The sequence below is a fragment of the Microbacterium longlingense genome, assembly GCF_058349825.2.
Genome location: NZ_JBYRJA020000009.1, coordinates 624 through 103,017 on the forward strand (window position 1 = coordinate 624; position 102,394 = coordinate 103,017).

A 102,394-nucleotide genomic window follows, 5' to 3' on the forward strand; every position below is an offset into this window, starting at 1 on the left:
TACGGTGACCGTCCGCGCCGTGACGGGGATCGTCCCTCGTACGGTGACCGTCCGCGCCGTGACGGGGATCGTCCCTCGTACGGTGACCGTCCGCGCCGTGACGGGGATCGTCCCTCCTACGGTGACCGTCCGCGCCGTGACGGGGATCGTCCCTCCTACGGTGACCGTCCCCGCCGGGATGGCGACGCTCCGCGGTACGGTGCGGATCGGGAGCGTTTCGGTAGTCGTGAGGGGCGTCCGCCCTACCGCGGCGGCGACCGCGATTCCGCGTCGCGTCGGGACAGCGGCTACCAGCGCGGCGACGGCCGTCCGCCGCGTCGCGATGGTGACGCACGCGGCTACGGGCGTGACGGCGGCCCCCGCGGCGGAGGGCCGCGCTCAGGCGATCGGCCGTATGCCGACGGCCGCCCGCCGCGGGGTGACCGTCCCTTCAACGATCGCGATCGCGAGGATCGCGGACCCAAGCCTCCCTCCATTCCGGAGGATGTCACGCCGAAGGATCTGCATCCCGCGGCGCGAAATCAGCTGAAGACCCTGAGCAAGGAGAACGCCGAATGGGTCGCACGTCATCTTGCGATGGCTGCGCAGCTCATCGATGAGGACCCGGCTCTGGCGCATGAGCATGCCCTGGCGGCGTCCCGGCGCGCCGGGCGCATCGCGGTCGTGCGCGAGAGCCTGGCGATCACGGCATACGCGACCGGCGACTTCGCGCTGGCGCTGCGTGAGCTGCGGACCTACCGGCGGATCTCCGGCCAGGACGACCAGATCGCGCTGATGGTCGACAGTGAGCGGGGCGTGGGCCGCCCGGATCGCGCTCTCGAGCTCGGCCGGAGTGTGGATCGCGCCTCCCTCGCCCCTGAGGTGCGCGCGGCGCTGGCCATCGCGATGTCCGGGGCGCGGCTGGATCGCGGTGAGGTCGAGCTGGCGCTGGGCGAGCTCGATGTTCCGGAGTCCAACCCTGACCGTGCCTATCCGTGGAGCCCCGCGCTGTTCACGGCCCGCGCCGAGGTGCTGGAAGACCTCGGACGCGACACGGAGGCAGCGTTCTGGCGTGAGCGGGCGGCAACGGCGTCTTCGGCGCTGGGCCTCGATGAGATCGAGGACGACGTGATCATCGCCGACCTCGCGGACGACATCCTCGACGATCCGGCGGACGCCTCTGCGCCCGCCGATGTGACGCCGGCGGAGGCCGAGGGCCAGGAGCGTTCCGACGGTCACCCCGTAGATGACGAGTCGCCGCGTGCTGCAGACCCCGATGGCTCGGGCGACGCGGACGACATGCTGGCCGACGAAGAGCCTGCGATCGCCGAGGACGTCTCCGCGGCAGCGGAGCCTGAGCAACGATGAGCCCGCTGCCCTGGTCACGCCGCGCGCGCCGCTCGGCTGCGCCTCTGGAGGGCGTCGACGTGGTGCTGGCCGATCTCGACGGTGTCGTCTACGCGGGGTCCGGGCCGATCCCGCACGCCGTGGAGAGCCTCCGTGCCGCGGAGCCCGCTGCACGCCTCGGTTTCATCACCAACAACGCCTCGCGCACGGACGCATCCGTCGCCGCGCACCTGCGTGAGCTCGGCCTGGAGACCGCCCCGAACGACGTGATCACGAGCCCGCAGGCGGCGACGCGCTTGCTGCGGGAGAAGATCGAGCCCGGCCACACGATTCTCGTCGTGGGCGGGGAAGGCCTGGTCGTCGAGATCGAGAAGGCCGGCTATCGCGTCACCCGCAGCGCGGACGATGCCCCCGCGGCCGTCGTGCAGGGATTTGCGCCGGAGGTCGGCTGGACCGACCTCGCCGAAGCCGCGTACGCGCTCAAGGTGCCAGAGGACGAGGGCGGGATCCCCTGGATCGCGACGAACACCGACTGGACGATCCCGCAGGGCCGGGGACTCGCGCCGGGCAACGGCACGCTCGTCTCGGCCGTGCACACCGCGGTCGGACGTCTGGCGACGGTCGCCGGTAAGCCGGAGATCCCGATCTTCCAGGAGGCCGTGGCGCGCTTCGAGGCGAACAGCCCGCTGTTCATCGGCGACCGCATGGACACCGACATTCTCGGCGCGAACCGTGCGGGGATCCCCTCGGCCCTCGTGCTGACCGGCGTCGATCGTCCGAAGCACGTGCTCGCGGCGTCCGGCGACGCCCAGCCGCGCTTCCTTCTCGGCGACCTGCGCGAACTGCATGAGCCCTACCCGGATGTGCGCACGTCCGGCGCCGTGACAACGGTGGGCGACGCCTCGGTCGAGATCGACGGCGTCGACGTGCGCATCCTCGCGGAGGGCAGCCGTCAGATCGACCTGCTGCGGGCGGGCGCCGCGGCGATCTGGGCCACGGGCCGCGGGATCTTCGGGTTCCGTGTGCCGGAGCGTCTTTACGACGATCCGTTCCACCGCCCCTGAACGACACCGCCGCGCGGCTCTCTGCTCCGTCTGAGGGTGCGTCGGTAGGCTGGTGACATGCACGAGCACGCGGAACGCCGAGCCGACGACAGCGAGCCGACGGACGTGCTGTGGAGCCGGCTGCGGCTGATCGAGTCGCAGCCGCTGGATGCCCGGGCGCCGGCCTACGCCGGGCTGCACGACGAGCTCTCACGGCGTCTCGAGTCGTCGCCGCGCCCGGACGCCGGATGACTGAGCGGCTCGACAGCGCGCTGGCCTCCCGTGGTCTCGCCCGCTCACGCACCCACGCGGCAGCGCTCATCGGCGAGGGCCGGGTGAGTGTCGACGGCGAACCGGTCGTGAAGGCATCGCTGCGGGTCGCCGAAGACGCCGAGATCCTGGTCGCCGGGGGCGACCACTATGTGAGCCGCGCCGCGCACAAGCTCATCGCGGGGCTCGACGGCTTCGGTGTCTCCGTCGAGGGCCGCGTCGCCCTGGACCTCGGCGCGTCGACGGGCGGCTTCACGCAGGTGCTGCGGGAGCGCGGTGCACGCACCGTGCTCGCGGTGGATGTCGGCCATGACCAGATCGCGCAGACGATCGCGGCGGATCCCGCTGTCCGCGTGGTCGAGGGCTACAACGTGCGCCATATGACACGCGACAATCTCGCTGCGGCGACGGGGGAGAGCGCGCTGCCGGATCTGGTGGTCGGCGATCTGTCGTTCATCTCTCTGACCCTCATCCTGACGCCGGTGACCGAGGTCGCCGCTCCCGGTGCCGATGCGGTGCTGCTGGTCAAGCCGCAGTTCGAGGTGGGCCGTACCGCCGTCCGCGGCGGTCTCGTGACCGATCCCGTGGCGCGCATCGACGCTGTCGAACGGGTGCTGTGGAGCGCGTGGGACGCCGGGTTCGGTGTTCGCGGGATCCTTCCGTCGCCGATCCTCGGCACACACGGCAACGCCGAGTACCTGGTGCACTTCGTGGTCGGCGGCGACGGGGATCCCGCACAATGGAGAGACACGATCGAGCAGCTGGCGGGGAGACGATGACCGGACGCAGCATCCTCATCGTCGCGCACGCGCGGCGAGACGACAACGTCAACGCGGCCCGCCGCGTGGTCGAGGCACTCCGCGATGCCGGCGCGCAGCCGGTGCTGACCGATGACGACCGGGCCGCGCTGACCGAGGCCGACGCCGCATTCTCGCGTGTCGCCGTGCTCGATGAGGGCGCCGGAGGCGTGGCCGTCTCAGAGATCGAGCTCGCCATCGTCCTCGGCGGCGACGGCACGATCCTCCGCGCGGCCGAAGTGGTCCGGGAGGGGGCGGTGCCGGTTCTCGGGGTCAACATGGGGCACGTGGGCTTCCTCGCCGAAGCGGAGCGCGACGACCTGGACGACGCCGTCCGCCGTATCATCGCGCGCGACTATGCCTTCGAGGAGCGGCTTGCGCTCGACGTCACGGTGACCGATGCCGACGGCCGGATCGTCTATCAGACGTGGGCCCTCAACGAGGCAACGGTCGAGAAGGCCGCACGAGAGCGCATGATCGAGGTGTCGCTCGAGATCGACGATCACGCGCTGACGAGCTTCGGCTGTGACGGCATGGTCGTCGCGACACCGACGGGCTCGACCGCCTACAACTTCTCTGCCGGCGGGCCGGTGATCTGGCCCACCGTCGAAGCGATCGCCGTCGTGCCGCTGTCTGCCCACGCCCTTTTCGCGCGTCCGCTGGTGGTCGGGCCGGAGACCGTCGTGGCCATCCGCATGCTCGCCGGGACGGGCGACGCCGGTGTGCTCTGGTGCGATGGCCGCCGCTCCTACGACCTCCCGCCGGAGGGCTCGATCACGGTGCGCCGGTCGGCTCGGTCGGTGCGCTTCGCGCGTCTGCACCCCGCGGCGTTCACGGATCGTCTGGTGCGCAAGTTCCACCTCCCCGTGGCCGGCTGGCGCGATGGAGCCGTGCAGTCCACGGCCGGCACCGGATCGTCCATCAGCACCAGCCCGGCGATCTCGAACGGCGGACCGGCGTGATCGAGGAGATGCGCCTGCGCGATCTCGGCGTCATCGCCGAGGCGACGCTGCCGATCGGCCCGGGGTTCACGGCCATCACCGGGGAGACAGGCGCGGGCAAGACGATGGTCGTCACCGGGCTCGGTCTGCTGCTGGGCGCACGAGCAGACTCGGGGGCCGTGCGCGCCGGGGCAGACCAGGCCTCGGTCGCGGGCGTCTGGGTGGTGCCGGCGGCCGGCCCCATCTCTGACATCGTCGCGGGCGCCGGGGGCGAGCTCGAACCGGTCGACGGTGAGCGCGCCGAACTGTACCTCTCTCGCACGCTGTCGGCAGAAGGGCGGAGTCGGGCGAGCGTCGGCGGCCGTGCGGCGCCCGCTGCGGTGCTCGGCGAGCTCGCCGATGAGCTCGTGGTCGTGCACGGGCAGTCGGAACAGATCCGGCTCCGCTCATCGGCTGCGCAACGGGAGGCACTGGACCGCTTCGGCGGCGAGGCGGTGCACGCAGCGCGACGGCGTTACGCCGAGCTGTTCTCGCGCTGGCGGGAGCAGGAGGCGCTGCTGCACGAGCTCGAGCAGAACAGTGCTCAGCGTCGTGCCGAGGCCGAGACGCTGCGTGAGCAGCTGGCCGCGATCGACGACGTCGCGCCCGAAGAGGGGGAGGACACCGAGCTCGCCGAGCGTGCGCAGCGCCTCGCCAACGCCGAGGAACTGCGCCAGGCCGCTGCCCTCGCGCGCGCCGCGCTGTCGGGGGAAGCAGACGGCGGCGACGAGGGGATCGACGTGCAGGGGCTGGCGGCGGCTGCGCGTCGCGCGCTCGACCGCGCGGAGGATCCGCGTCTCGTCGGCATCGCCGAGGGGATCGCTGACCTCGGCTATCGAGCCGCCGACCTCGCCGGTCAGCTGTCGACGTACCTCGCCGATCTCGACGAGACCGGTCCGCAGGAGCTTGCGGGGGTGGAGGAGCGCCGTGCACGTGTGAACGCGCTCGTGCGCGCCCACGGCTCTCTCGACGCGGCCATCGCGTTGTGGCGTACCGGGTCGGCGCGCCTGCTGGAGCTCGACGACGACCCGGACCGGATCGAGCGCCTCGTCGAGGAACGTGATGCGGTGCGCGCCGAGCTCGATACGGCTGCCGCTGCGTTGACCGATGCGCGCACCGAGGCCGCGGTGCGGCTCGGCGCTGCGGTGACGCAGGAGCTGCATGCGCTCGCGATGCCCGATGCGCACCTCACCGTGTCTGTGGCGCCCGGCACGGCGGCGGCGCACGGTCGTGATGAGATCGCGCTCCTGCTCTCGCCTCATCCGGGCGCCGCGCCGCGCCCGGTGGGCAAGGGAGCATCGGGCGGCGAGCTCTCCCGCGTCATGCTCGCGATCGAGGTCGTCATCGCCGCCGTCGACCCGGTGCCGACGTTCGTGTTCGACGAGGTCGATGCCGGGATCGGCGGCGCGGCGGCGATCGAGGTCGGACGACGACTTGCGCGCCTGGCCCGCTCGTCGCAGGTGATCGCGGTGACCCATCTGGCGCAGGTCGCGGCATTCGCGGGCAATCACCTCTCGGTCGTGAAGGCCAGCGACGGATCGGTCACCGCATCGAGCGTGCGTCGTCTCGAGGGTGCCGAGCGGGAGGCGGAGATGGCCCGCCTGCTGTCGGGGCTGTCCGACTCGGAGGCCGCGATCACGCACGCCCGGGAACTGCTCGCCCTCGGTTCCTGAGCGAAGCGCGCGGGGCCGGCACAGCCTGACCGTTCCCCCTGCCGTGCCACGGCAAGCGCTGATAGAGTGGAAGCCCGTGACGGACACTTTTCCTGCGGGCCCCTCAGCTTCCTCGGACGGCATCACCAAACACATCTTCGTGACCGGTGGCGTCGTCTCGTCACTGGGTAAGGGGCTGACCGCGGCCAGCCTCGGAAATCTCCTCACCGCACGCGGGCTCCGCGTCGTGATGCAGAAGCTCGACCCCTACCTCAACGTCGATCCCGGGACGATGAACCCGTTCCAGCACGGCGAGGTCTTCGTCACCGACGACGGTGCCGAGACCGACCTCGACATCGGCCACTACGAGCGCTTCCTCGATGTTCCGCTCAGCCAGGCCGCGAACGTCACGACCGGTCAGGTGTACTCGCAGGTCATCGCCAAGGAGCGGCGCGGTGAGTACCTCGGCGACACGGTGCAGGTCATCCCGCACATCACCGACGAGATCAAGCGGCGCATGCGCCTGCAGGCCTCCGAGGAGCCCCGACCCGACGTCATCATCACCGAGATCGGCGGGACCGTCGGCGATATCGAATCGCAGCCGTTCATCGAGTCCGCCCGGCAGATCCGTCACGAGCTCGGCCGCAAGAACGTCTTCTTCGTCCACGTCTCCCTGGTGCCCTTCATGGGGGCGTCGGGGGAGCAGAAGACCAAGCCCACCCAGCACTCCGTCGCGACGCTGCGCTCGATCGGCATCCAGCCCGACGCTCTCGTACTGCGCAGCGACCGGCCGGTGACCGAGTCGAACAAGCGCAAGATCGCTCTGATGTGCGACGTCGACGAAGACGCCGTCGTCAACGCCGTCGACGTGCCGAGCATCTACGACATCCCCACCATGCTCAACAAGCAGGGGCTGGACAGCTACATCGTCGACGCCCTCGGGATCGACGCCGGCGAGGTCGACTGGGCGCGCTGGAGCCGCGTGCTCCAGGCGGTCCACAACCCGAAGCACGATGTCACGATCGGTCTGGTCGGCAAGTACATCGACCTCCCCGACGCCTACCTGTCGGTGACCGAGGCGCTGAAAGCCGGCGGCTTCGCCCACGAGGTCGCGGTGAAGATCCGCTGGATCCCCTCCGACGACTGCGAGACCCCGGAGGGTGCGGAACGAGCGCTCGGCGATCTCGACGGCATCTGCGTGCCGGGCGGCTTCGGCATCCGCGGCATCGAGGGCAAGCTCGGCGCGCTCCGTTTCGCCCGCGAGCAGGGCATCCCGACTCTGGGTCTGTGCCTGGGGCTGCAGTGCATGGTCATCGAGTACGCGCGCAATGTCGCGGGCATCGCCGGAGCTTCGTCGAGCGAGTTCGACGAGGCCACTACCGAGCCGGTCATCGCGACCATGGCCGAGCAGGTCGAGATCCTCGACGGCGGCGATCTGGGCGGCACGATGCGGCTGGGCCTGTACACCGCCGCCCTGGAAGAGGGATCGCTCGCCCGCGAGCTGTACGGTGCGCCGGAGGCCGCGGAGCGGCATCGGCACCGTTATGAGGTCAACAATGCGTACCGTCCGCGCCTGGCCGAGGCCGGTCTGCGCTTCTCGGGGCTGAACGCCGAGCTTGATCTGGTCGAGTACGTCGAGCTGCCCCGTGACGTGCACCCGTTCTACATCGCCACGCAGGCGCACCCCGAGCTGCGTTCGCGACCGACCGATCCGCACCCGCTGTTCCGTGGCCTCGTGGGAGCGGCCATCGAGCGGCACCGGTCGAGTGAGCTGTTCGACGTCGAGAACGACTGAGGCGCGGATGACGAGCGAACCCGGAACGGACCTGCGCGACGAACCGTTCTTCGCAGAGGTGGTCGAGAGCGACCGCGTCTTCGCCGGACGCGTCTGGGACGTGCGCTCGGACCGAGTCCGCTACGGCGACGGCGAGATCGTCCGCCAGTACGTCGATCACCCGGGTGCTGCGGCGGTGGTCGCGCTCGACGACGCCGGGCGTGTGCTGCTCATCCAGCAGTACCGCCATCCGATCCGGCACCGCGACTGGGAGCTGCCCGCCGGCCTCCTCGATGTCGAGGGCGAGGAGCCTCTGGCGGCTGCGCGCCGGGAGCTCGCAGAAGAGGCCGACCTCGAAGCCTCCGAATGGACCCCGCTGGTGTCCATTTTTGCGACGCCGGGCGGCAACAGCGAGATGATCCATGTGTTCCTCGCGCGGGGGCTTGCCCGGGCGGAGACTGATTTCGAGCGCGAGGCGGAGGAGGCGGACATCCGTCTCGCCTGGGTGCCGTTGGCAGAGGCCGCCGAGGCTGTGATGCAGGGGAGGATGCACAACGGCATCCTGGTCTCCGGCATCCTGGCGGCCGAGCGGATGCTGCTGCGAGACCGGTAGCGGTCATGGAGCTCGCGCGCGCCGTCGACGAGTATCTGCGGCACATCACGGTGGAGCGCGGCCTGTCCGCGCACACGGTCGCCGCGTATCGCCGCGACCTCGACGGCTACCGGGAGTGGCTGGCGACCCAGGGCGTCTCCGACACGGCCGAGATCACGCCGTCTGCTGTTGCCGCTTTCGCAGCGGACCGCGCGGCCGCGGATCCGCCGCCGGCGGCGACGAGCATCGCCCGGCTGCAGTCGTCGGTGCGCGGCTGGCATCGTTTTCTCGTGCGCGAGGGCGTGGAGGAGGACGACCCGAGCGGCCGTCTGCGCCCCCCGAAGACTCCGCAGCGCCTGCCCAAGGCGCTCACGATCGATCAGGTCGAGCGCCTGCTCGCTGCGCCGCCCGCCGATGAGCCGCTCGGTATCCGCGACCGGGCGCTGCTGGAGCTGCTCTATGCGACGGGCGCTCGGGTCTCGGAGGCGATCGGGCTGGACGTCGACGATGTCGCCCATGGCGACGTGCTGCGGGTGCGGGGGAAAGGATCGAAGGAGCGCATCGTGCCGATCGGCTCCTACGCCCGCGCAGCCGTCGACGCGTACCTCACCCGGGTGCGCCCGGCGCTTGCCGCGAAGGGGCGTGCTTCCGCGCGGCTGTTCCTCGGAGCCCGGGGCGCCCCGCTCAGCCGTCAGGGGGCCTGGCTGGTCATCCGCGCCGCAGCCGAGCGGGCGGGCATCGCCGTCGACGTGTCGCCGCACACGCTGCGGCACTCCTTTGCCACGCACCTGCTGCAGGGCGGCGCCGATGTCCGTGTCGTGCAGGAGCTGCTCGGCCATGCCTCGGTGGCGACCACGCAGATCTACACGCACGTGTCGGCGGATGCGCTGCGCGACGTGTACGTCACGGCGCATCCGCGCGCCCGCTGAGCGCGATCCGGCCGGCTCGCCCCCGCCTCGGCGGCGGCACGCGCTCGAACATGCGCCGGGGGAGACCCGCGTTCCGCGCGAGGGGCATCCGACGTCCACGATCCACCTTTTTCGGATCAGACGACGGCCTTCCTCCTGTCGCTGCCGATAAGGATTCCCATGCATCGGACTCGCTGTTGCGAGGCGAGTCCGACGCAATCAACGCCCTGATGCCGCACATTATTCGTGCACTACGTATGTGAATGCATCTTTGCAAGGAAGAGGCGGCCTCATGGCAGACATCGATTCTCGGCAGCGATAACTGCAACGATGCGTTCAGTAAAACCACAGGTCGCTGGTTAGGCTTGGCTCAACGCATCACTGTCGTGCGCGCGCCCTGCTCGCACGGAGTCACCTCAGGGGGTATTCATGCGCGGGACGCGCCTCGGCTTCATGGTTCTGATCGCGGCGACGGCCACGGCCCTGGCAGGCTGCTCGGGCGGTCCGCTCGGCGGCGGAGAGCTGTCTTACGAGGACTCCCCCCTCAATTCCTACCTCGCCGCCGCCTGGGGCGGCGACATGTCGCCCGAGGAGCAGCAGCAGCGCATCGACGAGCAGCAGAAGCAGGTGGAGGAGCTCGTCGCCGCGTGCATGAGCAAGGAGGGCTTCGAGTACGTCCCGAGCCTCAACAACGGCACGGTCGTCTTCTCCGGCGACGATGACTACGACCCGGAATCCCGTGAATGGGTGACCCAGTACGGTTACGGCTTCATCAACAGCCCCTGGCAGGAGCAGCAGAAGAACAGCCCGCCGGACGAGGGTTCCGCCGACCCGAACAACGCGTACGTCGAGGCGCTGTCGCCATCCGAGCAGGAGGCGTACTACGCCGTCCTCTACGGTCGTGGTTTCACGGAGGAGGAGGCGAACGATGCCGATTTCGTGCCGTCGCCCGATCAGCTCGGCTGCTACGGCGCCGCCCAGGAGGAGGTGTTCGGCTCGCAGCAGCAGGCATGGAACGATGAGCAGTTCCAGCCGCTGATGGAGGCCATGAGCACGCTCTACCAGGACGTCGAGAACACCTCGGAGATGCTCGCCCTCAACAAGGAGTGGGCGGACTGCATGTCGGAGAACGGCGAGCCGGGCTTCACCAAGCAGCGTGACGCCCAGGAGTCGATCATGAACGAGCAGAACAAGTTCTGGGAGACCATCGACTGGGAGCAGTACGGCGATGAGGGCCCGGATCAGTCTGTCATCGACGAGGCCATGAAGCCGCTCGGCGAGCGGGAGGTCGAGCTCGCGCTGGTCGATCTCGACTGCCGGGAGAAGACCGACTACCGCCAGCAGGCGATGAAGGCCCAGTTCGCTCTCGAAGAGCAGTTCATCGAAGACCACAAGGCGGAGCTGGAGGCCTTCAAGGCCGCAGCCGAGCAGGGCAGCTGAGGTGGCGCGCACGCGCAGAGGAGGGGAAACGCCCGAGGACGCAGCGGACGACACGGCGACCGAGCCGCTGGACACCGATGCGGATGACGCGGCCACCCAGCTCCTGAGCACCGATGACGCGGACGAGTCCGTCGAGACCGACGAGGAGACCGCCTCCACCGCTCGGGTGAAGGGCTGGCGACGGATCTTCCGCGGAAATCGCGGGCTGTGGATCACCGCCGCCGCTGCCCTGGTCTTCCTGGTCGCAGGGCTCGTGGTCGGACGCTTCGTGATCGCGCCGGCGACCGCGGGGGAGAACGTGCCGGACCCGGGGCTGGTGACGGTGCCGGTGGAGTTCGGTGAACTCACCAACGAGGTCGTCGTCCGTTCCGATGTCGGCTATGCCGACGCGGTCCAGGTGACCCTGGACACGTCTTCCCTGTCGACCGCGGCGGTCGTCACGGGGCAGGTTCCGGCGGTGGGTGCTGAGCTGAAAGCGCTCTCGGTCGCCCTGGAGATCGCCGGTCGGCCGGTGATCGTCCTTCCCGGCGAGCTCCCGTCATACCGCACTCTGCGTCTGGGGGTCTCCGGTCCCGACGTGATCCAGCTCAAGGCCGCGCTCTCCGGGCTGGGCATCGATGTGGGCGACGCGGCGAGCGATGTGTTCGATCAGGCGACGGCGGACGCCGTGGCAGAGATGTACACCAGGGCCGGCTATCCCGCCCCGCCCGCTCCGGACGGGGCGGAGGACTCGTTCCGTGCCGCACAGGACGGCGTGCGGTCGGCGGAGGATTCCCTGGCATCGGCGCGCGTGCAGCTCGACAAGGCGGGCGCCGGCCCGTCACAGGTCGAGGTGCAGCGCGCCGACAACGCGGTCGCCGACGTGCAGCGTCAGCTCGCGGCGGCCAAGGGCGCGGATCCCGTCGACGCGGATGCGATCGCCCGGCTCGAGGGCGACCTCGTGGTGGCCAAGCTCGAGCGCGACGCTCTGTACGAGGGGGCAGGCACCGAGGCCGAGCAGGCCGCGGTCGACTCCGCGCAGCGCAGCGTGGACGCCGCGTACGAATCTCTGGAAGAGGCGCGTCAGGCGGTGCAGCCGTATCTGCCGTCCAGCGAGGTGCTCTACCTCACCGAGCTGCCGCGTCGCGTCGACGCGGTGAACGTCAAGCGCGGCGACATCGTGCAGAGCGCGGCGATGACGGTCTCGGGTGCCACGCTGCAGCTTTCGGCGAAGGCGGCGGAGGCCGATGCTCGCCTGCTGGAAGTGGGCGACGAGGCATTCTTCGATCTGCCGGAGGGCGGCGAGCATCGCGCGGTGATCACCGAGCTCAAGGCCGAGAAGGACACCGGACGCTGGGAGGTGTTCCTCGAGCCGGATCCGCTCACGACCGAACAGATCACCCAGATGCAGGGCACCAACATCCGGCTGCGGATCGCGGTCGGCGCGACCGATGGCGCGGTGCTCTCCGTGCCCCTCGCCGCGCTCACCGCAGGACCCGGCGGGGAATCGCGTGTCGAGGTCGTCGTGGATGATCCGCGCAAGGGCGAGAAGGCCGAGACGCGCCTCGTCGTGGTGGAGACCGGGCTCGCTGCCCGCGGTCAGGTCGAGGTCACGCCGACGTCCGGGGAGCTCGCGGAGGGCGACCTCGTGGTGGTGGGGCGGTGACCACCCCGGTCGCGGACCCCTCGGCGGAGACGGCGGGGGAGCCGGAGGAGCACCCGCCGCTGCTGGAGCTGCGCGACGTCACACGATCCTTCCCCGGACCCCCCGAGGTGCAGGCGCTGAAGGGCGCCAACCTGCGCATCGAGCACGGCGACTATGCGACGGTGGTGGGTCCCAGCGGCTCCGGCAAATCGACGATGCTCAACATCCTCGGTCTGCTCGACCGTCCCAGTGTCGGCGAGTACCGCCTGGAGGGGCAGCTCATCAGCGACCTCAGCGACGACGACCGCGCTGCCGTGCGTGCGCGCATGATCGGCTTCGTCTTCCAGGCATTCCACCTGATGCCGCGGCGGAGCGTGCTCGACAACGTGCTCATGCCGATGCTCTACAGCGGGGTGCCGCGGGAAGAGCGGGAGGGGCGCGCCCGCGCCGCCCTGGAACGCGTGGGTCTCGGGCACCGGGTCGACTTCCTGCCCGGATCGCTGTCCGGCGGTGAACGCCAGCGCGTCGCCGTGGCGCGTGCCGTCGTGAGCGGTCCGCGTCTGCTGCTCGCCGACGAGCCGACCGGAAACCTCGATCAGCGCACGTCGGGTGAGGTGATGGCGCTCTTCGAAGAGCTCAACGCCGAGGGGCTGACCCTCGTGATCATCACGCACGACGATGCGCTCGCGGCACGGGCCCCGCGGCGCCTGCATATCACCGATGGCCGCCTGAGCGAGCTGACATGATCTTCCGGCGTAAGAAGAAGGACGCCGCAGAGGAGCCGGACACCGACGCGGTGGACGGCGCGCATCCGACGACGGTCGCTGAGACCGTCGGGGAGGTGCTGACGGATCCGGTCACCGAGGCAGAAGCCGCCGGCGGCGTGGCAGACGGGGCCGCGGACGCCGACGGGTCGCTCGAAGCGGTCGTCGCGCCGCGGCGCCGACGGGGGCTGTTCGGCCTCTTCCGGCGCAGACGACCGGAGGAAGCTCCGGCGGAGGAGCCGGGTGCGACCCCGCTCGTGCCGCCCGTCCCGCACGCTGACCGGTTCACCTTCCAGGATCTCGTCGCCGAGGCCACCGCGGACATCGGGTCGCGCCCGGCGCGGCTGGTGATGACGACGCTCGGCACGGTCCTGGGCATCGGGTCGCTCGTCGCCACGATCGGATTCGCCCAGACGTCTGCGCTGCAGATCTCGCGGCAGTTCGACGCCGTGGCCGCGACCCAGGTGGTGGTGACCCCGAAGAGCACCGAGACCCGCGGGGGAGCCTCAGCGGCCACCGGGCGGTTGCCCTGGGACTCTCCGGAGCGCGTCGAACGCCTGGCGGGCACCAAGGATGCCGCGCTGATCTCGGCTGTGCCGATGGGTACAGAGACCATCACAGCCGTGCCCGTGAACGACCCGTCGATGCCGGTCCAGGCATCACCGTCCCTCATCGCCAGCACAGCAGATCTGCTGGGCACCGTCGGTGGCGAGGTCGTCACCGGGCGCTTCTTCGATGCCGGGCACGATGCGCGCGGCGACCGGGTGGTGGTGCTCGGTCCGCGTGCGGCCGAGCGCCTCGGCGTCAATCGCGTGGACAACCAGCCCTCGGTCTTCATCGCGGGCATCGCCTACGCCGTGATCGGCATCGCCGACGGCATGGAACGTCGTGCCGATCTGCTTGACGCCGCGATCATCCCGATGGGGGCGGCGCGCGCCGACTTCGGCGTCACCGCCCCCGAGGAACTGCGCGTGCGCATCGTGGTGGGCGCCGGGCCGCAGCTGGCCGAACAGGTGCCGCTCGTGCTCTCCCCGGACTCACCCGACACCCTCGACGTGAAGGCCCCGGCTCGCGGCTCCGACCTCAGCCAGAACGTGCAGGCGGACGTCAACATCGTCTTCCTCGTGCTGGGCGCGATCTCGTTGCTGGCCGGTGGGCTGGGCATCGCCAACGTCACCCTCCTGGGAGTGATGGAACGCGTCGGGGAGATCGGCTTGCGCCGCGCGCTCGGTGCGACCCGACGGCAGATCGGCGCCCAGTTCGTCGTCGAGTCGATCGTGATCGGCCTGCTGGGCGGTCTCATCGGCGCCGCCGTCGGGGTGGTCGCCGTGGTGGCTGTGGCCGTGGTGCAGGGCTGGACGCCCGTGACGGACCCGTTCGTCGCGCTCGGCGGAGCGCTCCTCGGCGCGGTCGTCGGTCTCGCCTCCGGCTGGTATCCGGCGCGTCGCGCTGCGCGCATCGAACCTGTTGCGGCGCTTCGCGGGTCGTGATCGGCTGGTTCGTTCTCGGATGCCCCCGTCAGCCGGATCGGCGGGGGCATCCGAAAATGCATGAACTCCGCGCGAGGCGCCGGAGCCGGGCACAGGCGCGCCGGTAGGATCGTTCCGGAACGAGGAGGCAGGAGACTCGGTGGCTGAATCAGCGGCGAAGGCGAACAAGGGCGGCGACACGCCCCTGGGCCCCACCGGGCGACCCTACAACGGCTTCCCGATCCCGGCCCCGCTGAGCTCGCACGGGCCGGCACGCATCATCGCCCTGTGCAACCAGAAGGGCGGCGTGGGCAAGACCACGACGACGATCAACCTCGCCGCGGCACTCGCCGAGTACGGTCGCCGCGTGCTGGCGGTCGACTTCGACCCGCAGGGCGCGCTCTCGGCCGGTCTGGGCATGAAGACCTACGATGTGCCGACGATCTACGACCTGCTCCTGGACCCCAAGCGGGATGCGCACGAGGTCATCGTCCCGACCAAGGTCGACGGTCTCGACATCATCCCGGCCAACATCGACCTCTCGGCCGCCGAGGTGCACCTGGTCAACGAGGTGGCGCGCGAGATGACGCTCTCCCGGGTGCTGCGCCAGGTCTCCGGCGAGTACGACGTCATCCTCATCGACTGCCAGCCCTCGCTGGGTCTGCTCACCGTCAACGCCCTCACCGCGGCGCACGGCGTGGTGATCCCGCTCGAGTGCGAGTTCTTCGCCCTGCGCGGCGTGGCCCTCCTCATCGAGACGATCGACAAGGTGCGCGACCGGCTCAACCCGGCGATCGAGCTCGATGGCGTGCTGGCGACGATGTACGACGCCCGCACGCTGCACTCGCGCGAGGTGCTTGAGCGCGTTGTCGAGGCCTTCGGAGATGACGTGCTGGAGACGGTGATCGGTCGTACGGTGAAGTTCCCCGATGCGTCGGTATCCGGGGTGCCCATCATCGAGTTCGCCCCCGAGCACGCCGCCGCCCAGGCCTATCTCCGGCTGGCGCGGGAGCTGATCGCCCGTGGCGCCGTCGCCTGAGAGCGACCAGGGCGAGGCGACGGCACCGGACGCCGCAGCCGATGCCGCCGACGGCTTCCGGGTCTCGCTGACGAACTTCGACGGCCCCTTCGATCTGCTCCTGACGCTCATCTCTCGGCATGAGATGGACATCACCGAGGTGAGCCTGAGCCGGGTGACCGACGAGTTCATCTCCTACCTGCGCGAGCTCGATCCCGAGGAGGAGCTCGAACAGGCGTCGGAGTTCCTGGTGGTCGCGGCGACCCTGCTGGACATGAAGGTCGTGAGCCTGCTGCCGCAGGGCGAACTGGTCGACGCCGAGGCGGTCGCGACGCTCGAAGCGCGCGATCTGCTGTTCGCGCGTCTGCTGCAGTACCGCGCGTTCAAAGAGGTCTCGGCGTGGTTCGGCCGGTGCCTGCACCGTGAGGACCGCCGGCATCCGCGGGCTGTGCGGCTCGACGAACGGTTCCGCCAGCGCGCTCCTGAGCTCGTCTGGACGCTGTCTGCGCAGGACTTCGCCGGCATCGCGCTCTTGGCATTCGCGCCCAAGGAGATCCTCACCGTCGGGCTCGACCACCTGCACGCACCGCTGGTGAGCATCCGTGAGCAGGCCGCGATCGTGGTGACGCTGCTGCGTTCCGCCGAGTCGCTGACGTTCCGTGAGCTCGTCGCCGGCGTCGCCGAGACGGGCGTGGTGGTGGCACGGTTCCTCTCGGTGCTGGAACTGTACCGGCACGCCGCGCTGTCGTTCGAGCAGCAGGAACCACTGGGGGATCTGACCCTTCGCTGGGCCGCCGATGCGTGGTCCGATGAGATGCTCGCGAGCCTGGGAGCCGACTATGACCGATGAACAGACCCCCGAGACCGACGCCCCGGTGACCGTGCCGATCACCGAGCGGCTGGAGGCGATCCTGCTGGTCATCGAGGAGCCGCACAGCCTCGTCTCCCTCGCGACAGCGGTCGGTGCCCCGGTCGCCGCGGTACGCCAGGCCATCGAGACCCTCGTCGACGACTATGACGGCCGCGGCCCCGGGCCCCGCCGTGGCTTCGAGCTCCGCGAGGTAGGCGGCGGCTGGCGGCTCTATGTCCGCGAAGACCATGACGACCTCGTGGCCGATTTCGTGGGCAGCCAGGCCCCCGCTCGTCTGTCGCAGGCAGCGTTGGAGACCCTGGCCGTCATCGCCTACAAGCAGCCGGTGACCCGCAGTCAGGTCGCGGCGATCCGTGCGGTCAACGTGGACTCCGTGGTGCGCACGCTGCTCGCCCGCGGGCTCATCACCGAGCTGTTCCAGGACTCCGAGACCGGGGCGATCAACTACGGCACGACCGACCTGCTGCTGCAGAACCTCGGCATCAACACGCTCGAGGAACTGCCGCCCATCTCGCCGCTCCTCGATGACGGCGCAGACGGTTTCGACGAGAAGGTCTTCGGAGAGGGGAGTGCACGATGAGCCACGACGACCGCGATGGTGCCGCGCCGGAGGGCGTACGGCTGCAGAAGGTGCTCGCGAATGCCGGGGTCGCGTCGCGCCGGGTGATCGAGCAGTACATCGTCGAGGGGCGCATCCGCGTGAACGGTGAGGTCGTCACCGAGCTCGGCCGTCGCATCGACCAGGAGAACGACCAGGTCGATGTCGACGGAACCGCCGTCCAGCTCGACGCCACCAAACGCTACGTGATGCTGCACAAGCCGACCGGCGTCGTCTCATCGATGAAGGACGACCGCGGACGCCGCGACCTGCGGGAGTTCACCCGCGCCTGGGACGAGCGCCTCTACAACGTCGGCCGGCTCGACAACGACACATCCGGCCTGCTGATCCTCACCAACGACGGCGACCTCGCGCACGTCCTCGCCCACCCCTCGTTCGGGGTGACCAAGGTCTACGTGGCACGGGTCGACGGACGCATGAGCGGGCAGACCGTCGCCCTGCTGCGCCGCGGCATCGATCTCGACGACGGGCCGATCGCCGCCGACCGGGCGCGGGTGCTCGACACCTCGCAGGATTCCAGCCTGGTCGAGCTGACCCTGCACTCCGGCCGCAACCGCATCGTCCGGCGCATGCTCGACGCCGTCGGACACCCGGTGACCGCGCTCGTGCGGCGTCAGTTCGGGCCGCTGCACCTGGGCACGCTCCCAGTCGGACGCACACGGGAACTGACTACAATCGAACGCGGCGCGCTGCTGACCCTCGCGCGCCGGGGATCCGCCGGGGCGGATGAACCGGACGAGTCTCAGGAGTGACGGCGTGACCACGAGCGCAGCAGGCGGGGAACAGCGCATCGCCCCGCGCGTGACGGGCACCGTCCGCATCGTCGGATCCGGTCTGCTGGGCGCGAGCATCGGTCACGCGCTCGCCGCGAAGGGCGTGGACGTGGCGCTCTCTGACGCCTCTCCCGCGCAGTTGCGCCTCGCGGTCGATTACGGCGCCGGACGGGCAGCACGCGACGACGACGCCCCGCGGCTGATCGTCGTGGCGGTTCCGCCGGACGTCACCGCAGACGTCATCCAGGCCGAGCTGGAGCGGTTCCCCGACGCCGTTGTCACCGACGTCGCGAGCGTCAAGCTCGCTCCGCTCCGCATCCTGCGCGAGCGCGGTGTGGACATCTCCCGCTATATCGGCTCGCACCCGCTGGCCGGGCGCGAGCGCGGCGGGGCGATCTCGGCACGCGCCGACCTGTTCGTGGGGCGCCCCTGGGTGATCTGCCGTGACGCCGAGACCTCGGCGGCCGACCTCGCCGTCGTCGAGGCGCTGGCCCTGGACGTCGAGGCGATGCCCCTGGAGATGGCCCCGGAAGAGCATGATCGCGCCGTCGCCATCACATCGCACGTGCCCCAGGTGATCGCGAGCGTGCTCGCCGGTCGCGTCGCCGACGCCGACGACGGCTCGCTGCGCCTGACCGGCCAGGGGCTGCGCGATACGACCCGCATCGCGGCATCCGCCCCCGAGCTGTGGGTGCAGATCCTCGGGGCCAACGCCGTTCCGGTCGTCGAGGTGCTGGATGCGCTTGCGGCGGATCTGGCCAGGGTGTCCGATGCCCTGCGCGATCCCGAGCAGGCGGGCGCGCGCCGTGCGATCGCCGAAGCCATCCGCGCCGGCAACGAGGGCGTGGAGCGGCTGCCCGGCAAACACGGGCAGAACCGCCGCTTCGAGCAGCTGATCGTGATGATCGACGACACCCCCGGCCAGCTGGGGCGCCTGTTCGGCGAGCTCGGCGAACTCGAGATCAACGTCGAGGACTTCCGCATGGAGCACTCTCCGGGAGCACAGTTCGGCCTCGCTGAGATCAGCGTCGCCCCCGCGGTGCTGCGTCACGCGATCGACGGCCTCGAGGCGCGCGGATGGCGGATTGCGAGCACCACCAATGACTGAGCAGCTCTCGTTCATCGTCGCGATCGACGGACCGGCCGGGTCCGGCAAGTCCAGCGTGTCGCGGGAGGCCGCGCGCCGTCGCGGTTTCGGTTACCTCGACACCGGCGCCGTCTACCGCGCGATCACGTGGGACGTGCTTCACCGCGGTGCCGACACGGACGACACCGACGCGGTGCGATCCGCGCTGGACGGCTTCGAGACGCGGGTCGAGATCGGCCTCGACCCCGATGACCGTACGATCCGCGCGGCGGGCGTCGACATCACCGCCGAGATCCGCGAGCCGCGGATCTCGGCTGCGGTGAGCGGGGTGGCGCGGGTGCCAGAGGTGCGCGTGCGGGTGAACCATCACTTCCGTGCGATCGTCTCGGCGTCCGGCCGCCCGGTCATCGTCGAGGGGCGTGACATCACGACCGTCGTCGCGCCCGATGCGCCGGTGCGTATCCTGTTGACCGCCGACCCTGCCGTGCGCGCCCAGCGCCGGGCGCAGGAGCTCGGCGGCGACACCGCGCAGGTCGCGGCCGCCATCCAGCGGCGCGACACCGCGGACAGCACTGTGGTGGACTTCCTCACCGCAGCGCCCGGAGTCACGGTGGTCGACTCGACCGCCCTCGACTTCGCCCAGACCGTCGACGCCGTTCTCGCGGTGATCGACCGAGACCGAGGAGCTGCTGATGACCGCTGACCACTCCGACGAATACGCTGACATCGACAGCGGCACCGACGACCTCGCCGAGAAGCTGGACGGCATCGACGAGGAGCTGTGGGAACAGCGCGCTGCGACCCTGCGCGCGACCCTCGACGACTACGAGCTCGACGAGGAGGACGCCTCGCTCCTGGCGGGCCTCGCCGGCGGCCAGGACGGCATCGAGTATCTCCCCGCCCTCCCGGTCGTGGCGATCGTGGGCCGCCCGAACGTGGGCAAGTCCGCGCTCGTGAACCGGATCCTGGGGCGCCGGGAGGCGGTGGTCGAGGACACACCCGGCGTGACCCGTGACCGGGTCACCTACAAGGCCGAATGGATGGACCGCCGCTTCACGCTCGTCGACACCGGCGGATGGGAACCGGACGCGAAGGGCATCGACCGCTCGGTCGCCGCCCAGGCGGAGGTCGCGATCGACCTGTCCGACGTCGTGCTCTTCGTCGTCGACGCGAAGGTGGGTGCGACGTCGACCGATGAGCACGTCGTGCGTCTGCTCCGCAAGAGCGGCAAGCCGGTGTTCCTGGTCGCCAACAAGATCGACGACGTCCGCCAGGAGCCCGAGGCGGCAGCGCTGTGGAACCTCGGCCTGGGCGAGCCGCACCCGGTCTCCGCGATCCACGGGCGCGGCGTCGCCGACCTGCTCGACGAGATCATGAAGGTGCTTCCGGAGGTCTCGGCGGTCGCCTCGCACGAGATCGGCGGCCCGCGCCGCGTGGCGATCCTCGGCCGCCCCAACGTGGGCAAGTCGTCGCTGCTGAACAAGGCAGCGGGGGAGGAGCGGGTGGTCGTCAACGAGCTCGCCGGAACCACGCGCGACCCCGTCGACGAGATCGTCGAACTCGGCGGCAAGATGTGGCGTCTGATCGACACCGCCGGCATCCGTCGCCGGGTGCACCTGCAGCAGGGCGCCGACTTCTACGCATCGCTGCGGACCTCGGCCGCGCTGGAGAAGGCGGAGGTCGCCGTGGTGGTGCTCGATGTGTCGCAGCCGCTGAGCGAGCAGGACGTGCGCATCATCGACCTCGTGCTGGAGTCCGGCCGCGCTCTGGTGCTCGCCTTCAACAAGTGGGACCGTCTCTTCGACGACGACATGGAGAACCAGGATCGTCGCCGCTACCTGGAACGTGAGATCGAGCAGGATCTCGCGCATGTCGCGTGGGCGCCGCGCGTGAACATCTCGGCCAAGACCGGGCGTCACCTCGACAAGCTGGTGCCCGCGCTGGAGACCGCGCTGGAGAACTGGGACCGTCGGATTCCCACGGGCAAGTTCAACGCCTTCCTCACCGAGCTCGTCGCCGCCCACCCGCACCCGGTGCGCGGCGGAAAGCAGCCGCGCATCCTGTTCGGCACGCAGGCGGCGACGCGACCGCCCACATTCGTCCTGTTCACCACCGGCTTCCTCGACCCCGGCTACCGGCGCTTCATCCAGCGCCGTCTGCGCGAGCTGTACGACTTCGAGGGCACCCCGATCGTGATCAACATGCGCGTGCGGGAACGCCGCAGCCGCTGACGCTGCGACCGCAGACACCGCGTGATGCCGTCGGGCCGGGCACTCGTGCCCAGCCCGACGGCATCACGCGGTGTGACGTGCGCACTGCCGGTGGGGCCGATGGGTGTGACAGGCTGATGGGGTGACGATCGTTCCTCCCGCACCCGATGAACCGCGACGCCCCGAAGGGCCCCGTAACCCCGGCGACGCCTGGGTGGTCGCAGACTCCGGCGAACGCTACTGGGGCCGGTTCGGCGCCGCCGGGCTCCTGGCGCTCGATCCGGAGCGCGGCGTGCTCCTGCAGCACCGGGTGGGATGGAGCCACCACGGCGGCACCTGGGGCATCCCGGGGGGCGCGCTGCACGAGCACGAGACGGCGGTCGACGGCGCGCTGCGGGAGGCGCACGAGGAGGCTGCCGTTCCCCTCGATGCGGTCGCGCCGCGGGTGACGAGCGTGATCGACCTGGACATCTGGCAGTACAGCACCGTCATCGCCGATGTCACGGTGCCTTTCGAGCCCGCGATCACCGATGCCGAGAGCGTCGCCCTGGAATGGGTGCCGGTCGACCTGGTGGATCAGCGCCCGCTCCATCCCGGCTTCGCCGAGGCCTGGCCGATGCTCCGCGGCCTGCTTCCGGAGCACCCGGCCCTGGTGGTCGACGCGGCGAACGTGGTGGGTGCGGTGCCGGACGGCTGGTGGAAGGACCGTGCCGGCGCGAACGCACGCTTGGGCGCGAAGATCGAGGCGCTGAGCGAACGCGGCCTCCCCGCTGCGGCGCTCGGCCTCGGCGGCACGACGTGGTATCCACCGATCTCACTGGTGGTGGAGGGGGCCGCGCGCGCGATCGCTGACATCGCCGGGATCACCCTGGTGCGCGCGCCGGCGGCGGGCGACGATGCGATCGTCGTCGAGGCCGAGCGCCTTCTGGCCACCGGCGCGGATGTCGTCGCGGTGACGAGCGATCGCGGACTACGCGCGCGGCTCGAAGCCGCCGGGGCCGTGGTGAAGCCGGGGCGCTGGCTGCTCGACCTGCTGTGACACACGCGGTCTCCGCGCGACCCGCGGGAGGCACCCGCCGGGCGTGACAGCCCAGCCCGATCAGGCTCCGGGTGCGAGGTCAGTGGTCTTCGCGGCCGCGGAGCCGCTCGATCTCGCGGCGCTCGCGTTTGGTGGGGCGTCCGGCTCCGCGGTCGCGGACCGCGACCAGGGCGACCGGCTCGCGGGGCGGCGTCCGATCCTCCAGCGCGGCAGCGGCGAGCGGAGCGCCCACGCGCTTGAGCAGGAGCTGGCGCACCACGAGGATGCGGTCGAAACCGTCGATCCGCACGCGCAGCTCGTCTCCGGCGCGCACCGTCTGGGCGGCCTTCGCCCGCTCCCCGTTCACGCGCACATGGCCGGCGCGGCAGGCCGCCGTCGCCGCCGAGCGGGTCTTGTAGATGCGCACAGCCCACAACCACACGTCGACGCGCGCCGACACCGGGCCCGGACGGGGTGGAGCGGGGGGAACGGCCTGGCTCGGCATCCGTCCATCGTAGGCTCACAGGAGAGCTGTTGCACCGACGATGCTGCCCAGGAGGCCCGTATGAGCGTTCTCGACCTGTTCCGTCTCGACGAGAGGGTCGCCATCGTGACCGGAGCCGGCTCCGGTCTCGGTGCCGGCTTCGCGGTCGCCCTCGCCGAGGCGGGGGCGGACGTGGTGATCGGAGGGCGGCGCGTCGATCGTCTGGAGGAGACCGCGGGGGCCGTGCGCGCCACCGGCCGACGCTGCCACACCGTGCGCACCGACGTGGCGCTGCCGGAGGACTGCGATCGTCTTGTCGCTGCCGCGATGGACATCTTCGGACGGGTCGACGTGCTCGTCAACAACGCCGGCATCGGCACCGCCGTCCCGGCGACCAAGGAGACGCCCGATGAGTTCCGCAGTGTGATCGATGTCAACCTGATGGGGACCTATTGGATGGCGCAGGCCGCGGCCAGAGTGATGGCACCCGGTGCGTCGATCGTGAACCTCGCCAGTGTGCTCGCCTATATCGCCTCGGCCGCCCCGCAGGCCGCGTACGCCGCGAGCAAGGCAGCGGTGGTGGGGCTGACCCGCGATCTGTCGGCGCAGTGGGCGGGACGCAAGGGCATCCGCGTGAATGCGCTGGCACCCGGATACGTCGCCACCGAGATGACGGACGAGATCCCCGCTGCGATGATCGATCGGTATCTGGGGGAGCGCAGCCCTCTCGCACGGATGGGCACGATCGACGAGCTCAACGGTGCCATGCTCTTCCTCGCCAGTCCGGCGTCCGGGTATGTGACCGGCAGCGTCATCCACGTCGACGGCGGGATGTCGGGCCGCTGACGGCTGCAGCGCGCCGCTCCCGCGCTCCCGTCACGGCTCGGCGACGAAGCCGTGACGGTGGGCGAGGATCACCGCCTGTACACGGTCGCGCGCGCCGAGCTTGGCGAGCACCCGCCCGACGTGGGTCTTCACGGTGGATTCGCTGACGAACAGCTCCGCCGCGATCTCGGTGTTGGTGAGCCCGCGGCCGATCGCTACGAAGACCTCCCGCTCTCTTTCGGTGAGCTCGGCGCCGATCGCCGGGTCTTCCGTGGCCGGGACGGGGAGGTCACGGTCGAGCATCTCGATCATGCGTCGCGTCACGCGTGGCGACAGCATCGCGTCGCCCTGATGCACGGCGTGAATTGCGGCGACCAGCTCATGGGGTTCCGCGTCCTTCAGCAGGAATCCGCTGGCACCGGCCGCGAGGGCGCCGAACGCGTACTCGTCGAGATCGAAGGTCGTCAGCACCAGGACGCGCGTGCGGGGGTGCCGGGCGACGATGCGGCGGGTCGCTTCGATGCCGTCGACCTCCGGCATCCGCACGTCCATCAGGACGACGTCCGGACGCACCGCGGCGACCTCGCGCTCTGCTGCGGCGCCGTCGGCGGCCTCACCGACCACCGCGAGGGTGGGCTCCGCCTCGAGCACCATGCGGAACCCGACGCGGATGAGCTGCTGGTCGTCGACGATCAGGACACGGATGGGAGTGGTCTCGTTCATGGGCTCTCCGAGGGTGCGTGCAGCGGAAGCTCGGCGCGGACCGCCCAGGTGCCAGGATGGCCGGGGCCCACCGCGAGGGAGCCGCCGACATGCGCGGCGCGTTCACGCAGTCCGGTGAGGCCATAGCCCCCCGCTCTGCGGGCCGCGACGACGCCGTCGTTGTCGACCCGGACCAGCACCCGGTCGTCTTCATATGCCACGCTGGCGCGGATGAAGCTCGGCTGCGCGTGCCGCATCGCGTTGGTCACGCTCTCCTGCACGATGCGCGCCACGGCCAGGTGGATGCCCGCGGACGCCTCGGCGGCCCCGGAGACGGTGAGGGAGGCGGGGAATCCCGCCGCTTGCGCCGCGGCGATCGACGCGTGCAGCGCGGTGTGCGACAGCGGCTCGAGAGGCGCCTCCGTCGCTGCGCCGTCCGCGCGGAGGACGCCCAGCATCCCGCGCATCTGCGTGAGGGCCTCCCGGGCCGTGTCGGCGATGGTCGTGGTGACCTCCCTGGCACGATCGTGGGAGGGTGTGCGGGTGGCGCCGTCTGCCAGCGCGACGATCACCGTGAGCGAGTGCGAGACGATGTCGTGCATCTCCCGCGCGATGCGCGCACGCTCTTCGGCGGCAGCGAGCTTGGCCCGCTGATCGCGTTCCACGAGCAGCTGCCGCGAGCGGTCGATGAGGGCGGCCACATAGCGTTTGCGCTCACCGACGTTCGTGCCGATGAGGGCGCCGATGAGCATCGCCAGGATGAGCGAGCCAGCGACAGCGACCTCGATGGCGAGCGTGGACCCGGCGAGCAGCCGGATCGCGCCGCCGGCGAGGGCGGCCGCAGAGGCGAGGGAAGCGGCCGTGGCCGCGGCGCGCGCCGAACGGTAGACGGCGAGCGAATAGGTCGCCACGATGAGGCCGAGCGTGCTGATGCCGATCACCGACCGAGCCAGGAGGATCGCGGGTATCACCCAGGCGAGGAAGACGGTGAGCGGAGCGCGGCGCCGCCAGAGCAGCGCGACCGAGCAGGCCATGCCGCAGAGCGACGCGAGGACGGCGGGCCACATGATCTGCCCGGGATGGCCGACGTATACCCCCGGGTCGGTGCGGGCGACGGGAACGTACCCGGGGATCGAGATCAGCAGCACGACCCCTGCCACGGTGATGTCAGTGAACCGGGGGTGGCGCGCGAGGAAGCGCCGGAACCAGCCGGGCGGGGCGGGCAGGCGCAGTTCGTCGTCGGTCTCCGCGGAGACCGACGACGAACGGTGCGATGCCATGTCGGCGACTTTACGCGTCCCGCAGCTTCAGCACGGCGCCGCCGACGACCAGCGAGGCGACCGCCCAGCCGATCAGCGCCAGCACCGCCGGGATGGTCTCGATGCCCATACCCGGGAACATCAGCGACTGCCCGGCCGTGGTGGGCAGGTACTGCGCGGCGTCGTGCACCCACTTCCAGCCGTCGGTGGCGGGGAAGAAGCTCGGCACGATCGGCAGGATGAACACGACCACGACGCTCAGCACGATCGCCCCGGCCCCGCTGCGCAGCGCATATCCCAGCCCGAGGCCGACCACAGCGATGGCCGCCATGGTGAACGAGCCCCACAGCAGCGGCACGAGCCACGCGTCGACGGCGGTGAGGTCGGGATAGGAGCCCAGCCGGGCGAGGATCGGCGAGACCAGCAGTGCCGCGACGATGAAGATCAGCAGCGTGGAGACGAAGACGAACGCGGCGACCACGAGCGCCTTGGCCAGCAGGCTCCGGATGCGGTCGGGCGCGGCGGTCAGCGTCGAGCGGATCATGCCGGTGGAGTATTCACCGGTGACCTGGATGCTGCCGAGGATCGTGGCGAGCAGCATCGTGAAGCTCGTCGAGATGAGGACCGCCTGGGCCACCATCTCGGCCGTCTCCCGGCCGGTGGCGGTGGCCGGACCATCGGTGAAACTGGTCATCGCGAACGACAGGATCAGCGACATGCCGATCGACGCCGCGGCGATGATCCCGATCGACCACCAGGGCGAGCGCAGAGTGAGGAGCTTGATGCTCTCGCTGCGGACCAGGCGCGGGAACGTCAGGCGGTAGGGCGTGGTGACGGCTGCGGCGGTCATGCGAGTTCCTTCGTCTTGTACTCGACCTGGCCCTCGGTGAGAGCGAGATAGGCGTCTTCGAGCGAACCGGTGCGCGGGCTCAGCTCATGGAGCACGATGCCACGGGCGGCGGCCGCGTCGCCGATGGCGGCGGCGGTGACGCCGGTGGCTTCGAGCAGATCGGGGGCGGTCGCGGTGATCGTGCCGCCGATCGCGGTGATGGCCTCGGCGGCCTCGGCCAGCCGGGGCGAGCGGACGAGGATGCGGCTCTCCGTCCAGGCCGAGACAAGTTCGTCGACCGATGCGTCGGCGAGCACGTGTCCGCGGCCGAGCACGATGATGTGATCGGCGGTCATCGCCATCTCGCTCATGAGGTGGCTGGAGAGCAGCACGGTGCGTCCTTCGCTCGCCGCGTGCCGCACGAAACGCCGTACCCACAGCACGCCCTCGGGGTCGAGACCGTTGACCGGCTCATCGAGGATGAGCGTGTGCGGGTCGCCGAGCAGCGCTGCGGCGATGCCGAGGCGCTGGCCCATGCCGAGCGAGAACCCTCCGGCGCGCTTGGCAGCGACCGAGGTGAGCCCGGTGACCTCGATCACCTCATCGACGCGGCTCCGCGGGATGCCGTGGGTCGCGGCGATCGCGCGGAGGTGGTTGCGGGCCGAGCGACCGGTGTGCACGGCTTTCGCGTCGAGGAGCACGCCGACCTCGGCGAGAGGGGCGCGCATCGTGCGGTAATCGGACCCGTTGACGGTGACCTGCCCGGAGCTCGGGCGGTCGAGGCCAACGATCATGCGCATCGTGGTGGACTTCCCGGCGCCGTTGGGGCCGAGGAAGCCGGTGACCTTGCCCGGCTGCACCGAGAAGCTCACCCCGCCCACGGCCTGCTTGGCGCCGAAACTCTTGCTGAGGTTCTCTGCGACGATCATGCTTCCAGGCTAAGGAGCGGTGTGCGGTGCCGCGTCGGCCGGAAGGGTGATTCGTGTCATACCGTGGTACCGCTCTGGGCGCGCCCGCGACACCGACGGGACCCGGCTCGGCTGCGGGTCAGCCGGCGCGGAGATCGCGCGCGACGATGGCGAGATGGGGTCGGGGCCGTGCCGTCTCGTGGAAACCGGCCGCGAGGAACGTCGACACGACGCCGTGGTAGCGCTCGTTCGCGGTGATCTTCTTCACGGTGGGGTCGAGCGGATAGGCCTCGATGACATGAGCGCCGTTGTCCACGGCGAAGGGGATCGACGCGCCGATGAGCGCCCGGTTGAGGCCCTGGCCGCGGTGCTCCCGCCGCGTGACGAAGCAGCTCAGCGCCCAGATCCCGGGATCGCTGAAGGGCGCCAGGGCGGCAGCGTAGTTGCGGGTGCGGGCGAGGCGCGGCTGAGCGGGGCGCGGCCCGATGCGAGCGAAGGCGGCGGGGACGCCGTCGACGTAGGCGATGAGGCCGGGAGCCGGGCCGGCATCGACCTCGTCGCGCAGCATGCGTTCGCGGTCTGCGGCCGTGGTGCTGGCCCACTCGCGCTGGGGGAGAACCCACCACATGCACTGACAGCTCTTGCCGTCGCCGCCGCCGGAGAGCGCGTGCTGGAGCTCGTCGAAGCGGTCTGCGGTCGCGGGGCGGACGTCGATCTCACTCATGAGGTGACGATAGCGGGGGAGTCCGACACCGGGCACGCTGGTGCACAGCAGGCGGGCGGGGAGGATGGCGCGGCGTCCGGCGAGCGGGGTGCGGCGAGCGGCGTCCGGGGTACGGCGTTGGGCGTTCATGCGCACCGAAGACGCGAGGAGCGGCACGAGCCACCGCGATGCCTGGTCGTGTGCGGCGCACCTGCGGCCGGCGGGGCCGCGCGGACCGGATGCGCGGCTGCCGCGCAGTGGTGGAAAGGGGCACGGTTCCGGGCTACGGTATGGCCAGTGCGTCCGGCGCGGGCCCGGCCGCGCGGCGAAGGCGGTGGGATACGTGCATCGGGAAGCGGCGCGAGAACGGGTCCGGCGGGCGGCGCTCGCCGGAGGCGGGATCGTGGTGGTCGCCACGATCATCTGGCTCGATGTCGCGACCGGCGTGTGGAACGATCTGGTGGTGCTCTCCGGTCTCGCCGCCGGTCTCGTCACGTTCCTGCTGACGGTGCTCGTCCTGGATCGCATCATCGCCCGTTCGACGGCGCGGCGCTGGGCTCCGGTCAACAGGCTCGCCCTGACGGAGTTCCTGCACGCGATCGCCGATGAGGAGAGCAGTGAGATATCCCGGGGCGTCGTCGTGCCGAGAGCGCTGGCGCCCGTGGCGGACGATGCCGACGGCGCAGAGCTCGTGGCCGCGCTGCACGAGCTCCGGGTGCAGGTGATGGGGGAGCGCGACCGGCTCGCCGACGTGCTCAGCCGCTGGGCGCCGTTCCTTGCGTCCAGTGGCGTGAACGAGGAGATCCTGCTCCATATCGCCGACATTGCCCTGCAGTTCGACCGCGTGCGCGACGCGACGCTCGACGTCGAACAGGCTCCCACAGCAGATACGCGGGCCGACCTGGCCGCCGAGATCGACCGGTGCAACCAGGCGATCATCGCCCTCGAGGCCGAGCTGCAGGACCGCCTCGCAACCGACGCCCTCCGCGCCGCATAGCACCACGGCACGCGCGGGCGCCCCGCCGTTTCGCCGACCGGCCCCGGGTGGGCTACGATAGGGGAGTTGTCCGAGCGCACGCGCCCGGGTAACGGGCTGTGGCGCAGCTTGGTAGCGCACTTGACTGGGGGTTAACGGCAACAGCCTCCAAATCGAAGACTTATAACTGAATAACGGGATGTGGCGCAGCTTGGTAGCGCACCTGACTGGGGGTCAGGGGGTCGCAGGTTCAAATCCTGTCATCCCGACGGAAAAGCCCTGATGAGAAGCCATTTCTCGTCAGGGCTTCCTTCGTTTCTGGTGACCTTCGCCGGGCTCCGGGATGGGTCCAAGGCCGGGTCTTGAAGCCGCTCGTGATTGCTGCTCGTTCCGGCCCGTCTAGCAAGCTAGTGGGCCAAAAAGTGGAAATCTAGTGGGCCAAAATCCGGGCAGCATGATGCTCCCGGCCCTTCCCTGGCCAGGATGTCGGCGCAGGAGTATCTAGAGCTGTCGCCCGTGGGTTTTCCCGGTGGTCTCCTTCCTCTTCGATGGGGTGGCGAAGAACTGGTTGGCGAGCGTCGCTGCTTCGCTGAGGTGCCGGTGGTCGGGGTGCAGGTAGCCCTTGGTCGTGTCGATGGAGGCATGGCCGAGGATGCGCTGGAGCACATGAAGCGGCACGCCGGCATCCGCGAGCCAGGTGGCTCCGGTGTGCCGGAGGCCGTGGCGGGTGAGGTTCGGCAGGCCGAGGTTCGTCACGAGCTCATCCCACTTCGTTGCGTCGCGCACGGTGGCAGTGGTGAGCACCCCACCCCGAGGGCCGCGGAGCAGAGGATCATCCGGTTCCTTGCCCGCTGAGAGGCGGATGAGGATGGGTTCGAGCGGGTCGAGTATCGGCACGTAGCGTTCCTTGCGGCCCTTGGTCTGCTTCGTGACGAGGCCACCTTTGCCGGGGTATATCTGCCGCTCGATCTTCACGATGCGATTCACCCAGTCGATGTCGCCGATTTCGAGGCCGGCGACTTCGGAACCGCGAGCGCAGAGCATGGCGCAGAGCATGACGTGATCCGAGTAGCTCTGATGCACCTGAGCGCACGCATCGGCGATCTTGTTCAGCGTCTCCATGTCCGGGACGGCGAGGGCTCGCAGCGAACCGGGCCTCAGTGCGGACTGCTGGCTGAGCGTGCGGCGGGCACGGTTCTTCGCCGGATTCGAGGGGATCACCTCGTCGCGCACCGCCACGTCGAGTACGCGCACGAGAGCCGCGATCGAGGTCTTGATCGTTGACGGCCCGAACTCGGTCTCCCATTGGTCGATGGTGCGGTCGATGAGGCCGGTGGAGATGCGGCTGACTTGCAGATGCCCGAGCGCGGGAACCACTCGCAGCCGGAGGCTGATCTCGTAGCCGGAGGCTGTTGATGTAGGGTCGAGGCCGCGTTGCCAGCGCTCGCCGATGGAATCCACATAGTCGGCGAACGTGATGAGGATGTTCGCGCCGGTCTCGGTCGCCTGCTGCAGCTTCTCGAAGAACGCTTCCGCCTCTTCCGGGGTGTCGACGAACTCGGATCGGCTCGGCCGTTTCTTGGTCTGCGGGTCGGTCCAGCGCACGCGCGCGAGGTATCCGCTGCCGCGGCTCTCGATGCTCGTGGAGAGCTTCACCCCGATCGGGGGCATCTTGTGGTTGCGCGGGTCAGCCATGCGTGCCCTCGCGTTCCAGCACCCAGGCTCGCACGGTGGGCGGGTTGTAGCGGGCGATGCCGCCGACCTGCACGAACGGCGGCCCCTCGTGTTCCCGTCGCCAGCGAGAGAGCGTGGCCTGCGAGACGTTCAGGAACTCCGCTGCCTCTTGCGAGTTCCAGAGAGGTTCGACAGCGTCAATCGTGGCGGGCATGGTCGCTCGCCCGTCGCGCTCGGCCGAACGCATCCTCGATGTCCTGACGTGCCTGCACGTCGGCGGCGACGAACGCGACGAAATCCTCGGTCCGGTTCGGGATCGTCTCGTCCTCGAGCGGCGGTTGCGGTTCCTCGCCGGGCCAGGTCGTCTGCCGTGTCGGACGGTCGCGATCGAGCCGGGTGCCGGAGGTGACGGCCCATTCGCGGAGCCGGTCGCGTGCCGCCGCGAAGTCCGTGTGCCAGGCAATCGGCCCAGAGGCCGACTGCTCGGGATCGTAGCTCGCGCACCAGTGCAGGTGCAGCGCCGAGAGTTCGAGGACGAGTTCGGGATGCCGGTGCCAGAACGGCGGCACGACAGAGGCGGGCAGCCCGTAGGTCTTCCGCAGCCAGTCCACCCATTGGTTCAGTGCCAGCCATTCTGCCTCGGCGTCTCCGGCGGTCAGGAGATTCCAGTTGATCGGACGCGGCGGCTCGGGAAGCGCCATTCCGGCCATGAGCTCGTCGTACAGGTCGATGTCCTCGATCTCGACTTCGGCCTCGGGGTTCGGTTGTGTCGGCTCGTCGGTCATCGTGTTCACCTCCCCAGCCCGGTCGCACGTCGAGGCTCGGGCGATCGGAACTCCACCGCCGTAACCTCTGCCGCCGTGGGCGTCTTTTTTGGTGCGAGCTGGTGCGGGGTGCGCTCGACGGCGTATCGGGCACGGGAGGTATCGAAGAGGAGCCGGGAGGCGCGGAACTGAGGGCGCTCGATTCGCTGCCCGTCCTGCTCGTACTGCCGCTTCGCGAACTCACCGATCGCCACGACATCATCGCCCTTGACGAAATCTGCGAAGGCCTTCTCGGCCTTGTCGCCGATCATGATCAGGTCGATGTATGCGGAGCCGATGAGGGTGAAGGTGCCGTCTTCCTCGTGGCGACGGAACTTCTGCCCGATCTGCGCGACCAGTAGGAAGACCTCTCCCGGCTTCGACTTCTGCTCCGGCGCTCGGGAGAGAAACCCTCGGATCGACGGCTCTGAACGGATCTCCATCGTCACGACCTCCTCGCTCATTGCGGCACCCGGTGTGCCGCCTCTACTCGGCAGGTGCTCCCGCCGGGCCTGGGGTCTGACGGTGGTGGAGCTGGGCTTCGACCTCTGCCCGATCCTGCGTGAGTTGCTTCGCGTCGGCGCGTTCGGTCCAGCGGCGGAGGCGCGCGACGATCGGTGGTGCGGAGCGCAGCAGTACGAGGCCGGTGCCGAACGGGAAGCGGCGGATCACGTCGGGCGGCATGACGGGCACTCGGCGGATTGAGCGTTGCGCGGATCGTGAGCCGTGGTCGCCGACGGTGGTGGAGTCGGTGATCTCGTCGCGTTCCCCGATCAGGGTGCTCAGGTCTTGGAGGTCTTTCGAGTTCGAGGCTCCGCCGAGGATGATCTTCACGATCGCGGCATCCCAGATCGCCGACGCCGCGTTCTCCGACCATTTCTCCCGTGCCTGCGCGAGTGATTGGAGAACGGGCATGGTCGTGATCCCTGACCCGCCGCCCTCAGCCATGAGGGTCGGCAGGGAGGGCAGCGGCGACAGGTTCGCGACCTCGTCGAGCGCGAGCAACAGGGGCGGGTCGAGCCGTGCGCCCGGGCTGCGTGCGGCGAGGCGGCGGGCGGCCTCGACCACGTCCTCGATGAGTGCCGCGACCAGCGGTGCGGAGTTGTTTGCCCCGGCGGCGGTCGCGAGCAGGTAGAGGGTGCCCTTCTGTTCGAGGAACGTCTCGGGGTCGAACACCTCGTCGGGGCCTGGGCTTACGGCGTCGAGCACGCGCGGGTCGGCGAGCGCGGAGAGGGCGAGGGAGACGCCCTGCCAGATCGAGTCCATCGTGCGGGGATCGGATTCGAGCATCGCCTGCAGCGCTTCCGCCCAGCCGCCGGCCGCGCGCGGGTGGGCGGCGAGGATCGACACGGCATCCCCGGCCGCAGCAGGGTCGAGCGTCCACCGGAACAGATCAGCAGGCTGCCTCCCATCGAGGGCCGCGGCATGGAGGAGGCATTGCAGCGCGACCCTCGTCTTCGCCTCCCAGAAGTCGCCGCCCTCGACCCCGCCCTTCCCCAGCCCCGTCGCAGAGGCAAGACCAGAGGCACGGATCATCGCAGTCAGCGGGTCGCTACAGCCGCGCACGGGCGACCAGCGCAACCCGGCGGGAATGCCGTCTGCAAGGTGCTGCGGGTCGAACACCGCGACCGGCCCTACCCGCTGCCTGGCCCTGATCGTGGCGGTCACGTTGTCGGGGCGCGTGCTCGTCGTGATGACCGCGCCGGGCGCAGAGAGGATCGAGTTGATCACGATATGCACGCCCTTCCCGGAGCGGGGCGGCCCGATGAGCAGCATCGAGTCCTCGACCGACGCCCACACTTCCACCCCGCGCGAGCTGCCGATCCGGTAGCCCACCTCCACAAGCTCGGGATGATCGAGTGAAGGGCGGAGGTTCCCGGCCCTTGCGAGGAGCGCCTTCGTGGAGCCTGCCCGTGCGACCTCGCGGCGGGTCGCGATACCGACGATCCGGTACGGGTCGAGCGCCTGCTGTCGGGAGTGATGCCGGATCGCCGACCACACCCACCAGCCCCCGACACCACTGCCTGTGATGAGGAGCCCCGCGACGATCCAGTAGACGACGACGTTGAGGCCTGGCGCGCCGAGCGCGGCGGCGGGGTTGCCAGGGTGCAGGAGCACGGCTGCCCCGGCTCCGAGGCCGGCTTCGGGTTGCGGGGCGCCGGTGAGGAAGGCGGCGATGCTGCCCGCGACCCGGAGCAGCACCGCGGCGACGCCGAGGGCGGCGAGGGCGACGAGCGCGGCGTTGGTGAGTTCGTCGCCCATCGACCCGGTCGGGCGGAGCTGCCCGCTCACTCGGGCCGCCCGAGCACGAGGGTGCCGGAGATGCGGCCCACGAGGATCGCCTCGCCCGTCGGGCACGCCGCAAGATACCGGGAGTCGATCAGGGCACGGGCGATCCCGTTCGGTGCGGTCTCAGTGTGGGAGATGATGACCGCGACCGCGACATCCTCACCGGGTACGAAGCCGCTGCCCGCGAGCTGCGCAAACCGAGGCACCGCCTCTACAGGCGCGGCCGCCGGTGCGGCAGGCTGTGGTGCCGCCGCCGCGGGGGCTGCGGCGGGCTCGGGGATCACAGGTCTGGGTCTGGGTGGGGTGCGGTAGTCGGTGATGACTCGTCCGTCGATCTCGATGACATCGACGCGGAGCGTCTGGCCGGTGTGCTGGCTGATGGCGTCCACGATGTGCGGGTAGGCGGAGCGCCGCCACGGCGGCGAGAACTCCGGCGGCAGATACGGCGCCCCGTCCACGGTCACCGACAGGGTGCCGTCCTCGGCGACAATGATTCTTACCATCACCACGGCGGTCGGGTCGGTCTTCGAGCGGGCACGCTTCGACATCGGCAAAGTTCTCCTATCGAGTGGATGAAGGAACAGCCGCCCGAGGGCGTAGGCGGCCGAGGGGTGGGTCAGAGTGCGAGGCGGCGTGCGGCGCGGCTGTGATCGGGCGCGGCGCGGCGGGCGACCTGCTGGTAGGCAGGGCCGAGCGGGAACGGCGACGGGTCCATGAGCTCGGCGACCTCGCCGGCGCGGGTAACGGTCTCGGCGATGCCTTCCCGCATGAGCCGGTGACAGCCCGCCGACGAGGCCGAGGTGACCGGGCCGGGAACCGCGCCGACGGCCCGGCCGAGCTCGAACGCGCGCGCCGCGACCAGCAGCGACCCCGAGCGCGCCGAAGCCTCGGTGATGATCGTCGCCCCGCTGAGCGCGGCGAGGAGCCGCGCCCGGCCGACGAACCGTTCCCGCGACGGCCCCTGGCCGGGCGGGGTCTCGCTGATCTGGATGCCGGCCTGCACCACGATCCGCTCGAACAGCTCAGCATTGTGCGGAGGGTAGGGGCGGTCGAGCCCGCTGGCAGACACGACCATCGTGGAGGCAGGACCCGTCGTGAGCGCGGCGCGGTGCGCGGCGGCGTCGACGCCGTAGGCGCCACCGGAGACGATGATGCGCGGGAGCGCGGCCAGGTCTTCCGCGAGTTCCTGGGTGACGTGCACGCCATAGGCGGTCGCGGCTCTGGCTCCGGTGATCGTCACCCGCGACGAGACGGAGGCGGTGAGCAGTTCCGGGTTCCCATGCGCCCACAACAGGAGCGGTGCCCGATCTCCGAGATCGTTCAGCGCGACCGGCCACCCCGCCCCACCGGGAGTGAGCACCCGGAACCCGTGCCGGTCGGTGAGATCGGCGATCTGATCCCGGAGCGCATCGCGCTGCCGGGCGGCGGCATGCTGCCGCCACCGGATGCCTGGGACCGTCTCGACTTGATCCGGGATCGAGGCCCCTGGGTCGCGGATCAGGGCAAGCGTCTCGGTCAGGCCGATCGCGCGCACGAGCTGCCCCGTGACCGGATTGCCGGGCTCGGCGAGCGCCGTCAGCTCCATCCGAGTGAGCACGTCCTCCGAGAACTTCGCCATCATCGGCCCCTCCCTGGTCTGCGTGGTCGTCTACGGGAGTGAGGTGCGTCAGGGATGACATGAGAGACGGGCGGAGCCGGCAGACCTGGGGGTAGGGTCTGCGGGTTCCGCCCGTCCTGTGGGGGGTGCGTTACTGGTTCATGAGTTCTTCGATCGTCACCTCCTCGCCGTCTTCCCGCATGCGCTCACGGTGGAGCGCGAGCTTGCGGCCGAACCAGAGCGTCGCCCCGGCCGCGAGGAGCAGGACGGCCGCGATACCGCCGGCCCAGGCACCCCAGGCGGTGCCGCCGGTGAGTGCGAGCTCCGGCGGCAGCTCAGGCAGTTCCGGCTTGTCTGGCGTCGGCGTCTCCGGGGTGCCCGGCGGGCGCACGCTCACGACGGTCGTTTCGCCCGGCGCGCCGCAGCGGCCCTCGGCGAGCACCTTCCCATCCTTCCCGTACAAGGTCTCGACCCAGTACACGTGCCCGGCCTCATCGGTGCTCGTCGTGCCCGAGCGGTAGTGCCCGGCTTCGGTCACGGCGATCTCCTCCGAGGTGAAGAACGGCACCTCGCACACGGGGTCCGCGCCCGCGGGCTGCGGCCCGTAGGCGCGGAACACCAGGTACGCGCCCGCGGGGATTGCGGAGCCTTGCACGAGGGCGGTGTCCTCGAACGGGTCGCCGACGAACGCCGACGCCTGCGCCTGCGTGACCACCGACAGCGGCTGCTCGGGACCGGGCACGAAGAACCGCTCCCAGATGTCAGCCGGAGACGACGTGAACGGCTGCACCCGGTCGTCGCCCTCGAAACGGGTCACCACGACGTAGTAGCCGGGCTCCGTCGGCTGAATCCGATCCTCATCCGTGTAGCCAATGTCGTAGACCCCGTTCCTCGCCGGGGTCGTGATCCGGGTCAGCACCGGCGCATCGTCCAGCTCCATGTCCTCGGTCAGCTCCGCATCGGTCGCGAAGGGGCCGTAGACGGTGTGCGTTAGCTCCTTCGCGTCGGGCTGCCAGTAACCGTCGCCCTCGAACTCAGGATGGTTCTCGGGGAACCCGCTGACGGTGATCCGGTCGAACGCCCGCCCGCCCTTGTGGACGTTGTACTCGCGCACTTCCGAGGTGATGGCGAGGGGCCAGCGGACGCTGTGCGTCTCGACGTTGATGCCGTAGTCATCGCGCCAATCCGCCGCGATGAACGGGCGCACCCATTCCGGCTGGCTGCTCTTCCTGACCTCCCACACCCAGGTCACGAACCCCGCATCCGGGAGGGTCACCTTGGGTGAGGTATAAGTGCCCGGCCCGGTCGCCGTGACCGTGACGGTGCCGAGCGGCACCGCATCCGAAGGAATCTCCGTACCCTGCGCTGGGGGCAGGGTGCCGGCTACCTGGTAGGCAGTGCCCTCGAAGATCACCGGGATCGGCTCGCCGTTCTGTTTCAGCCAGGCCCCGTTCGTGGATGCGACGGTAATGGTGTCGGTCACCTCATCACCGGGCTTCACGAGCCGCCCGTTCGCCTGCGACACCGCCTCCGGCTGGAACGGTACCACCGAAGTCTCTGCGACCCGGCCGAACCTGTCGGTGAAGGAATCGGTGAGGTACTTCGCCCAATCGCCCTGCACGGTCTTGTCGATCGACCACACCCACGTGTAGAAGCCCGACTCGGGCGCGATGATCGTACCCGGCGAGACATAGTGGCCGGCATAGGTGAGGGTGAGTTCTTCGGTGCCGGCGAGCGGCGCACCCGAAGGGGGCGCGTTCGCTTCGGCCGGCTGCGCATCGAACGGGCCATAGAGGCGACCCTCCGCGACCACCGGCACCGGCTGGCCGCCGACCTTGATCCAGGAGTGCTTGATCACTGTCACGGTGAGGTCGTCCAGCATCGGATCGCCGGCCTGCACGAACTTCGAGGAGACCTGCGTTTCGATGATCGGCTGGAAGTCCAGCGGGATCACCGGGGACTGCGCGGTCGCGGTCAGTGGCTCGAAGGATGCGGCGGCGAGAATCCGCTGCTCGCCGGGCGTGTAGAACAGGTCGACGCCGGCACCGTAGCCGACCGCAGGGGCCGACATCTTCGCCTCGATCCGATACTCGGGCGCCCCCTCAGCGGGGGTGCCGACGATCTCGTGCGTGCCCGCCCCGAGTGTCGCCGTCGCGGAGCCGTTCGCGAAGGTGCCGCCAGTGAGCGTGACGGTGCCCGTCGCGGTGGCGGGGTTCGTGCTGATGGTGAGCTGCCCGTGGTACTGGTCGTCCATCTGAATCGACATCGACACCGACGGATTCGGCACCGCGTTCGCTGCCGCGGCATCGCGCATTGCGGCGAGGTTCGCGAGCACGGTGGCCTGCGCGTTCGCGGGCACGCGGGTGATGAAGTGCCCGTCGCCGCCCCGGCTCGTGTAGTTGCCGTGGTCGGCGACATCCCACACATAGAGCTGTACCGCCGAGGTGATGTTCGGGTCCTGCGATTCGCCCCACCGGCCCATGACGTAGTTCAGCCGGGCGAGTTGCGTGTCGCTGAGCTCATCGAGCGTGGTCTTGAGCTCGGGATGCTCGGTCGTGCCGTATGGAGGCAGCGCGTCCAGGTCCATGCAGTACGCCTGCCGGCCATGCGAGGCGAAGCTGCCGAGCCACAGGTCCTCGTTGCCGTACCCGACGCCGAGGGTTGCCGCTTGCGCGGGGGCCGGAGTGAAGAACAGGCCGCCGAAGAGCATCAGCAGCACGGTGAGGATCGCCGACAGTCGAGCGACGGCACGGCCCGGCGGCGGCGCGGTATCGGGTGGCACGAGAGCGGTATGCGACATAGTGAACTCCTGACTGGAACGAACAAGTGCCGCCGCTAGGGATGACGACGGCCAGTAGTCAGGTGCGCTCCCTCTGTCGCCGCGACCCACGCAGTGGACAGGAGGCAGGGCGGCAGCGAGAATGGGGAGGTCGTTGGCTCAAGGTGCTAGCGAGCCCTCCATGTGGCTCGGCACAGTGTGGCTGGCGGTGGCCCTCGCCCTGGCGTTCGTCCGCCTCCTGAGTGACATTCCCGGAAGGGATAAACGAAAGGAGAACCGAATGAAAGCAACACGGGCAAGCGTCTCCAACAGTCGGCTCGCAGCACCAAGGAGGTTCTGGCAGTATCTGCTCGAAACAATCTGGGCGGCGGGCGCTGGGGTCCTTGGGACCTCGCTAGCCACCTTGAGCCAACGAACGAGCGGGGCCTTCATATCGAAGGCCCCGCTTTGCTTTTTGTCTTGTCTCTAGACCCGCATCTTCTTGACTGAGTTTCATGCCCGCCAGGTGCGTCTTCCCAGCCCCCAGGCTGGACTCCACAGCCGTCACGATTCTCGACAATCCATCACAAAATCCTGACGAATTCGCTGTATTCTTGATGCATGGTCACGATTCGTGAAGCTGCGGGGCGATGAAGCTCGCCGCGGTGCGGAGCATCGGAACTGCCAGGGGTTGGCGGTCCGAGGAAGATGCTGCGGACTTCGAGCAGGAGATCATCGATCAGCACGCTCTCGCGATGGCTGCCGCTGGACTCAGTGACGGGTACATCGCGCAGTCCAGGGCGGTCGTCTTTGAGTTCCGTCACCATCTCGACGCCCCGGTCTGGCAGGCCAAGCCTTCTGACGCGGACGCTTTCCTGGCCGGGCTACGTCGAGCAGGGCTGGCCGTCACGACCAGAGCCGGCAAGGCGGGCGCGATCGCGCAGTTCTACGACTTCGCTATCGCCCGCTATCAAGGCGACATCCATGCGCTCACCGAGTGGGTGATCGAGCAGCCCGTCGACGAGTACAACCGGCAGTCCGGGTCGTCGCTCGGCAAGGTCAGGGTGCCGCCCTCGGACGCGGAGATTGAGCGGCTGTTCGGCGGCTGGGCGGCCTCACTTCAAGACGAGCGACGCTACCTGCCCGCTGCCCGGAACTACTTCGCTGCGTCGCTCTGGCGCAGGGTCGGGGTGCGCATCACCGAGGGCACGAAGCTCGACCTCCGTGATTGGCGGCCCGATCTCGGGGCGCTGGGCAAGCTGCATGTCCGGTTCGGCAAAGGCTCGCGCGGACGCGGGTCGAAGCAGCGCCTGGTGCCCGCGATCAACGGGGCGGACAAGCTCATCGACTGGTGGCTCGGCGATGTGCGACACCGGTTCGGACCCGATTGGGACAACCCGGATGCCCCGATGATCCCGTCGGAACGGTTCGATCACGAACTCGGCCGTTCCTGGCGGGCCAGCGATGACGTGCTCCGACGAGGCCTGGCCCGAGCCACTGAGCGGTTCCTGCCTGCCTGGGCCGACGGGCGAATGACGCCGCATGTGCTCCGGCACTACTGCGCGTCTTCTCTGTATCTGGCGGGTATGGATCTGAAGGCGCTGCAAGAGCTGCTGGGCCATCAGTGGCTCTCGACCACGACGCAGTACATCCACGTCCCGGGCGAGCACGTTGAGGACTCGTGGATGCAAGCGAACCAACGGCTGGAAGACCGATTCGAAGGGATGACCGCGCGATGAAATGGAACTTGCGAGTCCAGGCCGCCGAGCGCGGCATCTGGAAGTCGACGGAGCTGCGGCGGATGCTCGCCGACGCCGGGCTAGAGATCAGCCAGGGCAAGATGTCGGGGCTGTGGACGGGCACCCCAACCACGATCCGGCTGGACGACCTCGACGTCATCTGCCATGTCCTCGGCTGCGAGCCGACCGATCTCCTCGTACCCGAACCCGAGAAGGTCCGCGCCCGCAAGCCCGGCGCCCGCGAACGGGAAGAAGCTAACGGGAACACGAGCATCGTCACGCCCCGGTTCGGCCCGAAGAACGATCGGCCCGCCCCGCCGCTATGAGCCCGGCACGCGGCCCGAACGGACCCTTGAGTCCGCCGCTGCCCTGCACCGCGTGCGGGGTGAAGCCGGCCGCGTGGCTCACACCCCGAATCGACTTCTGCTACGACTGCATTCCCGGCGGCCCGTTCACACCGCCGGCCTGTAGCAAGTGCGGATCGGCCGAGTATTACAGCCAAGGGCTCTGCGCTCACTGTCACCCTGGCAGCCCCGGCTTCATCGGCTCCTGCCGCGACTGCCTCGCCTGGGGCGTCTACCGCAGGCACAACTGGCGGTGCTGGAAGTGCCGCTGGTGGTTCACCCACTACCCGCAAGGTGAGTGCATCTCCTGCCACCGCGAGGTCACTATCGGTGAGCAGGGCTACTGCCGGCTCTGCCTGGAAACCGCCCGCTACCACCAGAGACTCGGCGAACCGCTCGACCTCGACGCGGCACGCAAGTACGGCCAGCAGCTCTTCCTCGCCTCGGTGAACGACTCCCGTCAGCCCGCGGAACTCCACCTGCCGATGGCGATGAGCATCCGCGAAGCGCTCAAGGTCATCAGCACCCCGCCGCCGGAACCGGCCAGCTACCAACCGGTGCTGTTCCATATCGACCCCGACCCCGAACGTCTCCGGCAGCGCTCCAACGAGATCAGGCTGCGCGACATCACCAGCCGCACCGACCACTTCCTCTACGCCCGAGCCCGCGAGTACGCATGGAGCAAGCGACAGACCAACCAGGTCAGGCGCACCCTGAAAGTTCTGCAGCTCGTGTTCCCCGGCGCGAATCTGCGCTTCCGCGCCTCCGACATCCTCGCGATGCGCAGCTACGACGACGGCAGCAACATCCGCTCCACCATCGAAGTCCTCGAAGACGCCGGGCTCCTCACTGACGACCGGGTGCCCTCGTTCACCAAGCTCTTCGAACGCAAGACCCATGCCCTGCCCGAGCCGATGCGATCCCAGCTCGAGCTCTGGCGCGACATCATGGTCGACGGTTCCAAGACTCCGCCGCGCCGTCAGCCCCGCGACACGATGACCGTCAAGGGCCAGATGTATGGCATCCTCCCCGCGATCACTCGCTGGGTCGAAGAAGGCCGCACCAGCCTCGCAGGGATCAGCACCGAAGACATCCTCGCCGCCCTTCCTGACGACCCCTCGCGCCGTCACGCCATGATGCTCGGCTTCCGCAGCCTGTTCACGATCCTGCACGGTCGCAAGCTGGTCTTCACCGTCCCGACGAAAGCGATTCCGCTGCGCGGCCCCAGACGCAACCTCCCGCTGCCGATGGAACCCACCGCGATCCGCGACGCGCTCACCAATCCCGACCCCGCGATCGCGCTGGCCGTCTCCCTCGTCGCCTTCCACGCTCTGATGACTTCGCAAGTGCAGCACATCAAGCTCACCGACATCATCGACGGACGTCTGCGGATGCCCGATGGCCGCTTCATCCCGCTCGCCAAGCCCGTTCTTGTCCGCCTGGCCGCGTGGCTCGATCACCGAGCCAAACGCTGGCCCGAGACGAAGAACCCCTACATGCTCGTCACCACCCAGACCGCACCCCGTCTCTCACCGCCCAGCCGGAACTTCCCCTGGAAGAAAGCCGGCGTGACCGCGCAAGCACTCCGCACCGACCGGATTCTCTACGAAGTCGAGCAGACCGGCGGCGACGTCAGGCGCATCTGTGACCTCTTCGGCATCAGCGTCGAGACCGCACTTCGCTACTCCCACACCAGCACGGGACCACAGAACATCATGGCCGACAGTGCGTAGGCGCCGCGGGAGATGAATCTTCGGCAAACACCCGCCCAGATGCGCTGCGCAGACTTGCCGCTTGCTTCGACATGCGTCAATATAGATGCATGTCTATTCAAGAGGTCGAACTACTCATCGTCGGGTCCGGTCCTGCGGGGTACACCGCGGCGGTCTACGCCGCCCGTGCGGGCCTCGCGCCGGTCGTGATCGCGGGCTCGGTGACCGCGGGCGGTGCGCTGATGACGACGACCGAGGTGGAGAACTTCCCGGGCTTCGTCGACGGCGTGCAGGGCCCGGAGCTGATGGAGTCGATGCGGGCACAGGCCGAGCGGTTCGGCGCCGAGATCGTCTACGACGACGCGGTCCGCCTCGAACTCGACGGCGACGTGAAGACCATCGAGACCGGTGCCGGGGCGACGTATCGGGCGCGGGCGGTGATCCTGACGATGGGTTCCGCGTACCGCAAGCTCGGCCTTCCCGAGGAGGAGCGCCTGTCCGGGCACGGTGTGTCGTGGTGCGCGACCTGCGACGGGTTCTTCTTCCGGGAGCAGGAGATCGTCGTGGTCGGCGGCGGGGACTCCGCGATGGAGGAGGCCCTGTTCCTCACCCGGTTCGCATCGAAGGTGACCGTGGTGCACCGCCGGGACGAGTTCCGCGCGTCGAGGATCATGGCGCAGCGCGTGCTCGACGACCCGAAGATCGAGGTCGCCTGGAACAGCGAGGTCGCCGCGATCCTCGGCGACGAGCAGGTCACCGGGCTCACGCTGCGCGACACCGTCACCGGGGCCGAGCGCACGCTCGACGCGACGGGGGTGTTCGTCGCGATCGGGCACGACCCGCGCTCCGAGCTCGTGACCGGGCAGGTCGACACCAACGCGGACGGGTACGTGCGGGTCGCGCACCCGTCGACGCGGACGAACCTGGCCGGGGTGTTCGCGGCCGGGGATCTCGTCGATCACACGTACCGGCAGGCGATCACCGCCGCGGGCACCGGCTGCGCGGCCGCGCAGGACGCCCAGCACTACCTGTCGAACCTCGCACCCGCCACCGTTTCCGAGCTTGCTTTGGAGGTCTCCGCATGAGCACCGTCATCCCTGTCACCGACGCTACTTTCCGGGCGGAGGTGCTCGAGTCCGAGCTGCCTGTCGTGGTCGACATTTGGGCGACCTGGTGCGGCCCGTGCAGGGCGATCGCCCCGATCCTGGACCAGCTCGCCGGCGAGTACGCGGGCCGGGTGAGGATCGTGAAGGTCGACGCCGACCAGAACCCCGAGACCGTGACCGCGGCCGGGGTGACCTCGATCCCGACCCTCGGCTTCTACCGGAACGGGGAGCGCGTGGACGTGCTGATCGGCGCGCACCCGAAGCCCGTCTACGCCGCGAAGATCGAGGAGCTGCTCGCATGACCGACACCCTGACCCGCACCGCCCCGAAGCGGCTCTCCACTCTCGACAAGTGGCTGCCGCTTTGGATCGGCCTCGCCATGGTCGCGGGCCTCCTGCTCGGACGCTTCGTGCCCGCGCTCTCGGACGCGCTCTCCGCGATGGAGGTCGGCGGAATCTCGATCCCCATCGGGCTGGGCCTGCTGGTGATGATGTACCCGGTGCTCGCGAAGGTCCGCTACGACAGGGTCGCCGCCGTCACCGGGGACAAGAAGCTGCTCCTCTCCTCGCTCGTGCTGAACTGGCTCGTGGGGCCCGCGGTGATGTTCGCGCTCGCCTGGATCTTCCTGCCGGACCTGCCGGAGTACCGGACCGGGCTGATCATCGTCGGACTCGCCCGCTGCATCGCGATGGTCGTGATCTGGAACGACCTCGCGTGCGGTGACCGGGAAGCGACCGCGGTGCTGGTCGCGATCAACTCCGTCTTCCAGGTCGTGATGTTCTCGGTGCTGGGCTGGTTCTACCTGACCGTGCTGCCGGGCTGGCTGGGACTGGACGCGCAGGGTCTGGATGTCTCGGTCTGGCAGATCGCGCTGAATGTGCTCGTGTTCCTCGGTATTCCGCTCGCCGCGGGCTTCGCGTCCCGTTTCGTCGGCGAGAAGCGCAAGGGGCGCGACTGGTACGAGGAGAAGTTCCTCCCCGTGATCGGGCCGTGGGCGTTGTACGGGCTGCTGTTCACGATCGTGCTGCTGTTCGCGCTGCAGGGCGAGCAGGTCACCTCGCGCCCGATGGACGTCGCCAGGATCGCGCTGCCGCTGCTGGTCTACTTCGCACTGATGTGGTTCGCCGGCATCCTGCTCGGCAAGGGGCTCGGCCTGGGGTATGCACGGTCGACGACGCTCGCGTTCACTGCGGCGGGCAACAACTTCGAGCTCGCGATCGCGGTCGCGATCGGCACCTTCGGCGCGGCATCCGGCCAGGCCTTGGCCGGGGTCGTCGGCCCGCTCATCGAGGTGCCGGTGCTCGTGGGCCTGGTCTACGTCTCGCTCTGGGCCGCGAAGGCCTGGTTCCACACCGACCCCTACGCCACCGAATCGAGGACGTCATGACCGACACGACCGTCATCTCTGACGCCGACGCGTGCGCGCCGTCCACGGCGCACGCCATCGGCACCGAGGCCGCCACGACCGTGGCCGGGGCGCTGAAGGCGCTCGCTGACCCGCTGCGGCTGCGGATGCTCTCCGCGATCGCGACCGACCCGCGCGGCGAGTCCTGCGTATGCGACCTCGCCGAGCTCGCCGACGTGTCCCAGCCGACCGTCTCCCACCACCTGAAGGTGCTGAAAGAGACCGGGATGCTGCTGTCCGAGCGGCGCGGCACCTGGGTGTACTACCGCATCGCGCCGGGCAAGCAGCGCGCCGTCGCGGCCCTCCTCGACGCGTTCGCCCCCGCCGCGGCCACAACGGACGAGCCCGAGGACACCGCAGCACGGGTCGCGGCCCTGCAGCAGATGGACGCCCGCGTGACGCGGCTCGCCGAAGAGCTCGCCGACGAGCTGACCGGGCTGAACCGAGAACTCGTGATCGCGATCGTCCGCGAGTCCTACGCCGGCCTGGTCCGTTCGGCCAAACTGACGGCGCACATGATCCCGCTGACCGAACGGTTCGCCCGGCAGCGCCTCACCGACCTGACGCGGGACCGCTCGGCCGGGGTGCCGCGGGTGTTGTTCGTGTGCGTGCAGAACGCGGGCCGCTCCCAACTCGCCGCCGCGATCGTCAACCAGCTCGCCGACGGCCGCGTGATCGCGCGCTCCGCGGGCTCCACCCCTGCCTCGGATGTGCACCCGCACGTGCGCTCCCTGCTCACCGAGATCGAAGGCGAGCAGGAGGCCGAGACGGCGTTCCCGAAGCCCCTCACCGACGACGCCGTACGCGCGGCCGACGTGGTGGTCACCATGGGCTGCGGCGACGTCTGCCCGATCATCCCCGGCGTCCGCTACGAGGACTGGGCCGTGGGCGACCCTGCGCTGGCCTCGCCCGAGGGGGTCGAAGCGATACGCCACGACATCGAGGGCCGCGTCCGCGGCCTCCTCGCCACCCTCACCGACTGAAAGATGCGAAAACCATGACCGACCAGAAGCCCTCCGTCCTCTTCGTCTGCGTCCACAACGCCGGCCGCTCCCAGATGGCCGCAGGCTGGCTCCGCGAGCTCGCGGGCGACCGCGTCGAGGTCCGCTCCGCCGGATCCATGCCCGCCGACCAGATCAACCCCGTCGCGGTCGAGGCGATGCGCGAAGAGAGCATCGACATCACCGCCGAACAGCCCAAGGTGCTCACCACCGAAGCGGTGCAGGACTCCGACGTGGTGATCACGATGGGCTGCGGCGATGCCTGCCCGTTCTTCCCGGGCAAGCGGTACGAAGACTGGAAGCTCGACGATCCCGCCGGTCAGGGCATCGAGTCGGTGCGGCCGATCCGCGACGACATCAAGGGCCGCGTCGAAACCCTCCTCGCCGAACTGCTCGTCTGAGGGACTGCGAGCAGCGGAGGGGGTAGAGGCCAGCGGCCCTACCCCCCTCCGCTTTGTTTCCGGGTTCTCGATCCACGCGGCGAACACCGCTTTGCCGTGAGGTGTGACCCAGTGATCGCGTCACCGGTCGTTCTCGCTCTACCGGGATGCGCCTCGCAGCGCTGCTTCGATCTGCTCCTGCGTGGGCGCTCCGGCGTACCCGCTTCCTGTCGCGTAGACCCGGCACGCGAGCGAGCGAACCGGGGCCGTGGGGAACAGGTCGACGCCGTCGACGAGGATCGTGGGCGAGCCTCCGAACGGAGCATCCGCCGCCTCGGCCTCGGTTCGAATCGTCACCAGCTCGACGGGCACGTCCGCGAGCCCGAGAGCGTCCAGGGCGGCGCGCGCGTGCTCCTCAGCGACAGCTGTGTTCGGGCAGTCGACGATGTGCAGCAGTTCGACCTTCATGCGGTCGGCTCCTTCCGAGTCCGGGCGGCGCGCAGGCCGTTGAGGATGACGACGACCTCGGCGATCTCGTGCACCAGGACCACCGCTGCGAGCCCCAGGACGCCGAACAGGGCGAGCGGGAGCAGGGCGGTGATGATCAGCAGCGACAGGATGATGTTCTGGTTGATGATGTGCCGCCCCCGACGGGCGTGGTCGAACGCGCGCGGCAGCAGCCGCAGGTCATGGCCGGTGAACGCCACGTCGGCCGACTCGATCGCGGCATCGGAGCCGGTCGCGCCCATCGCGATGCCGATGTCTGCGGCGGCCAGGGCGGGGGCGTCGTTGATGCCGTCGCCGATCATCGCGACCGAGCCGTTCTTCTTACCGAGTTCGCTGATCGCGGTGGCCTTGTCCTCGGGGCGCAGCTCGGCGCGGACGTCCTCGATCCCGGCCTCCGCAGCGAGGGCACGTGCGGTGCGGGCGTTGTCGCCGGTGAGCATCGTCATCCCGATGCCCTGGGTCGCGAGGGTGCGCACGACCTCGGGGACCTCGGGGCGCAGCTCGTCGCGGACGCCGATCGCGGCAACCGGGACGTCGTCGCGGTGGACGATCACGACCGTCATGCCCTGCTCTTCCAGGCCTGCCACCTGGTCGCCGAGCGACCCGGCGTCCAGCCAGCGGGGGCTGCCGACCGTGATCCGCGCGCCGTCGAGCTTGCCCTCGATGCCGTGCCCGGCCTGCTCCGCCACGCCCTCGGCCGCAGGGGCATCTGGAGCGGCCGCGGTAATCGCGGCCGCGAGCGGGTGGGTGCTGTGCTGCTCCAGCGCGGCCGCCCAGGCAAGCGCCCGCGCCTCGGTGATCCCGTCGGCGGTGAGGACGGCGGTGACGGCGGGCTCGTTGCGGGTCAGGGTGCCGGTCTTGTCGACGGCGACGTGGCGGATCACGCCGAATCGTTCGAACACGGCCCCGGACTTGATGATCACGCCGAACTTGCTCGCCGACCCGATCGCGGCGACCACTGTCAGTGGCACGGAGATCGCCAGCGCGCAGGGCGACGCCGCCACCAGCACCACGAGGGCGCGGGTGATCCACAGCTCCGGGTCGCCGAGCAGCGACCCGAGGGTTGCCACGAGCGCGGCGAGGATCAGCACGCCGGGCACCAATGGCCGGGCGATGCGGTCGGCGAGGCGGGCGCGGTCGCCCTTCTCGGCCTGCGCCTGCTCCACGAGCTCGACGATCGTGGTCAGCGAGTTGTCGGTGCCCGCCGCGGTCGTCTCGACCTCCAGCGCCCCGGCGGTGTTGATGGCACCCGCCGACACGGCGTCGCCGGGCTCGACCTCGACCGGGATCGACTCCCCGGTGATCGCGGAGGTGTCCAGGCTGGAGCGCCCCGTGCGGACGATCCCGTCGGTCGCGATCCGCTCGCCCGGCCGCACCAGCATCAGCTGACCTACATGGAGATCCTTCGCCGGGACTTCGACGGCTGTTCCGTCGTGGCGGATGGTCGCAGTCTCGGGGACGAGCTTGAGCAATGCCCGCAGCCCGCCGCGGGCGCGGTCCATCGCCTTGTCCTCCAGCGCCTCGGCGATCGAGTAGAGGAACGCCAAAGCTGCGGCTTCCTCGACATAGCCGAGGATCACCGCGCCGACCGCGCTGATCGTCATCAGCAGGCCGATGCCGAGCTTGCCCGTGAACAGCTTCCGGATCGCGCCCGGCGTGAACGTTGACGCCCCCAGCAGCAAACCGATCCAGAACGCCACCAGCGCCGGGATCTCGAGCCCGGACCACTCCAGGACCAGGCCGGTCAGGAAGGCGGTGCCGGAGAAGACTGGGACCATGATCCCGCGGTCCCGCCACCAAGGGCGCTCCGCCTCCTCGGCTTCTTCGGCGTCCGCGGTCTCGGGCTCGTCGTGCTCGCAGCCGCACGCAGTGCTCATGCGCCTGCTCCCGTCCCGCAGCAGCCCGGCACGGTGCACTGGGCATCCATGCAAGGCGCGTGCTCGTCCACCGCGAGCGTCACGTCCACCAAAGCGGTCAGCGCCGCCGCCAGGTGCGGGTCCGCGATCTCGTAACGCGTCTGCCGCCCCTCTGGCTCCGCGACCACGATCCCGCAGTCGCGCAGGCATGTCAGGTGGTTCGACACGTTCGAGCGGGTCAGTTCCAGCTCGCGCGAGAGCACGGCCGGGTAGCTCGGCCCGTCGAGCAGGGTCATCAGAATCCGGGAGCGCGTCGGGTCCGCCATGGCCCGGCCGAGCCGGTTCATGACGTCGAGGCGTGAAGCAATGGTCAGCATTCACTGATCATACAGCGAATGCTGACTATTTGGGTATCAGCGGACCAGGGGTGGTGCCCCCAGCTGGATGAGCTGCGGCGCAGGCGCGCAGCAGGGCCCGGCCGCGGACTGCTCGTCGGGCGCGTCGAAGAGGCCGGAGCCTCCGCACACGCCCGTGTCGGGCAGGGCGAGCTCCACGCGCTCGGCGGCTTCGCGGTCTCCGGCGATCGCGGCGACGACGCTGCGTACCTGCTCGAAGCCGGTCAGGGCGAGGAAGGTCGGCGCGCGTCCGTAGGACTTCGCGCCCACGATGTAGAACCCCGGCTCGGGCTGCTCGAGGTCGGCCGCGCCGGTGGCCCGGACGGAGCCGCAGGAGTGCACGTTTGGGTCGACCTCCGCGGCGATGCGCGTCGGGGCCTGCAGGCGCATGTCGAGGTCGAGACGGATCTCGGAGAGGAAGGATAGGTCGGGGCGGAACCCTGTGGCGACGAACACCCGCGCCGCAGGCGCGAGCTGTCGGCCGTCCTCTGCAACCAGTACTGCCTGGCCGCCGTCGATGACGACCTGTTCAGTGCGGAACCCGGTGACGAGGTCCACGAGGCCGTCTTCGACGGCCTTCTTCGCGCGCTGGCCCAGCGCGCCGCGCTCGGGCAGTTCGTCGGCGCTGCCGCCGCCGAAGGTGTTGCCGACCGTGCCGCGGCGCAGCACCCAGCTGATCCGTGTTCCGGGTTCGCGCTTGGCCACCCTGGACAGGATCCCGATCGTGGTCGCCGCTGAGTGCCCGTTGCCGACCACCACGACATGCTGACCCGCCAGCGCACTGGCATCCTCGATCGCGGGCATGCGGTGCTCCATGAGGCCTGCCTCGATCGCTGCACGCTCGCCGAGGGCGGGAAGCCCGTCGGCGCCGGCGGGACTGGGCGTCCGCCAGGTGCCCGAGGCGTCGATCACGGCGCGTGCTTCGATCCGCTCCTCGCTGCTGTCCGCGGGCTCGACGTGCACGATGAAGGGCTGCTCAGCGCGTCCCGCATCAACCGAGAGATCGCGGCCCTTGCGCCCCACGCCGATCACCCGCGCCCCATACCGGATGCGATGACCGAGGGTCTCCGCGAGCGGCGCGAGGTACTGCTCGATCCACTGCGCGCCGGTCGGATACCCCTGAGTGGGCGCCATCCAGCCGGTGGGTTCCAGCAGGCGTCGCGACGCCGCATCGGTGAGCTCCGTCCACGGCGAGAACAGCCGCACGTGCCCCCATTCGGCCACCGCCGAGGCCGGCCCAGTGCCGGCTTCCAGGATGAGCGGGTTCAGGCCGCGCTCGAGCAGGTGCGCGGCCGCCGCGAGTCCCTGCGGGCCCGCGCCGATGACGACGACGGAATCCATATCAACCTCCATGCATTGATGTTCTTCGATGTGACAAGCCTGCCGAACGCATCGACATCTGTCAATACGTGAGGCAGAATGGAAGCATGGCTGCTCTCCGCTCGACGATTGACACGACACCCGCGCAGGGGCCGTGCTGCGCCCCTGCGGCATATCCGATGGTCGATGACGCGACCGCGCAGCAGCTCGCGAAGGTGTTCAAAGCGCTCGGCGACCCGAACCGGATCAAGCTGTTCTCGCTCATCACCGCGAGTGCGAGCGGGGAGATGTGCGTGTGTGATCTCACCGAACCCGTCGGGCTGTCGCAGCCGACCGTGTCGCACCACATGAAGCTCCTTGTCGAGGCCGGGCTCGTCACCCGTGAGCAGCGCGGCAAGTGGGCGTACTACCAGCCCACGACCGGCACCCTTGTCGACGCAGCCCGAGCATTCACGGCCTGATGGAGTCGCTCCAATTCAGGCCGATGGTCGAGGCTGACTGGCCCGAGGTCGAGAACATCTACCGGGCCGGGATCGCGACCGGGCACGCCACCTTCGAAACCGCTCCACCCAACACCTGGGCCGCCTTCGCCACCGGCAAACGCCCGGAACTCAGCCTCGTCGCCGTCGACTCCGAGGGGCAGGTTCTCGGGTGGGCCGCCGCCTCACCCGTCTCGGCGCGGGCCGTGTACGCGGGCGTCGTCGAGCACTCCATCTACATCCACCCGGATGCTGCAGGGCACGGAGTCGGCTCAGCTCTCCTGACCGCGTTCCTCGAACTCGCGGACCAGGTGGGGGTCTGGACGGTCCAATCGTCGATCTTCCCCGAGAACACCGCAAGCTTGCGCCTCCATGAGCGGGCCGGGTTCCGCGTCGTCGGACGGAGAGAACGCATCGCCCGCATGGAAGCCGGGCCATACGCCGGACGCTGGCGTGACACCCTCCTCGTTGAACGCCGCACCACAGCTGACCCTGCAGAAGCACGAGGTGAGGGTGCATCTTCCACGAACATGCACCCTCACGCGCACTCCAGCGGCCCGTCGACCCGCATCTTCACGCTGAATCGCCTTCAGAAATCCTGAACTTACGGGGAACCTAGAGCATCCTGCCGCGAGTATCGAAGAGCTCGAGTTCAGCTGGGTGGAGCTGGTGCTGCACGACGAAACTCCTGTCCTTGATCTTCCATAGGCCCTGGCCGATGCCGAGGGTCGGGAGGAGGGATCGTTCGGTGCCGGTGAGGCCGAGGGTTTCCGCGGTTGCGCCGAGCTGGTCGCTCGCCTGCCGGTACACGACCCGCACTTCCGCATTGGCGAGCAGCGAGGAGGCGAGGGCGCGCATCCGCGACCCGCTATCGCCGACGTTCTCCAAGTCGGTCAGCTTGTGAAAAATGAGCTGGTTGCTGATCCCGAAGTGTCTGGCCAGCCTCCATTGAGCGTCCATCCGGGCCAACAAACTGGGGTAGGACATCAGCCTCCAGGCTTCGTCGTAGACGACGAGACGCCGGCCTCCGTTCGGGTCTTGGAGAGCGGCCTCCATCCAGGCCGAGCTGCACGTCATCAGCACCGCGAGCAGTGCGGAGTTCTCGGCGACGCGGGAGAGGTCGAGGGAGAGCATCGGCAGCGTCGGGTCGAAGGTTTCTGTGGACGGTCCATCGAACATGCCGGACAAGTCGCCGGCGACCAATCGGCGGAGTGCGTGCCCGACCATGCGTCCGTCTTCCGCGAGCCTGCCGTCGGGGTCGTCGTCGGGTGAGGGTTCGAGGATGCGGTCGACGACCATCGGCAGGATCGGCACCTCGGCCGAGCGCACCGCGTCGGCGAGGGCCACGTCGATCGAGGTGTGCTCGACAGGCGAGAGGCGGCGATCGAGTACCGTCTCGCTGAGCGCACCGATCAGGTCGCGGCGGCGGGCTGCGACCTGCGCCTGCCAGTCCTCATCCGCGATCCCCGCCGCCCGGTAGCCGGCGTCGAGGGGGTTCAGGCGTGCGGGCAGCGAGGGGCCGAGGAGGATCGCCCGACCGCCGACGGCACGCGCGACGGCGGTGTGTTCCCCTTTCGGGTCTCCGGGGACGTAGACGCGCCGCCCGAACGGCAGCCCCCGCGTGTACAGCGCTTTCGCGAGCGAGCTCTTCCCGCTGCCGACGATCCCGGCGAGGATCATGTTCGGGGCGGTGATGACGCCCTGCCGGTACAGCTCCCACGGGTCGTACACGAAGGAGCCTCCGGAGTAGAGGTCCTGCCCGACGAAGGTGCCTGCCGAGCCGAGGCCGCCTTCCGCGAGGAACGGGTAGTGCCCGGCGAGCGTCGCCGAGGTGTCCTGGTGGCGCGGGAGCCGGAACCTCCCCGGCGTGCGAAGCGACGCCGCCCCGGCCTCTCCGGCGCGGGGCAGGTAGCTGGTCGCGCGCCGCTCCTCCCGCTCCGCTTCCCGCTCCGCCCGCGCGGCTGCCGCCTGAGCCACGCGGGCTTCGGCGTGGAGACGGGCGGCGGCCTGCCGGCGTGCCCGGCGCTGGGTGCGGCGTTCCCCTTCCGGCCCGACGAGCACCGAAGTGTGCAACTGCCCCTCATCGGGAGCGTGAGGGCTGGCGTGGCGGCCGGTCACGCGCCCAGCCCCCGCAGGCTCGCCCGAGCCGGATAGACGGCCCGGTTCACTCGCGGGGTGCCGAGGCGATCCGCCCGCGACACCTCCCGCACCGGTACCGCAGCATCCGGGGTGGGTGCGGCGTGCGCGGGCGGGTCTTCGATTCCGAGGAGCACGGGATCGGGGAGGGCGTCGTGTTCCCGGTAGAGGCCGACGTGCCCCATGAAGGGGTTGTAGACCATCGTGTACACGTCGCGGGTCGCTACCCGGTCGAGCTGCCCCGTCGGGGGCCGGTCGTAGACGTACCCGTTCTCGAGCGCCGCGTCCACGGTCTCGTCGCCGAAGTCGTACCCGGCCAGCTCCTCGAACGCGCCGTCCGGGCCGTTCCGGTTGATCGTCTCGATGATCCGGTCTGCCTCCTCGCCTTGGAGGAACACGATGTTCACGAACCGGCGGGGCGGCACCGTGTCGGGAAGGTCCCGCCAAGCGATGCGCGACGCAGCCTGCGCGGCACGGTTCATGGCGGTCTCTGCCTGGTCGAAGATCGCGGACGCCTCCCGCAGTCCGTCGATCGCGGACTGTGCGGCGTCGGCGCCGGCCTGCCGGTTCCCGGTGTCGTCTGCGGCGAGGCGCTGATGGTGGGCGATGTTCCTCGCGAGCTGCCCGGTGACGCTCGTGAGCCGCCGAGTGAGTGAGAGCAGTTCGCCGAGCACGTCGTACACGTCGCGGGGATGGTCAGTGGCGTGGAGGGCGTGCGCGATGCCGCGTACCGCCTCCGCCGCCTCAGCAGCGTCGGCTCTTGGATCAGAGAATGTCGCCATCGGAGGACTCCTTCACAACAGGGGCAGGTCACCAGGCAGGTGCACTGGCCAAGACGCAGCTCGGAACAGTGCCAAGAGGCCGGATCAGATGGTGCGGCAAAGCGGCAGCGCCGCCGCAGTGAAGGCTTGGGCTTGCTGGCCGACGAGCCTCCTCGTCTCGCAGGAGGACTGGATCGCGGCTTGCTCGATCTGCGCGACCGCCGCATCGAGCTCGCCCGGGGTCGGTGCGGAGACAGAGACGAGGCCGACGACGCGCAGTATGCCGTGGCCGGCGGTCAGCTCGCTCTCCTGTTGCAGCACGTCCTGGAACTCCGCCGAGGCTTGCGTGTCCTCGACCTGCCCGATCTTCCGGCGCTGCGCGGCGTCAGCGATCATCTCAGTCTTCTTCTTCCGCAGATCGCGGGCAGCCTGGTCTGCCCTGACCGGCAAGTAGTGCAGTGACAGGGAGCGGAGCACGCCGCCGGTGAGCACCAAAGGGGCGAGGAACCCGGGGAAGGTCTGCGCTCTCGGCCATTCGCTGATCCACAGCACCGCGTGGTGGGCGCTGTCGGAGCGCAGCCGATCCCACGCCTCGTTCACCGCGACCGGGCCGGCGGTGGCGAGGTCGCGGCCGAGCGCACCGTGCCGTTCGAGCGCGGGGCCCGCGGCGGGGTCGTAGGCGGTGCGGAGGATCAGGGCGACATCGCCGGGAGTGAGCCAGCCCGCAAAGGTGAGCTCCGCGCTGCGCAGCGCGGTCTGCAGCGACTGCATCTCCTGCCTGAGCACCGCCGCCGCCCCGCCCATCCCGCCGCCCGCGCTCCTGATCTGCCGGGTGGCGGCCCGCATGTCGAGCGCGAGCGAGATCGTGGTCGCGTGCCGTTCCCCGGCGGGGCCGGCGCGCTCGATGAGCTCCCGGTAGGTGGTGGCCGCCCAGGAACCATCGTCGGCGCCGTGCTCGCGCCACCATTCGGCAAGCCCCGACCCCGAATCGGGCAGGGTGCGCTCCATGACCTGGATGCGGGCGATCCTGCCGGACCGGCACGCGGCGGCAAGTACGCGACCCCAGCCGGTGACGCGGCGCTGCTGCTCGGCCGGGTCGAGGAGCACGAACGCCGGATGCTGCACCCGCAGCATCACGCTGAGGGTTTGCGCGTGCGGGTCGTGGATCATCGCCGCCCCCGTCTCGGGGTCATGCCACTCACGCAGGGCTGCGAGGTCGCCGGGCAGGGCGAGGGTGCCGGCCGGGCGGGGCCGGATCATGCGGCGGCGATAGCGGGTCTGCTTCGCGCGGGTGCGCATGAGCCAGCGGGTGATGATCGGCGCCCACTCGATGAGCTTGCGCCCGCTGACGGGCACCCACGCGATCGCCGCGAGCGTCAGCCACGCGGGCGACGACCAGGCAAGCCCTGCCCCGCCGCTCGTGTACAAGGCGACGACGACGATGAGGAGCGCGCAGGCGAGCACGATCAGCTGCGACAGCGACAAGCCGAGTAGGATGCCGCGGCGGGTGAGCCTTGAGAACTGGATCGTCTGCAGCTCGAACGGGGTGCTGGTGCCGGACATGATCGTTTACCCCTCCGAGCCTGTGCCGGATGGCCGCGTCAAGGGTGACGGGAGCACGGTGGGCGGCTGCTGTGTCTGGGCAGTCGCAGGTGGCGGGGTTGAGCTCTCGCCCGCAGAAGCGGCGTGCCCGTCGGCGACCTCGCCGACCGCCCCGCCAAGCGCGGGGCCCGCAGTCGCGGCAGTCTCGATGGCTTCCTTCACGATCATCGCGCCGGCGACGATCGGCCCGGCCGCAGCCGCGCCTCCTCCCGCAGCTGCCCCGCCGCCCGCGCCCCCGGCTGCCGCGCCGCCGGAGCTGCCCCCGGCCGCGGCCCCCTCCGCCGGTACGGCAGGCGTCGCAGATGGCGCGGGTGCGGGCTCGGAGGCCGCCGGTTTCCCCTTCGAGCCAGCGCCGTCGAGTACCTGCTTCGCGTCTGCGGCTTTCGGCTTGGACGGGATGGGGATGGGGCGGTTGAGCGCCGACTTCGCTTCCTGCTCCATCGATGCCGCCTGGTACATGTCGAAACCGACGAACGCCAGGAACTTGTAGACCATGTAGGGCGCGAAACTGGCGATGAACAGCAGGACTATGCCGGCGATGGGCTCCGACAGGACGGCGAGATCCAGCGTGATCGGAGTCGCCACCTGGGTGAGTGCTACGAGGAATATGACGGTCACCACGAGTTTCGACGCGATCAGGGCGATCACGAAGGTCGCCCATTTCGCGAACCATCCGCGCGATGCTTCCCAGGTGAGGCCGGCGAGGGCGATGGGGCCGAGCACGATCGCGACCAGCAGCAGGGCTTTGCGGATCAGGAGCGAGAACCACAGGATGAAGATCGCGGCGATCATGAGGCCGGCGAGGAAGATCATCAGCAGCGCCCCGGCCCCGCTGGTCGCCCCAACGACGGTGAGACCAGCGACAAGGAGGGCGAGCCGGCCGCCCATGCTCGCGATGGTCTCGCCAGCGGCCTGCATGATCCCGACCGACAGCAGATCGGTGACCTGCAACAGCAGGGCGGTGCAGGTGATGAGCACGAACGACCCGAGCACGCTCTTGGCGACCCCGACTCCGGCACGTGTCAACGCTGAGGGGTCGCGGCGGGCGAGCCCCGTAATGAGCTGAAAGCAGAACAGCAGCAGGGTCACGACGACGGCGATGCCGAAGAGGATGTTGTAGACGCGGATGTACCCGTCGGAGGTGATGTCCACGGCGGTCGTGGTGGAGAACACCTCCCACATGCCCTGGAACAGTGTGGAGACGGCCAACCCCATCGCATCGGCGACCCAGCGGAAGAACAGCCCGGCTGGGCCCTCGCCGACGGCGGTGCAGACGGTGGAGATGATCGGGGCGTCGCAGATGCTCACCGTGACTCACCAGCCCTGGCTAGTTGACGGCCTGGCCGACAGTCCAGAAGAAGTTGATCAACGTGACCGCCGCACCGCACAAGATGGCCGCTCCGCAGGAAACGAGCACGCCCGTCTTTCCCCGAGATGCCAAGTGAGGATTGCTGCTGTTCGCACCAAAACCCCAGATGATCGCGGAAATAATCAGTGCGAGAACGGCAAGAACGAGCCCCGCCGTCATCACCGCGCCCACGATCTCGCGGAGCTGCGCAATCCCGGGGAGCCCGTCGCTGTTCGGGTCAATATCAATCACGGGTGGTCCTCCTGTCGATGCGGGGACGCGACTCGTCCACCAGCAGGCAGGTGCGCCCCAGCCATCCGCCGAAGCGGTCGCTAGAGGGTGTCGCCGACGGTGATGAGGAAGTTCGTCCAGGCGACGGCGGCCCCGGCGAGGGCGGCCGTGCCGAGCGCGACGAACACGCCGACGCGGGCCTTCTGCGCGGTGTACGGGTTCCCGGTCGAGGAGGAGATCGCCCACGCGATCGCTGAGATCAGGAGCGTCAAGACTGAGGCGATGAGCACGATCGTGAACATCGCCCCGACCGCCTCGGCCAGCCCGTCCGCGCCGCTGACTGCGCCGAAGTCGGGAAACACGTTCACGAGCCGGCCCCGATCTGGCAGCCGCCCTGCCGGGGTGCGCTGCTGTCGGTGGCGACCGCTCCGTGCTGCGCGAGCCAGTCGACCGCGTCCACGGGTGGCTGGCCTTGCCCGCCCGGCCGGATCTCGATATGCAGATGCGCGCCGGTGGAGCGTCCCGAGGAGCCAACATCGCCGATATGCTGCCCCGCGGTCACGGTCTCCCCGGCTGTGACGTAGATGCCGTCCTGCCACATATGCGCGTAGTACGACGCGACCCGCTCACCCTGCACCGTGTGTTCGAGGATAATGAGGCCGCCCCACCCGGCGGAGAACTCCGCGACCGTCACCCGCCCGTCCGCGATCGCCGAAATGGGGGTGCCGTCAGCGGCGGCGAGGTCGCTGCCGGAATGGAACTCACGCTCCCCGGTGAAAGGGTCACTGCGCCACCCGAACGAATCCGTACTGGTGTAGGTGCCCTCCGGCAGCGGGAACACGATGCGCGAAGTCTCCGGCACCGGACCCGGCCCGCTGGTGTTACCGCCACTGCTGGCGGGTTTCGTGAGGGCGGTGAGGATCGAGTCCGCGACGGGCAGCCAGTTCCGGTACCGATCCGGGAAGGCGCTCACCTCGACCGCCTGCGCCGCGGCTCCCGGGTCCATCTGCTGCCAGCCGGGAACATCGAGCAGTCCGCGCGGTGACGGGAAGTTGGGTCCGTCGGGGCCACCGTAGAACGCTCGGGACTGATACACCGGGTCCATCAGTTCAGCGACCGTGCCCCACCCGGCCTGTGGGCGCATCTGGAAGATGCCGAGCGAGTCGTGATCCGAGGCGTCGCCATCGTTCGGGAACGACCCCGACTCGGGGTAAGCGCCGGTGTTGGCGAGCATCCGCAACCGCGACTCAGTGAGCCCAGCCGTGAGCGCGACCCTTACCCCAGGCTGTCCGACGCCGGGGATGCCCGCACCGGTCGTGATCACGGTCGCGGCATGGGTGAGCTGCTTCCGGTCGAGCGTGACCCGTGTGCCGTCGGCCGTGGTCGCGGTGAGGGAATCCGGGATCGGCCCGACCGTGAGCGATCCCGTGATGCACAGCACCGGGCCGAGGAGCGCGCCGACGCTCACAATCGCGACCGACGGGCCCACGCAGAAGAGCACCAGGCCGAGGATCAGCAGCTTCTTCACCATCAGAGGCCCGAGTTCAGTTCAGGGGCTGGTTGACGGCGGAGAGCCGGAGCAGCCGGCACCCGTCGCCGCTGGTGCAGGCGGCGAAGATCGTGAACGCGACCGGGCGGGCATCCGAGGTCTCCCGCCCATCCCACATGCCGGCGCGGTGGCGGGTGCCGGTGATCGTGTAGGCGATCGCGCCGGGCGGGAGCTGCCCGGCACCGGCCTGCGCCTTCGCCGCCACCCAATCCGCAGGCACGACGATGCTCTCGATCTCGATCCACTGCCTGGTCTGGTACTGCCGCAGCTCACCCCAGGCGTGCGCCTCCGGGAAGTAGCCGCGGACATCCGCGGCCAGGCCCGGCGCTTCTGCGGGGTCGGCGACATCGACGAGGCGCTGCATGTAGTCGGCAGGCCCGTACTCGAGTCCGGTATCCCACCCGAACAGCCGCTCCGCCACCGACCGCGCGAACGCCTCCCCGTTCGAGGTTTCGGGCACCGGGCGCGGTGTGAAGCTCGGCTGCCGCGTTTCCTCGGCGGGGCTCGCAGGCGTCGCCAGCGTGTGCGGGGTGTCCGGGGTGGCGGGGCCGCGGAGGAGGCCGTAGACGCCGACGCCGATCAGCAGAAGGAGCACGGCAGCGCCGGCTGCGGCAGCGATGAAGAGCCTGCGGGGCGGGCGGTCAGCGTTCGGGTCCATGCGAAGCCTCCTGGAAGTCGATGCTCAGGAGGTGCACACCCCGCGCCCGGCAGTGTCGCCTGGGAACGTCAGCCCGCCCGCGCCTCGACCCGTGGCGGCTCAGCATCCTCCGTGCCGGCGGTGCCGGTGCGGCGGTCGCGGATGATCGTGAGGAAGGCGACGGTCTCGGCGAGCACCCGCTCGACGCGCTCCCACTCGGGCGGGGTGAGCGCCTGTGCGATCTCGGCAGCGTCGTACCGGGTCGTCCACCCGTCCAGGTCGGCCCACAATGCGAGGAACGCGCGCGGCGGCAGCATCACGAGCGCCAGCCACGGCCGAGACTCGGGCTTCCCCTTCTTCTTCCCGGCGCGCTTCGCTGCGGTGATCCGGGCGACCGCGTCGGCGGCGAGCTGCGCAAGCTCCGCCGTGCGCGCCTCCTGCCCTGCGGCTCGCACCCCGGCGGCGGAGGTCGCGGCCTGTGCCCGCACCATCTCCGGCGTGCCGGGGTCGGTGGCGAGGCGGTCGAGTTCATCGAGTGAGAGCGCGGCGTTCATGCGGAGGTGCGAGCCATGCACCTTCCCGCCGGCCTCGATCCGCTCCAGCTCCTCGGTCGCCTGCGCGCGGATGTGCGCGGGACGTCTGTCGTCGTTCGCGAGGTCCTTGAGGCGGCCGATCTGTTCGAGCATCGTCTGCGAGCCGCGCCCGGTCACCATGCGTGCGGCCTGAACCCTGGCTTCGCCGAGCGAGCGCGGTGCCGTCGATTCGACGGCACCGGAGACTTCCGCAGCATCGCCGCCCTCCGGGGTGGCGCTGCCGAAGCGTGACGCCTCCTGGCGGCGCGCCGCATCCTCGGACATCACGGCCTTCAGCTCGCGGTACAGCGACTCCGCCTCGATCAAGCTCAGGGGCTTGTGCAAGGCGCTGTCGTCCTGCTCCGCGAGAAGCTGGCTCAGCCGATCCGTGAGCCCGGACCTGATCCACACGTTCGTCGTGCGGCGGCCGAGCCGGCGCAGGGCGTGATAGCGGCGCCACCCGCACACGAGCACCCCGTCCGGGGTGAGGGTGATCGGCTGCAGCAGGCCCACGCGGCTGATCGAGTCGACGAGGGCGTCGATGTCGCCGAGGTCGGTGCGGTGCCGGGTGCCGACGATGATGGAGTCGAGGGATCGTTCCAGCTCGATATGGCCGGGGCTACTCGCAGCCATGACACCCACCTCCTTCCGGCGCGGAGAACACGACCTCCGAGAGCACGGCCTCGTCGGTGAGGACCGAGCGGAGGGGCTCTTCGTTCACGAGCCGATGGAGCACGCCGCGTGCTGCGGAGGTGTGGGAGAGGTTCGGGTCAGGGTTGCCGAGCACGACCCGGAGCATCGTGAGCCACGACGCGGCGGGGAGGTCGAGGAGGGCGCGGGCCTGATAGTCGCGGCGCAGCGACTCGAACGCCGATGCACGGGACGGGCACTCGGCGAGCCGGGTCACGATGTACTCGATCCCGGCGCGGGCCGCCTCTTCCGGCCAGCCCAGGAAGCGGAACAAGGCGACGCAGTCTTCGACTGCGGGCCTCACCCGCATGGCGGCCTCATCCGCCTCAGCTTCGGCGTCGTCTGCGAACGGATCGGGTGCGCGGAAGCTCGGATGGTAGTCGGCGAGCGGGTTCTCCCGGTCGGAGAAGCGTTCCGCGTCGTGGTGCGCGGAGAACTTCGGGCGGCGCGCCTGGTGCACCGAACAGAGCAGCCCGTTCGCGCGTTCCTCGGCGATGCAGGTCACCTGGACGGCGCGGGTGACGACGGCCCAGGGGTCGTCGGCGCGGCGCACCGCCCCGGTCCGCATCGCATCGAATGCGGCAGCGGCGGCCTCCCACGGGTCCAGGCCGTGTCTGCGGGCGAGCGCGGCGTAGCGGTCGGCGGCGTGCTGCATGAGCTCGGCGACCTCGGGGTCGTGCCGCCACGCCCACTGGCCTTGCGCGTGCAGGCGGATCAGGAGGGTACGGAGCCCTTCGGGATGCTCGAACCCCCGCGCCCGGCCCGAGGTTCGAGGCGTGGTCGCGGGGGTTCTCTTCGTGCGATGGCTGGTCATGATCGTGGCACCTCCTATCGGAGTGGTGCGCCAGTGCAGCATGGGGCCTGGAGGGTCCTGCGCGAGGAAGTCGATGCGTGCGGACATGGCGGCTCACCTCAGCCCCATCCCTGCACGCTCAGCCTCGCGTCGTGCGGGGGTTCTCCGTCGCCCGCCGATCGACAGATCGGGCAGCCGCTTCGCCCCTTCGCTCCGCTCAGGGCGGGCGGCGCGGGAGACGCGGTGCTCGTGCACGGATTCGCGGGCTCGGCGCAGCAGCTCCGCCCGTAGGTCGACGCCCCACCCGGTCGCCCGTGCGCCGCCGCCGGCGATCAGCTCGGTCGGGCGCACCCACCGCACCTGCGTGCGCCGCCACCCCTCCGCCTCCGGGGTCTCTGCCTCCAGAGTGTCGGTGCGCGTCGTGGTGGCATCCTGTCGGGTCAGGGAGGGGTCGCGGTGCGTGGCGAGCATCGACCGCTTGGCCTCGACCTCCTCAGGTGATCGCGCGCGTTCGGCGGCCATCGCTGCCGCGAGCGCCGGATGCAGCCGCGAGCGCGCGGCCTCCGGCGGCCCCGGCTCCGGGACATGATCGTCGGGATTCATGATGGTTCCTCCTCCTCGTCGGAAACGGATGCAAGCTCAGGATCGTTCTCGCCAGATTCAGTGACCCCGTTGGCGATGCCGCGCGGATCGTCTTGGGAGAACCAGCGGCCGACGGTCGAGGCGTGGACACCGAGATGCCGGGCGATCTTCTTGTTCGACCACCCCTCCGCGCGCAGTGCCTCCGCAATACTCCGGCCTGCTGGCACTGCTCGGGGCGGCTCCGGCGTTGTCGCACCTCCCGCGACGATCGAGGGCAGCGGGAACGTCGCCGAGGCGACCGCAGACGACACCGGCTGCATCCGCTCCTCGGCGATCTCGAAGCTCACCTCCGGGGACTCCTGTGGAGTCTGGTGTCGGGTGAGGATCACGGTGAGGTGCGTGATCGCGAGCAGCACCAAGGGCGGCACTGCCGCGACCGCTGCGGCGAGCAGACCGGGCACGTCGGTGTCGGCGGCGACGAGTGCGTGAATGGAGTTCCCCGTGACCGACAGGCCCGCCCCGCAGATCAGCAGCAGCCACGGATACCATGCCTGCCGGGTGCCCGCGAGTGCGACGACCGCGACGGTTGCGACGACGATGATCCCGTCAACGATCAGGGGCCACGCCCACGCCTGCCCGGCATCGATCCCGGACCGGCGCGCCAGGTCAGTGAGCGAGGTGAAGCTCAACCAGAATGCTCCCATCGCGATCAGCACCGTGCCCGCCACCGCCGTCGCGACCGCGAGCCGGCCACCTCCTCGAGCCTCCGTCGCGTTCATGTGAGTACCCGCCCTCGGCTGGCTGGTTCCCGTCTCGCCTGCCCCTGCCGCGCCTGACCGTGGACTGTCGCCGACGGGGCGGGGCCGCGGTAGGCGGAGCGGATCGTCCGCTCGATCTCCCTGGGTGGCAGGCCGATGTCCTCTGCAACAGGCCCCAGCGCCTCGAACGCATCCGACAGCGTGGTCCCGTTCTCCGCGAGACGGCACGACGCCCAGTAGAGGCCCTGATTCCGTTCGCTCTCGCCCCGCCCGCCCAGCCATGCAGCAATCCGCTGCGTGCGCTCTTCGAGGGTGCCCCGGAACGGCCGTGACTGCCATGACGCACGCTGCGGCCTCGGGTCTAGGAACTCCCGCAACGCTCCCGCATCCACGGGCTGCGCCAGGTCAGGGGAAAGTTCGAGAAGCTGGTACGCGACCACCTCGCCATTGACGAGCGTGCGCGAGGGCGGGGCGATGATGTAGCCGGCGGTGCCGCGGAAGTCGAGCTGTGCGTTCCCCGACGCCCAGGACCGCTGCTCAATTGCCGCTGCCGGATAGTAGGCATGCAGGCCGCCTGACGGGGTGACGACGTGCGCGGCCCAGCCATCGAGCAGACCCGCCTGAGTGGCGCGCTGCCACGACTCGGGGCCGCGCGGCCCCTCTCCCTTCACATCGACATCGACGACCTCGAGCCCGGATGCGGGGCCCGTGGGGATGCCGATGTTCGCATCCGGCCAGCGCCGCCACAACGCACCCACCTGTGACGGGTCAGCGGTCGCGTCCTTGAAACCGTGCGCTGCGAGCGGCCGCTTCTCACCGGGCACGCACGGGAACACCGGCACTCCGAGACTCGCATAGTGCTGCGCGGCATCCGCCAGCGACAGGCCGGCGACCGGGGCGAGGAACTGTTCGGCATCCATCACAGCCCCCGAACCGCAGTCAGGGATTGCGTTGCCTGCGACGGCTTCCCTACAGCGGTGTGTGCCGGTGTGTTTCGTTCGGCCTGCTTCGCAGTCATGCGCTCGGGGTCGTCTCGGGTAAGACCTGGTGGGGTGCCGTCGCTGACCTGCACGGTGTCGAGCCGGTCCAGGATCTCGAGCGCAACCTTCCGCACGCGCTCGGCCGTGGCCTGGACGACTTCGACTGGAGACTTCTCCGGCACCGTCACTGCCCACCCCAAGACATACGGGACTGTGTAGCCGCTGGTGTCCATGCCGTGGGCTGCGCCGACCATCAGCGCCACCGAATCCGCTTCCACCTCACCGATCCCGCGATGGCCCGTCGCGTCGGCGTTGTCTGGGCCGTGCAGGAGGACATGGGCGAGCTCGTGCACGAGGGTCTTCACCTGCGCCGCGTCGGGCATGTTCTCCCGCACTGCCATCGTCCGCGCACCGAAATCGGTGAGGCCGTTCGCACCGTGGATCATGCCCTCATGCGGCACCCGCAAGACGTTGAACCCTTCCACCTCGACCAGACGCGCGATGCCCTCCCAGAGTCCGTCGGGGGCTTCGCCTTCGAGCAGCCGGGGTGATGGCGGTGCGGGGATCGGGTCGCCGGCGGTTTGGGAGGCATCCCAGACGTAGGCGGGGCGGACACTGACCATGCGGGAGCGCACCGCCTCACCCGGTTTCGGTTTCTCGAACCTGCCGAGCCGGCGCCACGACTCCGCTACCTTCGGCGTGAACGACGCGAACCTGCCCGTCACCGGGGCGAGGATCATGTACCCCGACTGACCCTTTGAGATTTGCCGGCCGAGCGCCTGCCACTGCTTGAACCCCGCCACATACGACGGCACCGGCTCCGGCACCCGGCCCGCCTCGAACGCCGCCTGATGCTGCACGAAGATCAGCAGCGTGTTGTTGAACGAGCGGGCACGGAATCGTGCCGCGAACGTGAGCGCCTGTTTCCAGTCCTCGCCCGACACCAACGACTCCACCGCATCGGTGAGTTGTTCATGGAGCGCGTCGAGCTTTGCATCCCGCGCAGCCCGCGCCTCTTCGCTGGTTGTTGCCATCGCCGTCCTCCTTACGCAGGCACCCGCACACGGCGGGTGACCTCTGCGACCAGAAGGTGCGCGAAGGGACTCAGGAAACGCAATCGAGACGGACGACGGACAAAGTGTGAGCGACCGCCAGGTGCATCACTGGACCCGACGTGGTCAAACCCGGTCTAGCTCATTCGGGAGAATCCTGGTGATCTGTGCGCAAAAAGATAAGCGTTTCACCCGGCAAGACGCGCGTTCACTCAGGGTTGAAGGGCGCCGGGACAACCTCGCTGATTCTGCGGTACTCGCTCGGGGAAACGCCGACACTCCGGCGGAACTGAAGTGCAGCGAAGTCAGGGTCCCCCCACCCCACCTGAGCCGCGATCTCTGAGATAGGCGCGTTATCCACGCGCAGTAGGTGAGCCATTCGCTCGGCACGAAGCATCGTCAAGTATGAGATCGGCGACTTGCCAAAGGCTTCGACGAACACCCGCCGCAACTGAGACACGGACAAGTGCGCTCGGGCTGCGAGCTCAGTCACAGTCCAGTGCCGATCCAACTCCGCACGCAAGACCTGCGCGACCTCAAGAACATCTGGACGTACAGGACGGAATTGACGATGGCGTGGCACGGTGGGCGCCGATGCACTTCGCCGTGTGCCAGATGCCCCTTCATTGGCAACCACAATAAACGGAACCAGAATGTCGAACACGGCGGAGACGAGCGATTGCGCTCGATAGAACCGATCAGGAGGAAGGCCGTCTACGCTCAACGCAACTAACTCATCGAGCCATGGCATCATCAGTCCCGCCCTGTGCCTACCGATACGGACCACCTGGGTGGGTTCTGCGTAATGGGCGTCAAGGAACCGACTGGCGTCGAGCCGCTCATGGAACCGCGACGCGTACTGCCAGAACACCTGATCGATGACATAGTCTCGGTCAAGGTAGAGTGTCGTGGTCGAAATCCACCCCTCGGGCTCAGCACCGCAGAGAGTGTTCGCTGCCAGAATGACAACGTCACCCATGCTGACGAAGTGCACGCCAAACTCACTGAACAGTCGAGCTCTGCCCGCGCGAACGACGATGAACTTGAGACAGTCAAAAGCGATCGGGTCAACCGGCGCGTGTGCGACCTGGGTTCGGGCGAGGAGTGGCGAAAACGTGGCCACTGGAGCCAACGACACACCGTTGGGCCTCGTGAATACGTCCTGTCGACCATCGACCGTCATACTCGCTAATCGAAGGCTAGTCGCCGCCGAGAATCGAGTACCCCTAACGGTACCCATACGATGCAGGCCGAGAACCCTAACGCTGACGTCGCACTGGACTCACCGAATCAATGGTTGAGCCGGATCTGTCACCAGAACATCGGTAGAAGTGACGCAAGGAACCCTACTCCTGCGGTGCTGAGCATGGTGATCGCGAGAGTCCAGCAAAAGCGCTCAGCGTGGGAGCGCTTATGAAGTTCAAGCCTCTCTGGATCGCGTTCTGATACGAAACCTGTGACGCTTGTCGATTCGCGGTCACGGATCTCGTCGCGTGCTGTCAGGGGGCGCGTGTAGGTGCGGTCCTGCACGCTCCACATTGCGATCGGTCTCTGGTCGAGGTCCTCGACGATGGTGACGTTCGTGGTGAGGCTGGGCCCGTCGATGGCGCGAATGATGAGGGCGGCGATGGCGAAGGGGACGCCGATGATCGCACCGATCCAGGACAGCAGCTCACCGATGATGCCGATGGTGTCGAGGGTACTCATGGTGGCGTCGGTATCTCGAAGGTCAGGTGGTCATGCCGTCCAGACGGTAGCCCATACCCGGCTCGGTCAGGAGATGCACCGGACTGGTGGGGTCTTCTTCGAGCTTGCGTCGCAGTTGGGAGACGTAGAGGCGGAGGTAGCCAGTGTCTTCGGCGTGTTCGGTGCCCCAGATGGTGGTGAGGATCGTTTGGCGAGTAACGAGCTTCCCGGCGTTGCGAATGAGGATGTCGATGAACTGCCATTCCGTGGGGGTAAGGCGTATCTGCTTTTGCCCGTCGGGAGTGTCGCGGGTGACGCTGTGCGCGGCGAGGTCGATGGTCACCGCACCGAGGTGGACGACGGGGGTGGCGTCCTCTGGGGGGACTCTGCGGGTAAGGGCGCGGATACGGGCAAGGAGTTCTTCGACGGCGAAGGGCTTGGTGATGTAGTCGTCCGCGCCAGCGTCGAGCGCTTCGACTTTGTCAGCGGCGCCGGCACGTCCGGAGACGACGAGGATGGGTGCCTGCGACCAGCCGCGGATGCCGTGAATGACTTCGATGCCGTCGAGCTTGGGCATGCCGAGGTCGATGAGGAAGATGTCGGGGTGGTGGTCGATCGCGGCTGCGATCGCCTCAGCACCGTCTGCGGCGGTGAAGATCTGGTAGCCCTTGGCGGTGAGGGTGATGCGCAGGGCGCGGAGGATCTGCGGGTCATCGTCGGCGATCAAGATTCTCATGACTGCTCCCGGCTTTTGCTTGTTGTTGCGGTGGTGGTGGTGAGTGAGATGACCATGGTGAGCCCGCCACCGGGTGTGTCCTCGGGCGTGAGTGTGCCGTGCATCGCTTCGATAAACCCACGGGAGAGTGCGAGGCCGAGACCGAGGCCGGTGGTGTTGTCGGTGTCGCCGAGACGTTGGAACGGCAGGAAGATGTCGTCCAGCTTCTCGGGTGGTATACCGGGACCCCGGTCGATGATGCGTATCTCGAGCCGGTCACCGAAGGTGCTCGTGCTGACATGGATCGGCGTGCCGGCGGGGGTATAGCGGTGGGCGTTGGCGAGGAGGTTCACCAGGACTCGTTGCAGGAGTACGGGGTCGGCGTGGGCGAGCGCGTCGCCGTGGGCGAGGTTGAGGGTGACGTCGGTCGGGCCGAGGTGGAGTTCGTCGAGGGCTGGGGCGATGGTTTCTGCCGGGTCGGTGGGGATGTCGGCGATCGTGAGGACCCCGGCTTGCAGGCGACTGACATCGAGAAGATCCGTGACGAGGGCGGCGAGGGCGGCCAGACTCTCCTCAGCGGTGTCGAGGAGTTCCCTCTTATCCACCAACGCCAGATCAGGCCCTGCAGCTTTCAGCCCTCCGACCGCCGCGGCTGCGGCCGCGAGGGGGCGGCGCAGGTCGTGACTGAGGGCGGAGAGGAGGGCGCCGCGGACCCGATCCGATGCCGCGATCGGTTCGATCTGCTTTGCCGTCTGGGTGAGGCGCTGGTGTTCGAGGGCGGCGGTGAGTTGGGCGGTGACGACCGCGAGGAGACGTTGTTCCGCCGCGGCGAGATCGGAGCCGTGCAGCTCCAGAGTGGTGTCGTCGGTGACACGAATACTGGTGTGGTGATTGTCGGGCAGCGGTTCACCCGATCGGGCGAGCACATCTTCGCCGCGCATCAGCCGGACACCGGGAAGTTGGAACGCCTCACGGGTGCGGTCGATGAGCGCCTGGATCGCGTTGTCTGCGCGCAGGACGCTGCCGGCGATCGTCTGGATGAGTTCCGATTCGGCGGCGGATCTGCGGGCGGCACGGGTGTAGCGGGCGGCACGGTCGACGATGAAGCTCACCAGGCTTGCGATCACGACATACAAGATGAGGGAGAGCAGGTGATGGGGCTGCTGGATATGGACTGTGTAGAGCGGTTCAATGAACAGGAAATCGAGGGTGATCCCGGACAGCACGGCAGCGAACAGGGCTGGCCAGATGCCTCCGACGAGGGCGACGACGACGACGAGAAGCTGATAAGAGAGAACGTCCGTGGTGATGGAGCCTTCGCTGCGGAACAGAGTCAGCAGTGCTGTGAGGGCTGGGCCGCCGAGGAGGGCGACGACGAATCCGAGGATGCGGCGTTTGCGGGTGAGTGCCCCGGTGAGCGGGGGCAGGGTGAAGCGTTTCCCGGCGGCGGCGTGGTTGACCATGTGCACGTCGATGTCGCCGGACTCGCGGACCACGGTCGCGCCGATGCCGGGCCCGGTGAATGCGGAGGTGATGCGTCCGCGGCGGCTGGCGCCGAGGACGAGTTGAGTGGCGTTGACGGAACGGGCGAACTCCACCAGTGCGGTGGGGATGTCTTCGCCGATGACTTGGTGGTAGGTGCCGTTGAGTTTCTCCACGAGTGCCCGTTGCTCGGCCAGGGTGGCGGGGTTGCCGGAACGGAGTCCGTCTTGGCTGGTGATGTGCACGGCGATGAGCTCGCCGCCGGCTGAGCGGGCGGCGATGCGTGCGCCGCGGCGTAGCAGCGTTTCGCCCTCCGGGCCTCCGGTGAGGGCGACGACGACACGTTCGCGGGCCTCCCAGGTGCTGTCGATGCCGTGGTCTTTGCGGTATCCCTTCAATGCCTGGTCGACTTCGTCGGCGAGCCAGATGAGGGCGAGTTCGCGCAGTGCGGTGAGGTTCCCGAGCCGGAAGTAGTTCGACAGGGCGGCATCGATGCGTTCTGCGGGGTAGACGAACCCGCCGCTGAGCCGGTCCCGGAGGGCTTGGGGTGCGAGATCGACGACCTCGATCTGCTCGGCCCCGCGCAGGAAGCTGTCCGGGACGGTCTCGCGTTGGGGCACTCCGGTGATCTGCTCGACGACATCGTTCAAAGACTCGATGTGCTGGATGTTGAGGGTGGAGATCACATCGATCCCTGCCGCGAGAAGCTCCTCCACGTCTTGCCATCGTTTGTCGTTCTTCGATCCGGGCGCGTTGGTGTGCGCGAGTTCATCGATGAGCGCGACGGCGGGCTTGCGGTTAAGCACCGCGTTCAGGTCCATCTCTTCGAGGGTGACCCCGCGGTGCTCGACGAGGGTGCGGGGCACACTGGGGAATCCTTCGGTCATGGCTGCGGTCGCGGCACGTCCATGGGTTTCCACGATCCCGACGACGACGTCTTTCCCGTCCGCGAGCAGGCGCCGGCCGTCCTCCAGCATGGTGAAGGTCTTGCCGACGCCGGGGGCAGCGCCGAGCAGGACCCGTAGCTGCCCCCGTTTCGACATGATCAGCCCTCCAACTCGTCCAAGGCGATGTTCAGTTCCAGAACGTTCACCCTCGATTCTCCCAGGTAGCCTGCGTCCGGGCCCTGGGTGTGCGCCTCGACCAGCTCCCGCACCTGTTCTGCAGGGATGCTGCGGGCTTCGGCGACACGGGCGATCTGGATCGTCGCGTACTCGGGGCTGATGTGCGGGTCAAGCCCCGAGGAGGAGGCGGTGACCGCGTCGGCGGGCACCTCGTCCTCGGCGACCCCGTTGAACTCCGCCACCTGGGTCTTGCGTTCGGTGATCGCGGCGATGAGATCCTCGTTCTCGGGGCCGTAGTTCGACCCGGAAGAGGCGCCCCCGTCGTACCCATCGCCGGCGGCAGAGGGGCGCGGCTGGAAGTACTCCGGCAGCGGGTTCCCGTCCTCGTCCGCGAACGACTGACCGATCAGCGCCGACCCGACCGGTTCGCCGTCCTGGTTGGTGACGATCGACCCGTTCGCCTGGGCAGGGAGGACGAGCTGTCCGATGCCGGTGATGAGGAGGGTGTATCCGACCCCCAAGGCGAGGGTGAGGAGGGCCATGGCGCGGGTGGCGACCCAGACGGTGCGCCCGACTCCGCGAGCTTGTGTGTTCATGATGATCTCTTTCTCAGAAGGCTCAGAAGCCGGGGATGAGACGGACGACGAGGTCGATCAGCCAGATCCCGATGAACGGGGCGATCACGCCGCCGAGGCCGTAGACGGCGAGGTTTCGGCCGAGGACGCTGGACGCGTTCCCGGGCCGGTACTTCACCCCACGCAGGGCCAGCGGGATGAGGAAGACGATCACGATCGCGTTGAAGATGATCGCCGACAGCACCGCCGAGGCCGGCGTGTGCAGCCCCATGATGTTGAGGACGGCGAGCTGCGGGAACACGCCCATGAACATCGCCGGGATGATCGCGAAGTACTTCGCGATGTCGTTGGCGATGGAGAACGTCGTGAGCGCCCCACGGGTGATCAGCAGCTGCTTCCCGATCCGCACCACATCGATCAGCTTCGACGGGTCGCTGTCGAGGTCGACCATGTTCCCGGCCTCTTTCGCTGCTGACGTGCCGGAGTTCATCGCGACCCCGACGTCGGCCTGCGCGAGCGCAGGGGCGTCGTTGGTGCCGTCGCCGGTCATCGCGACCAGGTTGCCGCCCTCCTGCTCCTTGCGGATGTAGGCGAGCTTGTCCTCGGGGGTGGCTTCCGCGAGAAAGTCATCGACACCTGCCTCTTTCGCGATTGCGGCCGCGGTGAGGGGGTTGTCGCCGGTGATCATGACGGTGCGGATACCCATTGACCGCATCTCGGCGAACTTCGCAGGCAGCCCCTCCTTGACGACATCCTTCAGGTGCACGACACCCAGGAGGTTCCCTTCCCCGGCAGCGTCCTTGGTCGCGACGACCAGCGGGGTGCCACCGGACTGGGAGATGCGTTCGACGTACTCGTCCAGCTCGGCGAGCAGGGACGACGGCAGGCGCCTCCCACCTTCTTCCAGCCAAGCGATGACGGCGGAGCCGGCACCCTTGCGGATCTGGGTGCCGTCGGGCAGGTCCAGCCCCGACATGCGGGTCTGCGCCGTGAACGGCACGATCTCCCCGGTAGTGTTCCGGTCGAACTCGCTGTGCTCCTGCTCCGCAAGTTCCACGATCGACACCCCCTCGGGGGTCGGGTCGGCGAGCGAAGACAGCGCCGCCGCACGGACGAGCTCCTGCTCGCGCACCCCGCCAAGGCGCACGAACGCTGAGGCGCGCCGGTTGCCATAGGTGATGGTGCCGGTCTTGTCGAGCAGCACCGTCGTGACATCACCGGCGGCTTCGACCGCACGCCCGGACATCGCCAGCACGTTCCGCTGCACCAGCCGATCCATCCCCGCGATCCCGATCGCCGACAACAGGGCACCGATCGTGGTCGGGATGAGACACACCAGCAGCGCGACAAGCACGGTCACACTGACCGGGGCGGCCGCATAGGACGCGATCGGGTTCAGGGTGAGTGCGACGACGACAAAGATGATCGACAGCGACGCGAGCAGGATATTCAGCGCGATCTCGTTCGGGGTCTTCTGCCGGCTCGCACCCTCGACGAGTGAGATCATCCGGTCCACGAACGTCTCACCCGGTTTGGAGGTGATGCGCACCACGATCCGGTCCGACAGCACCCGAGTGCCGCCGGTCACCGCGGACCGGTCGCCGCCGGACTCACGGACCACGGGTGCGGACTCGCCGGTGATGGCCGACTCGTCCACCGACGCGATACCCCAAACGATGTCGCCGTCGCCGGGGATCAGCTCGCCCGCGGTCACGACCACCACATCTCCCAGGGTGAGATCTGAGGAGGAGATCTGCGTGGTCGCGGCCCGCTCAGCGGCTGCATCGGTGGCCGGGTCGTATGAGCTGACCCGGTTGGCCATGGTGCTGGTGCGGGTCTTGCGGAGCGTTTCGGCCTGCGCCTTGCCGCGACCCTCGGCGACGGATTCGGCGAGGTTGGCGAACAGCACGGTCAGCCACAGCCACACCGCGATCGCCCACGTGAACTGCCACGGCACGACCGTGCCGCCGGAGTCGGCAGGCCCGCCGATGAACGGCTCGCTGATGGCGAGGATCGTGGTGAGGGCGGCGCCGACCCAGACGAGGAACATGATGGGGTTGCGCCACTGCTCTTTGGGGTTGAGTTTCCGGAACGCGCCGGGCAGGGCTGCCCGGACCTGTTCCCAGGTGAACCCGCCCTTCCTGGTGGGGGCCTCCGCCGTCTTGGGGCGGGGTTCAGTGATGGTGGTCATGGTTACATCAGCCCTTCCGCTAGGGGTCCTAGCGCGAGAACGGGGAAGAAGGTCAGTGCGGTCACGAGGATGGTGACCACGGTGAGCAGTCCGATGAACATCGGACGGTGCGTGGGCAGGGTGCCGGACGTGGTCGGGACCTTGTCCTGCGCGGCGAGGGAGCCGGCCAGGGCGAGGACGAACACGATCGGCATGAACCGGCCCAGCAGGATCACCACACCCAGTGCGGTGTTCAGCCACGGGGTGTTCGCGGTGAGGCCCGCGAACGCGGATCCGTTGTTGTTGGCGGCTGAGGTGAACGCGTACAGCACCTCGAACATGCCGTGGATGCCGGGGTTCCAGATCGACGTGCTCTCCACGTCCTCCCGGATGCCGGGGATCGCAAAGCTCATCGCCGTTCCGGCCAGCACCAGGGTGGGCATGACGAGGATGTAGAGCGCGGCGAGTTTGATCTCGCGCGGTCCGATCTTCTTACCCAGGTACTCGGGAGTGCGTCCGATCAGCAGACCCGAGATGAACACGGCGATCACCGCGAGGATCAGGATCGCGTAGATGCCGGACCCGACACCACCGGGGGTGACCTCGCCAAGCATCATGTTCAGCATCGGCATCATCCCACCCAGCGCGGTGTACGAATCGTGCATCGAGTTCACCGCGCCCGTTGAGGTGCCGGTGCTGGTCGTCGCGAACAGGGTGGATCCGAGAATTCCGAACCGCTGCTCCTTACCTTCCATCGCCCCGCCCGCAAGCTCCGGGGCGGTGCCCATGCCTGCGGACTCGAGCGCGGTGAGGATCGAGAACGATGCGACGTACAGGATCGCCATGACGGAGAGGATCGCGTAGCCCTGACGGTTGTCGCCGACGATGCGGCCGAAGGTGCGGGGCAGTGAGAACGGGATGACGAGCATCAGCAGCACCTGGAACACGTTCGTCCACGCGGTGGGGTTCTCGAACGGGTGTGACGAGTTCGCGTTGAAGAACCCGCCACCGTTGGTGCCCAGAAGCTTGATCACTTCCTGCGATGCGACCGGGCCGCCGGGGATCGTCTGCGTGGCACCGGTGAGGGTGGTGACGGTGGTGAGGCCGTTGAAGTTCTGGATCACTCCGCCGATCATCAGCACGATCGCACCGATCACCGCGATCGGCAGCAGAATGCGCAGGGTGCCGCGGATCAGATCGACCCAGAAGTTCCCGATCGTCCCCGAGCGGCGGTACGCGAAACCACGCACCAGCGCGATCGCGACCGCGATACCCACGGCGCCGGAAACGAAGTTCTGCACCGCCAGACCAGCGAACTGGACAGTGTAGCCGACAGTGAGCTCCGGCGAATAAGACTGCCAGTTCGTGTTCCCCACGAAAGAGGCCGCCGTGTTGAACGAGAGATGCTCACTGGGTGCCGGAAGACCGAGGGAGTACGGCAGCCATGGCTGAAGGCGCTGCAGGCCGTAGACGATGAGGAGGCCGATCGCGGAGAACGCGAGCACGCTGCGCAGGTAGGCCTGCCAGGTCTGTTCGGTCTTCGAGTCGACGCCGATGACCTTGTAGATGCCGCGTTCGACTTTCCAGTCCTTGCGGGACGTGTACACCCACGCCATGTAGTCACCGAGCGGACGGTAGAGGACGCCGAGAATGACGGCGACGGTCGCGAGCGCGAGGAGCGCATACACCCAGGTCATCAGAAGCGCTCCGGTTTTACCAGAGCGAACACGAGATACACGATCGCCGCGACCCCGAGACCGGCGGCGAGAAGTTCAAAGACGATCACAGCTTCTCCACCGCCTTCCCCAGCAGCCCGACGACGACGAACACGGCGATCGCGCCGAGCACGTAGACGATGTCAAGCACAACAAGCTCCATTCGGATAACAAGCGGCAGCAGAACTGCTGACCGCGCGACCCAAGATGCGGGCGCAACTCCCGATCAAACACCCGCCGCACCCTGTGAAACAGGCGTCCTAACGAAACCCATACGAGGATCCGCGCGACTCTGACATCCCGCTAACACGACACCCCGGTGACCCGCCCCGACGCCTCCGATGCGGGTCACGGGCGGATCCGGTCTGTCTTGTTAGGGTCTGCCGGTGTGGGCGCATGAGTTCTGTGAGGGACCATTCCGTACCGGTCGATGCCCGCGTAGGACTAGGGACATGACTCTCACCGCGATCCTGCCCACTCTCAGACGCAACATCCCCGACCCCCTCGAACCCCGACTTTGGCCGGAGCACACCGTACCCAGGATCTCCGACGTCGTGGTGGGCGGGGTGTCCTTGACGAGACTGGTGGAGATCACCGGTACCCCGGCACTGCTCACCGGAGACCTCCCGCACCCCAAGCCGGCACAGACCCGAGCCCACGGCATCGGAAACGACGTGACCGTGCTGGTTTTCCGGATCACCCTCCGCATCGACACCGAAGCGGGCAAGCAGGTCGCGCTCACCGACTGCGGGTTCGACCGCGTCACTCCTCGCTGGGACGAGTGCCGACTCATCGGACGCACCTCAACCACGAAGAACACCACCATCGAGCTCATCCCCGGCGAATCCGGCGCCGCACCCTGGCCGTACCCGATCGTCAACCTCCCCGGGGGCCTCCACCAGGGCGACCTGCTCGCCGTTCCCTGCGCCGGCGCTGTCGCCCTCCGCGACGTACGCCCGGAACTGCCGGTGAAGACTGTCGCCGCCCCCATGCCGCGCATCCTCGAACTGGCGAGTGCCTCATGAGCGTCCTGCACACCCTGATCTCATCCCGAGCGATGGCGCTCGCCGAGCTGTACCAGGACACCCCGACCTGGCCTGTAGGTACCACGTTCACCGACAGCGACATCACCGTCGGCCAGCAGTCGCTCACCAGTCTCGCGGCTGAACGCGGCACCCCGTGCGTGCTGATCGCACCCAGCGGAGCACGTCAGCCATGTGAGGAGTACCGCGCCGTCGTGATCGCCACGATCCTGTCCTGTACACCTCGCGACGGATGGCGGCACCCCATGGAACTCACCGTCGACTGCGACCTCCGCGTCCTCGACGGTCGGGTCCTCGACACCTTGCTCCTGCAACATCCGAACGCTCGTCACCGCAAGACAGTCTTCGTGCACTCAGCAGACCAGCAAAACACGATCCGGGCATGGCTACCCGAAACTGCAGCCCCCGGTGACCTCCTCGCCCTCACCGCCGTGGGCACGATCGCTCTGGGACAGATCGTTCCCCACCCCTCCCGTAACACAACAGGGACAGACGACCATGAGCACTGGCAAGGCAGGTGCCTCAGGTAATGAAGTCCACCTGCGCCGCCACTTATAGCGCCCCCTTCGACCAGCGGCCTCTCACGCCGGTGCCCCTGCTAGTGTGCGGCGACAAGATCGCCTGCCTCGACACCTCGCCGACCTCGATTCCGACTCACGAGTGGCCCTGGAGCGTCGCCGGGCACACGCGCTCGTCATCGGCACCCACGTACTTGACGCAGACCACATCCGCAAGGCGTTGAAGAGTCGACTCCGGAACGCACATGACATCCTCAACACACATCCCCTCGTCCGGCACGTCATCTACATCGTCCACCTCGACCCCGACCTGGGTTCACCCGATATGGCGGTGAGGCTGCTGTTCGCGACAGCGAGCGCGCGTCATGCCGAAATCGAAATGCGACACGGCCGAGACATCTGCGTCACCAGTATCGTCACCTCCACCCACACCAGTGCCGAGGCCCTCGCGAAACGAGTGAACGACAGAATCAGGACCGTACCATTCGAGGGCTCCTACGCCACCTTGTGGGATGAGATCGCAGACAAATCGCTCGCCGCCGCGGCGGCAGAGGATCTCCTCTAGCCCGCTACGCGAAGAGGACGAGGGAGACGCTCGTACCGCAAGTCGTTGCTCATTCGTAGTGCTGGGAACTCTGTCTGCTGCCGCCTCTAGAGGATAGGGCGTACGTCTCTTCATAGACCGCCAGCCAGACACGTTCGTAGAGCGTTCGGGTAATCCGCCCGTGACGAAGCTCTTCCGTTGCGTGCTGCATCAGCAACGACAACTCCGTGATCATCTCTTCACGGACCTCGTCCTCGCGGCTGGGCCGAAAGAGAAAGCGACTCGACCATGCCGTTGCCACCCGTCCGCGAAGGGGTCGGGCTTTCCACCATAAGAACACACCGATAGCAATACCAACGATCGCGATCCCGAGCGCGGACCCCTCCGGTGATAGTCCGGTCGCCAAAGAAAGCAGCCAGCCCAGCAAGCCTGCGCTGAGCCGCAGCGGAGCGAATGCGCCCGAAAGTCGAGCCCAGAACCGTTCGTGGTCGGAGGACACTGGCGAATAGACGACCAGGCGCGAGGTTCCTACCCCATGACGCGCTACAGCATAAGAAACGTGCCCCCAGCACACAGGACGGGGCAGCTTGGAACCGCTACGAAGCATCGGCTCGCCGCCGCCGAAAGGAGTAAGGGGACATGATCCGATACTCGTGAGGTCGGCGGAGTATCGCGAGAGCGCCTAACGAGTTCCATGCGATGAAGCCGCTGATCTGAGGTCATTCCTAACGTGATCCTCATGCCCTCGTGCGGCGCTGACTCCGCAACACGAAGCGTTAGATTCGAAACGCGTCGCCCTCACCAACATTTACTAACAGGATCCATGCAGACTGCGTCTCTGCTTCCCAACAAATGCGCCAAGACAGCTAACAAATTTCTAACACTGAGGCTTGTAAAGTGAACACGCGAGTTGCGAGAATGTTTGACTGGAAGAGGCAGGAATGATCGGAAACGCACTATCTGGATGGCACCTGGCAGCTATCGTACTAGTCGTCATGCTGCTCTTCGGATCTTCTAAACTCCCCGCACTGGCAAAAGGCCTTGGAGAGTCCCTGCGTATTTTGCGGCGGGAAACAACCAATCAGGATCAGCTTCAAGAGGTACCAGAGGTCGCAGATACTGAAACCAACCAACAGTCAATGCCTGAGCGTCGAACTCCTAACGTTGATCAGAACTAGAGCGAGAGATTTCAGTCGCAAGGCCTAGTGCGTACGCAGCCTGATACGGAACGACACCGTTCCCTAAAGCATTTAGCTGCTGACTCAAGGTCAACCCCAGATTCGCGTTTGTCACCCACCCGGCTTGAAGACCCATGAGCCATTCCACGAACTCGGGCGCCGGACGCGGGCCAGTCTCGTCGCTCAGAAGCGCCGGCGGCGGTGCAGCACGGCCGGTGATCTGTTCCCATCGGGTCACGGCTTCGGCGTATCGTCCCCAGCGTCGAAGAGCTGCCCGATCAACGACCAAAGGCTGTCGGGCTCCTCGGTGCGCGGGTAGTCGCTGGGTCCGTGGAGGGCGAGGTCGATGATCTGATGGCTCAGTGCGATCGTGCCTCGGCGTGCTGTCACCTGTTGCAAGGTCTCCCCACCACGGGCGGCGTCTGAGGCGAGAGGGGTTCGGAATAGTGCGGCGGGCGAGGATGAAGACGCGGTATCTGGGGTGGGGTGCACCGATTGCGGAAGCGGGTAGACCGATCCATTGCGCGTCATACCAGAGGTCGGCCAGGTCTCCCAGAACTGCTCCTGCTGCGCGAAGAGGTCGAGGTGCGGTTTCTCCCAGATGCCACGGGTCGAATTCCACACCGCGACTGGTTGCGGCATCGGGGGTTGCGTGTCCGGGGTTGCGTTGCTCATCGTTGTCTCCTTCGAGGTTCGTGCGGATTGCTGGCGCTGAGAGCAGCCCGCGTACGTTCTCAATCACGACCCATTCCGGTTGCAGAACGTCGATCGCGGTCGCCATTTGCGCCCACAGGCCGGAGCGGGTGCCGGGTTTCAGGCCGGCCATCTTCCCGACGGTCGATACGTCTTGGCAGGGAAACCCGCCGCAGAGGATGTCCACCGGTGGCACGGTGTTCCAGTCGATGGCGGTGATGTCGCCGAGGTTCGGGGCGTCGGGCCAGTGGTGGGAGAAGACGCGGGCGACGGGTTCGTTGATCTCGGAGAACCAGATCGTTCGGGCGCTGAAGACTTCCTCGACGGCGAGGTCGAGACCGCCGTAGCCAGAGAACAGAGACCCGACGCGCAGCGGCGCAGGGCCGGAAAGTAGCGCAGGCTCTTCTCGCAAGGGAACTCCCGTAATCGGCGATCCCGGCCCGCACGTTCCGCGCCGCCGGATGGTCACCTCTCAGGTGCACGCCGTCATTCCCGCGCCCTACTCGCCCCGACACCTCAGCCACCGACTTACGCGCCTCTCCCACGCCCGACCTCCTTGCCTCCGCCGCTCTCACCGCCGCCCCGTCCTCAGCCACCTCTCTGCCTCCCTCCCGAGCCTCCACGCGTCTTGCAGATGCGGTTTCAGAGCCCGCGAGTACACGCAGAGCCACCCGCGCGCACCTCCTTCCGAACGCGACCGAGCGTTCAGGAAGGACGACCCCGACGAGTACGAGAACGACATACCAACCGGCCCAGTTCGAGGCGTCGGGGTGGGATTCCGGCACCCCGGAGCGCAAGGCGAGGTTCGTGAACTCCCTGCTCCGGTTCATCGCGGCGGACTGCCCGCGCGAACGCTTCACCCGATCGCTCTACCAGGGGCTCTCGACCCACGGTTATTTCGGGTTCACCGCGCACTACGACCTCGACGGGTTCTACGACGCGCAACTGTCCACCCCGGCACGACGAGCGGGCTTCCTGAACGAGCTGCGCCGCGACTGCGAGCGTGATGCGCACCTCGACCGCCCAGACCTGTGGAGCGACGTGAAGCGAGTGCTCGCCGAGGGGCTGCAACCCCAAGCGTTGCAGACACCGGCCAGACGGTTGCCTGCACCTGTGCGGCGGCGACCCCCGGCGGGCAAGCGCGACGGGCTGACGCTCTTCTGATCTACCGCCGGGGTTGCGCGACGTTGCGCAGCGCAACCCCTGACGCACCCCCTCCCCGGTTGCGCGGCTGCGACGAGGAACGAAAACGGGAATCGGGTTGCCGGTAGTGTTTCGCCTGCCTGGGCTCGTACTAGTGCTACGCGACCGCGACGCCGAAGAGCAGCCCGATGAGGTAGGTTGCGATCATTGTGGCCGAGCCCATAATCACGTTGCGCAGGATCGCCCTGCCGCGCGGCGCACCACCGAGAGCAGCGCTGATCCATCCCGTGAGGAACAGGCCGATCACGACAGCGACGGCCGCGACCCAGATCCGGTGTTCCCCGAGGGGGAGCAGGATCATCACAAGGGGGATCAGCGCGCCGACCGTGAACGCAACGAACGACGACAACGCGGCCGCCCAGGGGCTGGTGAACTCTTCGTGGTCGATACCGAGCTCGACTTCCGCATGGGCGGCAAGCGCATCATTCGCGGTGAGTTCGACGGCGACCTGATGGGCGAGCTCATCGGAGAGGCCGCGCTGCCGGTAGAGGCCAGCGAGCTCTTCGAGTTCTTCGTCGGGCATCGATTCGAGCTCCCACTTTTCCTTGGCGATTAGCGCCTGCTCGGTGTCGCGCTGCGTGCTGACCGAGACGTACTCTCCGCCCGCCATCGAGAACGCGCCCGCGACGATCGCGGCGATACCGGCAGTGGCGATCGCGAGCACGTTGTTTGGGGTGGCTGCGGCGACACCGATCACGACGCCCGCCGTCGACACGATGCCGTCGTTCGCGCCGAGCACCCCGGCGCGAAGCCAGTTCAGACGCTGGCCGATGTCCTGGAGGTGAGCTTCACCGGGATGCTGCGTGTCAGATGAGCGACGAGTCATGGATCAGTTCCTTTGTGGAGTGTGTGCTGCCTGAACGGGGGCGGTGGTCTCGTGTGGCCCGGCGCTCACGAGGCGTTCGGATCGTGGCCCAACCGCGCGAAGCGCACCGAGGATCGCAACGAGATCGACCAGCTCCTGCATCCACGCGCCCAGGAGCGCCGGTAAAAATCCGAACGCGGCGATGAGCATGAGGGCGACGCTAATGATGATGCCCAGCCAGATGCTCTGCAGCGCGATCCGCACGGTATCTTGGCCGATCCGCACCGCGCGCGGCAGCGAGGAGAGTGTGTCGTAGCGGTTGACGACGGCCGCTGATTCGCTCGCAGCGGTCGCGCCGCGAGCACCCATCGCGAATCCGATATCGGCGGCTGCGAGCACAGGTGCGTCATTCAGGCCATCGCCAACCATAATGAGCGGGCGGGGCCGCACCTCGCTCACGATGCGCACCTTGTCTGCGGGGCGGCACTCCGCGTGCACCTCGCTGATTCCGAGTGTTTCCGCGATCGGCCGAGCGGTGGCGGTTACGTCTCCGGTGACCATCAGGGTGCGCTCGATGCCGAGTGCCGTGAGCTCACGGAGGACGGCCTCTGCCTCCTCGCGGACCTGATCGCGCATGATGATCGCACCTGCGAAGCGGTCGTCCACCGCAACGTAGATCGCAAGCTCGCCTGGCGCAAGGTCAGCCACGGTAAGCATTGGCGCGTATTCGCGTACCCAGGAGGGCTTGCCGACCCGCGCGACCACAGTGTTCGGTGTCTCGGGCGTGCGGAGGGTTGCGGCGACACCGTTGGTGGCGAACTCCTCGGCCTCGGATGCTTCGAGGAGCGGAATCTGACGCCGCTTCGCCGCTCCGACGACGGAGCCGGCGAGCACGTGCGAGGAGTAGACCTCGGTTGAGGCTGCAAGGCCTAGCACTTCGTCTGCGTCGAACCCCGGCGCAGCCACGATGCGTTCGAGGGCGGGTTTCCCGGCGGTGATGGTGCCGGTCTTGTCGAATGCGGCCGAGCGGGCGCGGGAGAGCTGTTCGAGGGTGCCGCCGCCCTTCACGATCAGTCCGAAACGCGCTGCCCGGCTCATTCCGCCGAGGAACGCGACAGGGGCCGCGATCAGTAGCGGGCACGGGGTCGCGACCACCAGCACCTCGGCGAACCTGACCGGGTCACCGCTCACGGCCCATGCGACACCGGCGATGACCAGGGAGAGGATCGTGAACGGCACCGCGTAGCGATCCGCGAGCCGCACGACCTTCGCTTTGCTGCTCGCGGCCTGCTCGACGAGCCGCACAATCTGCTGGTACTCGCTCTCCGCCGCAGGCGCTGCGGCGCGCATCGTCACCGCGGCCTGCCCGTTCACTGCACCGCTCGATACCTTCTCCCCGGCCTGACGTTCGACCGGCAGGCTCTCGCCCGTGAGCGACGACTCATCGAACACGGCGTGCTCGGAGACGAGGATCGCGTCCACCGGCACCAGTGCGCCCGGGCGCACGAGCAGCAGGTCACCGACCGCGACCGCATCGACTGGCACCTCCTCGGTGGCGGTATCCGCCGTGTGCGCCGAGGTTTCGGTGTCGAGGATCTTCGTGGCCTGCTGCGGGGCCTTGCGCAGCAGCGCGGTGAGCTCTCTCTTGGAGCGGTGCTCGGCGTAGTCTTCGAGCGCCGCACCTCCGGTGAGCATCAGCACCACCACGAGTGCCGCCCACGGTTCCCCGACGAGCACGGCCGCAGTGATCGCGGTTACCGCGAGAATGTCGAGCCCCGCATGCTTCCGTAGGAGCTGCCGGATCATCCCGACTGCCTCCCACGCCGCGATCGCGAGCGCGTACCCGCCCACGATCCACCGTGCCACGCCGCTCGCGGGCGTCGCGAGGAGCAGGAGTCCAACCGTCGCGACCAGCAGGGTTGCGAACACGAGCGGATACGCCCTGACTGCGGCGAGAAATCGGCTCATGCTACTTATTTTCCCATGCGGGAGCTGCCCCCGCACCGCAGGCCAGCCTCACCTACATCAGTGACAGCTGGAATCTGGCCTGTTCACAGCAGCACGATACCTAGTCCGGCGGCGGCGAACACCACCGCCCATGCCGGCGCTTTCCACGAGGCCAGTGCCACGAAGGAGAGCACCGCCACGAGGAACGAAGCGGCACCCGTAACACCCTCGACGAACACGGGATCGTAAAGTGCTGCGGCGAGTAAACCCACGACCCCGGCATTCACGCCCATCAGAGCACGCCGCACCCCGACTATGCGGCGCAGTCGCTCCCAGAACGGCAGTACCCCCAGCACGAGCAGCGCGGATGGCAAGAAGATCGCGATCAGCGCGATCGACGCTCCTGCCATCCCGCCTGGGCCGCTCGTGGTGACCGCACCGAGGAACGCGGCGAACGTGAACAACGGCCCCGGCACCGCCTGAGCGGCACCGTAGCCAGCAAGAAAGGTGCCGGACTCCACAAGCCCCGTCTGCACCATCTCGGCTTCCAGCAGCGGCAGGACGACATGACCGCCACCGAACACGAGCGACCCTGTGCGATAGAAGATATCGAATAGGCCCACCGTCGCATTCCCGGTGAGCATGGTGAGGATCGGCAGGCCTCCCAGTAACAGCCCAAACACGGCCAGGCTGATCCCTGCCACGGCAGGTCGTATCCGCACTGGAAAGGTGTCTCCGCTTTCTGCGGGGTCGTGCTGAGGGCGGCAGAAGAGCAGCCCCAAGATGCCCGCCATGAACAGGGCGCCGAGCATGGTCAGGGAGCCGGGAACGAGCACGACGGAAGCCATCACGGCGACGGCGATCGTCGCGCGGCGGGCGTCAGGCGTCAAAGACTTCGCCATGCCTAGCACCGCATGGGCGACGACCGCGACCGCAGCAGCCTTCAATCCGAGCACCCACCCGGCCTGAGACAGATCGCCGAGCGCAGAGACCCCGAACGCGAACGCGAGCAGCAGCACGGCAGAGGGCAAGGTGAAACCCGCCCAGGCCGCTGCCATTCCAAGCACTCCGGCACGCTGCAGCCCGATAGCCATACCAACCTGGCTCGACGCCGGGCCGGGCAGGAACTGGCACAGCGCGACAAGGTCCGCATAGGCACGATCGCTAAGCCACCTGCGCCGTTCCACGAACTCGGTACGAAAGTACCCGAGGTGCGCCACGGGGCCACCGAACGATGTCAGCCCCAGGCGAAGAAAAACCAAGAACACACCGAGGGATGACCCTGAGGGCAATGGGGGCCGATGCTCAAGCGATGACATTTCCCTCCCAGCATGACGCATGGCTCGTGCACCATGGGCCACGACTTCACCACCGCTACCGAAAGTTCACTTTCTTTCCGTCAGACACTCAAAGTCTGTCGAATGCTCCAAATCCACAAAGCGTCGAATCTCTGGCATCGCCCTTATTACGCACACGAGGCAAGCGACGAAGACACTGGGACTGATGACATGTCTTCGGAGACGCTGACGGCGTCGGGTTCACCTTATTGGCATGACTGTCTCGATGCGGGTGATGAGCGCCGGCGACGGCTACAAGTACCTCCTGCGCTCGGTCGTCGCGGGCGACGGCGACCGGAGCCTGTCGACGCCGCTGACTCGCTACTATGCCGAAGCAGGGAACCCTCCCGGCCGCTGGCTCGGCTCCGGCCTCACTCAACTCGGTGAAGGCCGCATCACTCCCGGCGAGGAAGTATCCGAGCAGCAGCTCCAGCTCCTCATCGGGATGGGCTGCGACCCGGTGACAGGCGACCCGCTCGGCCGCGCCTACCCGGTGTACAAGACCCCGGCCGAGCGCATCGCCGAACGGGTCGAAGCCCTGGACCCGGACCTCGGTCCGGCGTCGCGTGCGGAAGTGATCGCGGAGATCGAGGCCGAAGAATACGCACGCGGCGCGAGGAAGGCCGTCGCCGGATACGACTACACGTTCTCACTGCCGAAGTCGGCGTCGGTGCTGTGGGCGGTCGCGGATGCCGGCACCCAGGCGCTCATCGCCGAAGCGCATCACGCGGCGATCGCCGAGGTGATCGACTTCATGGAACGAGAAGTCACCGCGACCCGCATCGGCATGACCGGCGCCGACGGTGGCGCGGTCGCGCAGGTCGATACTTTCGGGCTCGCTGCGACCGCCTACGACCACTACGACTCCCGCAGCAGTGATCCGCACCTTCACACGCATGTCGTCGTGTCAAACAAAGTGAAGACCACGCTCGACGGGCGGTCGCGATCACTCGACGGGCGGCCGATGCACGCCGCGACCGTCGCGCTCTCCGAACTGCACGAGGCGATCATCGCCGACCACCTCACCCGGCTGCTCGGCGTGGAATGGGAGGCGCGGGATCGCGGCCGCGACCGCAACCCCGCCTGGGCGATCAGGACGGTGCCGGAAGAGCTCGTGCTCGAGTTCTCCACCCGCGCCCGCCAGATCGACGCCGAGAAAGACCGCCTCATCGCCGAGTACGTCGAGAAGCACGGCCGGCAACCTTCGGCGGCGACGATCATCAAGCTCCGCGCCCAAGCCACCCTGACCACCCGGCCCGAGAAGCAAGTGCGATCCCTCGCCGATCTCACCACCGAATGGCGCAAGCGCGCCACGACGCGGCTGGGGCGGGAGGCATCGGAATGGGCGCGTGAGGCGATCCCGGCAGCACCCGTATGGGTGCTGCGTGCCGATGACCTTCCTTTAGACGAGATCGAGAAGATCGGCCGTGCCGTGATGGAGGCCGTGGGTGAGAAGCGGTCGACCTGGCACCGCTGGAACCTGACCGCCGAGGCCGCACGGCAGACCATGCAGTACCGCTTCGCGACGGCACGGGATCGGGAGGCCGTCACCGGCATGGTCGTCGATGCCGCCGAGCGCGCCTCGCTGCGCCTCACGCCGCCGGAACTCGCGTCCACGCCGTCCAGGTTTCAGCGGCCGGATGGGTCGAGCGCGTTCCGGCCCCGCCACGCCACCTTGTACTCGTCCGAGGCGCTGCTCGATGCGGAGAAGCGGCTCCTCGAACGCTCCCGCACCTTGACCGGCCCCGAGCTCGCGCTCGCCGTCATCGAGAGGGCCACGAGGCGGCCGGATCGGGAGGGGCGGATGCTCGGCCCTGACCAGGCCGATGCGCTCACCCGGATCGCGGTCTCGGGCCGTCAGCTTGATCTCCTTGTTGGCCCGGCCGGTACGGGGAAGACGACCGCGATGCTCGCGCTCCGCACCGCATGGGAACAGCAGCACGGCGCGGGCTCCGTGGTCGGGCTGGCCCCGTCGGCAGTCGCTGCCGAAGTGCTCGCCGGAGATCTCGGGATCAAGACCGAGAACACCGCACGCTGGTGGACGCTGCACATCATGACCGGCCGAACCTTCCAGGCAGGTCAGCTCGTGATCGTGGACGAAGCGAGCCTCGCCGGCACCCTCGCACTCGACCGCATCACCGGGGCCGCCGCGAAAGCCGGCGCGAAGATTCTCCTCGTCGGCGACTACGGGCAGCTCCAATCCCCAGCCGCGGCCGGCGCGTTCGGACTCCTCGCCGGCGACCGCCCCGACACCCCCGAGCTCTCTACGATCCACCGCTTCACGAACGAGTGGGAGAAGCGAGCATCGCTCAGGCTCCGCCTCGGTGAACCCGACGTGATCGGAGTCTACGAGGACGCCGACCGGATCACCGGCGGCACCACCGACGACATGACCGCACGAGCCTACGAGGCATGGCGCGCAGACCGAGCCGCCGGGATCTCGTCGATCCTCGTCTCCGACTCCGGCGAAGCGGTTGCGGCGCTGAACCTGCGCGCCCGCACCGAGCTGATCCTCGCCGATGTCGTGAACCCGCTCCGAGGCGAAGTCACGCTGGACGGCGGCGTGCAAGCAAGTGTTGGTGACACGGTGATCACGCGGAAGAACGAGCGGAAGCTGCGCACCCGGTTCTCGTGGGTGCAGAACGGGAACCGATGGACGATCACGAAAGTGCGCCGTGACGGCTCAGTGACCGTGCGCCCCGCCGGCTCAGGCCGGGGAGAGTCGATCGTGCTCCCCGCCGACTACGTCGCCCAGCACCTCGACCTCGGCTACGCCGTCACCGCATACCGGGCGCAAGGCGTGACGGTGGACACCTCGCATGTGCTGGTCGATCCGTCGATGACGCGCGAGAATCTGTACGTCGCGCTGACCCGCGGCAAGGACGCCAATCTCGCCTACGTCGCCACCGACACCCCGGACGACGCGCACGCGCACCCGCACCCGCACGAGGCCGAAGACATGGAAGAGGCAGCCCGCCGTGTGCTCACCGGGGTGCTGCATCATTCCGGGGCGGAGCTCTCCGTGCACGAGACGATTGAGGCGGAGCAGGAACGGTGGGAGTCGATCCTGCAGCTCGCCGCCGAGTACGAGACGATCGCGACCGAAGCCCAGCACGACCGCTGGGCCACCCTCATCCGCACCTCCGGCCTCACCGACACGCAAGCAGAAGCCGCGCTCGCTTCGGAAGCGTTCGGGTCACTCACTGCTGAGTTGCGCCGGGCCGAGGCGAATCATCACGACGTTGACCAGCTCATGCCCCGCCTGGTCGCCGCGCGTGGCTTCGAGGATGCCGACGACATCGCCTCCGTGCTGCACTGGCGCGTCGCCAACGCCACCGCCCAGCCCGCCAGCGCAGGGCGCACCCGCCGGGCACCGCGACTCATCGCCGGACTCATCCCCGTCGCGGCCGGGATCACCGACCCCGATATGAAGCAGGCACTCGCAGAGCGGCACCAGCTCATCGAGCACCGAGCCGCCACCCTCGCCGAGCAAGCGGTCGCCGACGGCGCTGCATGGGCACAGGCGCTCGGGGCTCGCCCTGGCGAACCGCGGAAGCAGGAAACCTGGAATCGGTATGCCCGCACGGTCGCCGCCTACCGCGACCGCTACGCGATCACCAGCGCCGATGCGCTCGGGCCGGAGCCGGATGGGGTCGCGCAGAAGATCGACTACGCCCGCGCCGCGCAAGCACTCCAACGAGCCCGTGCACTCGCGGCCGAGCATGCTCGGCCGCAGGCGGGTGTGCGAACGTCCGCGAGGGAACGACGACGCACTCTCTGACGCGAGGGTTCCCGTTCGCGCCGCTCCGACGTACAGTAGAAGCAGAGCGGTCACCCCTGTGATCAACATTTCCGCCTCCGGGCAGGCCTTCGGGCAACTCTCCTAGCGCCGCTTCTGAATAGCTCTGCGCTAACGAGAGGAACCCACCATGTTCAGCGGCATCATCGCGGGAGTGATCAACACTTTCGACTTCCTGGCCAGGTACTTGCCCAGCCTCCGGCTCATCATGCGGATCATCCACCGCCGCGACAGCCACAAGTGGGGCGTGCCTGCCATGCTCATTGCGGCTCCCTACTTCCTCGTCGCGAAGATCTTCAAGGAACTCATCGAGGACGGCGGTGAACCGTGGCTCAGCATCCCGATGCTCTGGTGTCTCGTCATGGGCCTCGTCTTCCTGGCGATGGGACCAGTCGGCCTGATCCTTGTAGCGAAGGCCATGCTGCGAGAGACCGTAGCCAGGAGGAGGGCGAAGCGTTACGCCTGACCTGAACGGAGGATGGCGGGGCACCGATCCGGTGTTCCCACCCTCGTTCGTGGGGTGAGGCACTAACTCGGGAGTTCCGAGGTAGAGAGGACGAGGCGGTAGGCCTTGGTGTTCGCGTCTCCGTAGTCCACGACCTCATCCAGCGCCATGATGTTGCGCACATGCTCCACTGCCTCACGTGGACTCATCGGCGGCTCATCTCCCCAGTCACCCGCGTTTTGGTCGGCGGCCACGATCGCCGCCGCAGTCTCAAGGTTCATCCTCCCGCTCCTCCCGTATCGCTTGTGCCTCAACCGCACGCTAGCGTCGCCTACTGGGTGCGTTCCGCGCTCCGGCCCCAATCGATGGGCCGATGTCGGTGCGTCGCCGTATCCTCAACGTGACGGTCGGTAGACTGGACGGGACATGGCAGATCGAGACTGAGGGAGGCGGCACATGGCACGTGCAGACCTGCTCCTCGACCTAGTCCAAGCTGAGCGGCATGGCGATCGCGACAAGTTTCGCACCCTGGTGGAAGCCGTCATAGCGGAGGAACGCGCAAACCAGCATCACCTGCTCGCCGATAGACTCTCTGAGCTCATCACCACGACGGGTCAAGGATTAGCAAGAGACGACCGCGCGACAGCGGTCCGCGATCTCGTTGAAGAAATCGTGCCCCAAAGGCGTCTAGACGAACTCGAACTTGCTCCTGTTCCTGAACGGGTCATCACGGAGTTAGTTGAAGAGCAAAAGCGTGCGGAGCTTTTACGAAGCTACGGCATCGAACCGCGTAACAGGCTCCTGCTGTCCGGGCCTCCGGGGAACGGGAAGACCAGCGTTGCTGAGGCCATTGCCTCCGAACTGATGCTTCCGCTCTATGTGATCCGTTACGAGGGTGTCGTATCGAGCTTTCTCGGTGAGACAGCTGCCCGACTCGACAGTGCCTTCGAGTTCGCTCGAACAAGACGTTGTGTGCTGTTCTTCGATGAACTCGACACCATCGCAAAGGAACGCGCTGACGAGCATGAGACCGGGGAGATCAAGCGCGTTGTCTCGACGTTGCTGCTACAGATCGATCGACTTCCTGCACATGTAGTTCTTGTCGGAGCCACGAACCATAGCGAGCTTCTCGATCGTGCTGCCTGGCGGCGTTTTCAGGTCCGTGCGGAACTGGGGCCGCCTAGTCGCTCGCAAGCAACCCTGTACCTTGAACACCTCGCCGCACGCTTCGGCGGGGATCTAGGTCTTGCCCCCAGGACTCTGGCCGACAAACTCGCAGGCGCGAGTTTCGCCGAGCTGGAAGAGTTCGCACTTGACGTGCGCAGACGAGCAGTGCTCGGACTGCCGGACCCGGATGTGCGTCGAATTGTGAAAGAACGACTCGAACATTGGCGCAGTCAGGCCTCTGAATGACGGGTGATGGTCGCCCCCTTCTCGCGCTAGGGGCACCAGAAGTGGGCGACCGATATCGCCAGCCTCCTTCTGTGCCGCCCAGCGTGCAAGGACCTGGGTCACGGCGGCAGGGAGAGCGTCTTACGCCTCAGTTTCGAGAGCTAGTCGAAGCGTTCGACGGCCAACGAGCAAAGTTGTCCGCCGACACCGCTGACGAGGTTGATCCCGAGCTTGTTCTCGTATTCGATCTGGCTGGCACTGTCACGGACTTTCGTAACGCGATCAATAAGGTTGAAGGTCTGGAATTCCTGACAGAGCTCTTGGACGAGAGCACCGACCCCGACGACGACTTTCACATGGCGAGCAGAGTGGAGGGACGAACTGACGCAAGAGTCGGGCGTTCCCTACACCTCGTCATGTCGAACAACACCGCTGCCGGGCAGTTGGTAAAGCTCTTCGAGGAGTGGCTCAAGGATCCCGGCATGACTTTCGAACGGGGCTTGACTAAGTTCCGCAGCGCGTTCGAGCAGCTGCGAGCCATTCGACGATGGGGGCCTGCCGACCGTATTCATGAGACTGGTCTGATCGAAGAGTGGCGCGAACGAATCGAGGTCGCTGGTCAGTACTACAGCCCGGTGCGAATCGAGGTGGAACTCTGGTATCGGAGGGACGCCCAGGATCGCCGCCGCGCAGAATCTCACCTAACTTCCCTCATCACAGAGTCGGGCGGGACGATCAAAAGCCGAGCCGAGATAGCCGGTATCTCCTACCACGCACTACTCGTTGAGTTGCCCATCCAACAGGTCTCGTCGGTCATCGAGAACGGTGCGGCTGCGATCGACCTCCTTACCGCTGACGAGGTAATGTTCGTCAGCCCTAGCACCCCAATGAGTGTTACGTCGCCGACGCTCGACCCGCCATCCGCCGTCGATCTTCCCAAGATAGATTCTGCGGACGGTCTCCCGAGGATCGCACTGCTGGATGGTTTGCCATTCGTCAATCACGATGCGCTTGCTGGACGCCTTGCCGTTGACGACCCCGACGATCTTGCTAAAGATTACGCGGTCGCGGCACGGCATCACGGAACCGGGATGGCTTCGCTCATCATCCACGGCGACCTCTCGTCTCCGAGCACTCCGCTCGATCGCAAGCTCTATGTACGCCCGATTCTGCGTCCACACAGTGTCCTCACCGGAGTTGAGCACGTACTCGACGAGGAACTCTTCCCTGATTTGCTGCATCGAGCAATCCGACGCATTGTCGAGGGCGACGCAGGCCGCCCGCCCGCTGCTCCCAGCGTGCGCATCATCAATCTCTCAATCGGTGCAGAGTCTCGAGCGCTCGTGCGGAAGATGAGCCCCCTCGGACGACTTCTAGACTGGCTAGCCGTCGAACTGAATCTGCTGTTTGTTGTGAGCGCCGGAAATCACAGCCGTCCGCTGATGATTCCCGCTACAGCGGCGCTCAACACTGACGATGCTCTGATCGGAGCCGTCAAGGCGGCGCGCGCGACAAGCCGTCAGCGAGGGATTCTTCCACCTGGCGACTCGTTGAACGCGCTCACAGTCGGAGCCATTCACTCCGACTCGAGCGGAGAGATCGAACTCCCAGATGGCGTATGGAACCTCACTGGCGATGGGATGCCGGCCCACTACAGCGCAGTCGGTCCTGGCGTCGGACGATCGATCAAGCCCGATCTCTACCACGCGGGTGGTCGAGTGCTCTATTCCCGACCGATCGTCGAGCCAGGCGCCGAACACGTCGAACTGCGACCTTTGCATACCCCGGCCACCGCGCCGGGGACCAAAGTAGCGGCACCTAGTCGGAGCGGCGCATCTGACACCTTCGCATTCACCCATGGTACGAGCAATGCGACTGCCCTCGTTACTCGCGAAGCAAGCCGTTTGTTCGATGTCCTTGAAGCGGGCGCGGACCTCGACGATCCGAATTTTCCAGCCCCGCAGTACCATCCTGTGCTGGCTAAGGCGCTTCTCGTTCATTCGAGTTCCTGGGGCGAGCGTTCACTTCGTCTGCGTCAGCTCCTCGAAATGGATTCGCAGCAAGCACGTCGAGAACTCAGTGCGCTTCTTGGCTATGGCGCTCTCGACCTCTCGCGCCTAGGCAATGCAGCGACTAATCGTGCTGTTCTGATCGCGGGTGGTTCCATCGAGCGCGAGCAGAGGCACACTTACCAGATTCCTCTCCCTTCATCTTTGCGAGCTCGCCGCGAATGGCATCGGGTTACCATCACATTGGCCTACATGGCTCCGACTGCCGGCCAACTAACGAGGTACCGGGGAACCAAGGTCTTTTTCGAGACTCCGGATAAGCAGATTACGGCGGGGGCAAGGGCCGAAGCAGAGTTCCGTGCCGTTCGTCGAGGGAGCTGCCAACACGAAATCATCGAAGGCGATCAGTCGATGATTTTCGGGGAAGGTGAGACGCTTCCCATTCACGTTGAGTGCATGAAAGATGGGCAGACTCTGCGGAAAGGAAATGCGGTTCGATACGGTCTTGTTGTTTCTGTCGAGACCAGAGTTGAGACCTCGACCACTGTTCACGAAGAGGTGCGCGCAAGCCTCCGAGCGATGGTGCGTGCACAAGCAAGGCAACGCATCCAAGGCTAGATCCACTCCGTATCGCGGCTCGTAAGTCGCGCGGGGAATACCGAGTACTCCTTTGGCACCCTGGTCTGATGCAAGAAATCAGACCTAACTGCCAGCCGCATACCGGTATTTGTTCTCACGTTTCGCGCCCGGATGAGGTGTATCTTGGCTAGACCTCGGACCCCTATCGGCACGTTCGGAAAAATCAGCCATCGCAGGATCAAGAAGGGCGTGTGCCAGGCCCGAGCACGCTACCGCGATTGGGATGGGAAGCTGCGCGCGGTGCAGTGCACCGGAGCGACGAAAGCCGCAGCCGAACTCGCGCTCAAACGCAAACTCTCCGAACGGTCACTCTTCCAGCCGGGGTTTGCCGGACTCAGTGCCGACAGCACGTTCGCGAAGCTCGTGGACTACTGGCTTGAAGATATGGAGGTCGAAGACCGGCTCTCACGGACCACCCGGAACCTCTATGAGAGGAATATGCGAACCCTCGTCGCTCCGTCGTTCGCCGAACTCACGCTACGCGAGATCGGGGTCGCACGTTGCGACTACTTCCTGAAACAACTCGCGAAGCAGAGCTACAACCGTGCCCGTCAGGCTCGAGTCGTTCTGCGCCTCGCACTCGGGCTCGCAGTACGGCATGAGGTGATCCCGCGCAATCCGATGGATCACGTTTCCCGGTTGCGCCGACCCGTCCGCGCTCCTGATGCGTTCGAGGACTCGGAGATCGAACTAATCCGCGAGGCCGTGCGCGAGTGGGAAGAGCGAAAGATCGTGGCTGGCCCAAAGCCAGACGGACAGCTCGGGCAGATCATCGAAGTGCTCCTCGGCACCTCTGTTCGGATCGGCGAAGTGCTCGCGATCCGTATCCGAGACCTCAACCTCCGGGGCGCGATCCCGACGGTCAGGATCACAGGCACGATTGTCAGCAGAAAGGGTGAACCGACTCATCGCCAAGATCATCCGAAGACCTCACGCTCGGTTCGGACGATCGCACTGCCGCAGTTTGCCGTGGCCGCGATCCGCGCACGGCTCAAGAAGCGGCTCTCGATCGATCCTGATGCGCTCCTATTCTGCAACCGCAACGGCGACCCACTCACAACGAACAATGTCCGCCGCCGACTCCGCGACGTGATGGACAAAGCAGGGCTGAACGGCGTGACCCCGCATCGATTCCGTCGCACCGGAGCGACGGCGATCAACAAGGCCGGCGGCATTGACCTCGCAGCCGAACTCCTCGGGCACACCGACTCACGGATCACAGCCCAGCATTACATCGTGCGCGATGATCTTGTGAACCCCGCCACTGCACGCATGTTGGAGGAGAGGTATGGCGGCACCGCGTGATCTGATCAGCCCAGAGCCGGGAAGACCGCCGCCACCCTGCCGCAGCTCCAAGCGCTCCTATCGGCATCATTGCCAGAAAAGTTCCTAAAGGGGAAGTTATCTGACATTACTTACAGAGGACTCCCCGCCGTCCGGGCGACGGGCAGTCCCGACCCCGGGCGCTTGGAGGAGGTCGCCAAGAAGTCACCATAAACCCCGTTCCGAAGCTCGATGCAGCCCATGTCGGGGCACGGAAGTTAGTGGGCCAAACTAGTGGCCAACGCTCTGCAAAGCATGAAATCTGTGATGCGCTGTGCAACGTGAGAAAGGGAATAACCCCGGTCAAGTGGGGTAAATGGCTCAGCTTCTTGCCTGTTAGTCAAGAGGGGTAAATGGGTCAGCTTCTTGCCTGAGCATTGGTCGATTTCTGGACCGGATATCACAGCTTCCAACGCGAGCCGATGACAGTGGGTGAGATCCTACGCTGCCGCTCTACGGAATCGCTGAAGCTCCGAATTGCCTCGCATATTCCAGTGATTGTCTCGGTGCAACCCACTAGCCAGTGAACCGTGCGTGCAATTGCGCTTAAATCGGTCCGCAATGAACCCTAAGGCAGGATTGTGTATCGGAGATAGTGGAGAGCGCAGTGCAAGTGCGGTGGCAGACCCGCGCGGCCGAGTGCTACGCGAGATACTTAGGCTGACGCGGCCGCCGGTTTGGCCGTGCCAGAGCGGCGCAGGACATCGACGGTTCCGCAGCAACCGGCGCTGCCCGTGGACGCATCGGTTACTGGCAATACTCACAGTCTCGGTTTGCCTCCCCCTATCCGGAGTACTGTCAGGCATAGAGGCTCTAGACCTTCTCGAGCGCTCTACCAGAAAGCAGGGACATCATGTCCGATCACAAGAACGCAGCACCGAACCCTCAGGCGAAGGAAGCAGCCGGCACCCCGGCCGAGGAGAAGCCGAAGGCACCGGAGCAGCCCGCGGGCAAGTAGCGTTTAGGCCTCACGGTCACTGAGTTTGAGTCCCTGTTCTCTTCGGAGAGCGGGGACTTCTTCGTGCCGCTGGGGCCGTTAAGTGGTGGTGTCGTTGTCGATCTTGCTGATGTGCTGGGGTCGTTCGCTCCGCGACTTCGTGACGATCGGTAGCCGGGGACCGTCTCATATGTAGAGCGTTGTTCTTCGCTCGTTGACTGGTGCGGTTTGTAGGCTGCGCTGCTGATGTATGGAGGTAGTTCAGATGGCTACGGATGAGATGAATACGACTATTGCTTCCGAAGGGAGCACTCCTGCGACTCGGGCTGGGAAGACGCCCGGGCACACCTCGCGAGTGGATCGTGTACCTTCGACCTTCCAAGTCGCTGCTGGTGACGAGGGCCAGTCTGCGGGACGGACGACAATTGCCGAGGGCGTGGTCGCGAAGGTCGCGGGCATCGCTGCTCGTGAGGTGTCGGGGGTGCATGCGCTTGGCGGCGGAGGGGCTCGCGCGTTCGGTGCGATCCGTGATGCGGTGAACGCGACGGATCTCACGCAGGGAGTGAAGGTCGAGGTGGGCGAGACCCAGGCTGCCGCGGATATCACGATCGTGGTCGACTATCCGGCGCCGATCCAGGAGGTCGCCGATAACGTTCGCAGCGCGGTGACCGCGGCAATCACTCGTCTGGTCGGTTTGCAGGTCGTCGAGGTCAATATCGACGTGAATGATGTGCACCTGCCGATCGACGATGCCGACGACGACACTGAGTCGCGCGTCTCATGAGTGCGACGCTGACCGGGGCGCTGGTCGGCGCAGTGCTGGCTTTCGCTGCGCTGCTCTTCGGGTTCTGGGGATTCCTGCTGGTCGCGCTGCTCATGGTGGTCGGGGCTCTGACCGGGCGAGTGGTGTCGGGTCAGCTGGATCTCCGCGCGCTCGCTAGCGCGTTCACGGGGAGGCGAACCTCGTCATGAGCGTGCTGACCGTTGCATCCCCGAGCATTGCGAGCACACCTGATGCTGTTTCGCCGGCGCCTGGGAGCGTTCGGGTGCATGAGCGCGTCATCGACAAGGTTGTTCGGGAAGCGTCAGCGGTCGCGATCGGTGTGTCTCGAGACGACGTGAACGTCGAAACGGCTGAGTGGGGCGGAGGTCTTGCCGTGCGAATCGCGGCGAAGCTCCCCGTCGCCGATCTCAGCGATCTCGAGGCGATCGAGGCTGCGGTGCCGGTCCTCGAACGGGTTCGTGCACTTCAGGTCGAACTCGCTGAAGAGTTCGCGCGTTTGACAGGACGGGACATCCGCCGTGTGTCGTTCACCGTCACGGGAGCGATCATCCCGAAGCGAAAGCGGGTGAGGTAGATGACGAGTGCCGTGCTGAAGCGCGTGGTGCGTCGAGAGATACACTCTCCGCGCACCGTCTCGACCGTGATCGTCCTTGCGCTAGTCGTAGTTGCTGCGATCTACGTGGGTGTCGAGATTGTCTTACATCTTCTCGGTGTTGGTCCGTTTCTGGTCGCGCCCGGAGCCGCGCTGACGTGGCTGCAGGAGCTGCCGGACCAGCATCAGGGCCTGGTCGTCGCAGGAGGACTCCTCGTGGCGGTTGCCGGGGTGGTTCTCGTGTGGTTCGCTCTCGGCGCCGGCCGAAGGCCGAAGCACGAGCTGGGATCCTCCTCGTATGCGGTGCTTGTGGATAACGGAGTGATTGCGTCGTCGGTCGCGGAGCGGGTGCGGCGTGAGCTGGACCTCTCCAAAGGCGCCGTCGTCGTAGGTGTCGGTCACCGCAGCGCGGATATCACCGTCAGGCCAGAGCCCGGACAACCCGTCGATAGGCGTCATGTACGCGCGGTGGCCGAGTCGGAACTGGCCGGTTACGAGTTGTCGCCCCGTGTGAAGGTGCGGGCACGAGTCCTGCGCGCCGCAGATGTGGAAGGTCTGTCATGAATGCCACGAACCGAGGCGTGAACCGAGCGGTCCTCTTCATCGTCGGTGTTCTGCTGATCGGCGTTGGCGGTGCAACGGTGATGGCCATGTTGTGGCCTGTTGCCGGCGACCTCTGGAAGAGCTGGTCATCGACCGGGGTGGACTGGATGGTGAGCGCGGATCAGGCGTCGCGCATTTCGGAAGCGACTACGGTGAGCTGGTTCACTCTGGCGATCCTCGCTCTGCTGGCGCTGATGGTGGTCATCGCGGTGATCGTCATCGCCCGGCTGGGTGGTGGACGAAGCATCGTGGTGATCCGCGAAGAGGTCGGGACCGGGGCACTAGGGTCGGTCACGATCCGTCATGGATTCGCGGCCGACGCGATCACCCGATCCCTCGAGTCGCGTGAAGAGATCCTCTCCTCGAAAGTGAACGCCCGCAGACTGTGGGGCGCCGATGTACTTCATGTGAGCGTCACGCCGAGGCAGAACGTATCTCCTGTCGAGGTCGCCGAAACGGTGACGGGGCTCGTCGGCCGCCTGGCGACCTTGCTGGGGCGGGAGATCTCGACGATCGTGACGATCCATTCCGGGATCCGCTCGCGGCTCGCGGCTGACCAATCCCGAGTGAACTGACCCCCGCGTTACCGGGGCTTGACGAAAGGAACAATCGATGCGGAAGAACATCCTGATACTTGCGGTGATCGCTGTTGCCGCCTATCTGGTCGGCGTGGAGTCGGCAAAAGCGCGCGGGAAGAATTACGAGGACCTGCGACACCAGCTCGAACGGCTTTGGACGAACCCAGAAGCGAAGAAGTCACGCAAGCGCATGGCGAAGAACGCCAAAAAGTCGCTCGAGAAGGCACGCAAGAACTTTCTCGGCAGCTAGGGCAAAAGTGCAGCAAGGCGCTGCCCCAGAACGTCGCTCCCAGACCCCGGGAGCGTTCCAGAGAATGAAAGGAAATCACACGATGAGTGCTGGAGACAAGATCAAGGCCGCAGCCGACAAGGTCACCGGTCAGGTGAAGGAGACTGTCGGCAAAGCGACCGACGATGACAAACTCGTCGCCGAAGGCAAAGCGGACCAGGCGAAGGGAACCATCAGAGACAAGGTCGAGGACGTCAAGGACGTGTTCAAGAAGTAACCGCGCCATCGGGGCGGGCGAGATCGCCCGCCCCGATTACCCCGTTTCACTCATTCGAAAGGACTGCTCTCATGGGCTTCTTCAGTTTTCTCATTCTCGGGCTGATCGCCGGCGCGATCGCCAAGCTCATCCTCCCCGGCAAGCAAGGCGGTGGCTGGTTCGTCACTCTGCTGCTCGGTGTTGTCGGGGCGATGCTCGGGGGCTGGCTCGGCGGCCTCATCTTCAACGTCAACCTGCAGGGCTTCTTCAACCTTTCGACCTGGCTGCTCGCGATCGGCGGATCGATCCTGGTGTTGCTCATCTATGGCCTGATCACCGGTCGCCGCGCGAAGAAGTGACCCAACCTCACAAGCCATGGACGAACTGACGGATACGGGTAAGGATGAGGGCCAACGGGCGGTCGTCGCACCGCCCGTTGGCCCTCGAAGGAGAGGTGCCCTTGGTGTCAGGGGGATGAAGGATGAGCAGTGAGCCTTACCGCAACCCGTTGGAGTCAGCGGACGACCGGATCATCGCCGGACGCGCCGCGGACGGAGACACGGCAGCATTCGCCGTGCTTGTTCGCAGGTACACCCCGATGATGCGTGCTTACACGCGGCGGATCCTTCCGGGCAGCGCGGATGTCGACGACGTCGTCCAAGACGCGTTCATCACCGCCTGGGACCAGCTCCCGAAGCTGGATGATCCCGGGCGGGTGAAGAGCTGGCTCATGCGGATCACCAGCCGCAAAGCGATCGACCGCATCCGATCCACCCGACCCCACTCCGATCTGAGCGAGACAGAGCTACCGGCACCGGATCAGATGGCCCCGCCGCGACGAGCGGAAGCGCGAGCAGGGATCGCGGCGTTGAGCGACGCGATCAATCGGCTCCCCGACGCCCAGCGTGAATGCTGGGTGCTGCGAGAGCTGGGCGACTATAGCTACGATGAGATCGCCCAAGAACTGGAACTCCCGGTATCGACGGTTCGGGGATTGCTCGCCCGTGCACGAAAAGACATCATTGTTCGAATGGAGCAGTGGCGATGAACGAACACGATACCCCTGATCTGCGGGGCCGCGTGACCGAGTTCGAGGACCTCGACGGGCACACCATTGAAGAGCTCTCTGACTACCTCGATGCCGGGCGCACCCCTGTGGACGCTTCGATCGAAGGCTCGCCCGGTTGCCGCATCGCTCTGGATGCCCTGACCCGTCTTCGAGAGCTCACCCCCGAGCTCCTTGCAGCCGACACTTCGGCGGAACCGGAGCCCGACGACACCTGGGTGCAGAGCATCCTCGCCGGCATCACTCTGGACGCGCGCGCCGGACGGCGCATCCCACTGCCTGCGCCCGCGCTCGAAGCCGACTTGGGCGTCACCGAGGGCGCCGTCCGGGGCGTGATCCGCGCGGCGGAGCATACCGTGCCCGGCGTCGTTATCGGCAAATGCCGATTCGACGGAGATGTCACGGTGCCGGGCGAACCGGTGCGGGTCCGCGTCGATGTCAGCGTGCCCTACGGCGAACCGATCCCGGATCTTGCAGAACGCCTCCGCAGTGAGATCAGTGCACGTGTGATGACACACACCACTCTGAACGTGACCGGCATCGACATCACCGTGCACGATATCCAGCAGCTTCAGAACCGGACAGAAGGAAACCGATGACCGAGCCGACGGATCAGGCAATGGCCGAGGACATCGAGACTGCGATCAGGGCCGTTCCCGGTGTGGCTTCGATCTTCCGCACTGGCGGCATCATCTCGAAAGTGGTCGATGCCGGCGCTCAGCTCCTCGGAGCTCAACCGAATGAAGCACCGCTTGTCCGCTGGGAGCATACGCCGGACGGCCCGCGAGCAGAGGCCGCGATAGGCGTGCTCGCCGCCGCGGGAGCTGCTGAAACCAGTCGCCGAGTACACGCAGCGATTGCCGCGCTGTGTACCGGTCGTGGCTGTGCCCCTGTGGAGATCCGCCTCACTGTCGTCCACATCGACGATGGCCCCGGAGACCTCGCGTCCCGACGAACGTCGACGGCGAGCCTAGTGATGCCGACTGAAATCTCGCCTCAAGGCTGAAGCCGCCGCACAGCCCGGCGCAAATCAACACACTCCGCAGCAGGCCCCATCATGACGCGCCTGCGCTGAGCTTGCTGAGGCGCTCGTCGAGGCTGTCGATAGCACCTCCGGCAGCGCCGGACTCACATCGTAGTCCTCGCGCGGAGGCGGATGAGATAAGCGGGGCAGCAAAACCTTTCCTGCGTTCACCGCGAGAGTCAGCGCTACCGACGAGTAGCGTCAATGGAGTCGCCTCCTCCCTCTTGCCTCAGTTCCTCGGTGCGGTCGTTGTCCTGTTGATCGCGGATGATCTCGAAGTTTCGGCGGCGCGTGGTTTCTTCGGTGGGTGTGTATGCGTGTCCAGAGTCCTGTATCGCGCGCTCCCATCGTTCCGCTCGCTTCCGCGCGATTCTTCGATGATCCGTTTCCTTCTCGGGGGCGTTCTCTTTTGCATTCATGTTGTCACCGTAGCTCGCCCGTATGCGAGGCGTTCAGCTTCGACGAACTGCGAAGAGACGCCCGTGACGCTGTGATGGCCGCCGCGCTTGGCTCGTGCGGTCGCCCTGAACCTGAGCGTTGCGGGACGCATGGACCCAGACGAGTGGCCTTGAGCGCGATCTTCACCGTGGGGCCCAAGACAGGGCCACCGAAGCTGTGAGGCGTACATGTAGAGGGCGTAACGTCAGATCATGGATACACAGACACGAACGAGCGGTGTAGAGACCGCGACGCTGGGCCTGGGATCGGTGCTGGTGGGTTCGTTGCCTGCCACGCTGATGACCGATGAGGCCCCGGATCGATACACGGTCGAGGCCGTGTTCACGCGACGCCCCGAACGGGACGAGGTGATCGAGATTCTGGGGAGCGAGACCCGAGACTTTCTCGCGAAAGCCGGCTACCCGACCGTGGAGGTGACGGTGTCGGATCGTCGCCTCGAGATCGCGAACACGAACCTCGAGGAGTTGCGCGACGGACTTGCGAGCGTTCTCGCTGATCGCCTGGCCGGCATCAGCGCAGGGGTCCGGGATCGACAGGACGCGGCGGCGGTCGTTTTCCAGAACGCGGCTGTGAGCGAGAACGCGCGCACCGCGGCGGTCACCGCTCTCGCGGAATCCGTTACTTTCGCCCCATCCCCAGCTGGTCAGGATTCGGCGGGAGCGGAGGCGAACCGTGCCCGGTCGGATCGCGCTCAGATCGATGACTGGACCGATGAGGGCGGTCACGGACGTTCCTGACGCCCAAGCCCGCAGGATCTCAGGTGCATCATGAACGAGTATCGTTCGACCCGGACTCCACGAACGAGCCGGCCAATCAACGGCAAGGGCGGGAGCGAGTTCACAACATTGGCGAAAACGATCCGAGAACAGGGGCTGCTGCGTCGCCGGTACGGGTACTACTGGACGAAACTGATCGGGCTGCCCCTGGTCCTCACCGGCGGCTTGCTCGCGTTCGTCTGGATCGGTGATACCTGGTGGCAACTCTTCACCGCGGCGCTCCTCGCGATCCTCTTCACCCAGATCGCGTTCCTCGGCCACGATTCCGCGCATCGCCAGATCTTCGTGTCGGGAAAATGGAACGACTGGGTGAGCATCGTCCTCGGCGACCTCCTGGTCGGTATGAGCTACGGGTGGTGGCAGCACAAGCACACGCGCCACCATGCAAACCCGAACAAGCTGGGTGCCGACCCTGACATCGACCTCCCGGTGATCATCGTCACTCCGGATAGGACACCCCCGAGAAGCCGGACGCTGAGATGGCTTCGGGCGCATCAGGGCGTGTTCTTCTTCCCGATCCTGCTCCTTGAAGGGGTCTCGTTGCACGCGTCCGGGATACGCCGAGTGCTCTCAAGGGGTGAGCTGAAGCGGCGCGGGGTGGAGATCCTCTTTCTGCTGATCCGGCTGACCGGGTTCCCGGTGCTGGTGTTCATCGTGCTCTCGCCGGGAATCGCGTTCGTGTTCCTCGCCGTGCAGCTCGGCGTGTTCGGGTTCTACATGGGAGCCTCGTTCGCGCCGAACCATAAGGGGATGCCGGTCGTGCCGAGAGACGTGAGCCTCGATTTCCTGCGACGCCAGGTGATGATGAGCCGGAACATCCGCGGTACCCGTATTCTCGATAGTGCCATGGGCGGCCTGAACTATCAGATCGAACACCACCTGTTTCCTTCAATGCCTCGCCCGCATCTGCGCAAGGCAGCACCGATCATTGCCGAATACTGCCGAACCCACGATGTCCCGTATTTGCAGACGGGATTGTTCGCTTCGTACGCCATCGTCGTGCGCTACATCAACCGTGTCGGGCTCGGGGAACGCGACGTGTTCACCTGCCCGCTCATCGAACAGCGCAATCACTTCACGATGCCAGCAGCATCGTGAAGTTTCCTCGCGCAGACGGGACGGTGAGGCGGTCACATGCCGCCGTGGTCTATCACCCGGCGAAGATCCCACTGGAGCGCGTCCGTGCTGCAGTAGAGATGCAGGAGCGAGCGCTGGGCTGGGCAGCTTCACGCTGGTACGAGACCGACGCGCAGGATTCCGGACGCGCCGCGGCAGAGCAAGCCCTGGCGGGTGACCCGGCAGTCATCATCGTGGCCGGTGGCGACGGCACCGTCCGGGCCGTCGCAGACGTCGTCCACAGCTCCGGGATTCCCATCGCACCGATCCCCACCGGTACCGGGAACCTCCTAGCCCGCGACCTCGGTATCTCGCTCGGCGATGTCGAGGGCAACATCGAGGCGGCATTCACCGGCGCGACGCGGGCTGTGGACGTCGGGATCGCCGAGTTCGACGATGCCACCAGCACCTCACAACGACATGCCTTCGTCGTCATGGCAGGTATCGGTCTAGACGCTGAAATGGCCGAGTATACGAGCGCAATCGCGAAGAAGCACCTCGGCTGGTTCGCGTACGTCACCCCTATCGCCAAATCGATCATCATCAACCGGCTCTTCCATCTCGACTACCGAGTCGATCAGAGCAGGGTCAGGTCCACGCGGGCGCACACGGTGATCGTGGGCAACTGCGGGACGCTCACGGGAAACATGCTCCTGATCCCCAGTGCGGTCATCGATGACGGGCTTCTCGACGTGGTCATGATGCGTCCGAAAGGACGATTCGGGTGGGCTCGGATCGGCACGCGCCTCACTTTGCAGGGCATCGCACGCCGTTCCCGGCTCAGCCGGCGCGTGCTCGAGCGCGCGCCGGATATCCACGCTCTCGCGTACGTTCAAGGCAGGCAGTTCGAGGCGCGCTTCGACATCCCGCACTTGATCGAACTCGACGGAGACAGCTTCGGTCACGTGACCCGCGTCAATGTCTATATCAGCCCCGGTGCGTTGCAAGTCCGGGTTGCCAGATGAACTGACTGATCGCAAGCAAGCAATGCTGGGGCGTGCGGTACGCACGCCATACCGTAAGAGAACATCCCCCGCTGAGCCACGTGAGGGAGAGGCGGGTTATGCTTTCGAACGCTTCGCGCGCTGCCGGAGCAGCCCGAATATCAGGGTGCCGACGAAAAGCACGATTCCGATGATGGCCAACCAGAGCAGGCCCTCGAACACGAACCCTACGATCGACAGCACCGCCCATGCCACAAGCAAGATGAGAAGAACTGTCCACATGTTCCTCACCATACGCGCTTTCTCGGGCCAGAAGCCATGCTCGGCAACACTCACAGGAACATCGTGCCGCGACTTCCCGGCGCAGGGGGCGGCATCTTTAACTGGAGGAGATCTCTACGTTCATGAAATTTCGTCCAGGAGGTCGCCATAAACCCATCATTAACCCTGCAGGATGTTGCTGGCAGGATGCAGAACTAGTGGGCCAATTTAGTGACCAACGCTCTGCAAACCATGCAAAACCTGACGTGATCTGCAACGTGTGAAACACTAAAACCCCGGTCAAGTGAGAGAAAAGACCGATCCGTCTGCCTGGGGGTCAAGGGGTCGCAGGTTCAAATCCTGTCAGCCCGACCGAGAGGTCCCGGAAACTCAAGGGTTTCCGGGACTTTTTCTGTAGGTGGATGTGATCCGGGGGTTATCGGCAGAAAAGAGTGGATGGGGTTGGGCGTGTCAGTGTTCGCCGATCCAGCCTGAGCGGTGCCAGAGTCC

104 protein-coding genes, 1 tRNA gene and 1 pseudogene are annotated in these 102,394 nt (G+C 67.6%); 58 read left to right on the forward strand and 48 right to left on the reverse strand.

The genetic code is table 11. The features are described 5' to 3' along the window. Positions 1-576 precede the first annotated feature (576 nt). From AC3RXY_RS12955 to AC3RXY_RS13055, 21 genes are all read left to right on the forward strand, one after another. Entirely contained in the window at positions 577-1,347 is a 771-nt protein-coding gene (locus AC3RXY_RS12955; RefSeq protein WP_498224747.1) for a hypothetical protein, read from the forward strand. Beyond that, positions 1,344-2,390 (forward strand): HAD-IIA family hydrolase, encoded by a 1,047-nt coding sequence (locus AC3RXY_RS12960; protein ID WP_491511350.1) that lies wholly within the window; start codon positions 1,344-1,346, stop codon positions 2,388-2,390. The genes AC3RXY_RS12955 and AC3RXY_RS12960 overlap by 4 nt, the downstream gene beginning before the upstream one ends. Before the next feature lie 57 nt (positions 2,391-2,447). After that, positions 2,448-2,621: a hypothetical protein gene (locus AC3RXY_RS12965; RefSeq protein WP_491511351.1), complete on the forward strand. Its 174-nt coding sequence runs from the start codon at positions 2,448-2,450 to the stop codon at positions 2,619-2,621. After that, on the forward strand, positions 2,618-3,418 hold the full coding sequence (locus tag AC3RXY_RS12970; protein ID WP_491511352.1) for a TlyA family RNA methyltransferase: 801 nt from the start codon (positions 2,618-2,620) through the stop codon (positions 3,416-3,418). Before AC3RXY_RS12965 ends, AC3RXY_RS12970 begins: the two co-directional genes overlap by 4 nt. Continuing rightward, positions 3,415-4,398 (forward strand): NAD kinase, encoded by a 984-nt coding sequence (locus AC3RXY_RS12975; RefSeq protein ID WP_491511353.1) that lies wholly within the window; start codon positions 3,415-3,417, stop codon positions 4,396-4,398. The genes AC3RXY_RS12970 and AC3RXY_RS12975 overlap by 4 nt, the downstream gene beginning before the upstream one ends. Then, positions 4,395-6,089, forward strand: coding sequence for a DNA repair protein RecN (gene recN, locus AC3RXY_RS12980; protein WP_491511354.1), 1,695 nt, complete (start codon positions 4,395-4,397; stop codon positions 6,087-6,089). Before AC3RXY_RS12975 ends, recN begins: the two co-directional genes overlap by 4 nt. Before the next feature lie 76 nt (positions 6,090-6,165). After that, positions 6,166-7,863, forward strand: a complete 1,698-nt coding sequence (gene pyrG / locus AC3RXY_RS12985) for a CTP synthase (protein WP_491511355.1) — start codon at positions 6,166-6,168, stop codon at positions 7,861-7,863. 7 nt (positions 7,864-7,870) lie between these two features. Continuing rightward, entirely contained in the window at positions 7,871-8,455 is a 585-nt protein-coding gene (locus AC3RXY_RS12990; RefSeq protein WP_491511356.1) for an NUDIX domain-containing protein, read from the forward strand. A gap of 5 nt (positions 8,456-8,460) precedes the next feature. Further along, complete coding sequence (xerD, locus tag AC3RXY_RS12995; protein WP_491511357.1) at positions 8,461-9,363, forward strand: site-specific tyrosine recombinase XerD; 903 nt, start codon at positions 8,461-8,463, stop codon at positions 9,361-9,363. 408 nt (positions 9,364-9,771) lie between these two features. Beyond that, entirely contained in the window at positions 9,772-10,782 is a 1,011-nt protein-coding gene (locus AC3RXY_RS13000; protein ID WP_491511358.1) for a hypothetical protein, read from the forward strand. A 1-nt stretch (position 10,783) separates the two neighbouring features. Then, a complete protein-coding gene (locus tag AC3RXY_RS13005; RefSeq protein WP_491511359.1) occupies positions 10,784-12,427 on the forward strand; it encodes a hypothetical protein in 1,644 nt (547 codons plus the stop codon). Continuing rightward, the gene (locus AC3RXY_RS13010; RefSeq protein ID WP_491511360.1) at positions 12,424-13,152 is read left to right on the forward strand and encodes an ABC transporter ATP-binding protein; all 729 of its coding nucleotides are present in this window, start codon (positions 12,424-12,426) and stop codon (positions 13,150-13,152) included. Before AC3RXY_RS13005 ends, AC3RXY_RS13010 begins: the two co-directional genes overlap by 4 nt. After that, on the forward strand, positions 13,149-14,660 hold the full coding sequence (locus AC3RXY_RS13015) for an ABC transporter permease (RefSeq protein ID WP_491511361.1): 1,512 nt from the start codon (positions 13,149-13,151) through the stop codon (positions 14,658-14,660). The genes AC3RXY_RS13010 and AC3RXY_RS13015 overlap by 4 nt, the downstream gene beginning before the upstream one ends. 139 nt (positions 14,661-14,799) lie before the next feature. Further along, positions 14,800-15,678, forward strand: coding sequence for a ParA family protein (locus AC3RXY_RS13020; RefSeq protein WP_491511362.1), 879 nt, complete (start codon positions 14,800-14,802; stop codon positions 15,676-15,678). After that, on the forward strand, positions 15,662-16,507 hold the full coding sequence (locus AC3RXY_RS13025; protein ID WP_491511363.1) for a segregation and condensation protein A: 846 nt from the start codon (positions 15,662-15,664) through the stop codon (positions 16,505-16,507). Before AC3RXY_RS13020 ends, AC3RXY_RS13025 begins: the two co-directional genes overlap by 17 nt. Next, complete coding sequence (gene scpB / locus AC3RXY_RS13030) at positions 16,497-17,108, forward strand: SMC-Scp complex subunit ScpB (RefSeq protein ID WP_491511364.1); 612 nt, start codon at positions 16,497-16,499, stop codon at positions 17,106-17,108. Before AC3RXY_RS13025 ends, scpB begins: the two co-directional genes overlap by 11 nt. Continuing rightward, complete coding sequence (locus tag AC3RXY_RS13035) at positions 17,105-17,899, forward strand: pseudouridine synthase (protein WP_491511365.1); 795 nt, start codon at positions 17,105-17,107, stop codon at positions 17,897-17,899. The genes scpB and AC3RXY_RS13035 overlap by 4 nt, the downstream gene beginning before the upstream one ends. Positions 17,900-17,903: 4 nt before the next feature. Next, the gene (locus AC3RXY_RS13040) at positions 17,904-19,028 is read left to right on the forward strand and encodes a prephenate dehydrogenase (RefSeq protein WP_491511366.1); all 1,125 of its coding nucleotides are present in this window, start codon (positions 17,904-17,906) and stop codon (positions 19,026-19,028) included. After that, entirely contained in the window at positions 19,021-19,710 is a 690-nt protein-coding gene (cmk, locus tag AC3RXY_RS13045; RefSeq protein ID WP_491511367.1) for a (d)CMP kinase, read from the forward strand. Before AC3RXY_RS13040 ends, cmk begins: the two co-directional genes overlap by 8 nt. Further along, positions 19,700-21,238 carry a ribosome biogenesis GTPase Der gene (gene der, locus AC3RXY_RS13050; protein ID WP_491511368.1) on the forward strand — a complete coding sequence of 513 codons (1,539 nt, stop codon included), beginning with the start codon at positions 19,700-19,702 and terminating at the stop codon, positions 21,236-21,238. Before cmk ends, der begins: the two co-directional genes overlap by 11 nt. A 121-nt stretch (positions 21,239-21,359) precedes the next feature. Then, on the forward strand, positions 21,360-22,256 hold the full coding sequence (locus AC3RXY_RS13055; protein WP_491511369.1) for an NUDIX domain-containing protein: 897 nt from the start codon (positions 21,360-21,362) through the stop codon (positions 22,254-22,256). A 79-nt stretch (positions 22,257-22,335) separates the two neighbouring features. Here AC3RXY_RS13055 and AC3RXY_RS13060 read toward each other — a convergent pair whose 3' ends face one another. Continuing rightward, positions 22,336-22,740: an RNA-binding S4 domain-containing protein gene (locus AC3RXY_RS13060; RefSeq protein WP_491511370.1), complete on the reverse strand. Its 405-nt coding sequence runs from the start codon at positions 22,738-22,740 to the stop codon at positions 22,336-22,338. 60 nt (positions 22,741-22,800) lie between these two features. Between AC3RXY_RS13060 and AC3RXY_RS13065 the strand changes: the two genes are divergently transcribed. Further along, complete coding sequence (locus AC3RXY_RS13065) at positions 22,801-23,565, forward strand: SDR family NAD(P)-dependent oxidoreductase (protein ID WP_491511371.1); 765 nt, start codon at positions 22,801-22,803, stop codon at positions 23,563-23,565. A gap of 30 nt (positions 23,566-23,595) precedes the next feature. On the opposite strand, the gene AC3RXY_RS13070 is transcribed toward AC3RXY_RS13065, so the two are convergent. The 5 genes from AC3RXY_RS13070 to AC3RXY_RS13090 form a co-directional block, all read right to left on the reverse strand. Further along, positions 23,596-24,267: a response regulator gene (locus tag AC3RXY_RS13070; RefSeq protein ID WP_491511372.1), complete on the reverse strand. Its 672-nt coding sequence runs from the start codon at positions 24,265-24,267 to the stop codon at positions 23,596-23,598. Continuing rightward, entirely contained in the window at positions 24,264-25,526 is a 1,263-nt protein-coding gene (locus AC3RXY_RS13075; RefSeq protein ID WP_491511373.1) for a sensor histidine kinase, read from the reverse strand. The genes AC3RXY_RS13070 and AC3RXY_RS13075 overlap by 4 nt, the downstream gene beginning before the upstream one ends. Positions 25,527-25,536: 10 nt before the next feature. Further along, positions 25,537-26,355, reverse strand: coding sequence for an ABC transporter permease (locus AC3RXY_RS13080; RefSeq protein WP_491511374.1), 819 nt, complete (start codon positions 26,353-26,355; stop codon positions 25,537-25,539). After that, on the reverse strand, positions 26,352-27,263 hold the full coding sequence (locus tag AC3RXY_RS13085; protein ID WP_491511375.1) for an ABC transporter ATP-binding protein: 912 nt from the start codon (positions 27,261-27,263) through the stop codon (positions 26,352-26,354). Before AC3RXY_RS13085 ends, AC3RXY_RS13080 begins: the two co-directional genes overlap by 4 nt. A gap of 118 nt (positions 27,264-27,381) precedes the next feature. Beyond that, positions 27,382-27,966 (reverse strand): GNAT family N-acetyltransferase, encoded by a 585-nt coding sequence (locus tag AC3RXY_RS13090; protein ID WP_498224753.1) that lies wholly within the window; start codon positions 27,964-27,966, stop codon positions 27,382-27,384. Between the two features lie 322 nt (positions 27,967-28,288). Here AC3RXY_RS13090 and AC3RXY_RS13095 point away from each other — a divergent pair, with 322 nt between their 5' ends. Beyond that, on the forward strand, positions 28,289-28,942 hold the full coding sequence (locus AC3RXY_RS13095) for a hypothetical protein (protein WP_491511377.1): 654 nt from the start codon (positions 28,289-28,291) through the stop codon (positions 28,940-28,942). A 174-nt stretch (positions 28,943-29,116) separates the two neighbouring features. Further along, positions 29,117-29,190 (forward strand) — tRNA-Pro (locus AC3RXY_RS13100). Between the two features lie 232 nt (positions 29,191-29,422). Here the strand turns inward: AC3RXY_RS13100 and AC3RXY_RS13105 are convergent. From AC3RXY_RS13105 to AC3RXY_RS13140, 8 genes are all read right to left on the reverse strand, one after another. Continuing rightward, entirely contained in the window at positions 29,423-30,616 is a 1,194-nt protein-coding gene (locus AC3RXY_RS13105) for a tyrosine-type recombinase/integrase (RefSeq protein ID WP_491511378.1), read from the reverse strand. After that, positions 30,609-30,809, reverse strand: coding sequence for a helix-turn-helix domain-containing protein (locus AC3RXY_RS13110; RefSeq protein WP_128386211.1), 201 nt, complete (start codon positions 30,807-30,809; stop codon positions 30,609-30,611). Before AC3RXY_RS13110 ends, AC3RXY_RS13105 begins: the two co-directional genes overlap by 8 nt. Next, positions 30,793-31,380 carry a hypothetical protein gene (locus AC3RXY_RS13115; RefSeq protein ID WP_491511379.1) on the reverse strand — a complete coding sequence of 196 codons (588 nt, stop codon included), beginning with the start codon at positions 31,378-31,380 and terminating at the stop codon, positions 30,793-30,795. Before AC3RXY_RS13115 ends, AC3RXY_RS13110 begins: the two co-directional genes overlap by 17 nt. A 5-nt stretch (positions 31,381-31,385) precedes the next feature. Further along, entirely contained in the window at positions 31,386-31,862 is a 477-nt protein-coding gene (locus AC3RXY_RS13120) for a single-stranded DNA-binding protein (protein WP_491511380.1), read from the reverse strand. Between the two features lie 22 nt (positions 31,863-31,884). Further along, positions 31,885-33,660 carry a type IV secretory system conjugative DNA transfer family protein gene (locus AC3RXY_RS13125; protein WP_491511431.1) on the reverse strand — a complete coding sequence of 592 codons (1,776 nt, stop codon included), beginning with the start codon at positions 33,658-33,660 and terminating at the stop codon, positions 31,885-31,887. Between the two features lie 26 nt (positions 33,661-33,686). Further along, positions 33,687-34,235 carry a hypothetical protein gene (locus AC3RXY_RS13130; protein WP_491511381.1) on the reverse strand — a complete coding sequence of 183 codons (549 nt, stop codon included), beginning with the start codon at positions 34,233-34,235 and terminating at the stop codon, positions 33,687-33,689. 68 nt (positions 34,236-34,303) lie between these two features. Further along, positions 34,304-35,308: a DNA-processing protein DprA gene (locus AC3RXY_RS13135; RefSeq protein WP_498224755.1), complete on the reverse strand. Its 1,005-nt coding sequence runs from the start codon at positions 35,306-35,308 to the stop codon at positions 34,304-34,306. A gap of 127 nt (positions 35,309-35,435) precedes the next feature. Further along, positions 35,436-38,084, reverse strand: a complete 2,649-nt coding sequence (locus tag AC3RXY_RS13140) for a hypothetical protein (protein ID WP_491511383.1) — start codon at positions 38,082-38,084, stop codon at positions 35,436-35,438. Positions 38,085-38,692: 608 nt separating this feature from the next. Here AC3RXY_RS13140 and AC3RXY_RS13145 point away from each other — a divergent pair. The 8 genes from AC3RXY_RS13145 (at position 38,693) to AC3RXY_RS13180 (ending at position 45,750) form a co-directional block, all read left to right on the forward strand. Beyond that, on the forward strand, positions 38,693-39,781 hold the full coding sequence (locus AC3RXY_RS13145; protein WP_491511384.1) for a tyrosine-type recombinase/integrase: 1,089 nt from the start codon (positions 38,693-38,695) through the stop codon (positions 39,779-39,781). Next, positions 39,778-40,107 (forward strand): helix-turn-helix domain-containing protein, encoded by a 330-nt coding sequence (locus AC3RXY_RS13150; protein WP_130109630.1) that lies wholly within the window; start codon positions 39,778-39,780, stop codon positions 40,105-40,107. Before AC3RXY_RS13145 ends, AC3RXY_RS13150 begins: the two co-directional genes overlap by 4 nt. A gap of 59 nt (positions 40,108-40,166) precedes the next feature. Beyond that, positions 40,167-41,858 carry a site-specific integrase gene (locus AC3RXY_RS13155; RefSeq protein WP_491511385.1) on the forward strand — a complete coding sequence of 564 codons (1,692 nt, stop codon included), beginning with the start codon at positions 40,167-40,169 and terminating at the stop codon, positions 41,856-41,858. 89 nt (positions 41,859-41,947) lie between these two features. Beyond that, positions 41,948-42,922 carry a thioredoxin-disulfide reductase gene (gene trxB / locus AC3RXY_RS13160; protein ID WP_491511386.1) on the forward strand — a complete coding sequence of 325 codons (975 nt, stop codon included), beginning with the start codon at positions 41,948-41,950 and terminating at the stop codon, positions 42,920-42,922. Continuing rightward, positions 42,919-43,245: a thioredoxin gene (gene trxA / locus AC3RXY_RS13165; protein WP_130109627.1), complete on the forward strand. Its 327-nt coding sequence runs from the start codon at positions 42,919-42,921 to the stop codon at positions 43,243-43,245. The genes trxB and trxA overlap by 4 nt, the downstream gene beginning before the upstream one ends. Next, entirely contained in the window at positions 43,242-44,330 is a 1,089-nt protein-coding gene (gene arsB, locus AC3RXY_RS13170; protein WP_449280560.1) for an ACR3 family arsenite efflux transporter, read from the forward strand. The genes trxA and arsB overlap by 4 nt, the downstream gene beginning before the upstream one ends. Continuing rightward, positions 44,327-45,331: a metalloregulator ArsR/SmtB family transcription factor gene (locus AC3RXY_RS13175; protein WP_130109625.1), complete on the forward strand. Its 1,005-nt coding sequence runs from the start codon at positions 44,327-44,329 to the stop codon at positions 45,329-45,331. The genes arsB and AC3RXY_RS13175 overlap by 4 nt, the downstream gene beginning before the upstream one ends. A gap of 14 nt (positions 45,332-45,345) precedes the next feature. Beyond that, complete coding sequence (locus AC3RXY_RS13180) at positions 45,346-45,750, forward strand: arsenate reductase ArsC (protein ID WP_449280562.1); 405 nt, start codon at positions 45,346-45,348, stop codon at positions 45,748-45,750. Between the two features lie 138 nt (positions 45,751-45,888). On the opposite strand, the gene AC3RXY_RS13185 is transcribed toward AC3RXY_RS13180, so the two are convergent. Genes AC3RXY_RS13185 through AC3RXY_RS13200 form a run of 4 tightly spaced genes read right to left on the reverse strand, consistent with a single transcriptional unit; the run spans position 45,889 to position 49,840 of the window. After that, positions 45,889-46,197 carry a hypothetical protein gene (locus AC3RXY_RS13185; protein ID WP_130109623.1) on the reverse strand — a complete coding sequence of 103 codons (309 nt, stop codon included), beginning with the start codon at positions 46,195-46,197 and terminating at the stop codon, positions 45,889-45,891. Continuing rightward, on the reverse strand, positions 46,194-48,113 hold the full coding sequence (locus AC3RXY_RS13190; protein ID WP_211359139.1) for a heavy metal translocating P-type ATPase: 1,920 nt from the start codon (positions 48,111-48,113) through the stop codon (positions 46,194-46,196). The genes AC3RXY_RS13185 and AC3RXY_RS13190 overlap by 4 nt, the downstream gene beginning before the upstream one ends. Then, positions 48,110-48,469, reverse strand: a complete 360-nt coding sequence (gene cmtR, locus AC3RXY_RS13195; RefSeq protein WP_130109622.1) for a Cd(II)/Pb(II)-sensing metalloregulatory transcriptional regulator CmtR — start codon at positions 48,467-48,469, stop codon at positions 48,110-48,112. The genes AC3RXY_RS13190 and cmtR overlap by 4 nt, the downstream gene beginning before the upstream one ends. Positions 48,470-48,505: 36 nt before the next feature. After that, complete coding sequence (locus AC3RXY_RS13200) at positions 48,506-49,840, reverse strand: NAD(P)-binding domain-containing protein (protein ID WP_130109621.1); 1,335 nt, start codon at positions 49,838-49,840, stop codon at positions 48,506-48,508. A gap of 74 nt (positions 49,841-49,914) precedes the next feature. On the opposite strand from AC3RXY_RS13200, the gene AC3RXY_RS13205 reads away from it, so the two are divergent. Then, positions 49,915-50,268: an ArsR/SmtB family transcription factor gene (locus AC3RXY_RS13205; RefSeq protein WP_130109620.1), complete on the forward strand. Its 354-nt coding sequence runs from the start codon at positions 49,915-49,917 to the stop codon at positions 50,266-50,268. Continuing rightward, positions 50,268-50,888 carry a GNAT family N-acetyltransferase gene (locus tag AC3RXY_RS13210; protein ID WP_130109619.1) on the forward strand — a complete coding sequence of 207 codons (621 nt, stop codon included), beginning with the start codon at positions 50,268-50,270 and terminating at the stop codon, positions 50,886-50,888. The genes AC3RXY_RS13205 and AC3RXY_RS13210 overlap by 1 nt, the downstream gene beginning before the upstream one ends. A gap of 13 nt (positions 50,889-50,901) precedes the next feature. Here AC3RXY_RS13210 and AC3RXY_RS13215 read toward each other — a convergent pair whose 3' ends face one another. The 22 genes from AC3RXY_RS13215 to AC3RXY_RS13320 form a co-directional block, all read right to left on the reverse strand. Beyond that, positions 50,902-52,359, reverse strand: coding sequence for a putative type IV secretion/conjugal transfer ATPase (locus AC3RXY_RS13215; RefSeq protein ID WP_491511387.1), 1,458 nt, complete (start codon positions 52,357-52,359; stop codon positions 50,902-50,904). A 41-nt stretch (positions 52,360-52,400) separates the two neighbouring features. Beyond that, on the reverse strand, positions 52,401-53,204 hold the full coding sequence (locus AC3RXY_RS13220) for a hypothetical protein (protein ID WP_491511388.1): 804 nt from the start codon (positions 53,202-53,204) through the stop codon (positions 52,401-52,403). A gap of 84 nt (positions 53,205-53,288) precedes the next feature. Further along, positions 53,289-54,746 carry an SCO6880 family protein gene (locus AC3RXY_RS13225; protein ID WP_491511389.1) on the reverse strand — a complete coding sequence of 486 codons (1,458 nt, stop codon included), beginning with the start codon at positions 54,744-54,746 and terminating at the stop codon, positions 53,289-53,291. 6 nt (positions 54,747-54,752) lie between these two features. Beyond that, positions 54,753-56,093, reverse strand: coding sequence for a conjugal transfer protein TrbL (locus AC3RXY_RS13230; RefSeq protein ID WP_491511390.1), 1,341 nt, complete (start codon positions 56,091-56,093; stop codon positions 54,753-54,755). Positions 56,094-56,112: 19 nt separating this feature from the next. Then, positions 56,113-56,385 carry a DUF6112 family protein gene (locus AC3RXY_RS13235; RefSeq protein WP_491511391.1) on the reverse strand — a complete coding sequence of 91 codons (273 nt, stop codon included), beginning with the start codon at positions 56,383-56,385 and terminating at the stop codon, positions 56,113-56,115. Between the two features lie 80 nt (positions 56,386-56,465). After that, positions 56,466-56,732: a DUF6112 family protein gene (locus tag AC3RXY_RS13240; protein WP_491511392.1), complete on the reverse strand. Its 267-nt coding sequence runs from the start codon at positions 56,730-56,732 to the stop codon at positions 56,466-56,468. Then, complete coding sequence (locus AC3RXY_RS13245) at positions 56,729-57,895, reverse strand: M23 family metallopeptidase (protein WP_491511393.1); 1,167 nt, start codon at positions 57,893-57,895, stop codon at positions 56,729-56,731. Before AC3RXY_RS13245 ends, AC3RXY_RS13240 begins: the two co-directional genes overlap by 4 nt. 13 nt (positions 57,896-57,908) lie before the next feature. Beyond that, positions 57,909-58,571 carry a hypothetical protein gene (locus AC3RXY_RS13250; protein ID WP_491511394.1) on the reverse strand — a complete coding sequence of 221 codons (663 nt, stop codon included), beginning with the start codon at positions 58,569-58,571 and terminating at the stop codon, positions 57,909-57,911. Between the two features lie 68 nt (positions 58,572-58,639). Next, the gene (locus AC3RXY_RS13255) at positions 58,640-59,755 is read right to left on the reverse strand and encodes a ParB N-terminal domain-containing protein (protein WP_491511395.1); all 1,116 of its coding nucleotides are present in this window, start codon (positions 59,753-59,755) and stop codon (positions 58,640-58,642) included. After that, the gene (locus AC3RXY_RS13260) at positions 59,742-60,626 is read right to left on the reverse strand and encodes a hypothetical protein (protein ID WP_491511432.1); all 885 of its coding nucleotides are present in this window, start codon (positions 60,624-60,626) and stop codon (positions 59,742-59,744) included. The genes AC3RXY_RS13255 and AC3RXY_RS13260 overlap by 14 nt, the downstream gene beginning before the upstream one ends. A 93-nt stretch (positions 60,627-60,719) precedes the next feature. Continuing rightward, positions 60,720-61,208 carry a hypothetical protein gene (locus AC3RXY_RS13265; protein ID WP_491511396.1) on the reverse strand — a complete coding sequence of 163 codons (489 nt, stop codon included), beginning with the start codon at positions 61,206-61,208 and terminating at the stop codon, positions 60,720-60,722. Continuing rightward, the gene (locus AC3RXY_RS13270; RefSeq protein ID WP_491511397.1) at positions 61,205-61,966 is read right to left on the reverse strand and encodes a DUF2637 domain-containing protein; all 762 of its coding nucleotides are present in this window, start codon (positions 61,964-61,966) and stop codon (positions 61,205-61,207) included. The genes AC3RXY_RS13265 and AC3RXY_RS13270 overlap by 4 nt, the downstream gene beginning before the upstream one ends. Further along, positions 61,963-62,865 carry a bifunctional DNA primase/polymerase gene (locus AC3RXY_RS13275; RefSeq protein WP_491511398.1) on the reverse strand — a complete coding sequence of 301 codons (903 nt, stop codon included), beginning with the start codon at positions 62,863-62,865 and terminating at the stop codon, positions 61,963-61,965. The genes AC3RXY_RS13270 and AC3RXY_RS13275 overlap by 4 nt, the downstream gene beginning before the upstream one ends. Beyond that, on the reverse strand, positions 62,865-63,959 hold the full coding sequence (locus AC3RXY_RS13280) for an ArdC-like ssDNA-binding domain-containing protein (RefSeq protein ID WP_491511399.1): 1,095 nt from the start codon (positions 63,957-63,959) through the stop codon (positions 62,865-62,867). The genes AC3RXY_RS13275 and AC3RXY_RS13280 overlap by 1 nt, the downstream gene beginning before the upstream one ends. A 226-nt stretch (positions 63,960-64,185) precedes the next feature. Then, entirely contained in the window at positions 64,186-65,160 is a 975-nt protein-coding gene (locus AC3RXY_RS13285) for a helix-turn-helix domain-containing protein (RefSeq protein WP_491511400.1), read from the reverse strand. Between the two features lie 128 nt (positions 65,161-65,288). Continuing rightward, on the reverse strand, positions 65,289-65,684 hold the full coding sequence (locus AC3RXY_RS13290; RefSeq protein ID WP_491511401.1) for a hypothetical protein: 396 nt from the start codon (positions 65,682-65,684) through the stop codon (positions 65,289-65,291). Positions 65,685-65,706: 22 nt separating this feature from the next. Next, complete coding sequence (locus AC3RXY_RS13295) at positions 65,707-66,399, reverse strand: response regulator (protein ID WP_100814277.1); 693 nt, start codon at positions 66,397-66,399, stop codon at positions 65,707-65,709. After that, positions 66,396-68,903, reverse strand: coding sequence for an ATP-binding protein (locus AC3RXY_RS13300; protein ID WP_491511402.1), 2,508 nt, complete (start codon positions 68,901-68,903; stop codon positions 66,396-66,398). The genes AC3RXY_RS13295 and AC3RXY_RS13300 overlap by 4 nt, the downstream gene beginning before the upstream one ends. Positions 68,904-68,905: 2 nt before the next feature. Continuing rightward, complete coding sequence (gene kdpC / locus AC3RXY_RS13305) at positions 68,906-69,520, reverse strand: potassium-transporting ATPase subunit KdpC (RefSeq protein ID WP_491511403.1); 615 nt, start codon at positions 69,518-69,520, stop codon at positions 68,906-68,908. A 22-nt stretch (positions 69,521-69,542) separates the two neighbouring features. Further along, positions 69,543-71,690, reverse strand: coding sequence for a potassium-transporting ATPase subunit KdpB (kdpB, locus tag AC3RXY_RS13310; RefSeq protein ID WP_491511404.1), 2,148 nt, complete (start codon positions 71,688-71,690; stop codon positions 69,543-69,545). Positions 71,691-71,692: 2 nt separating this feature from the next. After that, positions 71,693-73,366 carry a potassium-transporting ATPase subunit KdpA gene (gene kdpA, locus AC3RXY_RS13315; RefSeq protein WP_491511405.1) on the reverse strand — a complete coding sequence of 558 codons (1,674 nt, stop codon included), beginning with the start codon at positions 73,364-73,366 and terminating at the stop codon, positions 71,693-71,695. Further along, positions 73,366-73,455 carry a potassium-transporting ATPase subunit F gene (locus tag AC3RXY_RS13320; RefSeq protein WP_035731468.1) on the reverse strand — a complete coding sequence of 30 codons (90 nt, stop codon included), beginning with the start codon at positions 73,453-73,455 and terminating at the stop codon, positions 73,366-73,368. Before AC3RXY_RS13320 ends, kdpA begins: the two co-directional genes overlap by 1 nt. A gap of 381 nt (positions 73,456-73,836) precedes the next feature. On the opposite strand from AC3RXY_RS13320, the gene AC3RXY_RS13325 reads away from it, so the two are divergent. The 3 genes from AC3RXY_RS13325 to AC3RXY_RS13335 all read left to right on the forward strand — a co-directional run bounded on the left by AC3RXY_RS13325 (position 73,837) and on the right by AC3RXY_RS13335 (position 75,510). Beyond that, positions 73,837-74,409 (forward strand): hypothetical protein, encoded by a 573-nt coding sequence (locus AC3RXY_RS13325; RefSeq protein WP_491511406.1) that lies wholly within the window; start codon positions 73,837-73,839, stop codon positions 74,407-74,409. Beyond that, complete coding sequence (locus tag AC3RXY_RS13330) at positions 74,406-74,957, forward strand: hypothetical protein (protein ID WP_491511407.1); 552 nt, start codon at positions 74,406-74,408, stop codon at positions 74,955-74,957. The genes AC3RXY_RS13325 and AC3RXY_RS13330 overlap by 4 nt, the downstream gene beginning before the upstream one ends. Positions 74,958-75,087: 130 nt before the next feature. Continuing rightward, positions 75,088-75,510 carry a hypothetical protein gene (locus AC3RXY_RS13335; RefSeq protein ID WP_491511408.1) on the forward strand — a complete coding sequence of 141 codons (423 nt, stop codon included), beginning with the start codon at positions 75,088-75,090 and terminating at the stop codon, positions 75,508-75,510. A 49-nt stretch (positions 75,511-75,559) separates the two neighbouring features. On the opposite strand, the gene AC3RXY_RS13340 is transcribed toward AC3RXY_RS13335, so the two are convergent. Next, positions 75,560-76,096 (reverse strand): DUF6611 family protein, encoded by a 537-nt coding sequence (locus AC3RXY_RS13340; protein ID WP_491511409.1) that lies wholly within the window; start codon positions 76,094-76,096, stop codon positions 75,560-75,562. A 388-nt stretch (positions 76,097-76,484) separates the two neighbouring features. Here AC3RXY_RS13340 and AC3RXY_RS13345 point away from each other — a divergent pair, with 388 nt between their 5' ends. Further along, entirely contained in the window at positions 76,485-76,667 is a 183-nt protein-coding gene (locus AC3RXY_RS13345) for a twin-arginine translocase TatA/TatE family subunit (RefSeq protein ID WP_491511410.1), read from the forward strand. 234 nt (positions 76,668-76,901) lie between these two features. On the opposite strand, the gene AC3RXY_RS13350 is transcribed toward AC3RXY_RS13345, so the two are convergent. Then, positions 76,902-77,342 (reverse strand): hypothetical protein, encoded by a 441-nt coding sequence (locus AC3RXY_RS13350; RefSeq protein ID WP_491511434.1) that lies wholly within the window; start codon positions 77,340-77,342, stop codon positions 76,902-76,904. Positions 77,343-77,388: 46 nt separating this feature from the next. Beyond that, positions 77,389-77,829 (reverse strand): annotated as a pseudogene (locus AC3RXY_RS13355) (DNA cytosine methyltransferase); the annotation flags it as partial. A gap of 338 nt (positions 77,830-78,167) precedes the next feature. On the opposite strand from AC3RXY_RS13355, the gene AC3RXY_RS13360 reads away from it, so the two are divergent. Continuing rightward, complete coding sequence (locus AC3RXY_RS13360) at positions 78,168-78,524, forward strand: hypothetical protein (RefSeq protein WP_491511411.1); 357 nt, start codon at positions 78,168-78,170, stop codon at positions 78,522-78,524. Between the two features lie 136 nt (positions 78,525-78,660). On the opposite strand, the gene AC3RXY_RS13365 is transcribed toward AC3RXY_RS13360, so the two are convergent. The 3 genes from AC3RXY_RS13365 to chrA form a co-directional block, all read right to left on the reverse strand. Further along, a complete protein-coding gene (locus AC3RXY_RS13365; protein WP_336652132.1) occupies positions 78,661-79,389 on the reverse strand; it encodes a VIT1/CCC1 transporter family protein in 729 nt (242 codons plus the stop codon). 3 nt (positions 79,390-79,392) lie between these two features. Further along, on the reverse strand, positions 79,393-81,336 hold the full coding sequence (locus AC3RXY_RS13370; RefSeq protein WP_491511412.1) for a heavy metal translocating P-type ATPase: 1,944 nt from the start codon (positions 81,334-81,336) through the stop codon (positions 79,393-79,395). An 83-nt stretch (positions 81,337-81,419) separates the two neighbouring features. Further along, positions 81,420-82,634, reverse strand: coding sequence for a chromate efflux transporter (chrA, locus tag AC3RXY_RS13375; RefSeq protein ID WP_491511413.1), 1,215 nt, complete (start codon positions 82,632-82,634; stop codon positions 81,420-81,422). 232 nt (positions 82,635-82,866) lie between these two features. Here chrA and mobF point away from each other — a divergent pair, with 232 nt between their 5' ends. Together mobF and AC3RXY_RS13385 are read left to right on the forward strand one after the other, a co-directional pair. After that, a complete protein-coding gene (gene mobF, locus AC3RXY_RS13380) occupies positions 82,867-86,433 on the forward strand; it encodes a MobF family relaxase (protein WP_491511414.1) in 3,567 nt (1,188 codons plus the stop codon). Positions 86,434-86,581: 148 nt separating this feature from the next. Further along, entirely contained in the window at positions 86,582-86,917 is a 336-nt protein-coding gene (locus tag AC3RXY_RS13385) for a hypothetical protein (protein WP_491511415.1), read from the forward strand. Between the two features lie 62 nt (positions 86,918-86,979). Here AC3RXY_RS13385 and AC3RXY_RS13390 read toward each other — a convergent pair whose 3' ends face one another. Then, positions 86,980-87,177 (reverse strand): hypothetical protein, encoded by a 198-nt coding sequence (locus AC3RXY_RS13390; RefSeq protein WP_491511416.1) that lies wholly within the window; start codon positions 87,175-87,177, stop codon positions 86,980-86,982. 175 nt (positions 87,178-87,352) lie between these two features. On the opposite strand from AC3RXY_RS13390, the gene AC3RXY_RS13395 reads away from it, so the two are divergent. The 17 genes from AC3RXY_RS13395 to AC3RXY_RS13475 all read left to right on the forward strand — a co-directional run bounded on the left by AC3RXY_RS13395 (position 87,353) and on the right by AC3RXY_RS13475 (position 101,644). After that, positions 87,353-88,309: an AAA family ATPase gene (locus AC3RXY_RS13395; protein ID WP_491511417.1), complete on the forward strand. Its 957-nt coding sequence runs from the start codon at positions 87,353-87,355 to the stop codon at positions 88,307-88,309. A gap of 173 nt (positions 88,310-88,482) precedes the next feature. Continuing rightward, on the forward strand, positions 88,483-90,915 hold the full coding sequence (locus AC3RXY_RS13400; RefSeq protein WP_491511418.1) for a S8 family peptidase: 2,433 nt from the start codon (positions 88,483-88,485) through the stop codon (positions 90,913-90,915). Between the two features lie 144 nt (positions 90,916-91,059). Continuing rightward, positions 91,060-92,241 (forward strand): tyrosine-type recombinase/integrase, encoded by a 1,182-nt coding sequence (locus tag AC3RXY_RS13405; RefSeq protein ID WP_491511419.1) that lies wholly within the window; start codon positions 91,060-91,062, stop codon positions 92,239-92,241. A 1,220-nt stretch (positions 92,242-93,461) separates the two neighbouring features. Then, positions 93,462-93,980, forward strand: a complete 519-nt coding sequence (locus tag AC3RXY_RS13410; protein WP_491511420.1) for an Asp23/Gls24 family envelope stress response protein — start codon at positions 93,462-93,464, stop codon at positions 93,978-93,980. Then, the gene (locus AC3RXY_RS13415; protein ID WP_491511421.1) at positions 93,977-94,168 is read left to right on the forward strand and encodes a DUF2273 domain-containing protein; all 192 of its coding nucleotides are present in this window, start codon (positions 93,977-93,979) and stop codon (positions 94,166-94,168) included. The genes AC3RXY_RS13410 and AC3RXY_RS13415 overlap by 4 nt, the downstream gene beginning before the upstream one ends. After that, on the forward strand, positions 94,165-94,554 hold the full coding sequence (locus AC3RXY_RS13420; protein ID WP_491511422.1) for an NTP pyrophosphohydrolase: 390 nt from the start codon (positions 94,165-94,167) through the stop codon (positions 94,552-94,554). Before AC3RXY_RS13415 ends, AC3RXY_RS13420 begins: the two co-directional genes overlap by 4 nt. Then, a complete protein-coding gene (locus AC3RXY_RS13425) occupies positions 94,555-95,136 on the forward strand; it encodes a DUF6286 domain-containing protein (protein WP_491511423.1) in 582 nt (193 codons plus the stop codon). Beyond that, positions 95,133-95,750 carry a hypothetical protein gene (locus AC3RXY_RS13430; RefSeq protein WP_491511424.1) on the forward strand — a complete coding sequence of 206 codons (618 nt, stop codon included), beginning with the start codon at positions 95,133-95,135 and terminating at the stop codon, positions 95,748-95,750. The genes AC3RXY_RS13425 and AC3RXY_RS13430 overlap by 4 nt, the downstream gene beginning before the upstream one ends. Before the next feature lie 37 nt (positions 95,751-95,787). Then, complete coding sequence (locus tag AC3RXY_RS13435; RefSeq protein ID WP_055346121.1) at positions 95,788-96,003, forward strand: hypothetical protein; 216 nt, start codon at positions 95,788-95,790, stop codon at positions 96,001-96,003. An 82-nt stretch (positions 96,004-96,085) separates the two neighbouring features. After that, positions 96,086-96,259 (forward strand): CsbD family protein, encoded by a 174-nt coding sequence (locus AC3RXY_RS13440; protein WP_491511425.1) that lies wholly within the window; start codon positions 96,086-96,088, stop codon positions 96,257-96,259. A 71-nt stretch (positions 96,260-96,330) separates the two neighbouring features. Beyond that, a complete protein-coding gene (locus AC3RXY_RS13445; RefSeq protein WP_055346123.1) occupies positions 96,331-96,597 on the forward strand; it encodes a GlsB/YeaQ/YmgE family stress response membrane protein in 267 nt (88 codons plus the stop codon). A 122-nt stretch (positions 96,598-96,719) separates the two neighbouring features. Further along, positions 96,720-97,286 (forward strand): RNA polymerase sigma factor, encoded by a 567-nt coding sequence (locus AC3RXY_RS13450; RefSeq protein ID WP_491511426.1) that lies wholly within the window; start codon positions 96,720-96,722, stop codon positions 97,284-97,286. Then, positions 97,283-97,903, forward strand: a complete 621-nt coding sequence (locus tag AC3RXY_RS13455) for an Asp23/Gls24 family envelope stress response protein (protein WP_491511433.1) — start codon at positions 97,283-97,285, stop codon at positions 97,901-97,903. Before AC3RXY_RS13450 ends, AC3RXY_RS13455 begins: the two co-directional genes overlap by 4 nt. Then, a complete protein-coding gene (locus tag AC3RXY_RS13460; RefSeq protein ID WP_491511427.1) occupies positions 97,900-98,310 on the forward strand; it encodes a hypothetical protein in 411 nt (136 codons plus the stop codon). Before AC3RXY_RS13455 ends, AC3RXY_RS13460 begins: the two co-directional genes overlap by 4 nt. Positions 98,311-98,978: 668 nt before the next feature. After that, a complete protein-coding gene (locus tag AC3RXY_RS13465; protein ID WP_491511428.1) occupies positions 98,979-99,524 on the forward strand; it encodes a hypothetical protein in 546 nt (181 codons plus the stop codon). A gap of 30 nt (positions 99,525-99,554) precedes the next feature. After that, positions 99,555-100,661: a fatty acid desaturase family protein gene (locus tag AC3RXY_RS13470; RefSeq protein WP_491511429.1), complete on the forward strand. Its 1,107-nt coding sequence runs from the start codon at positions 99,555-99,557 to the stop codon at positions 100,659-100,661. Between the two features lie 44 nt (positions 100,662-100,705). After that, positions 100,706-101,644, forward strand: coding sequence for a diacylglycerol/lipid kinase family protein (locus AC3RXY_RS13475; protein WP_491511430.1), 939 nt, complete (start codon positions 100,706-100,708; stop codon positions 101,642-101,644). A gap of 96 nt (positions 101,645-101,740) precedes the next feature. Here AC3RXY_RS13475 and AC3RXY_RS13480 read toward each other — a convergent pair whose 3' ends face one another. Next, the gene (locus AC3RXY_RS13480; protein ID WP_208047053.1) at positions 101,741-101,959 is read right to left on the reverse strand and encodes a hypothetical protein; all 219 of its coding nucleotides are present in this window, start codon (positions 101,957-101,959) and stop codon (positions 101,741-101,743) included. Positions 101,960-102,394: the final 435 nt, after the last annotated feature.

Bases quoted from the DNA above. Each gene is read 5' to 3' on its own strand.
- AC3RXY_RS12955 (WP_498224747.1), top strand. From the start codon at position 577: ATGGCTGCGCAGCTCATCGATGAGGACCCGGCTCTGGCGCATGAGCAT.
- AC3RXY_RS12960 (WP_491511350.1), top strand. From the start codon at position 1,344: ATGAGCCCGCTGCCCTGGTCACGCCGCGCGCGCCGCTCGGCTGCGCCT.
- AC3RXY_RS12965 (WP_491511351.1), top strand. From the start codon at position 2,448: ATGCACGAGCACGCGGAACGCCGAGCCGACGACAGCGAGCCGACGGAC.
- AC3RXY_RS12970 (WP_491511352.1), top strand. From the start codon at position 2,618: ATGACTGAGCGGCTCGACAGCGCGCTGGCCTCCCGTGGTCTCGCCCGC.
- AC3RXY_RS12975 (WP_491511353.1), top strand. From the start codon at position 3,415: ATGACCGGACGCAGCATCCTCATCGTCGCGCACGCGCGGCGAGACGAC.
- AC3RXY_RS12990 (WP_491511356.1), top strand. From the start codon at position 7,871: ATGACGAGCGAACCCGGAACGGACCTGCGCGACGAACCGTTCTTCGCA.
- xerD (WP_491511357.1), top strand. From the start codon at position 8,461: ATGGAGCTCGCGCGCGCCGTCGACGAGTATCTGCGGCACATCACGGTG.
- AC3RXY_RS13000 (WP_491511358.1), top strand. From the start codon at position 9,772: ATGCGCGGGACGCGCCTCGGCTTCATGGTTCTGATCGCGGCGACGGCC.
- AC3RXY_RS13015 (WP_491511361.1), top strand. From the start codon at position 13,149: ATGATCTTCCGGCGTAAGAAGAAGGACGCCGCAGAGGAGCCGGACACC.
- scpB (WP_491511364.1), top strand. From the start codon at position 16,497: ATGACCGATGAACAGACCCCCGAGACCGACGCCCCGGTGACCGTGCCG.
- AC3RXY_RS13035 (WP_491511365.1), top strand. From the start codon at position 17,105: ATGAGCCACGACGACCGCGATGGTGCCGCGCCGGAGGGCGTACGGCTG.
- cmk (WP_491511367.1), top strand. From the start codon at position 19,021: ATGACTGAGCAGCTCTCGTTCATCGTCGCGATCGACGGACCGGCCGGG.
- der (WP_491511368.1), top strand. From the start codon at position 19,700: ATGACCGCTGACCACTCCGACGAATACGCTGACATCGACAGCGGCACC.
- AC3RXY_RS13060 (WP_491511370.1), bottom strand. From the start codon at position 22,740: ATGCCGAGCCAGGCCGTTCCCCCCGCTCCACCCCGTCCGGGCCCGGTG.
- AC3RXY_RS13065 (WP_491511371.1), top strand. From the start codon at position 22,801: ATGAGCGTTCTCGACCTGTTCCGTCTCGACGAGAGGGTCGCCATCGTG.
- AC3RXY_RS13070 (WP_491511372.1), bottom strand. From the start codon at position 24,267: ATGAACGAGACCACTCCCATCCGTGTCCTGATCGTCGACGACCAGCAG.
- AC3RXY_RS13075 (WP_491511373.1), bottom strand. From the start codon at position 25,526: ATGGCATCGCACCGTTCGTCGTCGGTCTCCGCGGAGACCGACGACGAA.
- AC3RXY_RS13080 (WP_491511374.1), bottom strand. From the start codon at position 26,355: ATGACCGCCGCAGCCGTCACCACGCCCTACCGCCTGACGTTCCCGCGC.
- AC3RXY_RS13085 (WP_491511375.1), bottom strand. From the start codon at position 27,263: ATGATCGTCGCAGAGAACCTCAGCAAGAGTTTCGGCGCCAAGCAGGCC.
- AC3RXY_RS13090 (WP_498224753.1), bottom strand. From the start codon at position 27,966: ATGAGTGAGATCGACGTCCGCCCCGCGACCGCAGACCGCTTCGACGAG.
- AC3RXY_RS13105 (WP_491511378.1), bottom strand. From the start codon at position 30,616: ATGGCTGACCCGCGCAACCACAAGATGCCCCCGATCGGGGTGAAGCTC.
- AC3RXY_RS13110 (WP_128386211.1), bottom strand. From the start codon at position 30,809: ATGCCCGCCACGATTGACGCTGTCGAACCTCTCTGGAACTCGCAAGAG.
- AC3RXY_RS13115 (WP_491511379.1), bottom strand. From the start codon at position 31,380: ATGACCGACGAGCCGACACAACCGAACCCCGAGGCCGAAGTCGAGATC.
- AC3RXY_RS13120 (WP_491511380.1), bottom strand. From the start codon at position 31,862: ATGAGCGAGGAGGTCGTGACGATGGAGATCCGTTCAGAGCCGTCGATC.
- AC3RXY_RS13125 (WP_491511431.1), bottom strand. From the start codon at position 33,660: ATGGGCGACGAACTCACCAACGCCGCGCTCGTCGCCCTCGCCGCCCTC.
- AC3RXY_RS13130 (WP_491511381.1), bottom strand. From the start codon at position 34,235: ATGTCGAAGCGTGCCCGCTCGAAGACCGACCCGACCGCCGTGGTGATG.
- AC3RXY_RS13135 (WP_498224755.1), bottom strand. From the start codon at position 35,308: ATGATGGCGAAGTTCTCGGAGGACGTGCTCACTCGGATGGAGCTGACG.
- AC3RXY_RS13140 (WP_491511383.1), bottom strand. From the start codon at position 38,084: ATGTCGCATACCGCTCTCGTGCCACCCGATACCGCGCCGCCGCCGGGC.
- AC3RXY_RS13145 (WP_491511384.1), top strand. From the start codon at position 38,693: ATGAAGCTCGCCGCGGTGCGGAGCATCGGAACTGCCAGGGGTTGGCGG.
- AC3RXY_RS13150 (WP_130109630.1), top strand. From the start codon at position 39,778: ATGAAATGGAACTTGCGAGTCCAGGCCGCCGAGCGCGGCATCTGGAAG.
- trxB (WP_491511386.1), top strand. From the start codon at position 41,948: ATGTCTATTCAAGAGGTCGAACTACTCATCGTCGGGTCCGGTCCTGCG.
- trxA (WP_130109627.1), top strand. From the start codon at position 42,919: ATGAGCACCGTCATCCCTGTCACCGACGCTACTTTCCGGGCGGAGGTG.
- arsB (WP_449280560.1), top strand. From the start codon at position 43,242: ATGACCGACACCCTGACCCGCACCGCCCCGAAGCGGCTCTCCACTCTC.
- AC3RXY_RS13175 (WP_130109625.1), top strand. From the start codon at position 44,327: ATGACCGACACGACCGTCATCTCTGACGCCGACGCGTGCGCGCCGTCC.
- AC3RXY_RS13180 (WP_449280562.1), top strand. From the start codon at position 45,346: ATGACCGACCAGAAGCCCTCCGTCCTCTTCGTCTGCGTCCACAACGCC.
- AC3RXY_RS13185 (WP_130109623.1), bottom strand. From the start codon at position 46,197: ATGAAGGTCGAACTGCTGCACATCGTCGACTGCCCGAACACAGCTGTC.
- AC3RXY_RS13190 (WP_211359139.1), bottom strand. From the start codon at position 48,113: ATGAGCACTGCGTGCGGCTGCGAGCACGACGAGCCCGAGACCGCGGAC.
- cmtR (WP_130109622.1), bottom strand. From the start codon at position 48,469: ATGCTGACCATTGCTTCACGCCTCGACGTCATGAACCGGCTCGGCCGG.
- AC3RXY_RS13200 (WP_130109621.1), bottom strand. From the start codon at position 49,840: ATGGAGGTTGATATGGATTCCGTCGTCGTCATCGGCGCGGGCCCGCAG.
- AC3RXY_RS13205 (WP_130109620.1), top strand. From the start codon at position 49,915: ATGGCTGCTCTCCGCTCGACGATTGACACGACACCCGCGCAGGGGCCG.
- AC3RXY_RS13210 (WP_130109619.1), top strand. From the start codon at position 50,268: ATGGAGTCGCTCCAATTCAGGCCGATGGTCGAGGCTGACTGGCCCGAG.
- AC3RXY_RS13220 (WP_491511388.1), bottom strand. From the start codon at position 53,204: ATGGCGACATTCTCTGATCCAAGAGCCGACGCTGCTGAGGCGGCGGAG.
- AC3RXY_RS13225 (WP_491511389.1), bottom strand. From the start codon at position 54,746: ATGTCCGGCACCAGCACCCCGTTCGAGCTGCAGACGATCCAGTTCTCA.
- AC3RXY_RS13245 (WP_491511393.1), bottom strand. From the start codon at position 57,895: ATGGTGAAGAAGCTGCTGATCCTCGGCCTGGTGCTCTTCTGCGTGGGC.
- AC3RXY_RS13250 (WP_491511394.1), bottom strand. From the start codon at position 58,571: ATGGACCCGAACGCTGACCGCCCGCCCCGCAGGCTCTTCATCGCTGCC.
- AC3RXY_RS13255 (WP_491511395.1), bottom strand. From the start codon at position 59,755: ATGGCTGCGAGTAGCCCCGGCCATATCGAGCTGGAACGATCCCTCGAC.
- AC3RXY_RS13260 (WP_491511432.1), bottom strand. From the start codon at position 60,626: ATGACCAGCCATCGCACGAAGAGAACCCCCGCGACCACGCCTCGAACC.
- AC3RXY_RS13265 (WP_491511396.1), bottom strand. From the start codon at position 61,208: ATGAATCCCGACGATCATGTCCCGGAGCCGGGGCCGCCGGAGGCCGCG.
- AC3RXY_RS13270 (WP_491511397.1), bottom strand. From the start codon at position 61,966: ATGAACGCGACGGAGGCTCGAGGAGGTGGCCGGCTCGCGGTCGCGACG.
- AC3RXY_RS13275 (WP_491511398.1), bottom strand. From the start codon at position 62,865: ATGGATGCCGAACAGTTCCTCGCCCCGGTCGCCGGCCTGTCGCTGGCG.
- AC3RXY_RS13280 (WP_491511399.1), bottom strand. From the start codon at position 63,959: ATGGCAACAACCAGCGAAGAGGCGCGGGCTGCGCGGGATGCAAAGCTC.
- AC3RXY_RS13285 (WP_491511400.1), bottom strand. From the start codon at position 65,160: ATGACGGTCGATGGTCGACAGGACGTATTCACGAGGCCCAACGGTGTG.
- AC3RXY_RS13290 (WP_491511401.1), bottom strand. From the start codon at position 65,684: ATGAGTACCCTCGACACCATCGGCATCATCGGTGAGCTGCTGTCCTGG.
- AC3RXY_RS13295 (WP_100814277.1), bottom strand. From the start codon at position 66,399: ATGAGAATCTTGATCGCCGACGATGACCCGCAGATCCTCCGCGCCCTG.
- AC3RXY_RS13300 (WP_491511402.1), bottom strand. From the start codon at position 68,903: ATGTCGAAACGGGGGCAGCTACGGGTCCTGCTCGGCGCTGCCCCCGGC.
- kdpC (WP_491511403.1), bottom strand. From the start codon at position 69,520: ATGAACACACAAGCTCGCGGAGTCGGGCGCACCGTCTGGGTCGCCACC.
- kdpB (WP_491511404.1), bottom strand. From the start codon at position 71,690: ATGACCACCATCACTGAACCCCGCCCCAAGACGGCGGAGGCCCCCACC.
- kdpA (WP_491511405.1), bottom strand. From the start codon at position 73,366: ATGACCTGGGTGTATGCGCTCCTCGCGCTCGCGACCGTCGCCGTCATT.
- AC3RXY_RS13325 (WP_491511406.1), top strand. From the start codon at position 73,837: ATGACTCTCACCGCGATCCTGCCCACTCTCAGACGCAACATCCCCGAC.
- AC3RXY_RS13330 (WP_491511407.1), top strand. From the start codon at position 74,406: ATGAGCGTCCTGCACACCCTGATCTCATCCCGAGCGATGGCGCTCGCC.
- AC3RXY_RS13340 (WP_491511409.1), bottom strand. From the start codon at position 76,096: ATGCTTCGTAGCGGTTCCAAGCTGCCCCGTCCTGTGTGCTGGGGGCAC.
- AC3RXY_RS13345 (WP_491511410.1), top strand. From the start codon at position 76,485: ATGCTGCTCTTCGGATCTTCTAAACTCCCCGCACTGGCAAAAGGCCTT.
- AC3RXY_RS13350 (WP_491511434.1), bottom strand. From the start codon at position 77,342: ATGAGCAACGCAACCCCGGACACGCAACCCCCGATGCCGCAACCAGTC.
- AC3RXY_RS13365 (WP_336652132.1), bottom strand. From the start codon at position 79,389: ATGACTCGTCGCTCATCTGACACGCAGCATCCCGGTGAAGCTCACCTC.
- AC3RXY_RS13370 (WP_491511412.1), bottom strand. From the start codon at position 81,336: ATGAGCCGATTTCTCGCCGCAGTCAGGGCGTATCCGCTCGTGTTCGCA.
- chrA (WP_491511413.1), bottom strand. From the start codon at position 82,634: ATGTCATCGCTTGAGCATCGGCCCCCATTGCCCTCAGGGTCATCCCTC.
- mobF (WP_491511414.1), top strand. From the start codon at position 82,867: ATGACTGTCTCGATGCGGGTGATGAGCGCCGGCGACGGCTACAAGTAC.
- AC3RXY_RS13385 (WP_491511415.1), top strand. From the start codon at position 86,582: ATGTTCAGCGGCATCATCGCGGGAGTGATCAACACTTTCGACTTCCTG.
- AC3RXY_RS13390 (WP_491511416.1), bottom strand. From the start codon at position 87,177: ATGAACCTTGAGACTGCGGCGGCGATCGTGGCCGCCGACCAAAACGCG.
- AC3RXY_RS13395 (WP_491511417.1), top strand. From the start codon at position 87,353: ATGGCACGTGCAGACCTGCTCCTCGACCTAGTCCAAGCTGAGCGGCAT.
- AC3RXY_RS13410 (WP_491511420.1), top strand. From the start codon at position 93,462: ATGGCTACGGATGAGATGAATACGACTATTGCTTCCGAAGGGAGCACT.
- AC3RXY_RS13415 (WP_491511421.1), top strand. From the start codon at position 93,977: ATGAGTGCGACGCTGACCGGGGCGCTGGTCGGCGCAGTGCTGGCTTTC.
- AC3RXY_RS13420 (WP_491511422.1), top strand. From the start codon at position 94,165: ATGAGCGTGCTGACCGTTGCATCCCCGAGCATTGCGAGCACACCTGAT.
- AC3RXY_RS13425 (WP_491511423.1), top strand. From the start codon at position 94,555: ATGACGAGTGCCGTGCTGAAGCGCGTGGTGCGTCGAGAGATACACTCT.
- AC3RXY_RS13430 (WP_491511424.1), top strand. From the start codon at position 95,133: ATGAATGCCACGAACCGAGGCGTGAACCGAGCGGTCCTCTTCATCGTC.
- AC3RXY_RS13435 (WP_055346121.1), top strand. From the start codon at position 95,788: ATGCGGAAGAACATCCTGATACTTGCGGTGATCGCTGTTGCCGCCTAT.
- AC3RXY_RS13440 (WP_491511425.1), top strand. From the start codon at position 96,086: ATGAGTGCTGGAGACAAGATCAAGGCCGCAGCCGACAAGGTCACCGGT.
- AC3RXY_RS13445 (WP_055346123.1), top strand. From the start codon at position 96,331: ATGGGCTTCTTCAGTTTTCTCATTCTCGGGCTGATCGCCGGCGCGATC.
- AC3RXY_RS13450 (WP_491511426.1), top strand. From the start codon at position 96,720: ATGAGCAGTGAGCCTTACCGCAACCCGTTGGAGTCAGCGGACGACCGG.
- AC3RXY_RS13455 (WP_491511433.1), top strand. From the start codon at position 97,283: ATGAACGAACACGATACCCCTGATCTGCGGGGCCGCGTGACCGAGTTC.
- AC3RXY_RS13460 (WP_491511427.1), top strand. From the start codon at position 97,900: ATGACCGAGCCGACGGATCAGGCAATGGCCGAGGACATCGAGACTGCG.
- AC3RXY_RS13465 (WP_491511428.1), top strand. From the start codon at position 98,979: ATGGATACACAGACACGAACGAGCGGTGTAGAGACCGCGACGCTGGGC.
- AC3RXY_RS13470 (WP_491511429.1), top strand. From the start codon at position 99,555: ATGAACGAGTATCGTTCGACCCGGACTCCACGAACGAGCCGGCCAATC.